Raw genomic sequence first — 115,343 nt, forward strand, 5'->3', positions numbered from 1 at the left:
GGGCGTCCCCTCGATCCACCTCGCATAGCCGGATAATTGGGCGGCACACTGGAAGAGCGAACATGAAGGGTTCGCGCCCAACACATCCGGCCTACAATGGGACGGAGATGAATGCTTCATGGGTGAGCATTGGCGGCTAGGATCTCGGGATGCAGCCAAACCGTAGCCTCGTTTTCGCCCAGCCGGGCTTGGAGGGGATTCTTGGCCAGATAACGCACCGTTTGTGCATAGTGATCGGCATCCCGAATGATCCGATCAAAACTTTCCTCCTGCCAGAATGAGCCCGAACGTCGCAGTGCCTGATGAAGACATGCTGCGCTGTGTCTTTTCCACGCCCGAGCCAAACTCTCCGGGGTGTAACCATCCAGAGGGCGACAAACTACATGCACATGGTTAGGCATGATTGCATAAGCCAGCATCTCGGTGCGAATGCCTTCGAAGTGATGCAAAGCATCGACTAGAAATTGACGATATTCTGGACGACGCAGGAGACATTCGCCATGGTTCTCATCCAGCAGATGCTCCAGTTTCCGCATTTGCACGTTCTGAAACTCACGCCAAGCGGCCAGCTCATTGGGAGGCAACTGACCGTTGGTTTCAGACGCGGCTTGAGCGAGGCGAGACTGCCATTCCCTCGCTTCCGCTTTCATCTGCTGCATCACAGGAAGGGGAATGGAATCATGCGCACGAAACGTGATGAAGTAACAACGGCCGGGCACGCGCCAGTGCGGCATGTGTCGTTGATAGACGCAGAAGTCCTGGGTGAGAGGACTGTCAGGATCAAACCCCAAAAAATGGGAAGGGAGTGGCACCTGCGCAGGAACGAACCAAAGCATGCCTCTGAATGAAGAACGCGGCCCAACTTGCAACTCCCATTTAGATCCAACGGCTCTAGGCCATCCCTCCGCTGCTCGCAGACCCGTAGGCCGGATGTGTCCGGCGGGAAAGAGCGAGCAAACAGGAGCGACGTCATCGCCGGATTATCCGGCTGTTCGGGGGGATTAGCCCTGAAGTGTCATTGAACCGTCGTGCCTCATCGGTGAGCGAGCGGGGGCATGGATCAATCTCATGCGAGGCGTTCCCTCGATCCACCTCGCATAGCCGGATAATTGGGCGGCACACTGGAAGAGCGAACATGAAGGGTTCGCGCCCAACACATCCGGCCTACTTGAGGGCCCGTCGTCCGTAGGCCGGATGTGTCCGGCGGGAAAGAGCGAGCAAACAGGAGCGACGTCATCGCCGGATTATCCGGCTGTTCGGGGGGATTAGCCCTGAAGTGTCATTGAACCATCACGCCTCATCGGTGAGCGAGCGGGGGCATAGGTCGATCTCAGACAGGGCGTCCCCTCGATCCACCTCGCATAGCCGGATAATTGGGCGGCACACTGGAAGAGCGAACGTGAAGGGGTTGCGCCCAACACATCCGGCCTACGGGAAGGCCGCCACCCTCACGGAGGCGTGAGCTTCCCCACCAGGTTGCTTAGATACGGGAAGAGCTGCTTCTTGCGGCTGACCACGCCGGGCATGTCATAGACCTGGGGGCTGCGCTTGTGATAATCCACATCAATGGCCGACTCCACGCGGGTGTCTCCGGCCACGAGCAGCACGCTGTGGTGGGCGGTGATGTCGGTGACCATGAGGCAGGCGAAGTGCAGCTTGTGCGCTTCACACAGGGCCTCCAGGGCGGTGTGCAGCTCGGCCTGCTTTTTCCAGAATTCATCGAGGCCCATCTCCTCGATCTGACTGATGCTGATGCGCCAGCCGTTTTCTTCGAAGACCTTGCGGTCGCCTTCGATGGCGCGGGCTGGGGTGGCCTCGCGCAGCAGGGAACCGGCGGCGAAGAAGTCCTTCACAAACTGGGCGGCATCCACACCGGCCACGCCGGCCAGCCACTCCAGGATCTCGCGATCCGTGTTCGTCGTGGTCGGGCTGGTGAGATTCAGGGTGTCGGAGATCAAACCCGCGCACAGGCAGATGGCGGTGGATTTGTCCGGCGTCAGCCCACGCATTTTAAACATGATGCCGACGATGGTGCTGGTGCTGCCCACGGGTTCATTGATGAAGCGCACGGGTTCTTTGGTGCGCAGGTTACCACTCAGGCGGTGGTGATCCAGCACCTCGATGATCTCGGCCTCATCGGCACCGGCCACGGCTTGGCTGAATTCGTTGTGATCCACCAGCACCAGCTTCGTGCGTGGCACCTCCACGAGGTCGGATTTGGAGAACACGCCTTCCAGTTTCCCCGTTTCTTCATCGATGACGGGGAAGAGCGGCTGGTGGGAGTTTTGCACCGAGTGAATGAGCTCCCGCAGGGGAGTGCGTGAGCCAAAGGAGACGTATTCATGCGCCGCCTCACCGATGGGGCGGGAGAAGCGGATGAGCTGGGAGGCACTGGCGGTATCCTGTGGGGCGGAGATCACGCAGATGCCCTTTTCCCGGGCCTGCTGCAGCAGACTGTCCCAGGGCATGAAGCCGCCGGTGACGACGAGGCAGCGCACGCCCATCTCCATGGCCAGAGCATGGATTTCAGGGCGGTCACCCGTCAGCAGCACGAGCTGGCGGGGATTGAATTGCTTGGCGCGCTCCCGGGAGGTCTCCACGCTGGAGGCGGCCACCACCAGCAGCAGATCCTCCACCACCTCGGTGCCGGAGGTATCTCCGATCATCTGGCCACCCAGGGCGGTGGCCATGTTTTGCAGGCTGGTGCGCACCTCGCGGTTGGCGGCCTTGTGGTTAGACTCGCTCGGCAGGAAGAGCTGCGCCATCTCCTGGATGGTCGGCATGCCCAAGAGCTTATGGTCTGCATCCACCACCGGGATGGAGCGGAAGTTATGCTCCAGCATCTTGCGATAGACGGAGAGGAAGGTATCGCTCGGTGCCGCCGTCATCACATCCTTCCGGCCCACCATGGCCCCCGTGGGGCGCACATCCAGCAGCAGCTTCGGCGCTTCCACACCTGCGAGTCGCAGCACCCAGTTCGTGCGGGCATTGATCTCGCCACAGCAGGCGGCCACCACCTCATCCTCCCGCACCTGACGCAGATACGAAGCATAGCCAATGGCGGCACAAATGGCATCCGTATCTGGATTGCGGTGACCGATGACGTAGATGGGGGCGGACGCGGACATGAGGGCTGGAAAAGCGAAGCTGGAGGCGAAAAGAGCGGCAAATGTAAGGGGGAAAATCCAGAATGCTAGCCCAAGCCACGATCTTGAGGACTCCAATCAAAGATTTATCCCTAGGGTGCTCTGGCAGGCGAGTCGTTTGTCCAGTCCGGTAAATCCCGGATTTTTCCAGGACTGACTTCCGGACAAACGCCCTGCGGTTCCAGTCATTCACGGCGACATGGTTTTTTCTGCCGTGGATGAGGTCGATTCCGCAACGCGGGGTTTGCCCAGGATCTCCGCACGATCCGGCGCGTATCTTGCGTTACGTGTCGGTGAATCGGACCTTTGTTTTCCGCGCTCGTCTTTTTCGCTCAAACACCCTACCCTCCTTTTCATGCGTGCCTGGACCTGCCTCAGCTTTCTCGCCTTGGTGACCGTCTGCCCAGCCGATGAACCGGTGAAATCGGTGGCCGAGGTGGCGGAAGAGACCAAGCCCTCGGTGGTGAAGGTGCTGCAGGCGGGGCGGGAGGGGCTGGACGGTCTGGGCGCAGGCTTCGTCGTGAGTGAGGAGGGCTTGATCGCCACGAATCTCCACGTCATCGGGGAGGCACGGCGGCTGGAGGTGGAGATGGCCAATGGCGATAAACACGAGGTGGTGGAAGTGACTGCCACGGACGCGGAGCGGGATCTCGCCCTGTTGCGCATTGCTGAAAAAGGCCTGAAACCGCTGCCGCTGGCCGATAGTGAAACCGTTCGCCAAGGTCAGCCCATCGTCGCCATGGGGAATCCTGAGGGGTTGGGCTTCAGTGTGGTGGAAGGGGTGGTGTCCGCTTATCCCGATCTCATCAATGAAGTGCCCATGATCCGGCTGGCGGTGCCCATCGAAAAAGGCAACAGCGGCGGCCCGCTGCTGGATCGCCAAGGGCGGGTGCTGGGGCTGCTGACGCTGAAATCCGCCCGCACGGAGAATCTCGGCTTTGCCATGCCGGTGAATGCCCTCAAGCGTCTGCTTGAGAAACCCAATCCGGTGCCCATGTCCCGCTGGCTGACCATTGGCGTGCTGAATCCTCGCTTATGGCAACCCTTGTTAGGCTCGCGCTGGACGCAGCACGCGGGCGTCATCCAGGCCTCCACGCCAGGCACCGGCTTCGGCGGACGCTCCCTCTGCCTGTGGGCGGCCCCGGTGCAGGAGTCCCCGTTCGAAGTGATGGTGAATGTGAAGCTGGATGATGAATCTGGCGCGGCAGGGCTGGTCTTCTGCTCCGATGGTGAGGATGTGCATTACGGCTTTTATCCCTCCGCCGGAAAGCTGCGCCTCACCCGCTTCGAGGGAGCGGATGTGTATTCCTGGACGATCCTGGCGGATGTGCCCACGGAGGCCTACCACAGTGGCGACTGGAACCAACTGCGTGTGCGTGTGGAGTCGGAGGAAATCATCTGCTGGGTGAATGGCCAGCAGGTGCTGGTGCAGCGGGATGATGCCCTACGCGGCGGCCAGGTAGGTCTGTGTAAGTTCCGCAATACCGTGGCCCAGTTTCGCGGCTTCAGGGTCGGGACAGACCTCTCCGAGAAACCGGTGCCGGAGACGGTGGCGGCCTCGATTGGGAAAACGCTGAAGGATTTCCAAGCCGAACCGAAGGAACGGCAGAAAGCACTGAATCAATTGTTAGAAAAGCCCGGTGAAAGTCGGCGTGTGCTGGTGAACCAACGGCGTGAGCTGGAAAAGCAAGTGGCGGCGCTGAAGGAGCTGGAGCATGATCTGCATCGCGCCTCCGTGACGCGGGATCTGGTGGCGGAACTGGCCAAGCCGGAGGACCAGATCGACCTCATGCGCGCGACTCTGCTGCTGGCCCGTCATGACAATCCGGAGGTGGACATCAAGCAGTATCTCCAGGGCTTTGAGCGCATGGTGGATGAACTGAAAAAGGCCCCTGAGATCACACAGGGCACCGTGCCTGCCGTGAAGCGGATCAACCGCTACCTGTTCGAAGAAAACGGCTTTCATGGCAGTCGCCATGACTACAGCAGCAAGTCCAACAGCTACATGAATGAGCTGCTGGATGATCGTGAGGGCCTGCCCATCACTCTGTCCGTGCTGTATATCGAGTTGGCCGCACGGCTGGGCGTGAAGCAGGTCTATGGCCTCGGTTTGCCCGGCAAGTTCATGGTGGGCTATCGCGAGGGGCCGGAGGGGGAGCTGCAACTGCTGGATGTCTTCGAGCGCGGCAAAAAGGTCTCGCTGGAGCAGGCGGCGCTTGAGCTGTCGGACATCGGTTCCTTCCCCGAAGAAATGCTGGAGCCTGCCTCGAAGCGCTCCATCATCCTGCGCATGCTGAACAATCTGCTCGGCACGACTCTGGATGATGTCGCCGCGGTCAAAGAGACGCTTCCGTATCTCGACCTCGTCATCGCGCTCGATCCTGACTCCGCTGTGCAGCGCATCACCCGTGCTCGCATGAAAGAGCGTCTGGGGTTCCGCTCCGAGGCGGCTGCTGATGTCCGCTGGCTGACCGACCATTTCCCTGAAGACGGACCTAACCAAGTGCGTAACCAGCTCCTGGATTGGCTGGATGAGTTGGAGTGAGGGGCGGCTGGAGCAGGGGCGGTGGTCTCACTTCACTCCAAGCCGCGATGGGCAATCTCGTCCTCATTGTAGCCGAGGTAGTGCCCCAGCTCGTGGAGCAGCGTGATGCGAACTTCATCCCGGAAGCGGGATGTGTCCCGCTCGGCAAACTCCCAGAGATTGTCGATGAACAGACGGATGCGGGGAAGCTGCAAGGGAGATTCAGGCTCAGCCTCTGTCAGTGCAGCGCCTTCAAACAGGCCCAAGAGATCGTCTTCCAAAGCCTCTCCTGCGGCCAAACAATCTGTCAGGTTGACCGCCTCGATGACACAGGACTCGGCCGCGACGCGCACGGGTTCAGGGAGGCTGTGGAGGGTCGTGCGGATCACCGCATCCGCCACGGCATCGAGGGACGCGTCACGTGAAGCCATGAGTTCGGTCAGAGGAGACGTGGGGCCTTGCTCGCTTCAGCTCAGATCAAGGCTGGTCATACATGCTGCCCGCGCTCCGGCCGTTGAAGTTTCGGTTACCGATGTCCTGCATGTAGGAGCCCATGATCTCATTGCCAATGCCATTCTGGCGAGTTGAATTATAGACGGACCCGGAGATGGAGCCGACGCCGGGAGGAGACAGTGCCTGAGGCCGATCCGGGGTGGGGATGGCGTTGGCCTTCATGTCACTTTGCACCAGCGCATGCCGGTTCCAGGCCATGGTATCCACGCGATTTTGCACACGTTTTTCCAATTGAGCTTGGGCAACTTTATATTGTTCCGTGCTGAGCTGGCCACTGCGACGTTGGGCATCGAGGTCGGCAAATTCCTCGCGATACTCCTCCCGCACACTGCGCTCCAGTTCATCCAGCTTTTCTGCCGTGGGCATGCTGTGGATGCAGGCGTTGAGAAACCCGCTGACGAAAAGGCAAAGGACGAGGCGAAAACGCATGATTTTCTCATGGTAACAGTCCCACAGCCGCTTTTCAATCCAAACCACGGTGCATCCGCCGACGTAATCCAGAGACTTCGCGCTTCTGTTTGTCCTCCCACTCTCCCGCTCCCCATGCCCACTGAAGACCCGATTGATGTCGATCTCGCCGAGACAAATGCCCCCCGGGGTAACTTCCTGCATTACCCGAGCTCTCGTCTCGGGGCCAAAATCATCCCTCAGGATTTGACCAATTTCAAAAGCCGCGGCGTCTCTCGGGTGGAGCGAGAACTGCAGCAGGAGCTCATTGAGCTGCGTGAGAGATACCTCCAGGTCATCGATGCCTTCAATTGGAACAAACTGATCTATGAGGCTCGTTTCGGGTTCGAACCGGTCATTGGCGAGCGTTATCACCTTTACGAGGTGGAGGGAAAGCACCACCTGAGCATGATCGAACCGGAGAGCTGGCACCAGAAGTGGATCGGTAGCTTTCGGCTAAATGCGGATGGCCGCTGGCAGGTGGAAAAGATCGCTGAGGACTTTGATCTGCGGGCATGGATCAGTGGTCAGGGAGCCACCGTCTAACCTTTTCGTCACGGCATTCCGCCTCTTTTTGCGGGCCCACTCAGGCATCTTGCCAGGTGGGCTTTCCTATTTTCCTGTCTTGCACCCGGCCTGCCCTGCCGCCAGACTAGGCACCCAACCACCTCATTTTCATGCTTCGCTGCGCCTTCATCGCCGCTGCTCTCGTTTTTATGTCATCGCTTTTGCCTGCCGTCGCCTCCGTCACGTCTGAAGTCTGGGGTAAAACTGCCGCAGGGCAAGACGTCCACCTCATCACGCTGACCAATGCCAGCGGTATGGTCGTGCGGCTCATCAGCTATGGCGGCATCATCGTCTCCATTCAAGTGCCCGACCGTGAGGGTCAGGTGGCGGATGTCGTCTTGGGCTTCGACACGCTCGAGCCTTACTTGGGTAAGCATCCGCACTTTGGCTGCATAACAGGTCGTTATGCCAACCGCATCGGCGGCGCTTCCTTTATGCTGGATGGCGTGATGCATGAGGTGACCGCTAACTCCGGTAAAAATCACATCCATGGCGGCAAGAACTCCTTTGATTACCAGGTGTGGAAACCGGAACTCAAGGCGGATCAGAACGCCGTGGCTCTCACCTACACCAGTGCGGATGGTGAAGAGGGCTTCCCAGGAAAACTGGACTGCACCGTGACCTACAGCCTGAGTGACGACAACACGCTCAAGATCGAATACCATGCGGTGACGGATAAGACCACCGTGGTGAATTTAACCAACCACAGCTACTTCAACCTCGCCGGTGAAGGTAGCGGCGACGTGTTGGGCCATGAGATGATGATCCCGGCGGATCAATACACGGCAACGGATGATGCGTTGATTGCCACGGGGGAATCGCCTGCGGTGGCAAACACTCCGATGGATTTCACCACCCCGCATCTCATCGGCGAGCGCATCGACGCCCCTTTCAAAGCCTTGCAGCAGGGCAAGGGCTACGACCATAACTATGTGCTCCGAGGCTACACCCCTCCCGCCTCGGACTCGGCCGAAGCAGCGCCTCTGCTCCTGGCCGCCCGTGCCAAGGACCCAAAGAGTGGCCGGGTGATGACGGTGCATACCACAGACCCGGGCGTGCAGTTTTATACTGGCAACCATCTCAAAGGCGTGCGGGGGAAAGGTGGCCATGTGTATGAGACCCGCCACGGCTTCTGTCTGGAGACCCAGAAGTTTCCCGATAGCCCGAATAAACCGCAGTTCCCCTCCGCCACCTTGCGCCCTGGCGAGACTTATCAGCATATCACGACCTTCAAATTCTCTGCCGAGTGACCGCACCTGTTCCGCTGCCCAAGCCTACCCCATCCGTGACGCCCATGTTCGTTCAGGAACAGGATTTTGCCGCCCGCCAATACAAAGGACGTCGGGAAAATCAGGAGGACTACTATGCCTTTGCGGATGCTGCTGAACTGGGTGAGGAACCTTTGTCGAAGATTTTGTTGGTCGTGGGAGACGGTCTCGGGGCCCACGCCGGTGGCAGTGTGGCCAGTTATTTAGCGGTGAATGCTTTCGTGCGTGCTTTCCACGAGCAGCCCGGTGACGCGAGCTGGCGCCTGCGCACCGCCCTGGATACGGCCAATGATACTCTAGGCTTCATCACCGAGCGGATGCCGGCGGTGGCACCGCCGATGGGCACCACGATGCTGTCCGTGCTCATCAGTCAAAAGGAGGTGCAATGGATCAGCGTGGGAGATTCCCCACTCTTTCTTTATCGCAAAGGCAACCTCACGCGTTTGAATGCGGACCACTCCCTGGCTCCCTTGCTTGAGGAGCGGGTTAAGGCCGGTCAGATGACGGCTGAGGAAGCGGCCAATCACCCGGGCCGCCACACCCTGCAGAGTGCTCTCATGGGCATGCCGCTGACGCTGGTGGATTTTGCTGCGGATCCCATCAAGCTGCTGCCGGATGACATCATCATCGCGGCTAGCGATGGTCTTTTCACGCTGACGCACAAGGCTCTTCAGGAACTGCTCCACTTTGGCCAAAACACCACGGCTGACAAGATCACGGACGCCATTCTGTTTGCCATCCGCCGCATCAATTTCGACCGACAGGACAATGCCACCATCGGTGTGGTGAAGATCCCGGGAGGAACGACGGATAGCTGAAGAAAAGGGGTTGATGGCAACTGCCGAACTCTTCGTTAGGTCGGCCTCAGGCCCCTTTCCGATAAAACGGCTTCTTCACGATCTCGGCGGGGAATTTGCGACCGCGGATCTCGATCTCAAGGGTGGTTCCGATCCCGGCCGCCTCATACGGGACATAGGCCATGCCGATGCCGCAGCCGAGGCTGGGGGATTGGGTGCCGCTGGCGACTTCGCCGATGACTTGATCACCGAACCACACGGGGTAATGCGGGCGGGGCGGTGGGGCGGTACCCGTCATTTTGAAGGCCACCAGCTTGCTGGGCAATCCGGCAGCTTTTTGCTCCACGAGGGCGGCTTTGCCCACGAAGTCTTCTTTGTCCAAGGCGACGAAGAAACCCAGCCCGGCTTGGAGCGGGGTCTTGTCGGGATAGAGATCGTTGCCATTGAGCGGATAGCCCATTTCCAGACGCAGGGTATCGCGCGCACCGAGACCGCAGGGCAGGCCGCCTTGGGCCCGAGCCGCCTCCACGAAGCGGTCAAACCACGCCTCGGCAGTGCTGGCGGGCATGAAGAACTCAAAGCCCTCCTCCCCTGTGTAACCGGTGCCGCACAGCCACATGAATCCGGCCTCGCCAGCGGAGACAAAGAGGCTGTTGTGTGGTGGGAAGGGAGCCTCGGTGCCAAACACGGCTTCAAACACCGCGCGGCTCTGCGGGCCCTGGATGGCGAGCCCGGCGGTGACGTCGCTGAGATTCGCCATCTGCACGTCTTCATCCTCGCGGAGCAGGCTTTGCAGTTGCGCCCAGTCTTCGGCGATCTTGCTGGCATTGACCACCACGAAGAACTCCTTGGCACTGCTGCGGTAGAGGATGAGGTCGTCAATGACACCGCCCTGATCGTTCAGCAGGAGGCTGTATTGTCCTTGGCCGATTTCCAGCTTGGTCACGTCATTGGTTAGGGCGCGGTTGAGGAAAGCCTGGGCCTCTTGGCCGCTGACGATGAACTGGCCCATGTGGGAGATGTCAAAGACGCCCACGGCCTTACGCACCGCGTGGTGCTCCTGCACGATGCCGGTGTATTGCACAGGCATCTCCCAGCCCGCAAAGGGGATCACTTTTCCACCCAGGGTGAGGTGACGATCATACAAAGGCGTGCGGAGCAAGGGAGCATCGGACATGATGGGGCACAAGAGTGGCGGTGTGGGGGCCCCTGTCAAAGCGTGGTTCACATTCCGTGTTTGAAATCCAGGCCCGCCATCGTTTCGATGAGCCATGACTTTTCGTGTTCTTCTCGCTTCCTTATGGATTCTCACCGCTGCCGGCGCGGCATCGGCTCAGACTTCGGCTTTCCCTGAGGCGAACGTCCTGCTCACGCCAGGGGCGGAATACAGCGATGTCGCTCGCGTGTGGCAGGGCATCCCGGGCATCGAACGGGCGAAGAACGGTCGCCTGTGGGTGACGTGGTATAGCGGGGATGAAGGCGAGGGCGCGATGGGCAATTACGCCCTGGTGAGCAGCAGTGGGGATGCCGGTCAAAAGTGGACGAGACCCCTCGTCATCGAAGGCCCCAAGGGCACGAAGATTGGTGACCCGATCCCCTGGCTCGATCCAAAAGGCAGGCTGTGGGTGTTTTACAATCAGCTCACCGAAAAAACCGCCGAGCACCCGACCCTGCGCGCCACCTGTGCGATCCGTTGCGATGATCCCACCAAGGCCACCCCTGTGTGGTCAAAGCCCCGCGTGGTGGCAGAAGACGGAATCCTCTTTGGCAAGCCCCTCGTGCGCGCGGAGGGCGGCTGGCTGGCTCCGTTTTTCCTGATGGGAAATCTGCAAGGTCGGCCTGATACCGGCACCCTGCTGAGCACGGATGAGGGCGCAAGTTGGCAGTGGCATGGCGGCACCAGCATTCCAGAAAAGCTGCGTAACTTCAGCGAGGCCACACTGGCTCAGCGCCAGGATGGAAGCCTCTGGACCGTCATCCGCACCACGCAGGGGCTGTATGAGAGCAGCTCTAAGGATGGTGGGAAAACCTGGACGGAAGCCGTGGCCATGCCGTCGTTTGAAGGACCTTCCACTCGGGCTTGTTTACGGAAGCTGGCCTCGGGGGCCTTCATGCTGGTGTATCACGATGCCAAGAAGAACGAGAACGGGGCCTACCCACGCACACGCCTGACGGTGTGGCTGTCTGAGGATGAAGGCCGCACCTGGCCGCATAAGCTGGTGGTGGATGAGCGCAGCAGTGTCTCGTATCCGGATGCCATCCAGGCCACTGATGGACGCATCTACATCACCTATGATCATGGCCGCTACAATGCGGGTGAGAAAGAGGTGCTGGTGGCCGTGCTCCGAGAGGAAGACATCCGCGCGGGCAAGTGGATCTCGAAGGATGCTAAGGAGCGCCTGCTGGTGAATCGAGCCTTCGGCTACGGCAACCACTCCGATAAACGCGATGAGGCCAAGATCGCTGAGAGCCTGCCGCCCAAGGACAAGCTGCATCTCTACCTGCTGATCGGTCAATCCAACATGGCAGGCCGGGGTGTGCTGGATACGGAGAAGCGCATCTCGCGCACACGCTTGCTTAAATTCTCGCCTAACAACAAGTGGACCACGGCAGTGGAACCTCTGCATTATGACAAAACCATCGCCGGAGCAGGTCTCGGCATGAGCTTCGCCCGAGAGATGGCGGATGCGGACAAGACGATCACGGTGGGATTGATCCCCTGTGCGGTGGGCGGCACTCCTCTGGAGCGCTGGCAAAAAGGGGGCGACCTCTATCAGCAGGCCCTGGAGCGGGCACGCCTAGCCATGAAGGAAGGCACCCTGAAAGGCATCCTCTGGCATCAGGGGGAGGCGGACTCCGGCAGTGAAGCTAAGGCTGGGAACTATGCCGATCGTCTGGCCGGGATGATCGCCGATCTGCGTGCCGACTTAGGGGCCGGGGAGGTGCCCTTTGTCGCCGGCAAGTTGGGGCCCTATCTGGCAAAGATGAGCAAGGACGGCAAGCCCAGCTACTGGCCGTTGGTGAATGAACAGATCGCCAGTCTCCCGGCGCGGGTGCCGCACACCGCAGTGGTGGAGTCGGAGGGGCTGAAGCATAAGGGGGATCAGGTTCACTTCGATACCGAATCCCTGCGTGAGTTTGGCCACCGCTATGCCGAGGCGATGAAGCCTTTGCAGAAGTGAGGGGCTGCGCCTAGTTCTCAGGCATGTCAGTCACGCTCCAGCAGATCGCCCAAACGGCAGGCGTCTCCGCCATGACGGTGTCGCGGGTGATGCACCAGTCACCTCGAGTCTCGGTGGAGACGCGCGAGCGTGTGCAGGCGGCGATTCAGCAACTGGGCTATCAACCCGATCCCCATCTGGCGCGCATGATGACGATGGTGCGCGGGCGCAAGAAGGCGCGCGTGCGTGCGGTCATCGCCGTCATTCGTGAAACGGCCCCCAAGGATGCCCTACATCAGACAGCCTATCAGTATGTGCCCATCGAGGCCATTCGCCAGCGTGCCGAGCAGCACGGTTACCTCGTGGAGGAATTTTGGTTAGGCCAGGATGGGCTGGACTCGGAGAAACTGGTGCGCATCCTCCAAGCGCGTGGGATTGAGGGCATCATTGTGTCGCCCCAATCCTCGCAGATGCTGTGTGCGCAGCTCGACTACCGGGCTTTTGCCGCAGCCACCTTCGGCTTCGGTTTGACCCAGCCTTCGTTGCATCGGGCAGCAGGGAACATGAATCTGGGCATCCAGATGGCGGTGAAGCAACTGAGCGCACGTGGTTATGAGCGCATCGGCCTCGCGGTCACGCAGTGGATTGATCATCGCGCCGAGGGTGCCTACAGTGGAGCCATGCTGCATGCTCAGCAGAGCCTGCCGGTGGGCCAGCGGGTGCCCGTGCTGCTCTTCCCGCACAATGACTTCAGCCGCTGCCGCAAGGAGTTCATGGACTGGATGGACGCGCATCATCCCGATGCCCTCATCACCTTCGATCAGCATGTGCCGGAGTGGCTGAATAAAATGGGTCTGCGGGTGCCGGAGGACATCGGCCTCGTGGTGCATGACTGGACCCCCACCATGAAGGGCTATGCAGGCATCTATCAGCGGCGGGATCACGTGGCCGCCGCCGGGGTGGACCTCGTGGCCACGCAGCTTTTACAAAACGAAACCGGTGTGCCCGAGGTGCCACGCCAGATCCTCATCCCTCCGCAATGGATCGAAGGAGAGTCGATCCGGGCGAAGCTCGTGTGAACGCGGCAGCGTCCCGGAGTGCGGTGGCAGAGAGGCAAGGGCAACGCCTTGCCTCGTCGACACCGCTCTGGGTGATGGAAATGAATTCAGGAGGAACTCTCTATCTTCTTGAGTAAGGGCTGTCGAAGAGTTCAAGACCCCTCGATAGCGGTGTCGCCGAAGCCTCCCGGCTCCGGCTTCTTTGCCACCGCACTCCGAGACGCTTCGCGGCCACGATAATCACTTCTGGTTAGGCTCGGGATTCAGGGTGAGGATGTAGCTCACTACGTTTTTCATGGTTTGTTCATCCTCGATGAAGAGGGTGGCCATTTGCACCATCTTGGCACCTTTTTCATCGCCCTTTTCTGCGCCACGGTGCAGGCCTTTGAACTTCTTCAACTGCGCGAGCAGATACCAGCCCTGCCTGCCCACCAGGGGCGGGCTACCGAAGAGCTGCTCACCACTGGCATTGTAGCGGTGGCACTCCATGCAGCGCTCGTAAAACAGCTCCTGCCCGGCCTGCACATCGGCCCCGGCCAGGGTGCGCTCCTTGGGCGGAACGAGGGGCAGGGATTCCACATGCTGGGCCACTTCGACGATCTGCTCGGGCTTGAGTGTTTTCGCGATCGCGGCCATGAGCGCACCTTGGGGGTCGGCTTGGCCGTTGTGCCCGCGTTTGCCATCGTGGAAGTTGCTGAGTTGGCGCTCGACATACCAACTCGGTAGATGCGCGATGGAGGGGGCCTTGATCTCGTCATTGCCCTGGCCCTGGGCCCCATGGCAGGCGGCACAGGTCTTTTGAAATAAGTCCGCACCCTTGGCCTGTTCCTGAGCCTGCAGGAGCGCAGGCAGGAGGCTGAGCGTGAGGAGGAGTGCGGCTTTGACCATAAGGGGAATTAAACGCGCATCCCAGCGTGATTCTCCGCCGGACTCAAGCCTGGGGCAAGACTCGCACAGAGAATGACAAACTCAGGCCCGGAGGCTCATGCAGCCTTGCACGAGGGCGGGCCTCTGTCACACTCCGGCCTCTCCACTCCATGTCCACCATCGTTGTCGCCCAAAAGAATGGCGTTTCCTGCATCGGCGCAGATACCATGAGCAGTCTTGGTTCCCTGCGGCAGAAGGCGCACCACGTCGTCAATCACACGAAGATCACCCATCAGGGGGATAGCTACATCGGCCTCACCGGCACCTCCTCCAGTCTCGTGGTGATGAACAGCTACTTTGCCAATCCGGAGCGCCCCCGGGATTTCTCCTCCACGGATGCCATCTTTGAGACCTTCCGCCATGCCCATCATTGGATGAAGGCAGAGTATTTCATGTCCACCTCTCCCGATAAAAATGAGGAGTATGAGACGACGCAGTTCTACGGCCTGATCGCCAACCCGCACGGCATCTTTGCCCTGTATTCCTACCGCACCGCGCAGCAGTTCAAGCGCTACTGGTCAGCCGGTTCAGGCCGTGACTATGCCCTGGGGGCCATGCAGGCAGTGTATGATCAGTATGAGGACGTGGTGGACATCGTCAAAGCAGGCCTGCACGCCGCGGCGGAGTTTGACAGCGCCACGGCGGCACCCTTTGAAATCTTCACCTGCGATCTACTCCAGCCTGAGAAGCCCAAGCCTGCCAAAAAGAGCCGACGCAAGGCGTAAGCTTTGGCCCCCGCCCTCCGTTGTTTTCCACCCAACTCCATGAGATATCTCCCGCTTGTTTTTATCCCTGTTCTGGCGCTGGCCGATGGCCCCAAGGACAATGTCGCCGATGACGTCCGCCCCATCCCACCGGTGGGTGTGGAGGTGCCCGCTGCTGATGCGGAGGCGCTGAAGAAAGGCCTGTCTGAGCTGCGTGCCGCCATCGATGCCGCTGTCAAAGCCCAGGCCAAGAACCCCAAGCTGGCGGATCTGCTGCCAGACGTGGAGGTCTTTTACAAAGCCGTGGATTGGGCGCTGAAATATAAAGAGATCCATAAAGTGACGGAGGTGAAGTCCGCTCAGGAAGCCCTGGCGGAAGGTAAGCTGCGCGCGGAGCAGCTGAAGAACGGTCAATCCCCCTGGACCACGCAGAAGGGCCTGGTGGTGCGTGGCTATCGCTCCAAGATCGATGGCTCTGTGCAGCCTTATGGCATGGTCATTCCAGAGAGCTACAGCGGTGCGCCGACACGTCTGGATGTCTGGTGTCATGGCCGTGGGGAGACCCTCAGCGAGCTCGGTTTCATCGATCAACGACGCAAGCAGACGGGCAATGTCGCGCCTGCCAATGCCATGGTCATTCACCCCTATGGCCGCTACTGCTGCGCCAATAAATTTGCCGGTGAGATCGACCTGCTCGAAGCCATGGCTCACGCCAAGAAGTTTTACACCATCGATGAAGATCGCGTCATCATGCGCGGCTTCAGCATGGGTGGTGCGGCCGCGTGGCAGTTCGGTGTGAATTACACGGACAAGTGGTGCGCCGTCAGCCCCGGAGCTGGCTTTGCCGAGACACCGGAGTTCCTGAAAGTCTTCCAAACCGAAGACGTGAGCAAAATCCCGGCTTATGAAAAGACGCTCTGGCACTGGTATAACGCCACCGATAGCGCCGTGAATCTCTTCAATGCACCGACCATCGCCTACAGCGGTGAGATCGATAAGCAGAAGCAGGCGGCGGACATCATGGAGAAGTATCTGAAGGAGGAAGGCATCGACATGATTCACATCATCGGGCCGCAGACCGCGCATAAGCTGCATCCTGATTCCCTGATCGAGATCGAGCGTCGTCTGGCTGAAATCTCCGCCGTGGGTCGGGATCGTAATCCGTCCGAGATCTACTTCACCACCTGGTTCCTGCGCTATCACCAGATGCACTGGATCACCGTCAACGGCCTAACCAAGAGCTGGGAGTGTGCCCGAGTGCATGCGAAGATCACCGGCGCTAAGGAAGTGACCGTGGACACGGAAAACGTCACCGCGCTGAGCATCGACATGCAGCCCGGTCAGTGCCCCTTCAGCGTGCGTGAGGTGCCCACCGTGAAGATCGATGGCAAAGCCCTGACGGTGAACAAGCCGTTGTCGGATCGCTCCTGGACCGTGCATCTGCGCAAGCAGAACGGTCAGTGGGCTCAGGTGGAAACCGCCCTGGAGGCAGGCAAGCTGAGCAAACACCACGGCCTCAGCGGCCCGATCGACGATGCCTTCATGGATAGCTTCCTCTACGTGAAGCCCACAGGCACCGCCCTGAATGAAAAAGCCGGTGCCTGGTGCAAAGCCGAGATGGAGCGGGCCAGCTTTGAATGGCGTCGCCAGTTCCGTGGCGATGCTCCGGCCAAAGCCGACAAAGACATCACCGACGCGGACATCGCGGCGAACAACCTCATCCTCTGGGGGGATCCGCAAAGCAACAGCGTGCTGGCCAAGGTCATCGCCAAACTGCCCATCCAGTGGAGCAAAGACAAGCTGGTGGTGAATGGCAAGACCTACGATGCCGCCACCCACGCCCCCGTGCTGGTGTATCCCAATCCGCTGAACCCCAGCCGGTATGTGGTCATCAACAGCAGCTTCACCTATCGTGAATACGACTACCTGAACAACGCCCGCCAAGTGGCCAAGCTGCCCGATTGGGCCGTGGTGGACCTGACTCAGCCGAAGACCACCCGCGCTCCTGGGGGCATCCCTGACGCCGGTTTCTTCGATGACGCCTGGCAGTGGTCGAAGGCGAAATGAGAAGCGGAATTTAGCCTAACATCGCATCACATCACATAAGGCGGGTTTGTCCGGCCATGTCATGGAGGTCAGTGACCTCGATTTCAGGCCAGATGACCCGCCTTTTGAATGAAGACGAAGTGAGGTCTTCCGAGTTCGGAGCCCCGCCTTGAGGCGGAATCAAGGGAGTTTCCAAAGGTCCAAAGTCCGGCTGAAGCCGGGGCTTCGAACGAACGGAGAGATGCCTCCACGTACGCCGGATGTGTTCGGCGTATCCAAGTTGGCTGTCAGTTGTGGGGTCGTCGCCGAACTATCCGGCTTCGATGAAGGTGGATCACTCTAGAACCAACGAGCCTCCAAGCAGCCGGATCGTTTGGCGAATGAAGTCTCTTCTGGAGCGAGGAGGTTTTGCACCAAACACATCCGGCCTCCAGGTGGTCGTCCCTTGGGGGGGCAGGCATGATGTGACAAAACGAATGCGGCTTGTTCTTTTGTCACGCTTGGATCGTTAGGTTATGCGAGTGGTTCAACCGATCCTGACTCCATAAAAATCAGGCGCGGCGACGGCGGCGACTGATGAAGGCGATCAAACCGAGCATGAGGAATAGAGCACGGGAAGGCTCGGGGATGACGGCGATGTAGATCACCCCATGCTGCATGAAGTAGTCGGTGTTGAAGACGAAGCCGCTGCCGGAGAGGATGGCATTGGCGGAGGAGAGATCGAGATCCGCCAGGGTGAAAGCTCCAGCACCCCCGGCTCCGTCGCCATCGGTGTTCAGCGGGTTGACCCAGTCGAGCAGATTGAAGACGTCCCCGGCGGTGGGCACATAGCTGCCGAGCAGTTCCACTCGCAGGGTGCTGCCGGCATTCAGAGACAGGGTGCCATTCACCTGGATACTGTCGTAGAGACCGCCGGAGTCGGCATTGGCGAAGTATGCGGGGTCACCTCCAGAGAGGAGGTCGCTGAGGGTGCTGTTGGTATCGCCGAGTTGGAAGAGGGCGCGCAGGGTGGGGGTACCACCGGCGAGGGTGAGGTTTTCAAAGGTGAGTTCACCCAGGCCATTGCCGGCATTGCTGAGGAGGGAACCCGTGCTATCCCCGGCGGAGACATAACCGCTGCTACCGGCGATGATGAGGTTGCCATTGACGTTGCCACGCCCGGAGAGGATCTGGCCGTTCAAGGTGTAGTTGCCACTGGTGCGGCCGGAGATGCTGAAGGTGGCGCCCTGATCCACCTGAATCCAGGGGGTGCCGGAGATGTTGCCGGTGCCGCTGAGCGCCAGGGTGCCGGCGCGGATGGTGGTCTTGCCGGTGTAGGTGCTCTGGGTGGCGGTCGCGGTGGTGCCGCCGAGGTTGTAGGTATTGGTCAGGGTGAGGGTGGCACTGCCGTCTTTGACTAGGGCGAGGTTACCTTCGATGCGGCCGCTGTAGGTGGTGCTGTTGGCTTGGTTCAGGGTCAGCACGGAGAGGTTGCCCGCGCCTGAGAGGGAGTTGGTGACATACACATTGTCCACCACAGAGACGACGCCGTGCTTGAGCCCAGCGAGGGTTTGATCGTTGCCGTTCAGCTCCAGCGCCACGGACTCGGTGACCACGGTGTTGGTCAGCATATTCAGTGTGGTGGTAGCAGGCAGGGCGTTGTCGGTATCGATGCGGACGATGCCGCGGATGATGTCGCTGTTACCGGTGTAGGTGTTGGCTTTTTTGAGCACCACGATCCCGCCGCCATTACCGACATAACTGATGCTGGTGCCTGCGCCGTTTTTGATCACGCCATCGATGATCAGGATGCCGGTGCTGCTGCCGGTGCCGATACGGCCGGTGTTGCTGCCCAGGATGATATCGCCTGCCCAGGTGGCGGTGCCGGTTTGCACCTGTAGGTTCCCCTGGTTGTTGCCGGGGCCGTTGATGGTGAGGGTTTCACCGGTGACGGTGACGCCGGTATTCAGGCGCAGGATGGCGGCGGAGGCGACGGTGGTGCCGCCCAGAGTGGAGCCGAGGGCCTGGCTGTGATTCACCTGCACGGTGCCTGCGTTGACGGTGGTGACGCCGTCGTAGGTATTGGCGCCGCCGAGGGTGAGGGTGCCGTTGCCATTTTTGGTGAGGCCGCCGACGCCGCTGATGATGCCGCTGTAGGTGGTGTTAAAGGTTTGCAGGTCGAGGGTGCCGCCGTTTTCGCCCAGCAGGATGCCGCGATTGGTGCTGAGAGTGAAGCTCGCGGCCATCTGGAGGGTGCCGCCATTGAGGGTAAGGTGACCGCTCACAGCGCTGGCCGGGGCGGTGCCCAGGCTGCTATCGGCTGAGATGCGCACGGTGCCGCCATTGATGTAGGTGGCGCCGGTGAAGGTGCTGTTGGTGGTGGCACCGAGGATGAGCAACCCGGGGCCGTTTTTCACCAAGCTGACGATGCCCGTGCCGTTGTCACGGATGGCGGTGTTGACGGTGGTGGTCTGGCCGGCGGACTGGTCGGTGAAGATGAGCTGACCCGGGGTGCCCGTGGTGGTGCCGCCGGCGCTGAGGTTGCCACTGTTCGGCGTGGTGCCGATGGTGAGGTTCCCCGCACCGGTGCCGAGCATGATGCCGCCGGAGGTGCCCAGGCGCAGCAGGGAACCCGTAGGCACATCGATGATGGCCTCGCCTGTGGCGGTCTGGAGCAGGGTATTGATGTTGGTCGTGGTGCTTTCCAGAGCGATGTTACCCGAGGTGCCGCCGTTGATGATGCGGACGTTGGCATTGGCATTGTTAGGCAGAGGGGTGACGGCCCCGGCGCCAGTGCTGAAGTTGGTGATGTCTGTGTAGGCGCTGTAAGCCACGATGTTACCGCCGGAGACGGTGGCCCAGTTGTTGCCGCCGACCGTGGCCCAGCCGCCGAGGATGCCGCTGGCGTCATTGCTGCTGGTGGTGCGGATGCCGTTGGTGGCGCTCTGGGTGCCGCTGGGCAGGATGAAGTTCACCCGGCCACCGTTCTGCGTGGTGATGTTCCCCAGATTGAGCACCAGGTCTTGAGCAGTGGTGGCGTTGCGGGTCAGGGAGATGGTGGAGAGGCCAGCACCGACGGTGAGGCTCTGCACGGTTTGCGCATTGGCAGCGGTGGAGCTTCCAGTGAGGGAAAACGTGCCGCCTGACAGGATGAGGGCGGTGCTGCTGCCGAGGATCTGGCTGGCGGGAGCGCCGGTTTGGTTAAAGTCGAGCTGCAGGGTGCCTGCGGCCACGGTGGTGCTGCCGGTGTAGGTGCTGGCGCTGCCGAGCACCTGGGTGCCGCTGCCCGTCTTCAGGAGGGAGAGTTTACCGCCGCCGGAGCCATCGGCCAGGGCGCCCAGATAGGTGCGGGTGGCGGAGGTCTGGATGGTGAGGGTGGCATCGGTGGTCCCGCCGTTCTGGGTGGTCACGCCGGTGGCACTGGTGGAAACCAAGCCGCCAACGATGCTGGAGGTGCCTTGCAGGGAGAGCGTCTTGGTATTGGCGCTGGCGCTGAAGGTGACGACGTTGGGGGCGGCGGAATTCAGCGCGCCGTAGCTGCCCAGGATCAGCTCACCCTGGCTGAGGGCCACACCGTTGGTGAAGGTGTTGTTGCCACTGAGGGTCCAGGCACCGGTGCCGCTTTTGGTCACGGTGAGGGCATTGGAAATATTCCCGCTGATCACCCCGGTGCCGGAGCCGACGAGGTTGAAGGAATGGGCAGAACCACCGGTATCCGCCGCATTGACATTACCACTGATGTTGAGCTGGGTGCCGCTGGCGGCGTCAAAGGTGAGGGTGGCCCCAATGGCGGCCTGCACGGAGCCTGTCCAGGTGTTGTTGCCTGCGACGCTGGCGAGGTAAGGCGAGATGAGGGATTCACCGACGACGGTGAGGCCGCCGGAGAGGTTCAAACGTCCGCTGGTGTTGGTGATGCTGGTGCCTCCAGCTGTGCTGCCCAGGGCCAGGGCGTGACGGATCTCAAGGTTACCAGCGGTGATGAGGGTTTCTCCACTGTAGTCACTGGCTCCGGCCAGGATAAGGAGGCCGGTGCCATTTTTGGTGAGGCTCCCTGCGCCAGTGATGGCTCCTGCGTAGTAGGTGTCATTGGCCAGGGTATCCAGGGTGCCACCGCCAGCCAGCAGGGTGATGCCACGATTGACGTTCAGAGAGGGGGAAGCCTGGGATCCGGCATAGGCGAACTGAAGCGTGCCGCCGTTGAAGGTGAGGTTATCAGGATCGACCGTGCTGGGCACAGCGCCCAGGCTGCCATCGGCGGCGATGTTGAGGATGCCGCCGTTGAGGACGGTGCCGCCCGTGTAAGTATTGGCCGTGCCACTGAGGGTTTGCGTGCCGCTGCCGGTTTTCACCAGGGTGAGGGCACCGCCTCCGGTTCCATCGGCCAGGGTGCCGCGGAAGGTGGCGTTGGCGGTATTGGCCACAGTCAGGGTAGCGGCGGTGGCGCTGGCGTTTTCGATGGTGACCACATCCGTGGTGCCCTGCTGGATGATGCCTGCCATCGTGGTGGAGAAGCCATTGAGCGTGAAGGTCTTCGCGACGGTGTTTGTGGCAAAGGTGAGCGTATTCACACCCGAGGCATTGAGGGCATTGGCACTGCCGAGGCGCAAGCCGCCAGCATTGAGGATGACCCCACCGGTGAAGGTGTTGTTACCACTGAGCACGATGGTGCCGATGGCGGTGCTGGAGGCATTGATGGTAAGGCTGCGGCTGCCCCCAGTTTCACCGATGTTTCCGGCCACGGTGCCGACGAGATTGGCATTGCCGACATTGACGGAAACCCCAGCATTGCCTGTGAGAGTGATGGGGCCGGAGACCGTGTAATTTTGATCAAAGCGGATGGCTCCACGCGAGCCTGCACCTGTGCCAGAGAGGGAGAGAGGAACATTGAGAGCCTCGCTGCCGCCAAAGCCAAGAATCAGAGAGCTGCCCGCTTGGACATCAATCGCATTCAATGTCTTGAGGGAATTGAGATTGCTGACGTTCAAGAAGGTGCCGCCTCCCCCGGCCACATTGGCCAGGGTCAGAGTTCCAGTCCACGTGTTGTTGCCACTGATGGTGAAGAAGGCCGTTTCGCTACCGCTCTTGGCAAAGGTGATGTTGCTGCCTGCAAGTGCGGAGGTGATGGTCAAACGCGTCGAGCCCGTCGTGAAAGAAGTGAAGTTTTCAGTCCTGATGAAAGCTCCATCCGCCAAGGAGATGGTGCCACCTGATAAGGTATAAGAGCCATAATTCGGGGTTGGGCTCGAAACCGTGCCAACGGCTTGGAAGGTCAGTCCTCCAGCATTCACGGTGCCGCTGACGGTGATCGTGGCCGCACTCGCATTGCTGCCGTTTCCAAAGACGGCGATGGTGCTGCCGTTATTGTTCCAGACATCGGTGGTGGCACCGTTCGACCAGTTTTGATTGGTAAGATTCCAAGTGCCCGCCCCGTCGGTCACTCCAGCCGTTGTGCCGTTGGCATCCCACTGCAGACTCTGGGCGGGAGCCAGGTCTAAACACAGACAAAAGGCCAAAGCTGCCACGAGGAAGCGATGGGAAAAACGGAGCACGGAGTTGCCTGGTTGGGGCAGGGTGTTGATTTTCATGGCGGGGGGAATGGCCAGTCTAACTGAAAGCCCGGCGGCTTTCAGCATAAACCTGCGCGATTTGGGCAGAAATAGACGGGAATGTCTCGTTTCTGATCGATGCAAAATGCAATAAATGCGAGTTGGAGCCTCGTCTTGGGAGGTTTGATCAAGGTTCGGAACTCCGCCTTCAGGCGGAATCTGGGCGACTTCGCTGTCTCAAAGAGTCCGGCTGAAGCGGGGGCTCCGAACGACCAGACACGGGCGTCAAGACTCACCCATTAGGTGCTCCAAACTTAGATTTCCGGCTGAAGCCTGCGACGTTTCAGGCCGCAGATGCGAAGGCTTCAACCGGAATTCCTTGTCTTCGATAAGGCCACTTCAGTCCTCAGCATTCATGGCTTCTTCAGCCTCCAGGCCGAAGAGGAATTCGAAGTCGGATTTCTCCAGGGTGCTGGAGAAGCCGCCCTCGCCCAGGATGTTGGCGGACATGAGGCTCTTTTTCTGCTGCAGGAGCATGATCTTCTCCTCGATGGTGCCTTTGGTAATCATTCGATAGGCCATCACCGGCTGGGTCTGGCCGATACGGTGGGCACGGTCGATGGCCTGGGCTTCCACAGCAGGGTTCCACCATGGGTCGTAAAGGATGACGTAGCTGGCGGAGGTGAGGTTGAGACCGCTACCACCGGCTTTCAGGGAGAGCAGGAAGACGCATGGATCAGGATCTTCCTGGAATTGCTGGACGACTTCGGAGCGGTTGTTGGTGCTGCCGGTGAGCCAGTAATGCGGGATGTTCATCTCATCCAATTTATCGCGGATGATGTTGAGCATGGTCACGAACTGACTGAAGAGCAGGACCTTGTGCCCCTCAGCATGGAGACCCTCGATCATCTCCAGAGTGGAGGCGAGCTTGGCGCTGTCTTCATCCCCGGAGGATTTATCCACGAGGCCGGGATGGCAGCAGATCTGGCGCAGGCGGGTGAGGGCCTGGAGGATGGCGAAACGCTTGCGGGTGAGCACCTCGAAGCCGGAGGCGGTCAGCACCATGTGCTGGGCCTTGGCCAGCTCCTCACGATACAGGCGCTCCTGGGTGCCGGTCATCTCACAGAGCATGGCTTCCTCACTGCGGGCGGGCAGTTCCTTAGCCACCTGAGACTTGGTGCGGCGTAACAAGAAGGGTTTTAAGCGCGCAGAGAGTCGCTCGCTGGCACGGGCGTCTTTACGGCGGTCGAAGTGGCGGGTGAAGTAGTTGCGATCTCCCAGAGCGCCGGGTGCGGCGAAGGTCATGAGGCTCCACAGGTCTAACAAACGGTTCTCCACCGGGGTGCCGCTGAGCACGAGGCGGTTTTCCGCCTTGAGCATGCGGGCGGCCTTGGCGGCCTTGCTGTCCGGGTTCTTGATGTGTTGGCCTTCATCCAGGATCACGGCCAGCCATTTAACCGACTCCAGCAGCTCGATACAACCGCGGAGTTGGGCGTAGTTCATGACCAGGACGTGGGAGTCTCGGTAGAGGCTTTCGAGATCCAGCTCTTCTTTGTCCCGCAGCACCTGCACTTTCAGGCCGGGGGCGGCTTTGCCAAACTCGGTGGCCCAGACATCCAGCACGGATTTCGGGCACACGACGAGGCAGGGCCAGGCGGTGCGGTAGCGGGTGCGCAGCCAGAGGATCCAGGTGATGCTCTGGATGGTTTTGCCCAAGCCCATGTCATCGGCCAGGATGCCGCCGAATTTGTTCAGGCTGAGGTAGGCGAGGAAGTGATACCCGTCTTCCTGATAGGGACGCAGGGTGACGCCGAGGCCTTCGGGCACGGCAGGCCGCTCATCCAGCTTGGCCTGCTCCATGCGCTGGGTGAGATTTTGCCAAGCGCGGGGGTTGATGATCTCCTTGGCACCTTGACCGGTGAGCTGGCGCCAGTGCAGGCGGTGGGCTTCATTGCTGAACTCATCCAGATCCAGGCCGAGCTGGTCCATCATGGCCTGCTGCTCCTCCGTCAGCTCCAGTTTGACGCGGCGCCAGGTGCCATCGGCCAGTTGCACAAAGCCTCCTTTGGCGGCGATGAGGCGGCGGATATCGGCGGCTTTGAGATCCGCGCCTTCCACCTCGAAGACCATCTTCAGGTCAAACCAGTCGATGTTGGCGGTCTGAGATGCCTCGATGCGCACGCGGGCGATCAGCGGATCGGCCAGGATGGATTGCAGACGTTCATCCGCCTGCAGGCTCATGCTGCTGGGTAAGCCCTGAGCCCAGTTATTGAACTGTTCGGGGAAGGTTTTGGTCAGGCGGACGCGGAAGCCCTCGTGCTCGGGGTCATACACGGGCCGCATCTCATGCAGGGCATTTTCCGCCTCCGCCAGGGCGGTGCGGTCTCGGCAGATGATGCTGTTATCATCATCAGGCCGGGCATTCTCCGTGGGCTGCCAGCCGGCATAGCGCAGCACCTCACGCACCACGCCATCCGGCGTGACGGCCTCCACCTGGAAGACGGCGTGCTCCGTGCTGCTGGCATGGGAGCGGGCCAGACAGCCGGCCTTCACCTGCACCTTCAGCGGCTCATGCTTGATGCGGGCGGCGATATCGGCCGGCAACGGCAGGCGGAGCTTATCCAGGAAGGTGATGCCATCCTGGGTGGCCAGGGCATTGATGGGGATGGCGGTGGCGGAATCCAGGCGGGTCTCTTCAGCGAACCAAACGGGGCCGGGGAAAACGGTGTCTGCAGAGAGATACTGCGTCTCCGCGCCATGCATGATGCGCAGTGGCAGGGGGGCGGGGGTGCCATCCGCCTGCACGAGGCTGAGCAGCAGTTGGCCGGTTTCCTTCTCCTCCTGGCTGGACCACTGGAGTGGCTCACTGACGCGGCGGAAGGGCGCCTCATCCAGCGTCAGCATGCGCGCTTGCAGCGCAGGTTGCTGGAAGAGGGTGCCTAGCCAGCGGCTGTGATTGTCCAGGTCGAAGCGGCAGACCTCGCCAGGGTTGGCCCCGGTTTGATTGATGCAGGCCATCAGCAGCAGCTCCGCCGCCGCAGGCATGTTCAGGGCGCCGCGTTCATGGGCATTCTCCAGCGTGTGCAGTTCCGCCCCGCTCACGTTGCGGAAGGCGGTATCGCTTTCTTTGATCTGCAGGCGGGCCTCCGCCGTGGTGATGACGAGGCGGAAGTCACAATACTGGCGAGGTTTCGGCGGGGTATCGTGGAGCGCGCGCAGCAGCGTGCGGATGCGCTCCCGCCACAGCGGCAGCGTGCGCTCCTGGCGCCAAGCACCCAGGCGCTCACGCACCGCATCCAGGTCCACACTGTTACGCAGGAAGGCGGGCGCGGGCAGGTTTTTCTCCTGGAGAGCCAGGGCCACGTATTCCCAGAACTCCTTCAGATTCACCGGCGGCTCGGGCCACAGGGCCAGGGGGTCCATGCTCTGGATGCTCCAGCGCGGGTGCAGGCGCACCATGTCCTGGTCATAGATCTGGCCGCTTTGGCGCACTCGTTGGAAGCGCTTCTCCAGCTTGCTCAGGTAGCCTTCCTCCTCGGGCGTGAGCTGGCGGGCCAGGCGGCGCTCCAGCATGATCTGGAAGGTCTCCTCAGGGGGGAGGGAGGGCGCACCAGCGGCCGGGGCCTGCCGGGCAAAGCGGCGCTGGCTGGCGATCAAGGCCGCGCAGAGAGCCAGGTCATGCAGAGGTGCCTCATCACAATCACTCTCTCCCTGCCACTGGCCATCTTCCAGCGCCCAGCGCACATTCACACGGCGGTCATCCAGCACCACCTCGGCCAGCACTTCATCTTCCACGATGTCGAGGCCACGGATGGCATCATCATCCGCGAGCCGCTCCGCCTCCTGACGAATGCGGGCATCAAAGGACTGCAAAAGGGCGGGGAGGGATGTAGCGAAATCAGGCATGGGCACAAAAACCCACGGCGGTGAAACCGGGGGAACTGGTTGGCTTAGCACACTGAATCGCGCCGCGCCAGAGATGTCTTGAAAAGGAAGGGAACAATTATCCGGAAAAGGCAGGGCCTTCAGAAAAGAACGCTCCTTACGGCCCTGAGGCTACAAGTTCTTACGCCAGTGTCAGCCTCAAAAAAAGCCACGTGCCGGTCAAGATACCCCAGGCTCGATGGTTGTATTATGCTGCTATGAAAACCCAACCCCCGGAGACTGTGTTTCTCAAGAACCTCTACGCCACTCCCGCCGATTGGCAGAGAGACTTGTTTTATTCTGTGGTGCGTGCCGGGCATCTGAAAGCCGGGCCGGAGCACCGCATCCAGCGGGAAACCTACCCTGGGCATGAGCTCATCCTCTGCCTGCGGGGCAGCGGCTGGCTGCAGGTGGCAGGGAAAAAACATATGATCGGTCCTGGTCAGATGGCTTGGGTAAACTGCCATCATCCTCACGTCTATGGAGCCATGCCGAATGACCCCTGGGAAGTCTATTGGGTGCGCGCGGAAGGGCGTTCCCTGGACCGCCTCGCCCAGTTGCTGGAGATCCGCTCCCTGCCAGTCTTGGCTGGCTTTGACGCCGCAGGCGCAGCGGCTGAGTTTGAGCGCAGCTTTCAGTATCTGGAGGGGAACCGCCCCTGCGATGCCGCGCATGTGAATGCCGCCATCTCCGCCATCATCGCCATGGCCTTCGATGCCCGCCTATCTGACCCAGATCTCATCCGGCCAGACCTGCCCATGCCGGTGCAGAAGGCGCTGGAAAAGATGCGCCTCTATTTTCACCAATCCATCCGCGTGGTGGAGCTGGCCCAACTCGCCGGTATGAGCGAGAGCCATTTCAGCCGCCAGTTCAAAGCCGCCATCGGCACCAGCCCCATCGATTGGCTGCGGCGTGAGCGCATCAATCAGGCCAAGCGCCGCCTGATCGAGTCCGACGATCCCGTGAAGGAAATCGCCCGTCAGGTGGGCTATGCCGATCAGTTCTTCTTCAGCAAAGACTTCAAGCGCATGACCAAACTCACGCCCACCCAGTTCCGCGATGAAGAGCGGCAGGCCGGGTGAGGGGGGAGCCTTTGCAAAATTTGTCAGGATGCGAAGAGTTGGTAATACTCCTTGAAGTAGAAGACACGATTCCTCCGCTTTCCTGTCAGTTCATGGACGATCCCCAACCTGCGCAAGTCTGACAATAAGCGATCAACGGTCGGTTGGCTGAGGTCAAGCCGACTGGACAATCCAGCACTGGTGACCACAGGTTTTGCAAAAAGAGATTCGAGTAAGCGACTGGCGTTGCCCGACCGTTTCCCGAGCGTCTGAATTTGGGCGGCGGTGCGCTGACGCATTTCATGAATGGACTGGAATGTCAGAACACCTTTGCGTGCCGTTTCATTGATCGCTACGAGGAAAAACTTGATCCAGTGCATCAGGTCTCCTCGTGTGCGGACGGCTGTCAGTGCGTCATAATAGGCTGCACGATGTTGCTCCAAGTGGGCGGAAAGATAAAGGCAAGGGCGATGGAGTAATCCTTTGCTCACCAAATACAGTGCGATCAGAAGACGCCCAATGCGTCCATTGCCATCAAGAAATGGGTGAATGGTTTCAAACTGGTAGTGGCTGATGCCAATGCGGATGAGTTCTGGAACAGCGATGGTTTCATTGTGCCAAAATGCCTCCAGATCGCTCATGAGAGCAGGCACCTCCTCATGATGAGGGGGGATGAAGACCGCATCTGCCAGAGTGGCTCCACCGATCCAATTTTGACTCCGACGGAATTCTCCCGGCGTTTTCCCTTCACCACGGACACCTTTGAGAAGTGTTCGATGAGCTTCACAAAGTAACCGATTGGATAACGGCAATGTTTTGAGCCTCTCGACGGATTGATTCATGGCTTCAATGTAATTTCGAACCTCGCGCCAATCGTCCCGCTTTTCGGGGGCGATTTCTTCGGGATCTTCCTCCAAGGCTTCATCCATCTCCGTCTGAGTGCCTTCAATCCGACTTGAGGTTTGCGCCTCCTTAACCACGTGCATTTGGATGAAACGATCAACATCCGGCACAATCAGTGACAATCCGTTGAGTTCACCTAAATGGCGGTTGGCATTCGACAGCAAGTCATGAAGTTCAGGCGAATCCCACGTCCATTGATGATTCACGAGAGGCGGTTGGTAACTGCGATAACGGAACTGTTGTTGGTAAGTCCCTTTCTGGAAGCCTTCGATTGTCATTTTATTTTTGGCGGCCCGTTAAATTCAAGAAATGAAGATTTTGAATTTAAGGATATCACTAAAAAACGTTATGTGCCTAAAAGAATGTTGAAGTTGAGGCTTCTGCCAGCTCCTCCTTCAGCCGCTCCATCGGTAGGCCCATGACATTGGTCCAGGAGCCTTCGTAGCTGGCTAGGATCATCTCGCTGCATTCCTGGATGCCGTAAGCTCCGGCTTTATCCAGGGGATTCACACGGGCGTGGTAGGCACGGATGATCTCTTCGGTGAGGGGGAGGAAAGTCACCTCGGTGATGACGTGGAAGCCATACCCCTGGGCTCCTCCCTGGGAGGCCAGATAGACGCCGGTGCAGACCTGATGCTGACGGCCGGAGAGGCGCTGCATCATGTGCAGGGCTTCCTCGAGGTCGGCAGGTTTTCCCAGTGGTTCCCCATCCACATAGACCAGGGTATCCGCGCCAATGACGAGGGCGTCTGGACGGAGGGTGGCCCCGGCGTGGGCTTTACGGCGGGCGTTTTCCACCGTCAGGGCCTCGGGGGTGAGGCTGGCGTCGTGGGCTTCTTCCACCTCAGGCAGCAGGAGATCGAAGGTGAAACCGGCCTCACGCAGGAGCTCGACACGGCGGGGGGATTGGGAAGCCAGCACGAGAGGCTGGGCCGTGGCGGGATGGGGGGAACTCATGTGTCTTGTTCCTCGATCATCAGCACTTCATCGGCGCGGAGGAGCGAGTCGCGGTCTTGGAAGGTTCGGTAGCGGTAATAGCCAGTCTTGCTTTGGTATTCCGGGCGTCCTTTGCACATGTATTGGCGGCCGTCTTTCAGAGTGATTTTATAGCTGCCGCCCGCCGACTGGCAGCTTGCCAGGAGAGTGGCCGTCAGAATGACGCTGAGGAATGGCTTGATCAGAGGCATGGAGGGAAGAACGCCTCTCAAGGAAAAACATTCGCACGCTTTCGCAAGTCCGCTTATATCGGCGGGCCACGCATGTCCGCCGCTACTTTCCTTCAAGAATTCGTCCGCAATTGGCAGACCGTTGGGGCTGTGGCTCCTTCCAGTCAGGCTTTGGCTTACCGGATGATGGAATCCGCCGAGGTGGGCCGTGCCCAGCATGTGCTGGAGCTGGGGCCTGGCACGGGAGCATTTACGGAAGCGATTTTGGATGTGATGCCGCATGGTTCGAGCTATTTGGGGATCGAGCTCAATGAAACCTTCGTTTCTCAGCTCAAACCGCGCTTCCCCAGCATGGATTTCCGAGCGGCTGGGGCGCAGGAGTTTGATTTTGGCAGTTATCTGGGCGGGCGGGAGCCCTTCGATGTGATCGTCAGTGGTTTGCCCTGGACCGCTTTTCCCCGTTCACTCCAGGAGGCGATCTTGGCCAATGTGCTGCCGCATCTGAAGCCCGGAGGGCGCTTTGCCACCTTCGCTTACTACGGTTTTCATCGCCTACCCAGCGGTCAGCGTTTTCGGGGGCTGCTGCATGAGCGGCTCACGGGGGTGGAGACCAGCCGTGTGGTGTGGGGAAATGTGCCGCCGGCCTTCGTCTATGTGGCACGGAAGTAGGAAGTTTCGTGTCGGATGAATGGATAATCCTTGTTCCAAACGTGTATTCATCACGTGAGGAAAGCTTGACCTCTGACGAGCTTTTTCTCAGGCTTACCTTTTCGACGATTTATGAATTTTAACCGAGCTTCACTTTCGTTTATCTTTGCAGCGCTGACCACGTCAGCCATCGCCGGTGATAACTACCTCGTTTACTTTGGTTGTTACACCAATGCCAAGTCGGGAAGCAAGGGCATCTACGTTTCGAAGTTCAGCAGCGGCACCGGTGAGCTTAGCGATCCGGAGTTGGCGGTGGAAACCGGCAGCCCCAGCTTCCTGGCCATCTCCGCCGACAAAAAGCACCTCTATGCCGTGGGTGAGATGCCCGTGCCTGGCAGCAAGGCCGGGGGAGTCAGCGCCTTTAACATCAGCCTGCCCGAGGGGAAGCTCAGCCCCATCAATCAAGTCTCCTCCGTGGGCGTGGGTCCCTGCCATGTCTCGCTGGATCACACCGGCGAGATGGCCATGATCGCGAACTACGGCAGTGGCAGCGTGGCCAGCTACGCCATCGGTCAAGGCGGAGAATTGAGCGAAGCGGTGAGCTTCATGCAGCATGAAGGCAGCAGCGTGGACCCGAAGCGCCAGGCGGGTCCCCATGGGCACAGCATCAATGCCAGCCCGGACAATCAGTTCGCCCTCGCCTGTGACCTGGGGCTGGATAAGGTGCTGATCTATAAGATCGATCCTGAGCGCGGCAGCCTCATGGGGCATGGGCACGCCACCGTCCCTCCCGGCAGCGGCCCCCGCCACCTCGCCTTCCACCCCAACGGCAAGTTCGTCTTTGTGAACAATGAGATGCTGATGACGGTGACCTCCTTTGCCTATCAGGCCACAAAGGGAGCCATGACCGAGATCGAGACCGTCTCTACCCTCCCTGAAGCAGATCGTGGTAAGCAGGGCTACAGCACGGCGGAAACCGTGGCTCACCCGAATGGCAAATTCGTCTATGTGTCCAACCGCACCCACGACACCATCGCCGTCTTCTCCTGCGATCCGGCCACCGGAAAACTCACCTTGATCCAGAATGCCCCTGCGGAAGGGGAAATTCCCCGTAACTTCTGCCTGGACCCTTCCGGCAGGTGGATGATCGTGGCCCACCAGAACAGCAACACTGCCGCGCTCTTCAAGGTGGATACCGAGACGGGTAAACTGGCCTTTACGGGTAAAAAGGTGAAGGTCGGCGGTGCGGTCTGTGTACGTTTTCTGGCACTGGACTGATTAAGGCCTCTACCTTATGGTCGCTTCCTATGAGTGGCGCATTTCTTTCAGACCATCGGCAGAGTGCAAGTGAGCGGGAAGCCGAGCGCCGCATTGCGGAATATCACGAGTCGATTGCCAAGCGCTGCTACAACGGAGCGACTTGGCTGCTGGTGATCACCATGGTCATCATGGCCATCCCCCAGCTCGGCTTGGAGCGCTGGCACTGGCACCTCGTCGGTGTCTCGGCTCTGATCATGACCATCTTGGCCGTGCAGATGATCCGTTACGGACGCATCTCCAATGGTCTCGTCTGTCTCCTTTGTGCTTTCGCGGTGTTACCCGGCTGGGTTTACCTAGCCGATGATGTGGTGCGGGTCGGCACCTCATTTTTCACCATGATCGTGACTCAGTGGCGGGCGAAGTTTGGCTGAAGCCACCCCTTAGCTGAGTCAATTGAAAGGGCCAGAGCTCCTGGAGGGGGCGTCCTGGCCCTTCCTTTTTTCGGTCGTGCCGAGCGAACGACACCGCGCATGAGCGTCATTGAGTTCTTTAATGAAAATGATACGCAGTCGCAAATAAGGGTTGATCGGTCCAAAGAGCGACGTTAAAAAGCGCTCGCTGCCTTCGGGGCCGCTTCACGTCACTTCACTGCCACGGATCGTGTCCATGCTTTTTCCTGCCTTTGAAAGCCGCTGGCTGGGTGCCGATGCCCAGCTCGGGGGAAATCATTGGCTCAAGGCCCTGCGCCCCGGGGGAGTCACCGCCCTGCTGCTGCTGGAGGGGCCGGTGCGGGTGGAGTGGAGCCTGCGCAGCCATCGTGAGATCTCCGGCAATAGCCTGATCTGGCTGAATACGGCGGTGGCCTTGCCGGAGAGCTGGCGCTTGCTCGGGGGGCGTCAGCATGAGGCCCTGGCCCTGCATTTTCCCATCGAGTGGGTGCACAGCAGTCTCACCAGCCTGCGCCAGGAGTTGTCGGCAGATTTCCGGGGCCTCTTACTCGGGCCGCACTCCGCCACCCCGCTGATCACACGCCCGCTGGAGGCGGAGGATCGAGTCTGGTCCCGCACCCTTATGGCGCCCACACTTTGCACCGCCGCAAGGCACCTGCTGGAGGGCAGTCGAATGAGTGAGTTTTTCTTCCGCAAGGTGCTCACCGAGTCGAAAGGGGAGGAGCTTTTCTGCACCCGCACCCGCCGTCTCTCCCTGGAGCGGGTGGCCAAAGTGCGTGCGGCGCTGCTGGAGAATCTGGAGGAGCCGCCGACTCTGGAGGAGCTGGCCCGCCTGTGTGGCTGCAATCCGCAGTATCTCTCCCGCACGTTTTCGGAAGCGGCGGGCACCACCATCAGCCTCTATCTGCGCCGGCTGCGCATTGAGCGGGCGGCGGAGATGCTGGCGCATGGCCGGGCCAATGCCAGCGAGGCGGCCCTGGAGGTGGGCTACCGCAGTCTCAGTCATTTCAGCCAGGCATTCCGTGCGGAAAAAGGCATCACGCCCAGTGAATGGGTGCGCCGACCCGGAATCTCGGCGGAGGCGAATACAAACATCGGAGCAAATGCGAATACAAACGCCCGACAAATTCCGGCATGAAATCGACAGCCAATGTTCCGAACAAAACGAATTTCTTTCCGTCTAAAACATAAACCCCTATGAATTACACGAACCTCGATAGCCGTCTCAAGTTCCAGCAATTGAGCCCAAGTTTCCTCCGCCGCCTGAAGCGAATCCGCGCCAACAGCCTGAAGGGCAAGGCGAAGAAAGCACCTCCGGCCACTCCCCCTGTCTCTGGGGATGTCGCTCCGGCGGCGTCCTGAACTCGGCGGCGGGTCTTATCGCGATTCTGGAAAAGAATTTCCGGCGCTTCGAGTGAATCCTAGGTGATCGAATGACGGAGACCTGTGGCCCGAACACTCCGTGTGCGGAAAGCCAGAGGTGGTAGAACTGGAAATCCACGTGTCTCAGCCGATCTGGCAAACTGCTTGCCACTCAAAGGTCGGAGTTCCGCCTCCAGGTGGCAGGGGAGGGAGGACTTTTGTAAGCTCCCAGATTCCGGCTGAAGCCGGGGCTCCGAACGAGGATCCCCTGGCCTGCGGAGACCTGTGGCCCGCACACTCCGTGTGCGGAAAGCCAGACGTGGTAGAACTGGAAATCCACATGTCTCAGCCGATCTGGCAAAGTGCTTGTCACTCAAAGTTCGAGCTCTGCCTTCAGGCGGCAGGGGAGGGGACTTTTGTAAGCTTCCAGATTCCGGCTGAAGCCGGGCTCCGAATGAGGATCCTGGCCTTCGAGGCAAGGTGGATGTGTGGGTGCCTTGCTTGGCATTCCACGCGGTCACCTGCACACGGAGTGTGCGGACCACTTCACTCTCTGGCTGACCGGAAATCCTGGAGAGATCGCTAAAGCCACCTGAAGGCGGTGCTCCGAACCCCGCTCACTGAGGCCCGAGTTCCACCTCGTCGTCCAGAGGGTAGATGGGGCGGCGGATTTTCTCGAAAGGTAAGCTGCGGAGTTGGCTGCTGCACGGCCCAGGGGTATTCACCCAGAGCATGCGGGTGGCGATGCCATCGTAAGCCCGCCGGTGAGCCACGGCAGCCTTGACCCCGATGACAGAAAAGTCCGTGGGTTCTAGCCCCTGGCTTCGCCACTGGCCGAGATCGAAGGGCGGGGTCTTGATGCTGGTGAGCAGGATCGTCAGGCCCTTATGCCGCACGACGGCGGTTGGCCCCATGTCAAACTGGCTGCCACTCATGGAGGCGAGGTGGCTCTGGGTGTCTTCCAGGTCAAACAGACCACTGCCATGGGAGATGACCTCCACCTCCAGCTCCACCGGTCCAGCATCCAAGCGGCTGCCTCGGCCCCCAATCGCCACCATGACCCGGTCACCTGCGCGATGTGCGGTGACCTTCGTCACCGCCTCCGCATCGGCGATGCAGATGGCGCTGTTGGGCACCCGCCAGTGAATGAGAGCGCGCATGAGGGCGGTGCCGTCTCCTGGGGCACCGCCGCCGATGTTATCGGAGGGCTCCACCAGTACGGTCAGGCCCTCGGGCGGCTCAGTCAGGCCGCCGATGATCTCACTCAGGGGCGGCTCGGTGGCATTGCCCAGTTCACGCAGTTGCCAGGCCGTCTCGCAGAGGCGCTGGAGATGATCCGGCACTGGCTGTGAGCTGGCAATGACGAAGCTCACGCCCGTGTCGGGGGTATCCGCAAAGGCAAACCCGGCGACGATGCTCACCGACCAGATGCCCGGCTCCTGCTCCATTTCGCGCGCCATTGTCTCCAGCGTCTTCATCGGCTCTGTGGCTGTGCCGGTGCCGGTGGGGGGCCAGACCAGGGGCGGATGCGCGTGGTATTGCCGGGGGCGCTCGCCCGTCTCCAGACAGCGCCGCAGCAGTCGGGCGGCGTCACAGGCGGCATGGCGGGCATCGGTATGCGGGTTTTCACGATACGCCACCAGGCAGTCGGCCAGTTCCGCCATGCGCGGGGTGAAGTTGGCATGAAGATCGAAGACGCCGAAGATGGGCACTCGCTCCGCGCCCGGCAGAGCCCGCAGCCGCTGGAGCAGCTCACCCTCCACATCCTCAAAGGATTGAGAAACCATGGCACCATGCAGCACGAGGTAGATGCCATCCACACCCGTGCTCAGGTGCGGGGTGGCATGCTCCTCAAAGTCCGCCCAAAAAGTCTCAATGGCCAGATCCTCGACCAAGGCGCTGGGCTGAGCCCGATAGTCCACGGTGGGCAGCACCTCCCACTGCCATTTTTCAGCCAACTCCAGCACGCCCCCCATGGGGGAGGCATCCCCCTTCTGCGCCAGCAGTTCCTCACCCCGGCGGATGGTGAAGTCCGCCAAGGGCGTGGAGCCATCCAGAAAAGTGTGGGTTTCATGAAACAACCCGGCCAGGAGGATACGGGGCCGAAGCGGCACGACGGCCTCGGTGTCAGGGCTTGGAGTCATAGCAGGTTGGGTTGGGGGGTGGAAGTCATCCAAGTAACGGATGAAGGCTAGGCTTTTGGGTGTCTCTCCGGCGATCTTTTTTTCTCCAGATAGGATACGTCTGAGCCGCAGTGAGTGAGTGGGCTGGAAGCCGTGGTGTGAAGAAGATGAATTTCGAGTGTCGCGTGAGCGTCCCGGAGGTGGCAGAGAGGCAAGGGCATCCTTGCCTCGACGACACCGCTCATACGCGGACGCATCGTGTTATGAACGTAGGCTGACCTGAGACCCATAGAGCGGTGTCGCGCTTGAGCGCTTGCCACCGCACTCCGGGACGCTGTCGCGCCTGATCCTCAGGCCCCCACCCACTCTTCCGCATGGCGTGCAAAGGCCCGTCGCGCGCGGACCAGCGCTTCATCGACATCGGCCTCGGTGTGGGCGAGACTGAGGAACCAGAGACCGCGCTCGATGGCGCGCACGCCCTCTTCCAGCAGGCAACGGCGCAGGTGTGCCCAGCGTGGGGCATCATGCCGCAGCACGTAGTCGCGGTAACTGGTGACCGGGCCTTCGGCGGCCCCAGGTTTCAGCATCGTGGCATGGAAGACGAGGCCGGGGCCTTGAGGTCGCAGGGGGATGCCATACTCATCGGCCAGGGCACGCAGTCCCTGCATGGTTTTTTGGCCTAACGAAATCAGTGTCTTGGGGTGATCGGACCCGAGTTCGAGGATCTGATCCAGACACCACTTGGCGGCGGCGAGGCACAGCGGGTTGGCATTTAGAGTGCCGGCGTGCACCGCGGCACCGCTGAGGAATTTGGCGAAGGAGGCTTCTTTCCCCACCAGGGCGGCAAAGGGGACACCGCCGCCGATGGCTTTGCCGAGAATGGTAAGATCCGGCACCACGCCATAATGCGTCTGCGCTCCGCCGGGGCCGAAGCGGAAACCGGTGATGGTTTCATCCGCGATCATGAGCATGCCGTCGCGATCACACAGCTCGCGGATGGTGGAGAGCAGGCCGGGCACGGGCTCCATGCAGCCGGTGTTGCATAGCACAGGCTCGAACACGATGGCGGCGATCTGGCCGCGATACTGATCCACGCGCTGGCGCAGATGCTCGACGTCATTCCAGCGGGCGACGACGAATTGCTCCAGCACTTCCGAGATCACTCCTTGGCTGGGGTGCAGGCGAGTCGGCTCCTCCTCCGTGCCCCATTGATCCGGCGGTGGGGCAAAGCCGACCAGCCCTTCATCGGCCCAACCGTGGTAATGGCCTTCGAATTTCAAGATGAGCTGACGCCCGGTGTGGGCCCGGGCCAGGCGGAAGGCGGCGAGCACCACCTCCGTGGCGGAGTTGTTAAAGCGCACCCGCTCCGCGCCGGGAATGAGGCGTTGCAGCCGCTCGGCCACATCGATCTCCAACTCGCTCTGCGCGGCCCAGTGGGTGCCTTTACGGGCCTGCACGGAGAGAGCCTCCGCCATGCCTGCGGGAGCGTGACCGTAGAGCAGCGCTCCCTGACCGGTTTGAAAATCGATGTATTCATTCCCATCCACATCCCACAGGCGGCAGCCCTGACCGTGATCGAAGTAAAGCGGCACAGGAACTTCCAGCTTACGGATGCCGCTGTTGATGCCACCAGCGATGCTTTTTTGGGCCCGGGCATACAGCTCGGCTGAACGTGGGAAGGTGTAGGACATGAGTGGAGAGGGAGATGAGATGCGCCGTGCGGCAGGAACGTAAAATCCGTGTAAGCCGCACAACAGAGCTTGCCAGAAAGCCCCCAAAAAAGCGACACTACGAATATCACCAATCCCCCCGCTTTTGTGTCTGCTCGCCCTATCACCCCCACCGACGCCACGTTGCCTGAATCTGTCGCCCGCCAAGCCCAGGCGAATCTTCAGAAATTGATCGATGGCTTATCTCAAATCATCCTGGGCAAACAGGATGTCATCCGCCTCGCGGTGAGCTGCTTGCTTGCTCGCGGTCACCTGCTGTTTGAAGATCAGCCGGGGGTGGGCAAGACACTGCTCTCCCAGGCCCTGGCGCAGGCTCTGGGGCTGCAATTCCGCCGTGTCCAGTTCACCAGTGACATGCTGCCTGCGGATATCCTCGGTGCTTCCATTTATGATCGGGAGGCGGGTAGCTTCGTGTTCCACCAAGGCCCGGTTTTTACCCAGGTGCTGCTGGGGGATGAGATCAACCGTGCGACGCCGAAGACGCAATCCGCGCTCTTGGAGGCAATGGAGGAGGGCAAGGTGACGTCCGATGGCGTCACGCATGCCTTGCCCCAGCCGTTCTTCGTCATCGCCACGCAGAATCCATCGTCGCAGATCGGCACCTTCATGCTGCCTGAGTCTCAGTTAGACCGCTTCCTCATGCGCTTGGCCTTGGGCGTGCCCGACCGCACCGCGGAGCGCAGCATCCTGCAGGGTCAGGACCGGCGGGAGATGCTGAAGTCCATGACGGAGATCCTGCCCTGGGCGGAGATGCAGCAGATGCAGGTGCAGGCCAGGCAGGTGCATGTCTCCGGGCCGCTACTGGATTACGTGCAGGATTTGCTGGCAGCGAGCCGTGCCGAAGGGCATGGACTCTCCCCGCGTGGCGGTTTAGCCCTACTGAATGCGGCGAAGGCCTGGGCTCTGATGCATGGCCGGGCCATGGTGCTGCCGGAGGACGTGCAGGATGTGGGTGTGGCCGTGATGTCTCATCGTCTGGAAGGCGATGGTGAAACGGCCCGCCGTCTCCTGGAGGAAACCGTCATCCCTTAACCCCCCCCTCTATCGCGATGAACTCGGAAGGCCGCATGAATGCTGCTGCTGCGCCATCTCCTGCCTCCGCATCGGGAGGCTGGTGGGCGCGTTTTTCATCCTTGGTTAGGCGGAGGGGTGGTGCGGGCGAGGTCACGGCGGGTACGCGCATCCGTTTTAACCTGCACACGCTGTCATGGATCGGGGTTTGCAGCACCATGGCCTATGCCGGTGCGGCTCAGTCCAATGGCGCGGCCTACCTGCTGGCCTTCACCGCGGGGGCTCTGGGGGTGATGAGCTACGTCTATGCCCGGGCGAATTTGCGTGGCCTGGAAATCCGCGTGGGGGCCAATCCCCTCCAATCCGGCGGCCAGGAAGTGCTGCCGGTGGAGGTGCGTGCGGCTTCCGGACATATGCCTTGCGGACTGGAGGTGCTGCTGGCGGGATCACCGAAGGCGGCCTTTGTCGAGCAGATCCCAGCGGGTCAATCCGTGCGGTTGCATCTGCGTCTGCCGGTGGCTCGGGGTGGGCCACTGAAGCTTCTTCTGCGCAGTGCCTACCCGCTCGGCCTGCTGCATGCGCAGCGGGTGGTGAATGTGGAGCTGAGCCGCCGCGCGGTGCCTCCGGCTTCTGGGCATTTACCGCTGCCGACTGCGGCGGAGAAGGCCACCTCATCCGGCGGGCAGAGCCGCTCTTCTCAACAATCCAAACCCGGTCGGGAAGGGGATGACTTCGCGGGGGTGCGCGAGTGGCAGCCCGGAGACTCGCCGCGGCACATCGACTGGCGGGCGGTGGCGCGTGGGCGGCCGCTGATGGTGAAGACCTGGGCCTCCGGGCTGAGTGAAGCGGTGCATCTGGACTGGGCAACTCTGGCTCTGCCTGAGGAGGAAAAAGCCGGGCAGATGGTACGCTGGATTCAGACTGCGGAGCAGCAGGGGCTAGCCTACTCGCTGAGTCTGCCAGAGCTGAAGATCCCAGTCGGGCAGGGGGAATCTCATGCACGGCGCTGTCTCCAGGCGGTGGCGGAGCTGCACGCAGGCGGGTTGGCGGCGGCGGAGTCTCGGCAAACCCTGCGGGTGCCACCCAGCCATGAATATAACTCCGAGGTCTCGCGGGGGCCGCTGTCTCTACTCAGTGCGGTCTTGCTGATCACGGCCTTGCCTCTGAGAGACCTGGTGTCGATCTGGGTCTTGATCGTGCTTTTCGTGAGTCTGGTCATCCGCAACGTGACGGTGCGGCCTCTTCAGACCAAGATCGTGCCGTTGGGGCTGACGGCACTGGGGATTGCCGCAGTGTATTTCACCCAGGGCACTTTGTTCACCATGGAGGCGGGCATTGCGGTCTTAATCGCGTTATCCGGCGGGAAGCTGCTGGAGTCCCGCACCCCGCATGATTTTCAAGTCTTGGCCATGATCGGCTGGTTCCTGTGCCTGTGTGGTCTGATGGCGGATCAGAGTCTCATGCGCTCGGTGTGGATGTTCACCTCCTTCGCGCTGATCACCGGGTGCATGATGCGTTTCCGCCGTGGAGTGCCGGGGTGGAAGGCGCCAGCGCTTCAGACGGTGAAGCTGCTGGTGCAGGCCCTGCCGCTGGTGCTTCTGCTGTTCTTCATTTTCCCGCGTTTCAGCCTGGATTACCTCCAGCGGATGAGCGGTGGGCGCACCAACGTCACCGGCGTGCCTTCTTCGCTCGATCCGGGCAAGGTGTTGGAATTGGCCAAGAACACGGCGACGGCTTTCCGGGTGGAGTTTCCCGATGGCCAGCTCCCGACGAATCGCGACCGCTACTGGCGCTGCGTGGTATTGTGGGAGTGTCAGGGGCTGAGTTGGAATCGCGGTCTGAATAGCAGCTATGCCCCGCAAGTGGGTGGCCCACTGCCGAGCGATGTGCGGCAGATCATCACCATGGAGCCGCATGGTCAGGCCTGGCTCCCGGCTCTGGATGTGCCCATCGCTTATGCACCGGGGCAGCGCATCTCCGGTTTATCCTCCGAGCGGATTCTTTGGTCCCACGACACGGTGCGTAAGGTCCGGCGTGTGGAGGTGACCTCGCGTCCGCAGATGGGGGTGGAATCCCTGAGCCCGTTTCAGCGTGAGGCGGCCCTGGATTTCCCGGCGGATTTAGCCCCGAGTCTGCGGGATCTGGCCGGTCAGTGGCGGCAGGGGGCGACGCGAGATACGGAGGTCGTGCAAGCGGGTCTGAACTATCTGCGCAGTCAGGGCTATCGTTACACCCTGGAGCCCGGAGTCTATTTGGGAGGGGTGGCGCTGGAGGAGTTCATGACGAAGCGGAAGATCGGTTTCTGCGAGCACTTCGCCGCAGCGTTTGCGACCCTCATGCGCGTGGCCGGCGTGCCTTCGCGGATTGTCATGGGCTATCTCGGTGGGGAGATGTCCATCACCGGCACGCACTTGATCGTGCGTCAGTCGGATGCTCATGCTTGGGTGGAAGTCTGGCTGGATGAGCGAGGCTGGACGCGGGTGGACCCGACGGCGGTCCTGGCCCCGGCACGCCTAAACTCGGATTTGCAAGGTTATTTGTTAGGCGACGAAGAAGCTCTGGAAAGACAGCGCAACAGCTTCTGGTGGCAGGCCATGCAGCAGGTGCGCCTGTTCATGGATCAGGTGAACTATGAGTGGTATCAGTCCGTGATCAGCTTCGATGACGAATCGCAGTTCGGCTGGCTCTCACGGTTGGGGTTGAGCGGCATCAAGGAGGGCTGGCTGCTGCTCATCAGCATCGGTGCGGTGTTGCTGGCGTTGCTCCTTTTGACACTGTGGCTGCGGCGGCCAGCGCGTGACCCCGATCGCTGGCGCAGTGCCTGGGCGCATTTTTGCCGTCGCTTGGAAAAGCTGGGATTACCCGCACGGCGGGAAAATGAAGGTCCACTGGCCTATGCCCAGCGGGTGGCTGGAGATCGCGAGGCTGTCCTGGCGCTGGCGCAGCAGTATGCCTCAGGCCGCTATGGGCAGGGTGAAGTCTCCGTAAGAACTTTCGAGCGGGCCGTCCGAGAGCTTCGCTGATGCCATCTTCAATCAGCGAATGATCTCGGCGGCGCCAGGATCAGATGTTTCCTGGCACCGCCGAGAGTTTCAACTGGTGTCCACCAACCCCCCCCGGAGCGGTAGATCTCCCAGAATTGGATTCCATCTTCAGAGGAGCCTGAGATGGCTGGGCACGATGGGCATTGAGATACGCGGTCATGCCGCCTGCAAGGGCGAGAATGACTGCGGAAAATGCCAGATAACGTGCCATGACAGAAATTGGAAAGGGCGAATGAGAACTCGCGGTGTGTGGGGGGATTCGAAGGGGTAAACGTTCACTCTTCAGTGAACATTAGCATCATTTGCGAAAATCCTCATAAAGTCACCTTACCGTTTGGTAATGATTGATCATACTTTTCTGCGAAATCGACCTTTCTTAGGTCGGGGCGACTCGGGGGCGGGTTTTCGCTGTTTCGGAATGGTTTATGAAGGCTAAAGAGATGCGCTAGTCAGAAAAGGAAAGGATTTCTACTGGCGTTTACCCCCGGGAAAGCGCAGTCTGAAACGCCTTTTCACCGAGCCTGAAATAGCCCATGAATCTTTTGCTTGTCGAAGATGATCCCGAACTCGCACGTCAAGTGAGGGGATGGATGCATGATGCCGGGCACGAATTGCGCTGGGAAAGCAGTGCGGCAAAGGCGATGGAGTGCTTTCTCAATGAAGAGTGTGATGTGGTGATCCTGGATGTGGGGCTGCCGGATATGAATGGCTTTTCCCTCATGGAAAAAATGCGCCGTGAGGGGGTGCGGACGCCGGTGCTCTTCCTCACCGCGCGGGCCGATGTGGCAGACCGCGTGCGGGGCTTCGCGGCGGGGGCGGATGATTACCTCACCAAGCCCTTTGCCCATCAGGAATTACTGGCGCGGGTGGAGGCGCTGCATCGTCGGGCCACCAACCCCATCCCCACGCACCGTAGCCTGGGCAATTGCCGCCTGGATCTGCTGCGCCATCGGGTCTCCTGCGGTGGCGATAGTGTGGAATTGCAACCGCGTGAGTGGGCACTGCTGGAGGTGCTGATGAATCATGAAGGCCGCGTGCTGCCGAAGAAGTTTTTGCTGGAGCAGGTGTGGGACATTCACTTCGATCCCGGCACCAATGTGGTGGATGCCATGATCTGCCGCCTACGCCGCAAGCTGGAGGCACCTGGCTGTGGCGTGCAGATCGAGACCATTCGCGGAAAGGGCTATGTTTTTAAAACTCTGGCGTGAGAAGGTTCCGTCCGTATGGCGGCTGATTTTGCTGTTGGTGGCGGTGGTGTCCATCTGCATCGCCACGATCCTGGTGTTCGTCCGCATGGCGGTGAATCAGGACATGCGGCAGTTTCATCGCAATCGCATCTCCGATGAGCTGATGCAATACTCCGCCATCTACACGCAGAGCGGGCTGGCGGGGGTGAAGCGGGTGTTTCAGGCCACCCCGCGCCCACTGAGTCATGATGCCATGCGGCTGACCACGGCCTCCGGACAGATCATCTCTGAAGAGATGTCATCCGCAGCTAAAGGCTTCATTTGGCCCGAACAAACGATGCGATCATTGTTAGATAAAGGGGATATGGACCTGATGGAAGTGGCCGCCACGGATCGTGAAGGCCGCCTGTATCTGGGGGCCATCCGGCTCTGGGATGGCAATACTCTGTGGATGGGCAGGGCGGATACGCAGTCACGCATGCACTTGCGCAATATCGAGTGGCATTTGTGGTTCGCGGGACTCACTGCCGCCATGATCCTTTTGCTCCCCGTCATGTGGTTTCGCCATGAGGTGCTGCGGCCCATCCTCTCCTTCACCCGCACTGCGGAGCGCATGCGGCTGCCGGGGAATAACAGCCGCTTGCGCGGGCAGGAGGCCATCCCTGAACTGCGAGCCCTGGCCTCGGTGGTGAACATCGGTCTCGATCAGATCCAGGCCCTGACACGCGAGCTCCAGACCACCAATGACTTCCTGGCCCACGAGCTGCGCACCCCGCTGGCACGCATCCGAGGAAACTTGGAGCATTTCCATGATGAAACCGACAACGAGGCCGCGCGTGAAGCAGCCGCCCGCAGTCTGGAAGAGATCGATCGTGCCACCCAACTGGTGCAGACGCTGCTGACCATCCGAGCCGGGGATCACGCCGCGCTGCGCCTGCATCGTCAAGTCACCTCCCTGGATGAGCTGTTGACGGATCTGGTGGAGCTTTTCGTGCCGGCGGCGGAAGATCGGAAGCTGATTCTCAAACTGGTGCCGGGCCTGAGCATGACGCTGAACATCGATCGCGAATTGCTGACGCAGGCCGTCTCCAATTTGCTCGATAACGCGCTGGCCTACAACCGACCTGGCGGCCAGATCAGCGTGAGCTGGCAGGGCGAAGGCACCGGTGCCATCATCTCCGTGGAGGATACCGGCCCCGGGCTGCATCCGGATGAGATCGAAATCATCTGGGACCGCTACGTGCGTGGCAGCGCTGCCCGCCCCAAGAGCTCCGGCATGGGCCTGGGGCTCAGCCTCGTGCGCTCCATCGCCATGGCGCATGGCGGGTATTCCGGTGCCCACAATCGCGAGGGAGGCGGGGCGGTCTTCTGGATCCATATTCCGGGAAATTGAAGCGTTTTTGGAAAACCCCTGTCATACAGGCGGAGAGACCAGGTCACTCACCTGACAAATGAATGGAGCGCGAACTTGCCGACAACCTCGACGCCCTGCATGCCGATGCCTTTGGCTGGGCGCTGCACTGCTGCGGCGGAGATCACCATCGGGCCGAGGAAGTGCTGCAGAATGCGTATCTGAAACTCGCGCGCGGCAGCTTGCAGCGCCAAGGCGGCTCCAGCTTCAAGACCTGGTGGTTCGGCATCATCCGCCTCACCGCCCGCGAGGAGGCGCGTCGGCAATGGTATCGGGAAAGCCTGCTCAGCAAGCTGTGGCGTCAGGGCCAAAGCGAAACGCGGGTGACGCCACCCTCTCCTTCACGACAGGTGGAGCAGGACGAACAAACTTTGCAACTGCGTCAGGCCCTGGGCATGTTACCCGCACGTCAGGCCGAGGCGCTGCATCTGGTGTTTTATCAGGACCTGTCTCTCAGCGAGGCCGCCGCCGTCATGCAGGTCAGCCTAGGTTCCGTGCGCCAGCATTACGAACGCGGCAAAGCACGTTTGAGAACCCTCCTTTCACCTTCCTCTCCCACTCATGACCATGGACCCTGAAGCCCAGCTCCGAGATCGCTTCCAGCAGATGCGGCGTGCAGATCATGCCGAAGCACCGGCTTGGAATCCTGACCTGCTGCAAGCTCCGCGCCTAGCAGCTCCGCAGCGTTCTTTCGCGTGGTTCGTCGGGGCTCCCTTGGCTGCGGCGCTGGTGCTGATGCTGGCCTTGGGCGTGACCTTCGAGGAAGCCGTTCCCGTCGCTGAACAACCTCGGCTTGCCGAGTCCCTCCCGGTCTTGCTGGAGGCGCCCCCGGCGGAGCTCTTCGCCAGTCTTGATGAATCCTTTGCTGCGCCGAGTGATGCCCTGCTGCCTGCGCATCTCACCCTTTCCCTGCCATGAAACACTTTGGTTTCGTCTTTTCACTGCTAACACTTCCGCTCTTCGCCGGACCGGAGATCTTGCTTCAGAGCGGCCTGATCACCCCGGAGATGATCGTCACTCTCAAGCCCGAGTTGCAGCTCACCTCTGCGCAGGAGGCGACGATGACCCAGATCGCTCAAGCATTGCAAGCGGAGGCCGCGCCGCTGGAAAAGCAGGTGCGTGAGCGGCAGCGCGAGTTGGTGCAAAGCCTGCGCAAACCGGAAACCGGCCAGGAACAGGCAGCGGCTCGGCTGGATGCCCTGATGGAGGCGGAGGCTGCGGTGAAACATCTGCACCTCAAGGCGCTGGTGCAGTTGCGGGATGTGCTGGATCCTGAGCAGCAAAAGAAGGCGCTGACTTTGGCGTCCTCCAAACAGGCGCGGCGTGCAGGTCTGGAGTCGCGAGTGCGGGAGAAGGCGGCGCGTTTACGCATGGCGGTGGACTCCCTCGGCGTGCCGCCCACGCAGGCGATGCAAAAGCGCGGCGGCGAGATCGAGGCCCTGATCCGCCAGGGAGAGTGGACTGCAGCGGATCAGGCACTGGATCAGCTCATGCTGGAGAGTCAGGTGGATGAGGCGGAACTGCCCCCTCCTGCGGATTTCTCCAGCTATGAGCCCGGAGACACCGATGTGGAATCTCTCAAAGCCCGCTATGAGAAAGTGGCTGCGGCGGCGCAGTCGCTCATCTCCATCCAACAGGTGAAGCAACTGCTGAAAGCTAAAGAAGCCCTCGAAGAAGCCAAAGCCACCGAGGATGCCGAAGCTGTGGGACGAGCGCTCACTTGGGCAGAGCAGATGCTGAAGCTCTGAAGGCTGTGATGGGCTGCCGCATGAGGGGGGAGAATGCTTGGAGGTCTGACGGCGGTTCCGTTCATGACCTTGCGGTTACAGATCCCTCGTTAGGCCTTTCGTTGCAGGCAGGAGTGCCCGCATCACTCACAGCATCAGCCGATAAGCCAGATCACAGCGGGCGGAGCAATGCTCCGGCTGATAGGGCTGAAACCCGGCGCGTTCATACATCGCGGTGGCTTCCTTCAGGACGCTGGCGGTTTCCAGGTGGATCTCGCGGAAGCCCAGCTCACGGGCGCGCTGGAGAGCATGGTCCAGCAGCGTTCGGCCGATGCCACGGCCACGGTGCTGCGGCAGGAGATACATTTTGCGCAGCTCGCAGAGGCCTTCACCCTGGGGTTGTAAACCCACGCTTGCGATGATTTTTCCATTCGGGTCAACCACCACCTCGAAGCAGCCACCGCGTTGAGCATAGTGGCCTTCGAGGTCAAAAAGATCCGCATCGGTGGTGCTGAGGTCGGCTTGCAGACCATACTCCGCCAGCACGCTGAGCACGACGGCGCGGACGGCTTCGCAATCGGCATTCGTGGCAGGACGGAGGGTGTATCCAGGAGGCATGGCTGGCGGGCTTTTCAAAGCAAGCCAAGGCTGGGCGGAAAGCAAGATCGGAAAGCGTGGGACTTACCGACGGCGGCGCAGGATGAGGCTGGTCAAACCGAGGCCGAGGAAGAAGAGGCGGCTGGGCTCGGGCACCACCACCAGGGTGGAGATGGAGAGCACCCCGGTGGTGAGCAGGCTATCCACATTCCAGGCCAGGCCTTCGGGGAGCGTGGGGAGATCGTAGGTCGCGAACCCGCCCTGCACAGGGGTGGTGAGGCCAGACCAGTCGAAGAGCTGCCATTGATCATTCAACGCCCAGGTTGTCATGCCGTTGGGGTTACTCACGCGCAGCGTGGTGCCTGCACCGAGGGTGACTTGGCCGCTGATCTTCAGACGATCGGCTGCCAGGGCATTGGCGGTGTTATCACCCGAGCCAGAGCCGGAGATGAGATCCATCGAGATGTAGGCTTGGTTTTGCAGCGTCAGCATGCCAGCTCCCGTGGTATCCAGGGTGAGAGTGCCGGCACTCACGCTGAGGCCAGGCAGACCGGGATTCAGCGTGCCGCCGGAGATGAGGATGGATTGACCATCGCCAGGGGCCACGCGGCCGGTTCCGCCCAGGGTCGCCCCAGCCTGCACCGTGACACTGCCGAGACCTGTGGCTGAGCCTGGGAGGGCCGGGTTATTGTTGGCGAGCAGGATGCCCTGACGGACGGTGGTGCCACCACTGTAGGTGCTGCTGCCGGTGAGCGCCCAGGTGCCCACTCCTTCTTTCTCCAGCTTGCCCAGGATGGTGCTGGAGGCATCGGCGAAGCTGACGATTTCATTCAGGCCGGTGTTCGTTCCGGTCAGGCGCAGGGTGCGGTCGGCGGCGTTGCTGCCGCCTGCGGTGAATGGGGCGGTGAATTTCAGAGTGCCAGTGCCGGCGTTTTCCAGGACGGCGGTGACGGTGACAATGTCGCCTACATCATCGGAGTTGGTGACGCTGACCGGGCGGTTGGTCACGGAGTCGGCGCTGCCGATGTATTTTAAAATGGCGGTGGCGTAGGAACCCGCGGTGCCGGTGGTTTGGTTGGCCATGAGGATGGTGCCTGCGGAACTGTTGAAGTCCCCGGTGCCCAGGGAGCTGACTTCGCCAATGTTGGCCAGCTTTTCCACCACGATGGTGCCGCGTGAGTTGATGGTGGCGCCTGCATACGTGTTGTTAGGCCCGAGTGAGAGGGAGCCGTCGATGGCGGAGAGGCGCACTTCGATGTTGTTTTCATACTGGCCTGATCCGCCGATGATGCCGTTGCTAAAAGTGCTGGGGGTGGTTGTCGAGCCTGCGAGCAAGATCTGTGACATGGTGGAGGCACCGCCGACGATACGGTTCTCTGTGCCGACGCCCTGCGTGGTGATGTAGTCCATGTTAAAGGTCACACCGGTGCTCTCACTGCCGAGGATGATCTTCCCGCTGTTGCTGCCGGAGCCGAGGATGAACTCGATGTTGTTGTTCACACTACTGCCAGCGGCGAACTGAATGGCCCCCTCATAGACACGCAGGTTTCCGCTGAAGGTATTGGCTCCCGACAGGACGACCAACCCCGGTCCGGTTTTCGCGACGGAGACGGTGGCGGCGGTTCCAGTGCTGCTGAGGGAATTGGTGATGCCGCCGGTGATGTAAAGGGCACCCTGGGTGTTGTTCTGGATGATGTTGAGGTCAGGATTGACACTGGCCACCGTCGCCGGAGACGGGCGGAGAAAATCGGTGGAGATGGTCACGGACTGAGCGCCCACGGTGCTGGAGACGAGGATGCCGCTGGTGGTGAGGGTGGTGGCCGCTGCGCCATCGGTGATCAAGGTATCCTGCGCCTGGGCAAAGCGGAGCGTCGTCGTGGTGGTGTCTGCACTCAGGGTGGTGGTAGCTGTGACGAGGTTGGCATTGCCACTGAGAGAGGTCGCGGTGGAGTTGACATAACCGCCGATGGAAGAGAGCGTGACGACTGGGCGTGTGCTGCCGCTGAGCACGCCGGTAGCGGCCCATTCATCTCCATTCACACTGTCTCGGATATAGGCATAGGCGCGGCCATTGTAACTGATGAGGGTATTGTTAGACCCCGTGTTCAGGCGCAGGCTTGTCCCGCTAGGCAGATCCAGACCGAGGATGCTCCAGGCATTTCGGGTCACCGTGCCGAAGTTCAAGGTCAGGCTGCTGGCTCCATTCGGCACCAGGGTGATGTCGGCTTTGTTCGAGAGGGAGAGCGTGCCCAGCGTTTGGGAGTTGGTGGCGCCTGCGGCACCCGTCAGCTTCAGTGCGGTGCTGTTCAGTCCCATGGCCACCGGTGTGGCAATGCCGTTGTAGAGAATGTCCGTGGAGGGGGAGTAGGCATCTGAAAAGTCCAGGTGCACGGTGCCTGCGGAGAGCGTCATCGCCCCCGTGAAGGTCTGCGTGCCTGCAAAGGTGAGCGTGCCGGCGCCATCTTTCGTGATGACGTTGCTTGAGGCATTCATTTTGCCTCGGATGGTGATGTCCCCGGCCCCACCGAAGGCGGTGGTGGCTCCGGAGGCGCTGGAGGTGATGGCATCCGTGGTGCCGCTGGTGGCGCGGAAGATGAGGGTGCCGGATTCACTGTTGATGCGTGTCGGTTGGCCCACCGTCACGGCCCGGACCACCGTGTTGTCACCATCGGTATTGATCAGGGCCCCGGTGTTTTTGAAACCGAAACCGTTGAGGATGATCGGTTCATCGGTGGTGATGCCACCGCCCAAGCGCAGCGTGCCATTCACCAAGACCGTGGTATTTGCCCCCGAGAGGACGCTGTCACCGAGCCCCATGGAATGGCGGATCTCCAGCTCACCACTGCTGATCTGGGTGCTGCCGCTGTAGGTGTTCGCTCCGGCGAGGATGGTTTTCCCTGTGCCGTTGATGAAGAGGGAAACCGCACTCTGAATGGAGGAATTGACGGTGAGAGTGCCACTCGTGGACAGGTTGGTCAGCCAGAGTTGGCCATTGCCAGTGGCGGCCTGGATCGCCCCTGCATAGCCTTCCATGCCGACGACCAAGCTCTTCGCATCCTTGGTGATCTGAATGCCTCCCACGCTGCCGAGCTTCAGGAGGCTGCCATCCCCCACATCCACCAGGCGGGCCGTGGTGGTATCGTTCATGGAGATGGAATTCACCTGAAAGGTGCCAAAGCCGCCAAACACATCCTCGGTGGAGTATTCATTGATGTTCACATCCGCATTGATGCCCATGGTGCTCAGCATGGCTCCGTCCAGAAAAATGGCCGAGCCGGAGAAGGCCTGGAGTTGGCCATTTTCCACCTTGGCCCAAGAGCCGAAGTCTTCTTTATTCACCAGGGTGGCCCACGGACCCAGGAAGCCGTTGGCCATGCTAGAGGTGATGGAACTGGAAGCGTCGGTGCTAAAAGCGATGGAGCCGGTGCCGCTGCGGGTGATGGTGCCGAGGTTCAGAGAAACGCTGCCGCCGATCCCCGAGGTCAGGGTGACATTCGAGCGGGTGCCGGACACGACGACATTGCCGAAACGCTGACTGTTCTCGGTGCCGTCTTTGCCCTGAATGATGAAGGTGCTGTTGCCCTGAGAGCCTCCGATCATTGCCAGGCCACCTGCCGTGGTCACCCCCTGATAGAGCATATCACTCTGAGGCGCTCCAGCAGCGGCAAAGTTCAGGATCGTGATGCCCCCGGCGGTGGCGCCTGAGCGGCCAAAGGTGGTGGTGCCCTTGTAGGTGCTGGTGCCATTGAGGGTGAGCACACTGTTGGCGGAGCTGGCGAAGCGCTGGAAGCCATAGCCGAGGCCGTTGTCCGTGATGGCGGAGTCAATGCTGGTGTTGAGGATACCGCGGTTGGTCATGATCCCGGCATCGGCCGAGAGGGTGATGCCTCCGGTGAAGCGGATGCTCGAACTGTCGATGCGGATGGCCCCGTTGCCCTGGCCGTTCCCGGCGATGCTGATGGGGATGGTGTAGTTGTTGCTCGTGCCCCCGGTGGCGAGCACACTGCCCGACTGCACATTCACGCTGTCCATGCCGCTGATGTTGTTGAAGCCCGTGAGCAGGAGGAAGATGCCGTTATCCGCCGCGCGGGCATTGACGTTGAGCACGCCTTTGAGGTCTGGATTGGCAGAGCCGAAGCGGATGTATTGAAAGCCATTGATGCGAGTCTCCACCGGGCGCTGAAGTGTGAGTCCGTTGCCTTTCAGCACGGAGTTGAGATTGATGAAGAGCACGGAGCCGCTGCCGCTGGAGGAGTTGTTGGCCGCTTCGATGACCGCATTATCGGCAAACTGAAGCGTGCCGCCGTTGATGGTGTGAGCGATGGTGACGGGTAGATCCTGACCGGTGGAGGTGCTCAGGGCATTGAAGCGCATGCCGCCGACATTGAGGGTGCCCTGCACGGTGATGGTGCCGCCAGTTTTGCTCGCGGTGCTGCCGAAGGAGGCGATGGTGGAGCCGCTGTTGTCCCAGGTGGTATTGCCGCTGCCGGTATTCCACAGAGCGTCGGTCAGGTTCCAGTTGCCATTGCCATTTTGCACTCCGTCAGCGGCGTTGGGATCCCAAAAGAGCTGGGCTGAAGCGTGGGGGCTCACCATCAGGAAGAGACTGACGGCGAGTGAAAAGCAGGACGAGTTTTTCATGGTGCAGGAGGGTTCATCACCAGCGCCAGGCCGTGGACCTCCTGCACCATGAAGGTGCTTATTTTTGCAGATCGGGCTCCGGGGGGGATGCGGGTTAACTAACAGCACCGCACGTGCCAAACCAGGGCTGCGGGGGCACACTCAACACGGAAGTATCAGTGTTGGTTGCACACGGTCCTCCCCATGAAAAAGGGGGGATTGGGGATCGTCTTGGGGGAGGCCTCTAGGAGCGCGTAAGGCCTTCGGTTTCAGGTTAAGAGATCCCCAGGCGGGACCGTAAAGTTGCACGAAATCCCGTCCCTAGGGCAAGTCTAGAGACATTGGGTATTGGGTGACGAAGCTCTTGGTTAGGTTGAGGCCTCGCTTGACGGTCTCTGGCGTCGGCGAAAGGGACGTTTCGTCACGCAACGTGGGCGTCTGCCCGAGCCGCGTTACAGCTTCACGTGAAAGTCATCCTTGTCTGTGACGCTCTCGGCGAAGCTAACCAAAAGTTGGATCACAGCCTCGATGTCTCGCAGGTCCGCCATCTCCACCACGCTATGCATGTAGCGCAGGGGCAGGGAGACGAGGGCGCTGGGGATGCCATGCTGCTGATTGAAGATCACATCCGTGTCCGTGCCGGTGAAGCGGGAGGAGGACTCGTGTTGGAGAAGCATGTTTTGGGCTGCGGCCACCTCCATGAGACGCTTCACCACTTCGGGATGGTTGGCACTGCCATGCGTCAGGCTGGGGCCACCGCCCAGTTTGACCTCCCCATTTTTCTTCACATCCACACTCGGGGTATCGGTGGCGTGGGTGACATCCAGCACGATCGCCACATCGGGCATCAGGCGGTGCGCGGCCATCTTAGCCCCATGCCCGCCGATCTCTTCCTGCACGGCATTCACAGCGATGACGCTGGAGCTGAGAGGCGTCTTCCGCTTGCTCAGACGGGCGATGACTTCCGCAATGATGAAGCCGCCGATGCGGTTGTCCAGGGCCCGACCGACCAGACGATGCGCGCCGATCTCCTCCACCCCATCGGCATACACCATGGGGTGCCCCACGCGGATGCCTGCATCAGAAACTTCTCCGGCGCTGGTGGCCCCGATGTCCACCCACAGCTCATGCACCTTGGGTGCTTTTTCATTGTCCCGGTCTTCACGGATGTGAATGGCGATGTTGCCAATGATGCCGCGCACGGTGCCTTTATCTCCCAGGATATCCACACGGCGACCGCGGGCCGTGGCGACATCACTGCCGCCCACCCGATCCACGCTGATGAAACCCTCCTTGGAGATGTATTTCACCATGTAACCGATCTCGTCCGCATGGGCCTCGAACATGATGCGTTTGCCCTTTTTGCCTTTGCCCTTCAGCGTGCCCCAGGCACTGCCATAGGCATCACTCTCGACTTCATCGGCGAACTTCCCCACATACTGCGCCCACTTGCGCTGGCCGCGGACTTCAAAACCGGTGGGGCTGGGGGTGGAAAGGAGATCGAAAAGGAAAGTCTTGGCGGCAGCGGTCATGGCAAAAGAAAGAAGGAACTCAAACCCCTTCTAACGTCCGCCAAAGAGGGGAAGTCATGCTGAAATCGTCAAAAAAAGCGGGTGGAGTTGCCGCACCGGACGTGGACCGAGTCATCCGCTTTACCCATGCCTACCATGCGGATTGCTTGGTTCAGCCAAATACTCCAAGTTTCTCCTCTCATCCGTGAGCCTGTGATTCAGCATAAAATCGGGAAACCGAATATATAAGCAGATGGATTCTTGTCTGGACTTTCTAACCAAAATGCATCGCACTCATCACATATCCAAGCGGGAAGACCCGAGAGAGGTAGCACGCGAACAGCTTGTAGATAGCTTTGGCGGCATGATGGGCAGACGAGTAGATGCATTTGATAGTGACCCATCTAGTGGACTCGGCTTGCGGTAATGTTCGCTCGTGAGTGAGATGGGCTGACGAGGCTGGAGTTATCAGCGTTGCGATGGATCCGCTGCAAGATTCCTCGAACCTGACTTCGGATTGTAGTAGCCTTCGATAACGGTGAAGAAGTCTCCAAAGGCTATCATTTCGACCTTGATCCGAGCAAAGGTATTGTCATTGAAACGCACGAAATAGGAGCGACGCACCGAGTCAGCCCATTGTGGACGTGGCAGAGAGTCGTTCATGTCGATGACATCCGTTTCCTTGTAGCCGGTCTCAGGCGCTTCAAACTGAAAGGTTTCGCCCGCAGGCTGCAGCCCTCCTTGGATGACTTTGACCTCAAAGCTCCACGAGAATCTGCCGTCGGGTGTCACCTCGTCTTCAGTTGTGCACGCCAGAGAGATGCGGTGTGCTCCTTTATCCAATTCAATTTCGACGGCCTTCCCCGTTCGGCTAAGCCGATGCGAAGTTGATTTAATCCGAGTCAGCGGCTCAATTGTTCCAGGTTTAAACAAGTGCAGGATGACTGGTTTGGATGCATCTGGTTTGTGGATGCCTCTTCCCAGGTCCTCGGCATAGTCAAAACCCTTTTCAGACACAAGTCCCGGCATTTTGCCGGGGTAGATGTGGTAGTAGCCTGGCTTATCCACTGTCACAAAGAAGCTCATTCCTTTTGAGCGAAGCGTAAAGTGACCGGCAGCATCCGTGGTTGTCGTTACCTTGGTCGAGTTGCCGCCCATGGAGACTGCTGCGGAGCCCCGCACGACAGCCCCCACGACTGGTGCGCCATGTTGATCAAGAACACGTCCGTAAAAAGTGATGGGGGTTGAGAAGGCGTTCACCATGCGCTCTGCAAAACTCAGTCTTTCACCTGGGCTTGGAGAAGCCCCCGCAGATGATGATGCCCCAGGATTGGGTGGGCTGAGAACGACTTCGGGGACCACCTTGGTCGTTTGGCCGCTGGCACCACTTTTTGCAGGAATTGGCTGGCTGCTGGGTGCAAACAGCCACCAGCCCATGCAAACGATGAGAACAGCAGCGATGATGGCGGCGAGACGTTTCATTGTGATCAATTTGGATGTGTATCGATACCGAACTGCCGGAGCAGCCTTGTGAAACACTCGAAGGTCTTTTGGATCGAATAAACCCATTCAGCGCTATGCTCATCACTTGAGTCGATGGTTAGCTCGCTACGATAAAGAAAAGCTTTCCTTCAGTGCAATAAAGACTGAATCGGGCTAGCAATAGGGTGGTGCGAATTAGGCGAGTTGCGCGAGAGAACCGGATCCGCAATTGACTCCATCGGTGAGGAGCTAAGGTCGCTTGGCGGAGATTTCGCACACTCCTTTTGCAGTCAGTGGCGGGAACGATATGAGCACTTTGGCGGCTGGCAACGACAGGGATTTGGGAACTACTCTACGAGCTGGATTAATGAGCCAGTAGTTCGTTGAGTAACGAGTCACTCGATCTGCCGAAACTGTCTAGTTGAGCCAGCGCCTCTGAGGCTGAAGACCAATTAGGGTGCTCCTTGGGTAATTAGCTCTTGGGTACGTAGGGCTTGTGCTGCAACTTGAGCAAGTGAAGTATCACCACGTTTTTGTTGTGTTATTAGGAATGTCTCGATCGTTTGTCGAGCTTTGGTCGTAGGAACAGTTGATATGGCAGTGATTGATTCAGACAAAATAATAGGGTCGATCTCATCAAGGAAGTTTAGGTAAAAGCCGAGTTTGGCTGATGCATCGACACGGTTGAAGTTCGGATCTTCAGAAGATAGACCAAAAGCGGCTCGTGATGTTGAGTGGATTGCTGCACGCAGTGCAAGGAGGCGATAAACAGGGTTTCTTGCATTTGCCAAAGGTTCCCAGACTTCAAAAATAGATACATCAGTTGAAGGGCCTAATTCATTGATAGCTAGATTCAATGCTTCGAAGATGGCTATATCAGTCGTAGTTGGAGGAAGTGTGTTTGCTCGTTCTTTGGCATACTGTGAGAGTAAATCAGATTGAGTTGAGGCCATTACCAAGCCAAGAGCGTTTAACATTGTTTGCGCTGATGAAGCATCATTTTGCCTTGATGTTGAGTGAATGACATCTGCGAGTTCTGAGGGCAGCCTCGTTCCATTCGCAACGCTTGCATTCGCTGCACTTGGCAGTATCCTAGGAGGGAGTAGAGTGACACTCTCTTTCCATAGTTTTGCTATCTTACCCGCAAGCTCAGGGGCGTTCTTTTCGATATCACCAAGCTCTTGCCGCAAACGATCAGCCGTAGGGTTAGGTTGATCTTGCAGAATGACAAGTTGAGGGGACTTTTGCCTGGGCTGTCGTCCGCTTTCCTTGTCCTTAATCGCTAATCCAACTGCTTGGGCTTTAGGAGGCGTCGATGGTGATAGTGATGGCAGGGATGTTTCAGATGACGCTTCCTTACTGCATCCGTCCGAAAGGACGACAGCGATCGAAACACCTATCAATACGAATTGAGTTTGTTTCACGGCTTTTTTGTGGCTTTAGTTTCTCGGCTTATCGCATTCAAAGAGGAGGTAGGTATTGACATAGTAGTATGGAAAGCCCTTGTGTTTGGCTCCTTTTATGATGGTTTGCTGATCTCCGTCGGGGTTACTCAACACAAGACCCACGGATGTAGAACCGTCTAAAAATAAAAGTTCCCAGTTAGTAGGGTTCCCACCAGTGAGTGATTGCACCCCAGAATTGTGGGCATCAGTTGCAAACTGTGCCGCAGCACCTCCTTTGCCTTCGTAATTCGTTGCTGTGAAGATGATGCCTTTGCCCGCTTCATGCCCTTTACCACGTCCCACAGCTTGATTTTCTGCAGATTGCCGGATGCCTAATGTGTAGTTAGTCGACAGCCCGCCGATGCCTTGATCCATGTTTGGCGGATCAGGTATTTGCCCTGCTCCGAACGTGAAGGTCTGGGGCGAAAGAGTGTGGCAAATATAACGACCCAAAGCTCCGCCAAGATCGGGATGGTGTGTATCATCAGATGGTGGGCGAAGTATCAGTCTTCCCACACACAAACGGCCGTCACACCGATCAGTCATACCGCCTGGCAAAGTCACACCGCTATTAAAGCACTGATTCCCATTGATGATGACGTCACAATTGTAGCTGGCTTTCACCGCATCAATACCTTTGAGCCTAGGCTGGTCGGCAACGTGATCGTATGTGTCTAAGCCAAACATCACTGTTGATTCCTCAAGCATTGCAACGATGCGGTAGCGGGTGCTCCCATAATCTTTGTTATGTGTAAAATTCTTAGTGTTATTCTCGAATATGTAGTCCCTGGTGCCCTGGAAGTATTTTGTCGCGCCTAAGTCCTTAATAAATGTGACCTTCAACTTGGCAGCTTCGCAGCCAGTGGCAGCGCTGCCAGTTGGCTTGATCATCAGTTTTAAGTCTCCCTCCTTCTGCGGATTGGTCGTTGAGAACGTCACGCTCTCAGCCCGTACGAATACCTTGTTAGGAAATGGATTGCTTGAACTGATCATGAAGTGATTGCTTGGCGAGAGCTCGATTTCTTCGGTGCATTTCCTCGTTTTGTAAAACTTCAATCCATCAATGGCAGGATGATCAAGCCAAACTTCGCCTTCGGTTAGGCCTGGCTTGATGTGCAGCTCCTCAGCATCGTCATCGTCGGTATCGGTTGGCTTACCGGGCGTATCATTATCCTCCTTATCCCAACCACCGTTTGAGAGCGAGTCATTGGCAAAGATGAATTCAGTTCCCTTGTCCTTTTCCTCCTCACTGGCATCGCTTGTGTAAGGTTTTCCAACAAAGCTGTTGTCGCTGCTATTGACCTGTCCGTCGTTATTTAAATCACTGTATAACTCCGCCTGCATCAAAGAAATCTCAATTCTTCCACCATGCGGAAGAAGCTCTTTTTCATCAATAGCCTGAGTTTCCTCAATGATCGAGGTTTCTCCAGGCTGAAGGAGGATGGTCTTTAAGATCTTCTGATCAACGATGGTGCCCTCCTCATCCCTGAAGGTAAGAAAGATACTTCGGCTTATCGGCGGTAGCTCAGCTTTTTCTTCGGGGCTTAAGCCTTCGGGAATCTCATATTGCAGATACCAAGAAATGGAATTGGCCTCGGAACTGAAAATGCCATGTCGATAATCGCGCTTATATTCAGCCGTGCCAATCTGGGTGCTGTTCTGGGTCTGCGTCCAAGTGGAGGGATAGTTTTGTTCCTTTAGATGCTTGCGCATACGCATGTCCACATGCCCCCACGAGATGGGGTCGGAAAGCCTCCAGCTACGACTCCAGGTGCCGACTTTTTTATCGCCTTTCATAAAGTCCCCGGACAGACGGTGAGAGGTAAAGGTGGTTGTCGTTTGAGTTTCAGGAGTGAGCCATATTCCCAAGCTGTATTCATTGACACTTGAAATCGATACAGTGGTATTTTCAGAGGTCGAGGCAGGGTGTGGGTTGGGCCCCTCATCGTAGTAGTAGCTGACGTTGCCATACGCGTCAGTGACATAACCGTAATGTAGAGTCCTCTGCTGAGGATTGAAAAAAGACACGGTCTTTCGCGTCCCATTCATTGGGAGGGGGCCATACCAAGACGGAAGTCCGGGCCCACTGCGCTCAGCAACGATGCGGTCATTCACCCATTTGTTGGAAGTATCATTGCGTGTGCTGGTGGTCGTGGAGGAATAAGACGGACCGCCGTCCTTTTTGAAGTAGTCATAGACATCTGAGTATTCACGCCGCCATGACGAATGAGTGACGACCTTTTCAGTGAATTTGAGATCCGACAAGATCGGAGTGTCCGATGGATTCGGAGGTATCACGACAATGGCGTTTGTGACACGGTGTGATGTGGTGTCCAAACGCATGTAACCATAACTGTAGGCGTTTTTCTCGGTCTTAGCGCCAGAGGTATATTCGCCGACGTAAGGCTGAATGGATTCGGTCGATGAATCGTTGAAGCCTGAAGAAACGTCCTCGGTAACCTCAGTCAAATAGACGACGTTAGTCGGCCCGTGGGGCAGGGGCTCATCTGGGGGACTATAAATCCGGCCAGCATCCACATAGGCTTTGGAATTCTTGACTTTCGTGAAGGCGAGAATGCGACCTTGCTGAGGTGGTGGATCGTTAGGCTTGTTAGGCTGCACAGGACCTGCAGCCGAGGTTGACGGCCCCTGTGGAGTGGATACCCAAAGGTCGGTGCCGTTCACATATTCCAAGTAATTGGGGATGCTGTCACCATCGGGATCCTCCAGACCATCGGTATAGCTTTTGGGATCTAAGAAATGGGTTAGTTCCCAGTAATCTGGGATGCCATCGTTATCACTATCGCTTTTCCGCGGGTTCGTGCCATAAGCGAATTCATGACGGTTAATGATGCCGTCACCATCGGCATCCCAAGAGGCGTCCGGTGCATAAGTTGGATCAAAGCCATAGGTGATCTCCCAGCCATCCGGCATCATGTCGTTGTCGGAGTCGGCATCCATAGGATCGGTTTGATTTCGATACTCCGCCAGATTATCAAGTCCGTCTTGGTCGGGATCCAGGAAGGTATCCCGCTCTTCTGGAGACGACGCCGCATTGAGGCCATGGTCAAGTTCCCACTTGTCTGGCAATAGATCGTTGTCCGTATCGTCGCTCTGTGGGTTGAGTCCCAAGAAATACTCTTGGATGTTCGTGAGCCCATCGCCATCAGCATCCATCGCCGCATCGGCAACCTCTGGATCGAGCCCGTAGTAGCGCTCCCAGTCATCAAACATCCCATCGCCATCCGCATCGTTTTTGTCATAGCGGGCGTCAAGGATTTGCGCTTGGATCGTATTGAATGCCGTATCAACGATGTAGAGTCCCGAAGCTGTGAGGCTGGAAGTGTAGCGGAGTTCCCCATCCTTCCAATAAGTGACTGAGGAGCCTGTGCGTTTGATCGTGAAAAGCGTATTCGAGCCGAATTTTCCTAACGCTCCACTGGCACCGACTGACGTGCCATTCTGATAGATTTGAGCGGACCCGTTGGTTAGGACAATGGCGAAATTGAGGTCGGTGAGGAGCCTGGAGTTGTTGGCATCATTCAGACCAATGGCGAGGGTGCCTACCGGAGAGGCACGAAAGGAGAGTCGAATATCGGTAAACGATTTTTGACTGATGGCATCCGCATCGTAAGCGGCCGCGCCTCCAGAGATCTTTTCCAATGAACCAATGAATCCCGACGTATTGAAATGATCCTCCCAAGCAATGCCTTTGAGCATGTCCTGAGAATTAGCAGCGTCGGTGTGATCTAAAAACTCTTGGAGGTTCGTCACCTTATCGCCGTCTTTATCCCCTGTGGGGAGGAAGGCCTGCAACTCCGCGAAGCCAGCCGAGGCGGGTAAATATGTTTTTTCCCAAGCGTCCGCCATCGCATCATTGTCCATATCGCCGCCGGTGAAACGGACGCTGGGGATGACTTGATTGATGGTTTGGAGGTAGGCATCCAAAGTTAAGATACCTGAGCAAGTCACCTCGGAGGTGTAAAACAGGACTTGGTCTTTGTAGTAGCGTATTTGGTTGCCCTGACGTTCGATGGTAAACAGCGTGTCTGGGGTATAAACGCCCATATTGCCAGCCGTAATCGCCGTGCCATTCTCATAAACTTGGGCACTGCCCGAGGCAATGGAGATGCAATAATCCAGATCAGGACGGGTGGCATCGAGGTTCTCTAAATTGAAGCCCACCGCGACAGTGGTGGAAGCATTGGCCTTAAACACGACACGACCGTCCCCGATGAGCTTCTTGCTACCGACAGCATCGGCATTCGCGGTGCCTGTGGCCGCTGTCTTTTTCAACCCTCCATTCACCCCGTCGGCTTGGGTGCCCCGGAAGCTGGTCCAAACAACGGGTTCCAAATAGCTGAGTGCATCTCTGGGATCCGTGTTTTCTAAAAATTCCTGCAAGTTGCTTACACCATCGAGATCGGCATCATCGCCAGGTAAAAAGGTGAAAAGATCATCCAGAGTACTGCCCGCAGGCAAATGGGCAAATTCCCAAGAATCGAGTATGCCGTCCTCATCCCAATCGGCAGGAAATTTATCCGCCACAAGGGCAAGGGCATGATCAAAGCCTGAGGAGATAGAGACGAACCTTTGATCCGTCGTCAGGCTGCCTTGAACCACCTCTGTCGGCACTTTCTTCGAGGCGGGACTGGTGGAGCCGATAGCGAGCTGACCCACGTTGTTATGGCCCCAGGCAGTCATGGTGCCATCGGAGCAGAGGGCGTAGCTATGATGTTCACCGGCACTGATATCCACCACAGTCTTGCCAGCAAGTGCGGATAATACGGCGCTGTCTGTATTGACGAAGACAGGGAGGAAACTATCCGTGGCGTTGTTGATACCCAATTTTCCATAATAGATATTGTCGCCCCATGAAATGGCACTTCCGTCGCTCCTGATAAGGAGGCAGTGTGAAGCACCTGTGATCAATTTATGAATCGTCCAATTCGGATTGCTGCCATGGGTCAGAAGTGGCGCAATCGAGGTCAGGACCGGAATGGCTGCATCCGTGGTGGTGCCGTTACCCAAGCGACCGGAAGCGTTTTGGCCCCAAGCTGCAATCGTCTGATCATCGCAAAGAGCCAAGCAGAAGTCGGCCCCAGTTGCTATACCAATCACCTGTTTACCGAGTAACGCGCCACTTGTCTTGTTAACGAGGACCGGAGCGTTGTGATAAGTGCTCGCTGAATTGTTACCCAGACATTTGGCAGTATTCCGCCCCCAGGCGACCAAAGTGCCGTCCTCGCAAAGAGCCAAACTATGATAGGCGGCGGAGCCTGTAGCGATCCGGATGACTTTTTTGTAAAAGGGCGCTGTGGGTGAGTAGAGAGCCGAAGGTGAATCTGTGCTGACGAGCACCGGAAGGCGTCGGTCTGTCGCTGTCGTGGCAGCGTCTCCACATTGCCGGCTGGCATTGTCCCCCCAGGCGACGACTCGGCCGTCCGAGCAGAGCGCTAAGCTGAATGTATATCCTGCGGCGATGTCCACGACGGTGCGACCGTAAAGGGCTGAGCCGCTCTCAGCATTGACGAGGACTGGCACGCTACTATCGGTGACCGAATTATTGCCAAGCTGGCCGTTGCCATTTTCCCCCCATGCCACCACGCTGCCGTCTGAACAGAGGGCAAGACTATGACTGCCGCCAGCGGCGACTTTCAGGACGGTCTTATGCTCCAAGGCTCCCGAGGTATCGACGGCCACAGGGCTGGTCCTATTGGTCACGGTGTTGTCTCCAATCCGTCCCGAAGAATTTTCACCCCAGGCATAGGGTTTTGTGCCCCCCCAATGCAAGACCAGATCATTGCCGTCTCCGCCATAATAGTTGGCGACAAAGCGATAGGGTTTATTGTCGTGGTAGAGGACCGCATACTCGCCGTGGGCAAGATCGTCGTATTCTCCGGTGATAAAGCTTTTCCCGGTATTGTTGATCAACGTCAAATTCGTTCCCGTTTCAGGTGCGAAGTCTAAGACGAATTGAGGTGCGGACCCCGCGAGGGAAACGCTGTTGCCCGTCACCGGTAAGTCGGTGCTCGTTGTGTAAGTCGCGACATTGTATTGCCCCTGGATCTTAAAGCTGTAGGAAGGCGTTACTTCGTCATCACTGGTAACCGTCACTGTCGCTTCTTGCATCCCAGGCTGGGTCTCGATTCCGGGATTGAAAATCACCGAGAAATTTTGAGGCTGTCCAGATTCAATCTGCACAGGAAGGGTCAAATCACCGCCAAGAGAAAAACTGCTTGGCTGGGAGGACGATAAAGTGATCGAACTCACTGTTCTTGTGCCGGAAGTTTGTAAGCTAAAAGACCTCACAACAGCGGGATGACTATGGAACAACGTCCCGAAATCCGTCTCATCAGCAGCACGCGGCGTTGTGTCGTTAGGGGGAATCAATAGCCCGTTGCCGACCACATTGAGCATTCGATAGATGGAAGTGCCGCTGATGGTAAAACTATGGGTTGGAGTATCAGCATCATTGCTGTGAAATGAAATGACCTGGCTTTGGAATCCGCCATTGTCCGTTTCAAATCTGACCGTAAAGGGATAACTATCCCGGGGTTGAATGCTGATGGGTAAGCTGAGCGGCGGCGCTATTTTGATGTGCCCATCATTAGCGCCATAACTCACTGAATGGATGATCAGGATCGAGTCGCTGTGATTTTCAATGGTAAACGGTTGATCATATTTTCCACCGATCAATTTTTTTCCGAAGTCTGTCCCATCATCGACACTCGGGCTGCTATCTCCATTCTGGATTTCTAAACCCTTACCCAAGATCACAATTTCGGGGTTTGGGTGTAAATATTTTCCGCTGATGGGGAAGCTGTAGGAAGGCATTACTTCATCATCACTGTGAATTGTGATGACGGCCTCTCTCGGGCCATAACCCGTAGGAGTGAAGGTGATGCCGAAAGCTCTCGTCTCATTGCCGGGAATGGTGAGCGGGGCCGTGAGGCCTGAGATCGTAAAGTCGTTGGCATGGGGCCCTGAAACGGTGATGGAGCTGATCGCTCGTGGCACAGGATGGATGGTCTCAAGAACGAAGGAGTGGGTTTCGGGGCTGTCCCCGGTGACCAAGGTACCAAAATCGGTGCCGTTGGCGATACTGGGTGCTGGAGCATCGCTTATATTCGGAATAGGTTGGTCATTGAACTTGGCCCAAAGAACTTGCTGCTTGCCGCGACCGGAAACACTAAAGCTGAAGGTGGGCGTGTTTACGGCATTACTGTGAACCTCGATCGTGCTATCGATAGGACCGAAAGCACTAAGATACGAGAGGTCGAAGGTCTGACTTCCGCGGGCGGGGACGGTGAGAGATGCTGGCCCCGAAATTTGGAAAAGGGAATTGGAAGTGCTGATGGAGGTGATCTCCAGCAGCGCATCACTATCATTCGTCATGGTGAAAGTATGGGTCGAGCTGGCCCCAGGAACCAAGACAGGTTCAAATTGAGTCCCATCCGTCTCTGAAGGAGTGAGGTCGCCATTCGAGATTGGTATATTGTTGCTTGATATAGCGATCTCGGGAGTGGTCTTGTAAAGAGTCTTTGTGGCCTCTATGTAGCCATGACTCCAATAGCGTCGATTCATAACGCTTGGCAGTGTTTTCGCACGAGCTCTGATCAGGCTTCCCCCAGGAAGAGAGATGTCTGAATATTTCCATCCTCCAGAAATCCGGGTGGCTTCACCCAGCAGTGTCCATGTCACTCCTGCATCGAGAGAACGTTCGAAGGATACCTCAGAAACTTCAGGCGCGCTACCACTCCGCATCCAGTAGAGATTGTTCCCGGCATCCACATACATGCTCTCGGTCGCGGGCGAGTTGTGAAGTCGCGCCAGACCTCTATGATTGGTAAGGTATCCGCCGACCAGTAGTTTTCCATCGGCCTGTAGCTGCATCGATAGGGGGCAGTCCTTTAGGCTGTTATCCAGGGGGTTGGAGGCCACAAACGAAGTGTCGATTGAACCGTCCGTATTGAGTCTTGCAAGGTTTCTTATATTGACCCCGCCACTGAATCCAGAAAATGGACTTGCGATTAAAATCTTTCCATCAGCTTGTTGCGTGGCCGCGTGGATTCCATCCCACCTCAAAGAGTAATCGTTAAGGGGGGACTCCTCCCAAACAATGGAGGGTGAGTTGAAGGTGGTGTCAAGGGATGCGTCGGCGTTATGTCGGACTATTCTGTTCTCTGTGGCTGAATAGGATACGATTTTACCATCTCCTTGGAAGAGTAATATATTCCTGGGAAAGTTTGAAGGGAATGTTGAATCTAACTGACCGTTTGTATTTAAACGTATATAAAAATCAGGTTGATCAGAACTTGTATATGGCATCGGTCCTAAAGCCTCAACGATAATCTTGCCATCCGACTGTAGAAGCAAGCGAGCTGATTTAAAGCCCTCCGGTAGCTCAGGATTAAAGGAGGTATCAATTGTTCCATCTACATTGAGACGAATCAGCACGCCTGTATAAACGTTCTCAACATCATTCCACACTAATCCATTTAAAATAACTTTATCATCGTTCTGAATGACTGCAGAGTAAACGTTCGCGAACTCATTATTTGGACTCTGCGGATAGTTTTCGTCAATATCACCAGCAGTGTTAAATCGAATGATATGGGATTTAGGGGCTAAGACGTTATCACCAATGAGGATGACTCCGCCATCCGATTGGACAAGGAGTTGTGGATCGATTCCCACAACTTCTTGATCAATGAAGCTGTTATCCAAACTACCATCTGCATTCAGTTTAACAATTGCACCATGAGGTGCTAATGTGGCTGAATCGCGACCCACGCGATTGAAGCAACCCGCAGCGATGATTTGGCCATTGGGCAGGTGCGTGAGGGCAGAAATTGTGGCGCCTTCGACAGGTATCCAAGAATCGATTAGATCAAAATCTATCTGATAGCTGGTGTCTGTATCCCCCGGGGCAGCGTGAAGAGATGGCGATATGAGGATTAAAAAAGAAATGAGGAGCCAGTTATAGGTAAGTGCTTTGGCAGTCATTTAATAGGGGGGGCTAAATGTTTTAACGAGCGTTGACTTTGAAACATCTAAAGTGGTTTGGTGTCAATAGTGTTTTCTTTTATGAACAGTTTTTGAATCGGCGGTTCACGGGCACGAAAAGGCCTGAAGGTCGGCCTGGAAAGAAGCTGTTCAGCCTACCTCGGCACTACGGCCAGATAGTTCCGCACCGTGCTCCAGCCGGGGCGGCTGATTTCCTGGCCGTCGCCAGTGCGGACGTAGAGGGCGGTGGAGTGGCCGCCGTCGAGGTTGAGGGCGCGCTGCACGGTCATGTCAGGCAGGAGACCGGGGCTGGCGAGCAGATCTCCGAGGCCAGCGAGGCTGGTGCTGTGCACGGTGCCGATGGCCCAGCGGCGCACCCCATCGGTGGCCACAAAGGTGCGCACGGCGTTCTTGGTGCGATTGAGCGTGGTCATGGGCTGGCCGCCATCCACGAGGCGCGGGCCGGCTTGGAGCATTTGAGCGACGCCGGTTTCGCCGAGGAATTCGTCATTCCACACGAGGTAGGGCTCGTTCGCGACCATGAGCACGGCTCCGGAGATGAGGCTGCTGCGGGTGAATTGGCCAGTTTTGCGGCCATCGCAGATCATGAGGCCGAGAGTGGAGAAATCGGGATGGAAGAAGCCGCCGTTCACGCCTGCAATGGCGCCTGAGTTGCGCATGAGGGGTGTGATCGCACCCCCGCCAGCGTGTGAAGACGGCTGATCCAGCACGCGTAGCGCGCAGCGGGTGCTCTCGAAAATGACCACGCTGACTTGAGCTGACTCCGTGGCACTGCGGGCCGTGAATTCATGCATCTCAGCGCCTCCTGGAAGACTGGTGCTGCGCACGGAGGAAGCGTGCTGCCAGGATACAGAGGAGGTGGCGGGCGAGGGAGCCGCGTGAGCTGCGGTGGGGTAGGCTGGGGCTGTCAGGGCCTGGGTGGGCTGCTGAGCAGGGTAGGGGGGCGCACCGGGCTGAGACGACGGGTAGCCGGTGGGTGGAGAAAAGCGGGCGCACTGGATCAACAACAGTGCCGGGAGAAGCAGGACGACGTTCTTCATGCTGTGCAGATGCCTTGGCGGCATCCACACTTTTTATAGGTTGCTTCCAGCGCTTTGCAGCCACTTTTGCATCGACTCCATGGCGCGTGCACGATGGCTAAGCTGATTCTTTACCTCGGCTGGCAGCACGCCGAAGCTCTTGTTGTAGCCTTCGGGGATAAACATGGAGTCGTAGCCGAAGCCGCCTTTGCCCTGAGCGGTGACGGTCACGCGACCTTCGACCGTGCCGTTCGTGACATGCAGCACCTCGCCATCCTTGACCACCACGAGGCAGCAGTGGAAGCGGCCGGGGAAAGACTGTCCTGGGTTGCGACTGCGCTCACGCAGTTGACGGCGCAGTTCAGCCCGGTTGCGTTCATCCGTGGAGCCTTCTCCGGCAAAGCGTGCGGAGCGCACGCCCGGGGCTCCATTCAGAGCATCCACCTCCAGGCCGGAGTCATCGGCGAGGATCAGCATGCCGGGCAGAGCGGCGCTGGCACCCTTGGCCTTGATAATGGCGTTCTCTTCGAAAGAGAGGCCCGTTTCTTCTGGCAGAATTATCTCAGGATGATTTCGTAAATCGGTCACTTGCCAATCACTGCCGAGCATGGCGGCGACTTCTTCGGTCTTGTGGATATTGGTTGTGGCAAGCAGGATCTTGGGCATGACTTGAGGGTATGTGCTGTTAGTTCAGAATCAATGAGTTAGCAACTTTATGTGTGTTTTAGTTTTTTCGGCCCCCTCCCTTACGGGAATCCTCAGGGAAAACCGAACTATGTCTGTGGGGATTTGAGAGTTGGTTTAAATGCCTAATTTTTCCGCCAATGAACAAAAAATTGGGCTTGAGAGGCTAGGGAGATGCTGGGGGGGCATCCGTACAATGCTTTGAGTCGTTAGGCAAAGAATAGGAGATGGCGTGGTCAAACCATAGAATCGCCCCTTCGTTGCTCGGTGGCTGCATGGCATTTTCCTTTGACCCCTCCCCCCCACGCGGCTAAAACGGGCTTCCTTCTTTCTCTGCTCATGGCCGTTTCCGACCGTCAACACACGCTGGCTAAACCCGCATCCATCACTGGCACCTCCCTTCACACGGGGGAACAGGTCACGCTGACCCTGCAGCCAGCTCCTGAAAACTTTGGCTTCAAATTCCGCCGCGTGGATCTGGAGGATAAACCTTTCATCCCTGCGCTGGTGGAAAAGGTGCAGAAGGTGGAGCGTGCCACCACCATCGCTGAGGGTGGAGTCAATGTGCACACTGTGGAGCACGTCATCAGTGCCCTCGCTGGCATGGGCGTGGACAATGCCATCATCGAGATGGATGCCAATGAGCCGCCGATTGTGGATGGCAGCTCGCAGCCCTTTGTGGAGTTGATTAAAAAAGCGGGTCTCCAAGAGCAGTCGGAGCCGCGCAAGGTGTTTGAGATCCGCGAGCCGATCTATCAAGAGACTCGGGACGGCACCATCATCACCATCGTGCCGGACAAGAAGTTCCGCATCAGTTGCACCAATGTCGGGCCAGAGGGCCGCTTCACCCAATACATGTCCCTGGAGATCAATCCCGAGACCTATGAGAAGGAGATCGCCCCGGCGCGCACGTTCGTCTATTACGAAGACATCGCTCCGCTGATGGAGAAGGGCCTGATCAAAGGCGGCACGCTCGAGGCCGCCGTGGTGGTGCGGGGTGAAACCTTGCTGTCCAAGCAGCCGCTTCGGTTTAACAACGAGTTTGTTCGTCACAAAATCCTCGACATCATCGGGGACCTGATGCTCTCCGGCAAGCGCATCACTGGTCACGTCATCGCCGTGCGCCCGGGTCACGGCCCGAACACTGAGATGGCGCGTGCCATCGTCAGTCAGTATCAAGCCATGCGCGCCATGGTGCCGCCGACCCTCAACATCCCGAGCGGTGAGGCCGTGCTGGATATCAATGAGGTGATGCGCATCCTGCCGCACCGTTATCCTTTCCTGCTGGTGGATCGCATCATTGGCTTCGAGGGCGAGAACAAGTGCACGGGCATCAAAAACGTCACCATCAACGAGCCGTTCTTCCAAGGTCACTTCCCAGGTCACCCCATCATGCCCGGTGTGCTCCAGCTCGAAGCCATGGCTCAGGTCGCTAGCATCGTGCTGCTGCGTCTTCCTGGGAACCAGGGCAAGATCGGCTACTTCATGAGCGCCAACAACGTGAAGTGGCGTAAGCCCGTGCTGCCAGGAGACACGCTCATCATCGAGACCGAAATGCTGAAGGTGAAGCGCAGCATCGCCCAGGCCGTGGGCCGCTGCATCGTCAATGGTCAGGTCGTCTCCGAAGCCGACTTGATGTTCAGCGTTGTGGATCGCTAAGGCACGCCGGCTGCTACGTCTTTCCGCTCCTCCACCCCCACCGCCCCTTTTGCCCTGCATGCCTATTCACCCTACGGCCATCATTGCCCCCACCGCCAAGATTGGTTCCGATGTCGAGATCGGTCCCTACTGCATCATCGGGGAGGACGTGGAAATCGGGGATGGTAGCTGGCTCCAGCACCATGTCACCGTCATGGGGCCGACCAAGATCGGGAAGAATAACCGCTTCTACGCCTACGGCTCCATCGGTCAGCGCAGCCAGGATCTGAAATACAAGGCCGAGCCCACCTATTTGGAAATTGGCGACGACAACACCTTCCGTGAATTTTGCTCCGTGCATCGGGCCACTTCACCGGGGGACAAAACCCTCATCGGCAGCCACAACAACTTCCTCTCTTACGTGCACATCGCCCACGACTGCATCGTGGGGAACCACGTCATCTTCTCCAACAACGGCACCCTAGCCGGGCATGTGGTGGTGGAGGATCATGTCATCCTCGGGGGCCTCAGTGCCGTGCATCAGTTTTGCCGCATCGGCACCCGCAGCATCATCGGCGGCTGCTCGAAGATCGTGCAGGACGTCACCCCCTTCAGCACGTCCGATGGTAACCCCGCCCGCACCCGCGGGCTGAACCTCGTCGGTCTGCAGCGCGCCGGGTTTGCCAAAGATCAAATCCGCGCCATCCGCGCCGCCTTCCGCAAGGTCTATCGCAGTGGTTTGAACAATGCCCAGGCTGTGGAAGAACTGCGTGCCGGGGAGCTCACTCCGGAGGCAGCCTACTTTGCCGACTTCGTCGCCACTACGAAGCGCGGCATCACCCCTGGCAGTAAAGCTGGGGCAGACGATGGGGAAGACTGAAAGCCTAGCAAAACGGTGTGGTGGAGAGTGTCTGAAACATACACTCCACCTCCCTCACTTCGGTCTTCAGGGTCGGTCTTTAAGTTCGGAGCCCTGCTTTTAGGCGGCATGGAAGGGACCCGAGTGGATCCAAGGACCGGCGCTCTGAGCCCTGAACTAAGCCGCCACGTTGGCTCCGGTTTTCTCCATGAGGCCGTGCTCGATGCAGTATTGCACGAGTTCGGGCAGGGATTTGACCTTGAGCTTTTCCATGAGGCGTGAGCGGTAGGTGCTCACGGTTTTGCTGCTGAGGTTCAGTTCGGCGGCGATTTCCTTGAGGGCATCGCCATTGATCAGCTTGCGCAGCACCTGGAATTCACGCTCGGAGAGGGTGGTGTGAGGCTGCTCTTGGAAGTCGGAGCGCACGAAGGCGGCGAGGTTTTGCGCCAGATTCGTGCTGATGTAGTTGTTGCCCTGCACGATCTCACGCACGGCTTTGAGGAATTCACCGGTGCCGGCCGTCTTGCAGACGTAGCCTGCGGCGCCTGCCTTGAAGGCACGCACACCATAGACGGACTCATCATGACCGCTGCAGACGAGCACGGCGGGAGCATGGGGGAGATTGCGGATCTCAGCCAGCACATCCAGCCCGTTACGGCCCGGGATGGTCACATCGAGGATCACGATGTCCCAGCGGCTGGCCGTCACCAGATCATGAGCTTCCTGGTAAGTGCCGGCTTCGCCGAACTCAAAGGAACCCAGCGTCATGATCGCGTGCTTGTAGGCCTCGCGCATCAACTGGTGATCATCAACAATGAGAATTCTCTTCATTTTGCCTTTTTGTAACCACTATTGCTGTATAATACAGCAATAATTCATCCAATCGGTCGATTTGATGGAAATTTGGGCTGTGATTTTGGTTTATGCCCCTGGTTGTGCGACCCAAGAAAGCGCGGTTTCTTACTCGTGGCGGAGGGCTTCCACCGGATTCATGCGGGCGGCCCGTCGGGCGGGGTAAATCCCGAAAGCGATGCCTGTAAACACCGAAATGAGGAAGGCGAGTGCGGGCGACCACACCTTCACCACGGTGGTGACCCCGGCAAAGTGCTCCACAGCCACGGGGATGGAAATGCCCATGATCACCCCCAGCACGCCCCCGGCGCCTGAGAGCAGCACGGTCTCAATGAGGAACTGCACCACGATGTCCGCCTGGCGTGCCCCCATGGCACGGCGGATGCCGATCTCACGCGTCCGCTCGGTGACGCTGGCGAGCATGATGTTCATGATGCCGATGCCACCCACGAGCAGGGAGATGGCGGCGATGCTGCCCAGCACGATGCTGAAGATCTGCTTGGTGCGCTCCGCCTGGCGCAGCAGCTCCACGGGCACGATGATGCGCCAGTCTTCCTTCTTGTGATTCTTCGCCAACAGGTGGCGGATGGCATTGGCCCGGCTTTCCACCTGAGCCACATCGTCCACGCGGACGATGGCTTCGTGGAATTCTACCTTCTCAGCTTCGAAACCGCCGCTGCGCATGCGGAAGAAGGTTTCCCCGTACTGATCCATGAGGGTGGAGAAGGGGATGAGGATCTGGGCGCTGCCCACATTGCTGGTGCTGCTGCTGCCACCTTCACCGCCCACGCGCTGCCCCTCATCCTCCATGATGCCGAGGATCTTGTAGTAGTAGCCCTTCACGCGCACGGACTTGCCCGTGGGGGTGGAGAGGGGGAAAAGTTTGGCCGCTGCGGTTTGGTTCAGCACACAGACGGGCAGTTTTTCAGCCAGCTCCAGATCGGTAAAAAAGCGCCCCTGGAGGACTTTGCGATTCCGCATCTCGGGATACACCGGCAGCACGCCCATGATCTGGCCATCGACACTGCGGTCCAGATTCCAGATGTTCTCGCTCAGGATACGGCTGGGCACCACCACACTCACGCCCGGCACCGTCTGGCGGATCTGCTGCATGTCACGGGTGGTGAGGCCGTATTCCAGTACCATACTGCGTGCCTCGGCGGAGGAGCCCTGGCCATCCGGCGGCTTCACACTCTCCAGGATGATGTTCTGGCTGCCCAGACGGCGGATCTGCTCCTGCGCCTCATGGCTGGCCCCTTCACCGATGGCGAGCATGGCCACCACCGATGCCACGCCGAAGATCACCCCCAGGGCCGTGAGGAAAGAGCGCAGCTTATTCAGCCAGATGCTCTTCATGCCCAGGGACACGGTGCGCCAGAGGTGCTGGGGCGAGGCGACAAGGCGGAGAATGGGATGACGGGCGAGAAGGGACATTCAGCAGGTGTAAAAGGGGGGAGGCTATACACGTCGCCAACCCCCCATTTCCTTCAACGAGCCTCCAGGAAGTCGTGCTTGGAGATCTGAGCCAAATTCACTCTAAGTAAACACCTGAATTCGCCGTCTCATCCGTGTGACTCTTCGCTTGCTTTCCCTGATGTTAACGTTGTCGAATCTTACTTACGGTGCTGATCTCCCCCTGCCACAGGTGGCGGCCAAGGTCGTGAGCCGGTTGCCAGCCGGTGGCATTGTCACGGGTGAGAGCCTCCAGGGGAAAGTCACCTACTCTGGCCATGCCGCCCCCGGGGGCGAGGCGAAGGACTATCATGAAAACGTTTTGTTTGAGATTGGCTCCATCACCAAAGTCTTCACCGGGCTGCTGCTGGCCCAGGCCGTGGTGGAAGGCAAAGTAACTCTGGAGACTCCCATCTCCAAGCTGCTCGATCCAGGTCTGACATTTGCAGATCCCAAGATCGCCGCCATCACTCTGAAGCAACTGTCCACACATACCAGTGGATTGCCCCGGCTACCCTCGAATCATGGTTCTGGGGTGCGCCAAGACGATCCGTATGTGGCTTATGACATGAAGCTGTTGATCGACTACCTGAGCACGGCCAAGCTCGATGGCGAGGGGCCCTTTCCCTGTCAGTATTCCAATCTCGGAGTGGGGTTGTTAGGTTCTTTGTTAGGTCGTGTCTATGGTCTGTCCTGGGAGGAGGCCGTGATCCAAAAGATCTGCCTGCCGCTGGGGTTGAAAAACACCCGCATGACCTTCCCCACCTCGAGCTTACCTCTCGCGCCTCCGTTCGAGGGGAAGAAGCCTGTCTCCTCCTGGCACTTCGATGCCGTGGCCGGTGCCGGTGCCTTACGTTCCACCGCCGCCGACCTCATCGCCTTTGGGCAGGCCATCGCTCATGCCGACCAGACATCCTTGGCTCAGGCTTTCGCCCTCGCCATGCAACCTCAGGCCGTGGCCCCCGGTGGCCAGATCGGGCTGAACCTTTTCATTGGGAAGCGAGATGGTGCCGAGGTGTATCATCACAATGGCGGCACCGGGGGATATCGCAGCGCTTTGCAGGTGATCCCAGCGAAAGACATCGTGCGCGTGGTGCTCATCAACAATGCCGAGATGGATGCAGATGGTCTGATTGCGCGCACCCGCCAAGCTGGCCCGCGGGTGATGCCTGCGGAAGGCACGCTGACGCCCGAGCAGCTTCCGGATTACCTCGGCGTCTATGACTTGGATCGTGAGGCACGTTTCACCGTCATCTCTCATCAGAACCAGCTCTGGTGTCGCCTCACCGGGCAAGCCTTTCTCCGCTTGTTCCCGAAGAAAGATGCGCCTAACCGATTCTTTTATAAAGCCGTGGATGCCGAGGTGCAATTCACTCGTGAAGCGGGCGAGGTCACCGCATTGACGTTGTTCCAAAACGGTCGTGAACTCACCGCCAAACGCACCGCTCAGCCCGTACCTGCCATCCTCCTTCATACGGCCGATGAATTGAAGCCCTACACCGGCACCTATCATCTCATGGGCTTGAAGCCTTTTGAAATCACCCTGCGCGGCAACACCCTGTTTGCCAAACTCGCCGAGCAACCCCCAGTCCCCATCTTCGACCTGGGCAACGATCGTTTTGAATACGATGTGGTGGAAGCCAGTCTCACGTTCAGCCGCAACGAGAAGGGCGAGATTTTAGGTTTCACCTTGCTGCAGAATGGCCTTCCGGTGCCAGCGGTGAGAGGGAAATAACACCGGACCAAAATCACCCACAAGAAGCTATGTCTACAGAAATTTGGCTCCAGATCCTCACGCTTATCGGCGGTTCAGTGGCTTTTATCATTGGCCTCACTCAATATCGTGTCGCCCAGAATTGGAAGAAGGCTGAATTCGTAGCTTCAGAAATCAAAGAGGCTTTTGCAGAACCGTCTTTTGTCACCGCTACCATTTTGTTAGACTGGAACCAGACCCTCGTGGATCTGGGTAAAGTCGACCATTTGAAAAACGTCGATGTAAACGATGCCATGCTTCAAGCCGCTTGGCGTCCGCACACCGAGAGGCCGGGGGGATTTTCAGACTTAGAAGTGCGGTTGAGAGATATCCTGGACGTGTTCCTCACTCGGATTCAGAGGTTCGAGCATTTCATTGAAATCGGCTTGGTGAAGTCCAAAGACTTTTATCCCTTTTTGAGATACTGGATCAAAATCGTGGGAGATCCCAAAGCTGGGCGTAAATCAACGGAACTCCAAGCGACCATCTGGAGATACATCGCCTTTTACGAACTGGACGATGTTCAAAGATTCTTCAAGCGCTATGGATATGACATCACGCCGAAGGATCTTTGAACGTCATTGTTCGGCTCTTTGAACGATAGATGACGGCGCGCAAAACACCGTTTATAAATGGGGGTCCTCTCCCCCCATGTTCTTCGACACACATACGCACCTTGGCAGCCATAAGTTTGATGATGATCTTCAGGTCATCTTAGAGCGTGCTCGGGCAGCAGGGGTCACGCGCATGCTTGCGCCGGCCACCGATCTGCCCAATGCACGCAAGCTTTTGGCGATCGCTGAAAAGGAACCGGATGTGCGTGTTGCCGTCGGGATTCACCCCTGTGATGTGGACAGCGTCTCGGGTGAGGCGTGGATCGAGGAATTGCGGGAGCTGGCTCAGCATCCGAAGGTGGCGGCCATCGGGGAGATCGGGCTGGATTATTTTCATGCACCCCCGGAGGGCTTTGATCTGCCTTCGTGGAAGGCCCATCAGGCGCATTGCCTGCGCTTGCAACTCGAGCTGGCGGTGGAGCTGGGCTTGAACGCTGTGCTGCACAATCGCGAAAGCTGGGAGGATCTCACGGCTCTGGTCATGCCTTACAGCGGTCATTTGCGCGGCGTGTTTCATTGTTACACAGGTACGCTGGAGCAGGCGCAGCCGCTGCTTGAGGCCGGACACCTGATTTCCTTCACCGGCATCGTTACCTTTAAGAATCCGGGGCCTGCCGGGGAAACCGTGCGCACCGTGCCGGCGGGGCGTTACATGCTGGAGACCGATGCGCCCTATCTCGCGCCGGTGCCGCATCGCGGCCAACGCTGTGAGCCCGCCTACGTGGCGGATACGGCTCGTGCCGTGGCAGCGATGCGTGGGCAGGCGGTGGAAGACGTGGCCCGGGAGACCGCCGCCACGGCGTGTGGGTTCTTCAAGGGCTTCGCGGTGTGACAGGGCGGGGGGGATTGTTGGATGAGTGGATGAATTGGCGATAGGCCAGGAACTCGGGAGGAGGCGTTTCCCGCTTGCGGATCCAAGCATCCATCGATCCAAGCATCCCCCATGCTCCCTTGTCCGAGCGGAGGCGATTGAGGAGAGAATGTCCCAGCTTTCGAGTGGAAATGCGGCCTCGAATATGCTTCATGCAGCAGCCCAGAGGCTTTAGCTCCCCTTATGAAACTTCTCAAACGTCTGGCATTTCTTGCTGCGAGCGTGCTGCTCGGGCTTCATGGCGTCAGTTGCTCCAGCCCTGAATATCGTGAGATCCGTCGCCCAGCTCCAGGTGGGGGTTTTTATGTTCAGCGCATCCGCATTGAGCCTCAGGAGGCCGCGAAGCTGAAGAAACAGAAGAAGGACAAAAAGAAAAAAGCCGATGAGCCGATTGATGATGGCTCCTGGTGGCATGGTGATGGGGTGGAGGGGAAACCCAGCATGAAGATCTCTCTCAGTGAGCAGAAGGTCTATTTCATGAAGGACGGCGTGGTGGTGGGCATGTCTCCCATCTCCTCCGGACGCGAGGGGTATGACACCCGCCCCGGTAAATTCCGCGTCATGGAGAAAGACATCGATCACAAGTCCAACCTGTATGGCGACTATGTGGATGCCGATGGGGTGGTGTTGAAAAAAGACATCGGCGTGATGAAGGACAAGCGGCCACCGGGGGCCAAGTTTGACGGAGCCAACATGCGCTATTTCATGCGTGTGACCGGAGCCATCGGCATGCATGAAGGTTATCTGCCCGGCTTCCCCGCTTCCCACGGCTGCATCCGCCTTCCCACGAAGATGGCGGAGATCTTTTACCATCAGTCCTCCGTGGGCACCCCGGTGGAGATCGTGCCCTAATACCAAAGTGAAATTTAAAGTGGTAAAACATTTCAGCCCACTGCCCACCCCACGAATGAATGTGAAGCGTTGTTTCGTCAGTTGGGTCTAAGAGGGGTTTGCGGTCCAAAGGACCGCCGGATTCAGCCCAGGCCGAAGCGAAGCAAGCCCTGGGTGGGTGAGAAGAGACCCACCTCTCAAAAGTCGCGGCCTGAAGGGTCGCGAGAGAGGGAATGGGAGGTGAAAACGTGCCGCCCGTTCCCGCGCTCCTTCAGAGCGCGACGTGGGGTAGATCGACGGCGCTCGGGGTTTCCCAGGCCTTGCGGCCTGGGCTGAATCCTGCGGCCCTTCAGGCCGCGCTGATGTTTGATATCCACATGAGATGAAAGGGTAGAAACAGGACTCTCACGCCCCCTCACCTCACCTTTCGCGCCGCGAAAGAGCTGGGGTGAGGAGCGGCCTCGATCTTGCCCACAAATTTGACTCATTATTTCATCAGGTGGGTATTAGGTGTGTTTTAAAATTCGGAGAGGCTCGCCCGAGAGAAAGCGCAGTTGGACGAAAAAGCAGGCGGCGATCCTTCGTCTCCATGGGATGTCTTTTCCTCAACTCCTGAGCTCTTGTTTCGCCGTGGCCGCGCTTGGCCTGTCACCGCTTCTCGCAGATGCGCCTAACCAATTGTCTGCTGAGGAGAAGGCCCAGGGCTTTCAGCTCCTGTTCGATGGCCAGAGCTTCACAGGCTGGGAACACAAGGGCAATTGGGTGATTCAGGACGGCGCTTTGGATTGCCCCAAGCGCGGCGGTGACATCACCTACACCGTCGCGAAGGTGCCGGATGATTTTGAGCTGCGCTTCGAGTGGAAAGCTTCCAAGGGCTGCAACAGCGGCGTTTATTATCGCCCGGGTCAGTATGAGTATCAGGTGCTGGACAATGCCAACAGCGACTATGGGAAGAACCCACGCTCCACCGCTGCCTCACTCTACTTTTGCATGGCACCGAGTCGGGACAATGCCCGCCCTCACGACGTCTGGAATGAAGGGCGCATCGTCTGCAAGGGCACCGTGATCCAGCACTGGCTGAATGGCGAGGCGGTGGTGGATTTCGATTACACCGATCCCCGCTGGGCTCGGGAGATCGAGGTGCTGCGCATCCGCGGCGGCGATCTCAACAAGCGGGGGGCGTTCCTGCGTTTGCAAGATCACGGTCAACCGGTGGCTTATCGTAGCCTGCGCCTGCGCACGATCCCAGCTGGTGAAAAGCTGGTGCCCTCTCCCGAGTTCAAACCGCAGCCAATGACCCCGGAGGCGCTGGAGATCGAAGCCAAGCGCATCGAGCAACTGCTGCATCCGAAGCCCGCGAAGAAAAAGAAAGCATCCTGACAATTTTTTTACATCCCTCTTACCGCAATCTGACTCACCTTTTTGGGCCTGTGGCATAATCCTTTCAGATTGAGGTCAGCGTCTGACGGATGCGACTTCAGCAACCCTTTCTCAAGTAGTGTGAGATCATCTACATGGCTGTTGGTGATTCTTCAAAGATAACGGGGCGGACCGGGTGGTCCGCCCCGATTTCTTTTGGTCCTTGGGGATGAGGCGTTTTTCACGATGCCCTGCGTTTTGCCTTACGGGCGCTTAAAGTTCATGGCACTTGTCATGCAAAACGCCCTTTGGTATAACCATGGTTAATCCTTTCTTATTCTGCTCTCCCTTAGGAGTGGGCCAAGAGAGGAAGGTTAACTCAACCACCACGCGCTATGCTGACACCGACAGACATCGCCGAATACGGGGAACGCCATGTGGAGAAATGGCTGATAGAACATGGCTATCGCTGCTACCACCACAAGCAGTTGCATGGCTCCAAGGATCTCGAAGCAAGAAGCGACGAGAATAACCTACTCATCCACGTCAGTGCCAGCCTGGAGCCGCGCCATGCGCCAGACCTGACCCAGACGGATCACGACAGTGTCTGTGCGCGGGCCATGATGCTGGGCTTTGACCCCTGGATGGCTCAGGTGCAGGTGGATCGCCACGGAGATCTCTTTGGCGAGATCGAGTGGAAGAAGCTGAAGTGAGCTTCGGCTTCTTTCACGGTCCCATCCGCTCCACCACCACCCGGTAAAAGCCAAGGCGGCCGAGGTTTTCAGCCGCAGGCGGCAGGGGCAGTGTCCAGAGATAACCGGGGAGATCAGCCTCAGGCTCCAGCACCTCCAGGTCATGCCACGGCGGTGTCAGTGTAAGGCTGGTCTGGAGCCGGTAGCGGCGGCCCGTCAGGAGAGCGGGCAGTCGCAGGCTGAGGCTGCCTTCCTCGGGGGCCTGCTGGAGGGAAAGGCGAAAGGCGGAACTGCGATCTGTGGGCGCGGTGCCGGTCAGGTGCTCATAGGCGTTGGTGAAGCCATCGCCATCCGCGTCTGCCTGCGCTAGCCCGGCGGGGTCATGGGGGCCGAACCAGAGAAACTGCCAAGCATCATCCAGCCCATCGCCAGCATAGGGGCCGAAGTTATCTTTGAGCGTGTCTTTCACCGTGATCTGGCGCGTGGCCTGGGCGGGGCCTTGGTTCACCTGCAGCGTCAACGTTTCCGCTTGGGGTAAAAAACTGGTGGTGAGTGCCCCCCCGGTGCTGAGTTGGGCATAGGCGCTGGTGGTGAGCAGGGTGAAGGACGCCCCCTCCAGGCCTAACGATTGATAGGTTCCATCATCCAGAGCGATGGCCGGGTAATACTGAGCGGACTCCCCCTCCACCACGGTCAGGGGGCCGGCCAGGGCAAAGCCCAGCGGCACCGAGAGCTGGCCGGAGAGATCCGGTGTGGCTTCGTAAGCCGGGCTGGTCTGCTCGGCAGGTGGGGGTAAGCCGGCCCCTGAGGTGCTCTCAAACGTGGGGCTGGTGCCTTCGGAAACACCGGCGGAAATTGACTCTGACTCCACGCGATAGCTGCCGGAGGACCGTGACTGTCCCCAGCCGAGTGGCGTGACCCCGAGGAGAATCACCGCCAGCAGGAAGGCGAGCCAACGCCAGGAGGGAGATGAAGGGCGAGGCGTCATGGGCATCACATCACAGGTCTAAGTCGGCACCGGAGGCAGTCGGGGAGGGCGGGGGCGCTTGTGAGGCGGCTTTTTCCAGCGCCTCCACGCGCTGCCTGAGACGCTCATTTTCCGCCGCCAGGGTCTCCATTTTTTTCACCAGAGCCTGGATGGACGCCAGGGCAACCCCATCCGCATCCACGGTGCCGATGCTACGCTCGCTGTCTCCCAGTCCGAAGGCTTCGTGGAAATCCTGTGCCATCGGCCCCACATGCCGCACCTCCGCCGGTTCCGCCTTGTAGTTCCACTCATACACTGGCAGATCGCGCACCCGCTGGAGCATCTCTTCCTCATCCACCGGCTTCACATTCGTTTTCAGATTCCGATCCGAGGCGTTCGTCCAGACGCCGCCGGTGGTGAGGTGAGCCCCGCTGGCGGCCTCGAGGGGGTGCATCGGGGCATCCACACCTTGCAGGCCGATGCTGCCATCTTTCAACACGGTGAGGGCGTTGCTCGGAGTTGTGACATCCGCCCCGTTACCGATGACGAAGAGGCGATCCCCCGCCTGGCGGTCGATCGTGGATAGGGGGGCGTAGGCTGTGGGGTAGGTGCCGATGACGAACTCAAAGGCCGAGTAAGCGAGCGTGCCTGGACCCACGGCGGTGGAGGCCAGTCCTTCCGCAGTCCCCTCCGCCCAGGCGGTGGATTGAGGGCCCTTGGCTAGGCCGCTGGCCCAGGCGGTGGAAAAAGTGCCTTCCGTGATCCCGTAGCCCCAGGCGGTATCGTGATCCATCCGGGCCTCTCCCCCACCCCAGGCCGTGCTGTCGTTACCCGTGGCTTGAGACAGATCCCCCCAGGCGGTGGCCCGACGACCAAAAGCGGTGCCGCGACCCCAGGCGGTGGAGGATTCCCCCTCCGCATTGCCTTCCGCCCAGGCGGTGGCGAAGATGCCATTAGCCTTGCCAGTGGCCCAGGCCGTGGAATCGGGGCCATCGGCCTGCGACATATTTCCCCAGGCGGTGGCCCGCTCCCCCATGGCGATGGCGGAGCCTCCCCAGGAGGTGCTGTTGGTGCCCATGGCGAGCGCCCCTGCCCAGGCGGTGGCCATAAAACCGCCCGCCTCGCCACCTCCCCAGGCCGTGCTATCCAGACCATCGGCCTGGGACATCATGCCCCAGGCGGTGGCGTTGGTGCCGGAAGCCTGACCCTCCGCCCAAGCCGTGGCACGTTGGCCAAACGTGAACCCCCCCGCCCAAGCTGTAGAATAGGTTCCCATCGCCGTGGAGTGCTTTCCCCAAGCCGTCGCTCCGATGTCTCCAGCATCCCCCTCGGCCCAGGCGGTGCTATCGTAGCCACTCGCGTCAGACATGGTCCCCCAAGCCGTGGCATTGGTTCCTGAAGCTTGAGCGAGGGCCCACGCGGTGGATCGTTCTCCGAAGGCGATGCCGCCTCCCCAAGCGGTGGAATTTTCGAATTCCGCTCGCGAGAATTCACCCCAGGCCGTGGCGCGCTCCCCGATCGCATGACCACCAGCCCAGGCTGTGCTATCCATTCCAGACGCTTGGGACATCTGTCCCCAGGAGGTGGCGCGCTCTCCTCCCGCAGAAGCCAAGGCCCAGGCGGTGGAGCGGATACCGTAAGAAAGGGCTCCTGCCCAAGCCGTGGCACCGACACCATCCGCCGAGGACCATTCTCCCCAGGCAGTGGCCCGCTGCACCGAGGCTCGTCCACCACCCCAGGCCGTGCTGTCTTGTCCTGAAGCGGTGGAGGTGTCTCCCCAGGCGGTCGCACGTTCACCGTTGGCGGCTCCGAAGGCCCAGGCGGTGGAGCGGATACCGTAAGAAACGGCTCCTGCCCAAGCCGTGGCACCGACGCCATCGGCCGAGGACCACTCTCCCCAGGCCGTGGCCCGCTGCACCGAGGCTCGTCCACCACCCCAGGCCGTGCTGTCCTGTCCTGAAGCGGTGGAGGTATCCCCCCAGGCGGTCGCACGCTCACCGTTGGCGGCTCCGAAGGCCCAGGCGGTGGAGCGGATGCCGTAGGAAACGGCGCCTGCCCAGGCCGTGGCACCGACGCCATCCGCCGAGGACCACTCTCCCCAGGCTGTGGCTCTCTGCACGGAAGCCCGGCCACCACCCCAGGCCGTGCTGTCTTGTCCTGAAGCGGTGGAGGTGTCTCCCCAGGCGGTCGCACGTTCACCGTTGGCGGCTCCGAAGGCCCAGGCGGTTGAGCGGATGCCGTAGGAAACGGCCCCTGCCCACGCCGTGGCACCGACGCCATCCGCCGAGGACCATTCGCCCCAGGCCGTGCCGCCGGGTTGAGAGGCGGTGCCCCCATTCCAGACGATGGCTCCCTGGGAGGTCTCGATGACGATCTTATCCGTCTGAATGCCAGACAGCTTCTCCGCCTCGATGGCAAACGGCACCGCAACGAGCGCAAGATCCGGCTGCAGCCACTCGAAACCGCTGACCCCATCGCTGAACCAGATGCGCAGAAACAAGTGTTTCCCCACCGGAGCCGTCAGCGCCTCGGGAAGTGCGGCCATGTGGGGCAGAGCGGTGTTACCGATTCCCAAGTGGTAAAAGCCATTTTCCACCGGCACCTCCACGGCGAGGGCATTGTCCGGTTCGCTCATCGTGGCGGCGGCCCCGAGAGCATTGCTCCATACCGGCACGGCATCACCGCCGTTGGCCGTGGTCGCATGGTAAAGTAGGAACTTAAATTTCCCGGTGCCTGTAAAGGAAACCCCTCCGGCAGAGATCTTTCCCTGATGGGTGAATTGCCGGGGAAAATCTGCCCGTGCCACGCTGCCGCAACTGATCAGCATGAGGAGAAAAAACCGCAGGAACAGGGCGCGCATGAGCAGGGAGATGGTTGAGCTGAACTCTAGGCATTCACTAGATAAGGGAACTGACTTAGCAAGCAAGTTTACGGCCATATTCTTAACCGGCAGTTTTCCTTCTGAATCCGCTAAAATCCTGACTTTGGCTTGAGTTGATGCGCCTTTCTCTGTCCCTCGGCTCCCTAGACAGAGCTTCAAGAATGAGAATCGATCCGCCCCAAGGGTGTTTCCGTGGCTTGATTTTACTGGCGTTGTGGGGTGTTTTCCGGCTGAATAGCAACGTCTTATCCCCCCAGGCGTTCTAGCCCAGGCATTCTCGGCGCCTTCTCTTTGTTTTCATCATGAGAGCTTTTCCCACTTCCCTCGTCCTGTCCCTGGCGCTGCCTTTTGGTTTCACCACCTCTCTCACCTCCACCTTCGCGGCAGACTGGCCCAGCTTCCGGGGAGCGGACCGCCAGGACATCTCTCGCGAGTCTGGCCTGCTCAAAGAGTGGCCCGAGAATGGGCCGAAGCAGGTGTGGCTGAATCAGGATGTGGGCTTGGGCTACTCCGGCTATGCCATCGTGGGCGATAGCCTCTACACCCTGGGCGCACGGGATGCCGTGGAGTATGTCATCGCCGTGGATGTGGCCACGGGGAAGGAAAAGTGGTCGGCTGAGGCCGGGGCGCTGCTGACGAATAACTGGGGCAACGGCCCCCGCAGCACCCCCACGGTGGATGGAGACCATGTCTATGCCATGGGCGGCAAAGGCACGCTCGTTTGCCTAACCAAAAGCGATGGTAAAGAAGTCTGGCGCGTCACCATGGAGAGCCTGGGCGGGCAGCTCCCTGGCTGGGGGTTCTGCGAAAGCCCGCTGGTGGAGGGCAACCTTGTCATCGTCACCCCCGGTGGACCGCAGGGCACGCTGGCGGCCTTTGATAAGCTGACCGGCACACCCGCCTGGCGCTCCGCAACCTGGACGGACCCCGCCCAGTATTCCTCCATCGTGCCAGTGGATCACCATGGCACCCGCCAGCTCATCCAGCTCACCATGCAGAGTGTGGCCGGCGTGAATGCGGCCAATGGGGAACTGCTGTGGAAAAACGAGTTCCCGGGTAAAACCGCCGTCATCCCCACCCCGATTTTCAGCGAGGGCCAAGTCTTCGTCACCGCCGGGTATGGAGTCGGCTGCAAGTCCTTCAAGATCGGCGCGGATAACAGCATCGAGGAACTGTATCAGACCCTGGAGATGGGCAACCATCACGGCGGTGTCGTGCTGGTGAATGGTCACCTCTACGGCTTCGCTGAAAAGAATGGTTGGACCTGCATGGACTTCAAAACCGGCGAGGTGAAGTGGGTGGAAAAACGAACTCTGGGTAAAGGTGCCATCCATGCTGCCGATGGCATGCTCTATCTGTTGGAGGAGAAAACTGGCACCGTGGTGCTCATCACCGCCACCCCCGAAGGCTGGCAGGAGCATGGCCGCTTCACCCTCCAGCCTCAGACCACGCAGCGGAATCCTAAAGGCATGATCTGGACCCACCCCGTGGTCAGCGGCGGCCGCCTCTACCTGCGGGATCAGGAGCTGCTCTTCAGCTTCGATGTGAGCGGGAAGTGAGTCTGTGGAGGAAACGGCAACGTCGGCAGCTTCGATGCGCTGATCATCCGCCAACTCATCGCTTGGCACGGGCACGCTCTTTCGGTTAGGCTTCGTCCTGAGACCATGCGTCATTTCCTGAAATCGATCATCTCCAGGGAGGATCCCGCGCCGCAGAGTCGATCCAGCCTCGGGGTGACTTTCCTCGTGCTAGCCGTCCTCTGGGCTCTGTGGCTGATCGTCCAGCCACCCCGACCATCCCCCGCCTCATCCCTAGAGTCCGCCCAGGCCACCCTCCCGTCTCCGCCCTCAGCGGGGGCAAAGCCCGCCGCCGAGTCTGCACCTCAGCCCCCGCCTCGTCTCCCCAAGCCCGTCACCCGCAAAGCCGTCTGGCGGTTGGCTCCAGGGGAAAGCGGGCTGCTGAGCTATGTCTCGGAAAAGACCCGCACCAACGGAATCATGCTGGTCACTCTCAACACCGATGAGGAAGGGAAAGTGATTCTGGAACGCCAGGAATTTGACGTGCAGGACTCGGCTCTGCAGGCCCATGACCTCAAACCGCACCTGCCCGAGATCTTTGAATTTGAGCGATCTGACACGCTGAATGCCGCCCAAGCCCAGACGCTGTTAAAGTCCTTGAACGGTCATGAGGGGGTCACCCAACAAGGCGGTGGCCGCTCCTGGGGCCCTTTCGGCCAACCCCGCCGCGGCACCCACACCCTGCGGTATGCTAACGGTGAAATGATCCGCCGAGAAGCCCTGATGGTCTTGCTGCATGAAGCCGATCCGGCAGGGCTTTACCAAGTGGAGGTCGAACTCACCACCGAACACGGCCCCGGAAGCCTTGAACCGAACGCCTCTGCCGCTGATGAATAGCGGTCCTGTGAGGATAGCTCAGAGAGGCGCCTTTTTGGGGGCACTCGTTGCAGCTACGCTCCACTGCCTACTCACCAGCCAGAGTCTCTAAGGCCTCCAGCTGCTTCCAGTATACCCTCTCAAAGATACAGCCACGTCAAGGGCGCTTCCCCCCATTCATCCCCACTCCTGCACAAGGGATCACCTGACACTTGCGACTCTCACAAAGCCGCCTAAGCTGCGCGCCCCTTATGGCCCAGCAGTTCAAGATTCTCATCGCCGGTAACAACGACCCCATCTCGAGTAAAGGTATCGATCTCCTCAAGGCGGAGCCGTCCTTCTCCGTCGAGGTGAACATGAACCTGAAGGCGGAAGACGCCATGGTGGAGGCCTCCCGCGATGCCCACGCCATCATCGTCCGCAGCGGTGCCAAGGTGACCGCCAAGGTGCTGGATGCCGCCCCCCTCCTGAAAGTGGTCGGTCGTGCCGGTGTCGGCGTGGATAACATCGACGTCCCCGTGGCCAGCAAGCGCGGCGTCGTTGTCATGAACACCCCTGGCGGTAATACGATCTCCACAGCTGAGCAGGCCTTCACCCTCATGATGGCGCTTTCCCGCAAGACCCCTCAGGCCCACGCCACGATTGTGGACGGCAAGTGGGACCGCAAGAGCTTCCAGGGCACGGAAGTCTATGGCAAGACCCTCGTGGTGCTCGGCATGGGCCGCATCGGAGCCGAATTTGCCAAGCGCGCCAAGGCCTTTGGCATGCGTGTGGTGGCCTATGACCCTTACCTTTCCAAAAACCGTGCCGAGAGCCTCGGCGTGGAGCTTTGCGAAGACCTCGACTCCGCCATCGTGCAGGCCGACTACATCACGATGCACATGCCTCTGACCCCAGAGACGAAGCACATGATCAATGCCAAGCGCCTGGCTTCCCTGAAGAAAAGCTGCCGCATCATCAACTGCGCTCGCGGCGGTCTGATCGATGACGCCGCCCTGGCGGAAGCTCTGACCCATGGCACCATCGCTGGTGCAGCCCTGGACGTCTTCGAAACCGAGCCGCCTCCGGCTGACTACCCGCTGCTGAAGGCCCCGAACACCGTCTTCACCCCCCACCTCGGTGCCTCCACCGAAGAAGCCCAGGAAAACGTTGGCATCGAGATCGCGGAAGTGATCAAGGCCCACCTGCTTCAGGGCACCGTGGTCAATGCGGTGAACATGCCGAACGTCGATCCGAAGACCCTGGCCGACCTGGGACCCTTCCTGAAATTCGGCGAGCTCCTCGGTCGTCTGATTTCCCAATACGCCCCGGCACGCTCCAACGGCGTGACCATCAGCTACAGCGGCAAGGTGGGCACCGGAGACACCACCCTCATTTCCCGAGCTGTGCTCAAGGGTTTCCTGGAGCGTGCGGTCGGCCCTGAGCAGGTGAACTACATCAACGCCACCGGTGTGGCCGAAGGCCTGGGCCTACGCTTCAGCGAAAGCCGCGTGCCAGACGCCAGCGAGTTCACCGACCTCATCGAAGTCCACGCCACCAACGGCACGGAGACCGCCAGCATTGCCGGCACCTTCTTCGCCGGTGAGCCACGCATCGTGAAGGTCAATGGCCGCCACATCGAGACTCGTCCAGAAGGCACCCTGCTGCTGATCGAAAACATCGACCAGCCCGGCATGATCGCCGCCTACAGCACCATCCTGGGCAAGCACAAGATCAACATCGCGGACATGTCCCTGAGTCGTAACAAAGAAGGCGGCACCGCCCTCACCCTGCTCACGCTGGACAGCACCCCGAGCACCGCCGTGATCGCTGAGCTGGAGGCCATCAACGGCATCAGCCGTGTGCACAGCGTGGTGGTCTAAGACCTCGTGATCTGACCTCCTTCCAGGCCGGGTAGGTTCTCTTCGCAGAACCGCCCGGCCTTTTTTGTCCCTCGATGGATCTTTAATTCATCACGTGCGCAGGGGCTCGGCGGCATTCCCACTCGCGCAGGCGGGCTCGCCAAACCTCAAGTTGGGTGGGGTCGGCCATGGGAGATCCTACCTTCGCCAGCTTCTCCCAAAACGCGATGATGCTGGTGAAGATCAGCCGCTCCTTCTCCGGCGGGCGACCAGCTGCGGGGTGGGTAAGCCAGTCTTTGAAGGCGATTTGGTATTCTTCCCAGGCTTCCTCGAAGTTTCGGCGGGCGGCCAGCAGGTCGCCCAGACGGCGATGCATCTCCAGCTCACGCCAGGGCTCGGTCTGCACGGGCCCAGCCTCGGCCAGTCCTTGGCGGATGGCGTCTTCGGATTCTGGAATGCGCCTCTGCACCCGCAGCGTCTCGCTGACCATGATCCAGGCATCGGCCAGGAGGGATTCATGCCCGGCACTTTGAGCGATGTTCAGCGCACGCCGTGCGGCTTCCTCCCCGCCGGGGCAGCCGGGGACTTTGCAGGCCAGGACCGCATGATTGAGCAGGGCATTGAGCAGTCGGGGATCGCGTGCGCCGACTTCCGTCTCCAGGTGCTTCAATCTGGCCAATGAGGCAGCGAGTGCTGATTCATGATCTGCGGGTTGGCTGGTGGTCGTGGCGAGACTGGCCAGCACGTAGGCCCTGAGGCTGGAATGGGCGGCATCGTCAGGGATCAGAGCCAGGGATTGCCGCAGAGCCGTGGCCGACTCGGTGGGCCGACCGCCGAGGCGGAGCATCTCAGCCTGATCACGCAACCACAGGGCCGCCTCGTCCGGGCGGACAAAGTTCTTTTGACGGACCACGGATGCCATGAGCGTAATGGCTTCTTCATGATGCCCGGTCCGCGAGAGCGCGCGGGCTAACTCTCGGCGGACACTCAGGCTGCGGACGGGGCGCGCCTCCAGACCTCCCGGCAGTTTTTCAAAACCTGCCAAGACCTGCTTCAGCATGGGCACGGCCCGCTCGGCCTGATTCTGGGCCGTGGCTCGCCACGCGATGTTGTAGAGGGAGAGCAGGGCAGCTTCGGAATTCTCGCCCTCCAACTGGGCCGTCAGCTCCCATTGCCGCTGAAACCAGGGTAAGCTCCGCCCTGGCTCCTGCAGGGCGGTGTAGAGCAGGGCGAGCTGCTCCACCAGCCGCTGTTCCGTCCGCGGTTGATTGCGAAAACGGGACAGGCTGGCCGCACACTCATCCGCCAGCCTGCGCAGAGCCTGGGTGTTCATTCCGGCCTCCACGTGCTTGCGGGCACTGGCGAGGAGTTCGCCGAGCTGGGCGCTGACTTGCTCCGCCAGCTCCGCTTGGTTTTGCTCAGCCAGGCGCAGGCGCTGCGTCTCCAGCCGCTGCTGCTCCATCCGCTCCAGTGCCCACCAGGTCGTCGCCACTCCGGCACTCAGGGCACCCAGCACTGCGGCGGCACTCAGGGCGGTGCTGCGGTGTCGGGTCAGCCATTTTTTCACCTGGTAGCCAGTGCCCGGTGGACCGGCCAGCACGGGCTCATCGCGGAGGTAGCGGTGGATCTCCTCCGCCAGCGTCAGGGCAGGGGCGTAGCGCTGCTCTCGGTCTTTTTGCAGCGCTTTCAGCACGATCCAGTCGAGCTCGCCCCGCAGCTCTTTGGCCCGGAAAAGGTGAGTCGAGTCGAGGCGTGCGACCCGGCGGCTGGGCAGCTCGATCTCGGTCTGCCGCACCTGCTGGAGCAGATCAGGCAGCGGGGCGTTTTTTTCATCCGCCACTTGGATCGGCGTGGTGCCGGTGAGCAGTTCATAAAGCAGCACGCCCAGGGCATAGACATCGGTGCGGGTATCCACATCCTGTCCGGTCAAACCGGCCTGTTCGGGACTCATGTAGCGCGGGGTGCCGAGGACGACCCCGTTCAAGGTCATGTCCAGCGTCGGGGGCAAATCCCCCGCTAGGGCCTTGGCGATGCCGAAGTCGATGATCTTCACCACGGGCTTTCCATCCAAGAGGGTCACCATGACATTGGAGGGTTTCAGATCGCGATGCAGGATGCCCTTTTGATGCGCATGCTGCACCGCGAAGCAGGCCTGGGCGAAGATCTCCAGGCGAGCTCGCAGCGGAGTCTCCTGCTGGCGGCACCAGGTGGTGATGGCATCCCCCGCCACCATCTCCATGACGAAGTAGGTGCGGCCATCCGGCAGTTCCCCGGCATCGAAGACGCCGGCGATGTTCGGGTGCTCCAGCCGCGCCAGCACCTGATATTCACGAATGAAGCGGCCTGAGAGCACGCCGGTGCCCAAGCCCGGGCGGATGATCTTCACCGCCACCTCCCGCCGCACCGGTTGGGTCTGCTCCGCCAGCCAGACATTCCCGGCACCGCCGCCACCCAGCAGGGATTTCAGCAAATATCGCCCGGCGATGATCATGCCCGCGGTCTCCTGGGCACTTACTTCCTCCGGCAGCTCATCTGCCAGGGCGATGTCAAAGAATCCCGCGAGAGACTCGACGTCGGTAAGCTTGTTGGGCCGCAGGTCTGACATGCGCTAAAGATGCGTGAATCCTGGACGCTGTCTTGCAAAGATGCGCTCCTTCACCTCTATCTTTACCCCCGATCTCACCTGCATGAATGCCTTTTTCACCTGCTTGGCCCGTCTCGCAGGCATCGGCTGTCTCAGCCTCGCACTGGTCGGATGCGGGCCGCAGGAGGTTCCGAATCTTCAGGGCAAGACCATGGGCACGACCTGGAGCCTGCAGGCGGTGGGGGCCGATGAAGCCCTTCGAGTGTTGATTCAAACCCATCTGGACCAGCGAGAAGCGGTGTTTTCTCACTGGAAAGCGGACTCGCCTCTTTCGCAGTTCAATGCGAGCACGAGCACGAACTGGGTGCCTGTGCCGCTCGAACTGGTACGGATCATCGAGGTGGCTCACGAGGTGGCACGAGAAACCGAAGGTGCGTTGGATGTGACCCTCGGCCCCCAGGTGGAGGCGTGGGGATTTGGCGGGAAGCCGGAGCAAGCTGATAAACCCGGTCTGGAGCACGTGGGCTGGCGTCACCTCGCTTGGCGAGAGGCTCCTCCTGCCCTGAAAAAAGATGCACCGGAGGTGCGCCTGAATGTGGCGGCTGTGGCTGAGGGATTCCTCCTGGATGAACTCGTGGCCCGACTGCGGGCGGAGGGCCTCCAAAACTTTCTGCTCGAACTCGGGGGTGAGGTCTTTGCCAGTGGTCACGCGCCGGATGGAGGCCCCTGGCGGGTGGGTTTGCAATCGCCCGACGGCATCCCTGGAAACACCCTGGAAAGGCTGCCTCTCACCGATGCCTGCATCTCCACCAGCGGCAGCTACCGCCACCGTTATGAGAAGGAGGGGCACACCTACAGTCACATCATCGACCCACGCACGGGGCGGCCCATCACGCATCGGCTGGTGTCCGTCACGGTCATCCATCCTCGGGCGGTCCTGGCGGATGGCTACGCCACGGCCCTGATGGTGCTGGGACCGGAAAAAGGGCGCGAAGTGGCGCAGCGGCTCAGTCTACGGGTGATCTGGCTGGAGGAGGAGTAGCTAATACCCACCTGATGAAATCATGAGTTAAATTCGTGGGCAAGATCGAGTTCTCTCCTCACCTCAGCTCTTTCGCTAAGCGAAAAGTGAGGTGAGGGGGCGTGAGAGTCCTGTTTCTATACTCTCATTTCATGAGGGCCTCAGACCTCAGCGCGGCCTGAAGGGCCGCTGGATTCAGCCCAGGCCGCAAGGCCTGGGAAACCCCGAGCTCCGTCGATTTACCCACGTCGCGCTCTGAAGGAGCGCGGGAACGGGCGGCACGTTTCCACCTCCCATTCCCTCTCCCGCGACCCTTCAGGCCGCGACTTTTGAGAGGTGGGTCTCTTCCCACCCACCCAGGGCTTGCTTCGCTTCGGCCTGGGCTGAATCCGGCGGTCCTTTGGACCGCAAGGCCCTCTGATACCCGCCTGACGAAAAAAGTCCCCACTCTCCTCCTGGGGAGTGCCTGAGAAGCCAAAGAGTTTATGAGAGGGGCTGGTGAAGTCTGAGCAAGGGATGTCTTCCATCGAGGGGGTGTCCTCCGAACTCGATAAATCCGACTTCGCATTCCGGGAGGCAGTGCTAAACGTATGCTCATCTTCACATGCCACTGATTGACCGACTCGAATCCCGATTGGGCCGCTTTGCCATTCCTGGGCTCATCCAGGCAATCGCCATTCTCCAGCTTTTCACCCTGCTCATTTTCATGTTCCTCTCGCCGGATGCCCGGCAGCCGTATGAGGACTTCCTGATGCTGCAGCCGGAGCTTGTGCTTCAGGGCCAAGTGTGGCGGCTCATCACCTACATCTTCATCCCCAGCAGCAGCCTCATTTTTGCCATCATCGGGGCCATGTTCATGATGTGGCTAGGGCGCGGCTTGGATGAGGCCTGGGGCTCCTTCCGAGTGAACCTCTATGTCTTCGGCGGTATGATTTCTCTGGCCATCGGTGCCCTGATCTTTGGGTATCAAGCCAATGCCATGTGGTTTTACCTCACGGCCTTGTTTGCCTTTGCCACGATCTACCCGAATGAGGAAATCCTGCTTTTTTTCATCCTGCCGGTGAAGATCAAATGGATCGCGCTCTTCACGGCGGTGATGCTGGGTCTATCGGTCATTTCCAGTCCCGCTTTCCTGATTCCCGTCTTTTTTGCCCTGCTGAACTACGCCGTCACCTTCGGGCCTCGTTACATCCGCGGGCAGGTGCAGTCGGCCCGTGTGGCCAGCCGGAGAGCCCAATTCGAGCAGTCTCACCAGGCCGCCGCTTACTTCCATCAATGCAAAATCTGTGGGAAAACCGAGGTGGATGATCCCACCCTGAATTTCCGCGTCACTGAAGCAGGGGACGAAATTTGTTCATCCTGCCGGAAGGGGAAGTAACGGAAAAATCCGGTCCTTGCCAACTTCCCGCCCAATGGCATCTTAGAGACTCCACCCATGCGCTGTCCCAAATGCAGTAGCTCTCAAGATAAGGTGATCGACTCCCGTGAGGCACGGGAGGGTCACGCCATTCGTCGTCGTCGGGAGTGCATGAAGTGCGGTTTTCGCTTCACCACCTATGAAATCGTGGAGCGGGAAGAACTGCGTGTGGTGAAGCGCAATGGCGCGCGTCAGAACTTTGACCGTGAGAAGCTGCTCTCCGGTCTGCGCAAGGCCTGTGAAAAACGGCCGGTGAAGATGGAACAGATCGAGCAACTGGCCGACGACATCGCCAACGAGTTGGAGGAAGAAGGCTACCGCGAGATCCCCTCCACCGTCATCGGGGCCAAGGTGATGCGCGGGCTGGAGGCCATCGACCACGTGGCCTACGTCCGCTATGCCTCGGTTTACCGGCAGTTCGAGGACGTGGGTGAGTTCATCGACGAGATCAAGTCTCTGGACAGCCGCCGCTCACGCGATAGCAGCCAGGAAGAGCTGTTTCACTGAACGGCGTTGGCGTAGAGAAACGTAGGCCGGAGGTGTCCGGCGAGGTAGGGCCTGCTAACCCAAAAGTCTGTGACGCCGGATTGTCCGGCTGCTTGGGGGTGCGTTAGTTCTTGGGCATCATCGAACCATCATGCCTCCTCTAGGAGACATAGGATAGCGAGCGATCTCATGCAGGGCGTTGCCTCGATCCCACCTCGCCTGAGCCGGATCGTTGGGCACCAGAATAAAAAAGTAAACGTGAACGGTTCGCGCTCAACACATCCGGCCGACCTTCTTTTCAAGGACTCCAAACTCCAGCGGATGGCTTCCCGCCCACGACTCTTCCTTGCCCTCACGGCATCCCCGTGCATTTCTAGCGGCCCGTTTTTCCATTTTCTCCCCTTTTTACGCCCATGTCCGTCCCTACACCTCCCCGCACCATTCACGTTGGCCTTGCAGGATTGGGAAACGTCGGGGCTGGGGTCTTTAAAAACCTGGAGCAAAACCGCGATCTCATCCGCCAGCGCACCAGCGCTGACATCCGCGTGGAAAAGGTGGTGGTGCGCGATCTCAACCGTCCCCGGGATGTGGAGGTGCCTGAAGCCATGCTCTCCACCCGCTGGCAAGATCTCGTGGAGGAGGCCAACATCCAGGTGGTGGTGGAACTGATCGGCGGCACGACCACAGCTTACGACCTCGTCTGCGCCGCGCTGCGCGCGAAAAAAATCGTCGTCACGGGGAACAAAGCCCTGCTGGCCGAGCGTGGGCAGGAGCTCTTTGCCCTGGCGGAGACCTGCGGCGTGCCGATCTACTTCGAGGCCGCTGTGGCCGGGGGCATCCCGATCATCCAGGTGCTGCAGGAAGGCCTGGTGGGGAACCGCATCCTGTCCATCCACGGCATCATCAACGGCACCTGCAACTACATCCTCACCCGGATGTCCCAGGCTGGGCTCGACTATCAGACCGCCCTGGCTGAAGCCCAGGAAAAAGGCTATGCCGAGGCCGACCCCACCCTGGATGTCAGCGGCTGGGATGCCGCCCACAAGGCCATCATCCTGGCCTCCCTCAGCTACGGTTTCTGGATCCCCGCCAGCCATGTGCATGTGGAAGGCGTGGATAAGATCCAAGCGGTGGACCTTAAGTTTGCCAAGCGCCTGGGTTACACCATCAAGCTGCTCTCCGTGATCCGTGCCGATGAGCAGGGCCTCGTGGAGGTGCGCACCCAGCCGACTCTGGTGCCGCTGTCTCACGTGCTGGCCAGCGTCAGCGGCAGCTTCAATGCCGTGCTCGTCAGTGGTGACATCGTCGGTGAAACCCTCTTCTATGGTCGTGGTGCCGGTCAGGACCCCACCAGCAGCAGCGTCATCAGCGACCTTTGCGAAGCCGCCGCCGTCCTCGTCTATGGCGCGCGCCACAGCGGCTTCGTCCCGCACGGGCTGTATGGCAAGAGCAAGCCGATCGAGGACACCGTCTCTCACTATTACCTGCGCCTGACCGTGGACGATGTGCCCGGGGTGCTGGCTCAGGTTTCCACCGTGCTGGCCGAGCGCCACATCGGCATCTCCTCCGTCATCCAGCCGGAAGATCTGGAGGATACCAGCGGCAGCACCAGCCTCGTGCTCATGCTGCACGACGCCCGCCTCGGCGATATGCTCCAGGCTCTGAGCGCGCTCAAGGCCCTCGCCTGCGTCCGCGGTGAGCCGAGCTGGATGCGTGTAGAGACGCTCCAGGGTTAACGACTGCGGTAGCCCTCTCCAAGAAATGTCTGTGGTTAGGCCAGTGAAGCAGCTCACGCTTCCTTCCTCACCCCGGCGGCCTTCAGCACGGTCTCATGCACCGTGATGTCATGGGTGGCATCCCAGGCGAGGGCTTTCTCGCCACGGACGACTTGGGCCAGGTCCATGAACTCGCGATCGTAACGGCCCTTGGGCACGGTGAGTTGGATCGTCTGCGTGCCTTTCTTGTAGCTGCCTCGGGCGCGGGTGAGGGAGAGATTCACTTTCCCCGACTCCAGCGGCACGATCTCGAAGGTGCCCTCGGTGCCGGTAACATTGAACCGACGGCGGGGACCGCCGAAGGGGTCGGCGTGGTTGCAGCGGATGGTGGCGGTGGCGCGTGGGTAGGCCAGCACGGCCAGTTGATTGTCCTGCACGCCATCCTTTTGCGTGGGGGTGGAAAAGGACTGCACGCTCTGTGGCCTACCCAACAGTGTGACCACGGCATCCATGACGTGGCAGGCCAGCTCAAACATGCCGCCGCCTGCCAGTTTGCCGATCTGGCCGCGGGTGCTCTTGTCCGCGAGTTTTCCCATGGCGGCATCGATCTCGGTGATCTCTCCCAGCCAGCCTTCTTGCACCGCCTGGAAGAGTAGCTCGAAGGCGGGATTGTAGCGCAGCATGTAGCCCATCTGCACGGTGAGGCCGCGCTGCTCGGCCAGTTGGCGCATGGTCTTGAACTCCGCATGCTCCAGCGCGCCAGGTTTATCCAGATGGATGTGCTTCCCGGCCTGAAGGCAGCGCAGGGCGGTGGCGCAGGAGTTTTCAATGCGGGTCTCGACGGCGATGACCTTGAGATCGGGGCTGGCCAGGAGATCGGCCTCCGGCATCAGCTTCAGGCCTGCATAGGGGGCCTTTTGGGCATCGGCGGCGGTTTCACCCGCATCATTCGCCTCCGCCGCCAGGCCCACGACTTCCCAAAGATTCGTCAGTTTACGCATGGCCTCCATCTTCCCGGCGGCATGGGCGTGGCCGGTGCCGATCTGCCCGCAGCGCAGTGGGCTCTTGGTTTCTGCCGCCCAGCTGGGCAGCGCCGTGGCAGCGAGGGAGGTGGCGGCGGTGTGGAGCAGGTGGCGGCGGGTCAGCGGCATGCTGTGAGAAAAGCAGAAACTCCAGCGACCGGGAAGCGAAAAAGGGCGGAGCAGGGGGGCAGAATGCCGTGTCAAGTGACAGGTGTTTGTCAACGGCAGTTGATTTCCCGCCGCATCACGTCTAGTTCCGCGCCGCATGACGGACAATTTGAAAATCCTGAGCGGCTCAGCCCACCCGGAACTCGCGCGCTCGATCTGTGAAAATCTGGGCACGAAGCTCTGTGAAGCCACCCTCACCACCTTCCCGGATGGTGAAACCTTCGTCCAGATTCACGAAAACATCCGCGGGGGCGATCTCTTCATCGTCCAGCCCACCTGTCCGCCCACGAACCAAAATCTGATGGAGCTGCTGATCATGGTGGATGCCGTCCGCCGTGCCAGTGCCGCCCGCATCACCGCCGTGCTGCCTTTCTTTGGCTACGCCCGCCAGGACCGCAAAGACCGCCCACGCGTGCCCATCACCGCCAAGCTGGTGGCCAACCTCCTGGTGGCCAGCGGCGTGAACCGCGTGCTCACCGTGGATCTCCACGCCGGTCAGATCCAGGGCTTCTTCGACATCCCGGTGGATCATCTCTATGCCGGCCCCGTGCTGATGAAGGCCATCAAGGAGCGTGGCATCGAAGATCTCGTCGTGGTTTCTCCCGATGTCGGCGGCATCAAAATGACCCATGCCTATGCCAAGGCTCTGAAAGCCCCCATGGCCATCGTGGCGAAAAACCGCGTCAGTGCCGAGGAAGTGGAAGCTCTGAACGTCATCGGCGACGTGAAAGATAAAAACGTCCTTCTGGTGGATGACCTCACCGAAACCGCCGGCACCCTCACCGCCGCCGCGGACCTGCTGCTGAAGCATGGCGCCAAGGCCATTTACGCCGGAGTCTCCCACGCGGTGCTGGGGGATAAGGGAAAAAGCCGCATCCTGAAATCCCCCATCCGCGAGCTTTTCTCCACCAACAGCACCCCCCAAGCCTGCGGTGAAAAAGTGACCACACTGGACATCGCCCCGCTGCTGGCCCAGGCCATCCGCCGCATTCACGACAACGAGTCCGTCACATCTCTCTTTGACATCTGAAAAGAGCCGTGTATCCTCGCTGCCCTTTTCTCCACTAACTTACTGTTCAGAAGAACCTTACGGACATGGCTAAAATCCTCGACATCATCGCCCAGCCCCGCACCAGTGAAGGCACTGGCGCCGTCAGCCGCCTGCGTAAGGCTGGTTCCATCCCTGCGGTGGTCTATGGCCGCAAGGTCGCCCCGACCAACGTCCAAGTGGACGCCAAGACCTTCACCAAGATCTTGGAAACCAGCGCTTCTGACAACATCCTCGTCAGCCTGAAGATCGACTCCAACGAGCAGCTCGCTCTCGTCCAGGAAGTGCAGCACGACCATCTGCGCGGTGGCATCCTGCACGTGGACTTCCACGCGGTGGCCATGGATGAAGAAATCCACGCTCAGGTGCCTCTGCACCTCGTCGGTGAGTCCCCAGGAGCTAAGGCTGGTGGCCTGATCGAGTCCATCCACCACACGCTGGAAGTGCGCTGCCTTCCGAAGGATCTCCCTGAGGCCATCGAAGTGGACATCTCCGAGCTCCAGGCTGGCAAAGGCATCCACGTCGGTGAAGTGAAGCTTCCTGAAGGTGTCTCCGCCAAGCTGGCTGCCGACGTCGTCCTCGTCATGTGCGAAGAGCCTAAGGTGGTGGAAGAAGCCCCTGCTGCTCCTGCCGCTGACGCTAAGAAAGGCAAGAAGTAACCCCTGTCCGGAGTCTGACTCCCCCTGCCGCCTGCGGTGTCTAGTGACGTATCAAGCTCTAGCGCTTCAGGCGGTGTGGTAAAACCCAGACTCATCGTCGGACTCGGCAACCCCGGAATCGAATACCGCGACACCCGTCACAACATCGGCTTTATGGTGGTGGATGAGCTGGCGCGACTTTCCGGGGCAACCTTTACGGAGGAAAAGCGCTGGCATGGATGGATCGCCAAGATCCCCGGTGCTGTCCTGCTGAAGCCCACGACCTACATGAATGACAGCGGGCGCAGCGTCCAAGCCGTGAGTCAGTTTTACAAAACCACGGTGCAAGAGCTCCTCGTCATCTACGATGATGTCGATCTCCCCCTCGGTCGCCTGCGCATGAGACTGGCAGGCTCCGCCGGCGGGCACAATGGCCTGAAGTCCCTCATTCGCAATCTCGGTTCAGACGCCTTTCCACGCTTAAAGTTAGGTATCTCCACCCCCTCCGGCCGCCCGGCCGGTGACCGCCTCGCCGGTCATGTGCTCGGAAAATTTCGCGAAGAAGAGCGCACCGAGGTGGCGATCATGATCAAGCGTGCTACAGATGCCGTCCGCTCCGCCTGTGAAACCGGCGTGGAAGCCGCGATGAACCTTTTCAACCGTAAAGAAGAACAACCGTAAACCTCAATCAGACAACACCGATGAAGCGCAAATACGAAGCCATGATCGTCCTCGACATGAAGGGGAAAGAAGAAACCGTCGAACAACTCGTCAGCGGCATCGGCCGTGACATGGAAGCTTCCGGCGTGAAGCTGGAGCAGATCGACCACATGGGTAAGCGTAAGTTCCCCTACAACCCTCGCCACGTGGAGAGCGGTTACTTCGTGAACTACCAGATCGAAGCTGACAGCACCGCTCTGGAAGCCATCCGCGCCAAGCTGAAGCTGAACGACAGCGTCTATCAGCAATACTACCTCCGCCGCTAATCCCCGGCGAGCAGGCCGAGCCTGATGCCGACCCGACCTGACTTGCGGGTTTGGCTCAGATTCATCCACCTTTTTGACCCCACTTGTGTTTGCTCACAAGTGGGGTCTTTTGCTTTTGGGAGTTGGGGGTGGTTGGATGCGCAAGCGCTAGACTGGTGGCCTTGCTTAAAGTGGCCCGCACACTCCGTGTGCGGAAAGCCCAGCGCGGCAGTCCTGGAAAATCCACTTCTCTCATCAGATCCGGCAAAGAGCCTTTTGGGGTGAAGCTGGGGGGAGGTCTCTCTTCACGGCAGGGTTGAAGACCCTGTGGCCCCACTCGGCCTTCGACGCGGTAACCCATACTCGGAGTGTGCGGACGACTTTGAAGGAAAAATCATGGGCCAGCTTGCTTTACTCCTGGGGGCCTTGCCAAGCATGATGCAGATACTCGCCCGGCTTGAGTCCCGCTTTTTTGGGGTTATCTGCGATGTATTGCCGCAGTTTTTGAAAGGAGGCCTCATGCCTCACCACATGGTCAAAGCTCTCATCTTGCCAAAGACGTCCGCGCTGTTTCAAAGCTTGATTGATCTGGGTGGCTGACCACCGTTTCCACGTCCTCACCTGGTTCAGCATCGTTTGTCGAGCCAGGCCTCCGACGATGAGATGCACGTGGTTCGGCATGATCACATAATCTCCCAGCACATAACGCGAGCCGGCCTGGAAGTGCAGAGTCTCCGCCACGATCGCGGCCAGAGGGGGCTGTTTTAAAACGCAGGCTCCGTGACCGGAATCCAGGACATGCTCCAACGACCTCGTGAAACGTCGAAAGTCCTGTCGTGCCGTTTCAGGAAGGGCGTCCATCTGCTCCTTCCAATCGGGCCGGGCGGGATCAATCCTGTGACGCAGTAGCCAAGCTCGGCGTTCACCCATCCATTGTTTCCAGAGCGAGGCAGGAATGGAGTCAGCTAACCGCCAAGTGATAAAGTAGGTGGCCCCTTCCTGATCCCAATGCGGTAAATCGCCCTGAGTGACCGTGACCCGGCGAGTGGGCTGAAAGAAGGTGAACGCCATGGCCAAGCTAAATCCCTAGCAGCCTTTGGGCCTGATAGAAATGATCTTTGCAGGCGTCCCGGACAAGTGGCCTTAAAGTGGCCCGCACACTCCGTGTGCGGAAAGCCCAGCACGGCAGTCTTGGAAAATCCACTTCTCTCATTCGATGCGGCAAAGAGTCTTTTGAGGGCAGCTTGAGGGCAAGAGATCTCTTCACGGCAGGGCTGAAGACTTCATGGCCCCACTCGGCCTTCGACGCGGTAACCCGCACATGGAGTGTGCGGACCACTTTGATGCCGCCTGCGCATCCACTGATCCATGGATCCACTCATCCGTCCCTCATCCACTGACGCGGGGCCTCACTTCATCTGCTTGGTCGCAGGGAGGTGATCGGCATAACCGGCGCGGGTGCGCTGGAGTTCGGCCACGGCGGTGGCACGTAGTTTTTCCAGGGTGGCCCGGTGCGCGGGGGCATCCGCCAGGTTGGTGAGTTCTTCGGGGTCGGCCTGGAGGTCGTAGAGCTCCTCGGTTTCTCCAGGGGTGAGGTAGCGCACGTATTTGTAGTGGCCGTCATTGAGGGCGGCATACCAGGGCACGTGGTGATGCGCGGCGTTCTGGGGATCTTCCGTCACCACCTTCGTCACGTCGTGGCCGAAGTGGTCGCCCGTGGCTTCAAAGAAGCAGGGGTAGGGCCAGGCAGCACCTTCGGGGTCTTTCAGCAGGGGGGTGAGATCGCGCCCGTGCACCTCCCAGGGGAGGCGGATGCCGGAGAAGGCGCAGAAGGTGGCCACGAGGTCGGTGCCATTCACGGGCTTGGTGCAGGCTTTCCCCTCCGGCAGGGTGCCGGGCATGGAGATGATGAGCGGGCTGCGGTAGGCGGCGTCGTAAGGGGCCAGCTTGGTGCGCAGGCCATGCTCGCCGGTGGCGAAACCCTGATCGGCGGTGAGCACCACGAGGGTGTTCTCGAGCTGGCCGCTTTCCTTGAGGGCTTTCATCACCTCGGCCACGCCCTCATCCAGAGACTGCGCGCAGTCATTGAGCTGGTGGATGTGGTCTTCATAGGGGCGGGCTTTCTTGGCATTGTCGCCAAAGGTTTCGCCACTCTTGAGCGGGACGATGCGGCCATCCTTCGCCTTCTTCCAGGCTTGGGTTTGGTTCAGATACTCCGGCTTACCCTCACGCGGAGGCAGGATGTCCGCTGGGATGGTGACGGGGTCGTTTTTATGCAGGCCCTTATGACGATCCGCCGGGGTGGTGGGGCCATGGACGCCGCCGTAGCAGAGCCAGAGGTACCAGGGTTTGCCCGCCTCACGATGCTTCCCGCGGATGTAGTCGGCGGCCCAGCGGGTGTAGTTGTCGGTGGAGTAATCGGGGTTCGGCGCGTCGGCCTTCACGCCATTGATCTCCAGGATCTGGTCGGTGTAGTAGTTGCCGGCGTTCTCGGGATACTTGGGGCGGTTCCAGACGATTTGGTAATCCCAGTCACGGCCATAACCCGAGTCTGTGCCGGTGTGCCATTTGCCAATGTGGGCGGTGTGATACCCGTGCTGGCGGAAGACGGCGGGGAAAAACGGCGTCTGCTGGGGATCATAGGTACTGCCTGGATACTTGCCACTCATGCGCATGGACTCGATGCCGTGCGGGTGCCTGCCGGTGAGCATGGTGGCGCGTGAAGGCATGCACCAGGCGCCCATGTAGGCATGACTGAAGCGGACGCCATGGGCGGCCACCTCATCCATGGCCGGGGTCTTCACGCCGGGCAGCGCCTCGGGGTAACAAGACAGCGTCTTGTAGGAGTGATCATCCGTGAAGATGAATAAGATGTTAGGCGGTGTCGAAGCCGCCGGAGACGGGAGGCTCACCCCCCAGACGGTGGTCAACAGAACGAACAGAGAGAGGGCGTGGGAGCAACGGCGGCGCGACATGCGCTCTAAACGCAGGTCACGGGCTAAACTCTCACGCTGTGATCAGATCCAAGAGATCGATCAGTGAGCGCTGACGCTGGCGTTATTGATGCGAGCACCGGAGGGGTCCACCACACGCACCGTCACGAAGAAGACGATGTTCTTGGTGACACGCTGCTTCACGTCACTCTTGAACAAGCGACCGACGACCGGCAGATCACCCACGAGTGGCACCTTATCCTGGATGATGATCTCGCGATCCGTGACCAGACCGCCGAGCGCGATGGTGGCGCCATCCCAGACCTTCACCGCCGTGATCACCTTTTTGCTCTCAAAGATGGGCTGGAAGATGAGGTTAGGGGTCAGCTCAAAGAAGAAACCTTCGTAAATGGAGCGGATGGGCGAGCCATAGTTCACAAAGCCCAGAAATTCCGTGAAGTCAGGCGTGATGGCCAGATCCACCGTGCGACCATCGTCAGAGATCACCGGTTCCACTTCCAGGATGACCCCCGTCTTACGTGTCTCAAAGGCGGTGGGAGTGCTGGGGGTGATCACGGCGGGGGGCAGGGGCAAGGGCACGGGATTGCCCGTGACCGCATCGACCAAGTTGTTGTTGCCAACGCTGGTGGGGATCTGTGGAGGATCGAATTCCGTCGGATAGATCAGTTCACGTGCGATTTCGACCGTGGCTTTCTGGCCACTGCGTGTGACCACGCTCGGTTGGGCTGTGAGATCGACGCCCTTTTTTTGGTCCAAGGCCCGCAAGACACCTTGGAACTGGGGGTCGGTCATGACCCCTGTGACCGAAAGAATGCCCGGTGTCCGCGAGGAGACCTGAGAACTGGTGCCGCCGAAAAGGACACCATCAATGCCCGCCAACCCCAAATCACCGGAAGAACGCAGGCCAGCCGTGATCGGATTCTGGCCAATGGGGTTGTTGCCCAATGCTGTGATGTCCCGATTCGGGAAATCACTCGCGAGGTAGTTGCTGTCTTGAGCATTGCCTGTGCTGCCTCCGGCAAATTCCACATTCTGGGACCGATTGGCTCCGAGTAACCAATCGAAGCCCAGCTCGTTCAGCCTGTTGTCGCTCACTTCGAGAAGGCGCACTTCCACGACGACTTGCTTGGGGGAGCGGCTTTGAGCCTGTTCCACCAACTGATCGACAAGCTCGATATTGCGCGTGGTATTGCGGACGATCAGCGTGTTGGTCGCCGCGCTGTAGCTGGCACTGGTGCCTTCACCGAAGGTGACGCCATAGCTCTGTAGAAATTCTTGGGCACCGAGACGGCGTGTGACTAGGCCTGATGGGGCAGCGGTAGAGGTGTTGGCAAAGGGATCCGCACTGGCAGTGGCAGCGGCATCTCCCACGGGGGCGCTGGAGATGAAGTCCGGCGGCACTCGGTAGGATTTGGAGATGAGCGTTTCAGAGTCTTGGGTGGCAGAGAGCAGCCGGACGGCATAGTCTTCCACGCGGTAGGTCAAACCAGCGATCTTGGTGACATAGCGCAGCACTTCCTCAATGGGTACATCTCTCAGGTTGAGGGAGATGAGCGGGGTCGAGACGTCGGAAGACTGACTGAAGACGAAGTCCACGCCCTTGCCCGTTGGATCGAGATCCCGTGAACGCACGCGCAGATATTCCATGACCTCGTTGAGGGCGGCCCCACTGAAGTCGATCTGGGAGATGCGTAGGGTGCGGAGTTTTTCCTGGATGGCCTCACGCCCACCCTGGATGGCGGTGGATGAGGCACTGCCAAAGAGGCCGGAGACATCCATTTTTTGGGGAGGCAGTTTCTGTTCCCAGGCACCGTCCACCTCATTGAGCATCTTGCTGCGGGTATGATCCTTGGCAGCGGCAAAGTAGTGCGCACGTTCCTTTTCCGTCAGCTCCATCCCACGACGGGCGGCGGAGTTGTAGGCGTCCAGGCGGATCACATCTTCATAGGTGTGCAGGGCCTGATCATACTGCCCGGTTTCACGCTGGGAATTCGCCAGGATGAGCAGTTTCTTCACCTGATTGACCTTGGCCACATGCTCAGGGGTGAGCGCTGGGGGGAAGCGATCTGGATCCGCCAGGCGCTTGCGCAGCAAGGCGATGCGGCGATCTCCGGGTGCCACCTGAGGCTGGTCCAGTTTATCCAAGATGGCCTTGGCACCTTCATAGTCCCCCACTTCTGCCAGCTCCGTGGCACGGCGCAGGCCTAGACGCAGGTAGCCCTCCAGCGCGATGATGCGCAGTTCCTGAGCTTGAGGGGTATCCGGCAGGGTGGTGAAAGCGGTTTCGTAGATGGCCAGGGCAGCGGCGGTGTCGCCTTTTTCCACCAGTACCTCAGCCTCAGTGAGGCGGGCCTGCTGCGCAGCGATGACGGCATTCCGGCGCTGAAATTCTTTATCCGCCAAACCTGAGGAAGCCTCTCCAGCCCGGACAGCAAGAGGGGCCAGAGGTAAGCTGCCAGCCAAGGCCAGACTGAATACAGCCGTGTGCACGGCGGAGCGGCGGGCGGAGCGTAGGTTCGGGCGTGACATTCGGGGATTCGGGCAGGGACGAAAAGGCGAGCAATATCAATTTTTTCCATTCAGCCCAAGCTTTTTCTCTGAGGATCGCATCTTTGGCACGTTGTGAAGAAAATTCTCCGTCTGACTAAACACTTCGAGAGATTCTTTTTCAAAGAAGATGCAACCTTTAAAAAATCCGTCAGTTTGAGAAGTCCTGCCAATCATGTCTTTACATTGTGAAGTTTTTTCTTCGTCGTTGCCCTCACGCTTTCTCAGTCGTTTGGGCTTGGCAGGTAGCCTGATGGCGCTGTGCTTTGCACAGGTCTCCGCGCAGATCACGGACCTGAGTGATCTACGTCAACTTCTGACGAAGGACAATGGCGTCCTCGGCGCTTCTTCGGGCGCTCCGCATAGTTCCACTCCGACCAGCCAGAACCCGAATATTTTTTACGCGAGCCCCGGCCCGTGGGGGAAGCTGCGCTGCTCCTACATCTACCTGGAGGCGCCCAAGTCTCTGGTGGATAACTTTCCGCTGCCCAATTCCCGCCCGCGCTGGACCTTTTCCGAGGAAAGCCTGCCGACGCTACCGGCGCTTTTCCAGAAAGCTGGTCTCTCTCAGGCCTTCATCAATGTACTGATGGATGAAAACCAGATGGTGAAGGAGAACGGCTTCGCTCACATCTTCCCACCGCAGCCGGACCTGGAAGCGATCACGCCAGAGTCACGCGCCATCATTTACACAGAGCTGTCTAAGTACCCCCCTAACGAATTTTGCGTGGACCCGGTGCTCATCGTCGGCCAGACGGTGAAGGAATGGTATCGCACCAGCAAACTGCGGCCGGAACTCATCGCGAAGATCGAGCAGCTCTCCTACAAGCGTGGGGATACCATCGCCTTCAGTGACATCTCCGCTTTGCTCAACTATGCGCAGTCGGACTCCGAGGCCCGCACTTTGTTCAAGTCCTTCACCCGCACCCGCTCGCTGATGATCAAGGTGGAGGTGGATCACAACACCAATGTCGAGGAGCTGGTGAACTACTGGACGCTGGGCATGGGCCTGCGCCGCAAGGACATCGAGCCGCTCGTGCAATCCATCATCGATACCGATGGCGTGGAGGCTCTGCCGCTCTCCCACCTGCTGCCCAGCCTAGTGCGTAAGCTCATGTATACCTATCCAGGTCTGGATCTGGCCAAGCATGGGATGCTGCCTGACTGCCACTGGACCTCACTCAATTTCTTCAACTACGATCCGCATGAATACCTGCTGGACTCCCGCTTGGCCACCAGCGCCGTGTTGGAGAACTTCGAGCCGGTGGAACCGCCTTATAAGTATGGCGACGTGCTGTTCTTCCTCAGCGATACCACTGGGGATGCCTTCCACTCCTGTGTTCACCTGGCCGATGGCATCGTCTATACCAAGAACGGGCGCAATCTGCTCTCCCCGTGGGTGCTCATGAAGATCGACGATGTGAAGAAGATCTACCTCTACAAAGGTGACGGTCACATCCAGGGCTTCCGCCGGAAGAATCCCGAGGTCTCCATTCCCTCCAATGAATAGTTGGTTAGGTTGTCGCGAGGTTTGATCGAGCGGGTGGCTGCCCACGTCGTTCAGGTGCCTAACAAAAAATGACCGCTTTCGCGGTCATTTCTTTTGATGAATCGATGGTTGGGCTGTGGCTGCTTACGGCAGCTCGACGATCACTTCGATCTCGACCAGGGCCCCCAGCGGCAGTCCGGCCACGGCCACGGTGGATCGGGCGGGTTTATGCCCACTGAAAGCGGCATCATAAAGCGGATTCACCTTGGGGAAATCGGCCATGCTTTGCAGGAAGACGGTGGCCTTCACCACGCGGGTGAGGTCCAGACCTTGGCTGGCAAGGAGGGCCTTGATATTGGCCAGGACTTGCTGTGTTTGACCTTCCACATCGGTGGCGTCGATCTTGCCCGTGGCAGGGTTGATCGGGATCTGGCCGGAGCAGAAGAGGAAGCCGTTGGAGCGGACGGCCTGGGAGTAAGGGCCGACGGCGGCCGGCACTTCAGGAGCGTTGTTGATGAGTTCCATGGAGAGGGAGGTTGGGGAAAAAGAGGAAGGGAAGGGGAGATCAGTCCTTTTTGATCAGCGTCTCGTAGAGGGCCTTGGTGCGCTCGGCGATGCTGGTCCAGCTAAACCGATCCACGGCACGCTTCCGCCCTGCCACCGCCATGCGACGACGTTTTTCGGGGTCGGCCATCAGGGTATTGATGCTCTCGGCGAGGTCACCGGCGAAACGCTGGGGATCGAGGGCTTCGAAGGGGCTCTCATGCTGCTGATCCAGCGGCACGAGCAGGCCGGTTTCTTCATGGACGACCACCTCCTTGATGCCACCCACGGCGCTGGCCACCACGGCAGTTTCGCAGGCCATGGCTTCCAGATTGATGATGCCAAAGGGTTCATAGATGGAGGGGCAGCAGAAGACCTCGGCATGGGAATACATGGCGATCTTTTCCGCCAGCGGCAGCATGGCCTGGATCCAGACGATGCCTTCGCGCTTCATCTGGGCGGCGGTCACGGCCGCCTGCATTTCGGCGGCGATCTCAGGCGTATCCGGAGCACCCGCGCAGAGCACCACCTGATAGCCCGGATTCATCTTCTCGATGGCACGGACCAGATGGATGATGCCCTTCTGCCGTGTGATGCGCCCGACGAAGAGCACATACGGGAGATCTGGATTCACCCCATGTTTACGCAGCACCTCGGGCGCTTCCACCTTCTGGTATTCCTGCGGATCAATGCCGTTGTGAATGACGTGGATCTTATGCGGGTCCAGTTTGAAAAGGCGCAGCAAGTCAAACTTGGTCTCTTCTGAAACCGCGATGATGGCGTCCGCCATCTCCAGCGCGGTCTTTTCCAGCCAGACGGTGAAGTCATAACCTCCGCCGAGCTGCTCGCGCTTCCAAGGGCGGAGCGGCTCCAGGGAGTGAACGGTCAGCACCATGGGCACGCCGTAGTTCAGCTTGGCTAAAATGCCGCCGAAGTGGGAGTACCACGTGTGCAGGTGCACCACCTGGGCATCGACGTTGCGAGTGTTGAAATCCAGGCAGCGCTGCAGGGCGCCAAAGACAGATTTCAGATTGGCCGGGCTGGTCCAGCCTTCGGTATTCAGGCCTGCTCCATGCACCGTGAGGTTGGGGGCGTTGTCTTCTTGGTCGCCAAAGCAGCGCACCTCCACCTCCATCAGCTTCGCCAGTTCTCGGGTCAGGTATTCAACATGCACCCCGGCGCCCCCATAGATGTGCGGCGGGTATTCGTTCGTGAGGAAAAGCGATTTCATGGACGATCCGTTCTCTAGCGTAGTCTGCCCGCATGACGCAAGCGGCAGTGCTGTTTAAACGGTTTTCGTCCGTGGAGTGAGTGTGTCACAACAAGTGATGCGGCCACTCCTGGCCGCAGTTCAAGGGAGATTTGGCTCCCTCTGGTTGAGAAACGGGGAGACGACCTTGGCGAAGACTTTTGCTCGCAAGATCGTCGCCAGGACTTCAGTTGCGGCCAGGAGTGACCGCATCACGGGACTTCGGTTGCGGCCAGGAGTGACCGCATCACGGGACTTCGGTTGCGGCCAGGAGAGACCGCATCACGGGACTTCGGTTGCGGCCAGGAGCGGCCGCACCACGGGACTTCGGTTGCGGCCAGGAGTGACCGCATCACGGGACTTCGGTTGCGGCCAGGAGTGACCGCATCACGGATGATCACTTAAAGTGCTTGGCCGCTGCTTTGAGGTGGGCGGCATACTCCTCGGTGCGCATCTCCACACGCTCGCGGATGCTGCGTTCGCCGATGCCGTCGTGCTTGGTGGCGACGAGGGCTTTGAGCAGGTTGATGAGGTCACGCACATCACTCTGCATGACGAACTCGGGAGCGATCTTTTTGGTGGCGTCGTCCAGGTTATGGTAGTTGCCCAGAGGGACGGAGATGCCGACGCTGCGATGGCCTGCGGCCTGCATGGCGGTGGCTTCACAGGCTCCGGCATCCAGCAGAGCGCGCTGCACACGGATGCCTTGTTCCTTGGCGGTGGTCATCAGGATGGCCACGCCTTCGCTATCGAAGACGGAGAGGCGATCTCCGACACGGACGACGGGGCCACGGCCCATGGCGGCACCATTGACAGGGCGGCTCGTCTCGATGGAAAGGAAAACGTCATCGGCACCGAAGGGCCATTTCTGACCGATGTGCCAGGCTCCGAGGAAACCGACTTCCTCCGCGCGGGTGAAGACGGCGTGGAAGGTGGTGCTGAGATTCAGGGCGGCCAGCTCCCAGAAGGTGGCGACGATGACGGCGCAGCCGACGAGGTCATCACAGGCGGTGGCTTCGATCTTTTCTTCGGTGATGTTCACGGGGAAGACCCAGGTGGCGATGTCACCTTTGGGTTTGCCACGGAGGCCGCGTTTCACACCGGCTTCCACTTCAGGCTTGGGCACGCCGCCCAGAAATTCGAAATCGTCTTTGCCCTTGCTGCCGGGCACACGCACGAAGGCGGGGTGATCCATGTGAGCTCCGAGCACCCAGGTGGGTTGGCTCTTGCTCTTCCCATTCTTATAGGTGGCGATCAGGTTGCCGTATTTGTCACGCTTGGTTTTGACATGAGGGCAGCCTTTCAGCAGCGCTTCAATTTCGGCACGGACATAGTATTCGTGGAAAGGAGCCGTCGGCTGCTTCAGAATTCGCTTGAGAATGGTGGTGAGGTTGGGCACTGCCATGTGTCACCGTAACTGCCTTTTCTCATCCCACAATCGCCAAAGGTGAAGAAGCTTCGATATTTCTGCGAGACCGCTCTGGTCGCCTCCGCTGCCTGGCTGCTGCCACGGCTGCCTCGTTCTGTCATCCTGGCTCTGGCTCGGGGCATCGGGTCGGTGGCCTATTGCTTGGATGCTCGGGGGCGGAAAACGGCGCTGGAAAACCTGCGCGTGGCCTTTGGGAATCAATACACTCTGGCGGAGCGGAGGGGGATCGCGCGGCGTTCCTATCAGGTCTTTGCGCGCACGTTTCTGGATCTGTTCTGGTCCTCAGCCCTCACGCCGGAGACGTGGCAGGAGCATGTCTCCATCATCCTGCATGATCCCCAGGCGGAGGCTCAGGCACGGGAAACCGGCGGCGTGTGGGTGACGCCGCACTTTGGGAATTTCGAGTTCGTCAGTCTTGTTTGGGGCTTCCGCGGCGTGCCATTCACGGTGGTGGCGCAGGATTTTAAGAACCCGAGCCTGACGGCCATTTTTAAAAAGCTGCGTGAGCACTCCGGGCACAACGTCATCTCTCAGGAGAACGCCATGCTGAAGCTGATGAAGGCGCTGAAGCGGAAGGGCCACGCAGGTTTGCTCACCGACCTGAACATCCCGCCCGGCAAGGCCTCCACGGCCATTCGCTGCTTTGGCCTGCTCACCTGTGTACCCACGCTGCACGTGCAGTTGGCCAAGCGTCTGGAGCTTTCCCTCATGACCGGCGTGGCGCGCCCGCTGCCGGATGGCCGCTGCGAGGTGTCCATCTTCGAGGCCCTGCAACCCAAGCCCGAAGACGATGTCACGGCGCTGACTCAGCATGTGTGGGATACCTTTGAGAAAGCCATCCGCGAGCATCCGGAGTGCTGGCTGTGGATGTATAAACACTGGCGCTACCTCCCCGGCCAGGAGCCTGATCCGGCTTATCCCGACTACGCCAAACCCTCCCGCAAGTTCATGAAGATGCTGGCGGAGATGGCTGCGGCTCGGGCCGGAAACGCAGGGTGAAAGGGGTGGTGTGCACTGATCGAGAGCGTGCGTCAGTGGAATCTTCGAATCGGGAGGGAAGTCTGCGACACGTTCCCGCACCGTTTCAGGCCGTGTCGGCTGATCAAACGCTTCGCAATGCGCGGTGAGACGGGTTATGGACAGGGAAGAAACCGATTTGCAACCCATCCATGACGTCCGACCCTCTCGGTAATGAAGCGGCCCCGGAGGCCTCCCTCAGTCCCACGCCCCACAAGCGGCGCAAGCGCTACAGTGGCAAAAACCCGCGTCGGTTTGAGGATAAATATAAGGAGCTGAATCCCGACAAATACCCGGATGCCGTGGCCAAGGTGCTGGCGGCGGGGAAGACCCCGGCAGGGCAGCATGTGCCCATCATGGTGAATGAGGTGCTGGAGTGCCTGAAACCGCAGGCGGGTGAGCGTGTGGTGGACTGCACCCTGGGCTATGGCGGGCATACCCGGGCGCTCTGGCAGAGCGTGCAGCCCGGTGGCCATGTCCTGTCTCTGGATGCCGACCCCCTCGAGCTGGAGCGCACCACCGCCCGGCTGCGGGCCACAGGTCTGGGGGAGGAAAGCTGGACCCCCATGCGGTGTAACTTTGCCGGTCTGCTCAAGGCGCTGTCTGACCAGGGCTGGAATGAGGGCGCGGACGTTATTTTTGCCGATCTCGGCCTGTCCTCCATGCAGATCGATAACCCGGAGCGCGGCTTCACCTTCAAGCACGACGGTCCGCTGGACATGCGGCTGAACCCCCAGCGTGGGAAACCCGCCGCCGATCTCCTGGCGGACCTGAGTGTGGAGAAGCTGGCCCGGCTGCTGGAGGAAAATGCCGATGAACCGCGCGCCCAGCTCCTGGCCCAGCACCTGCATGACCGCGTGCGGGAGGCCCCCATCACCCGCACGAAGGCCCTGGCGGAGACGCTGCGTCAGGCCCTGCCGCGCGGGCTTTCCACTGACGATGCGGATGCTACGGTGAGGCGGGTATTCCAGGCCATCCGCATCGCCGTGAATGAGGAGTTCACCGTGCTGGACAGCCTGTTGCGGACGCTCCCCGGGGCATTGAAACCGGGCGCGCGGGTGGCCATCCTCACCTTCCACTCCGGCGAGGATCGACGGGTGAAAAAGGCCTTTCAGGAGGGCCTGCACACGGGTGTTTACAGCCAGGTCGCCCGGGAGGTCATCCGCGCCTCATCCGAGGAGCAGCGGCAGAATCCGCGGTCTTCTCCGGCCAAGCTGCGGTGGGCTTTTCGCACGATGGGGACTGATTGACAAACACCACGGCTGCGTGAAATTTCACGAGTGCCTAGAATAGACATCCCTCGCAAATCTATTTACCGCCTGTCCATTTATCAGCGTTGCCTAAGCAAGCTTCGCGAAAACGATGTTGATACGGTGTCGTCGGAAGCTTTGGCCAAGGCGGCCGGGGTGAAGCCGACTCAGTTGCGCAAGGATTTGGCTTACTTCGGTCAGTTCGGCACACGCGGCCTGGGTTATAACGTGGATGTGCTCAGCAGCACCATTTCCGAGGTGCTGGGGCATAATCGCTTGCAGCCCGTCATCCTCGTCGGGGTGGGGAATCTCGGTTCCGCCCTGCTGCGCTACGGGGGGTTCCGCAAGGAAGGTTTCGAAGTCGTGGCCGCCTTTGATGTCAACCCGAAGCGTCAGCCGGATCTTGCCACCCCCATCCTGGCCATCACGGCGATGATGGAGTTCATCCAGGAAAACCAGGTGAAGATGGCCATTCTGGCCGTGCCTGCCGTGGCGGCCCAGAGCGTGACGAATCAGATGGTCGAAGCTGGCATCCAGGCCATCCTGAATTTCTCCCCCTCCGTGCTGGACGTGCCCGAGCATGTGGTGGTGAACAGCGTGGACCTGGCGGTGGAGCTGGAGAACCTCAGCTACTTCATTCGTTAAGATCGGATTCGATCACGGGTCCGCCGCAGGCGGTGGACGAAGTCCGAACGGAAAGGGGATGAAGGCATCGTTGGATGCCATCGCGGCCTGAAGCGCCGCTCGGATTCAGCCCAGGCCGTCAGGCCTGGGGTGGAGGTGAAGGCCCTGTTTCAAGCCAGGGTCGCGCTCTGAAGGAGCGCGGGAACGTGTGGCGCTCTCACCGAATCTCCGACCTACGCCTTCCCCGTGCGGGTGCGTTTGGCTTCTTGTTTCAGGAAGAGCGGCTCCAGCGTCTGGCTGATCCAGGCGAAGGCGGCGTCCAGGCCGTCCTTCTGATAAATGACGCCGATCTCCGCCTCCACCTTGGTGGGGTTGCCCACGCAGTTGAGGAATTGATTGCAGGTGAAGCGGGTCTTCATCTCCGCATCCACGCGGCCCTGGGTGCGCAGGATGTGGCTGCGCACGTAGAGCTCCAGCACGGCATCCCCCACCCAGGCGTCTTGGCGGAGTTGATCGAGGATTTCGGACTGGGTGGGATTGGCCATGGAGGGGAAAGATGAACGCTGACCGTGCCGGATTTTTCGCCTCAGGGCAACTCCTGACCGCAGGGACAGGAAAGGTTTGTTTTTGAGCAAGGTGACTGAAGGGCTTGTCTTTGCTTAGCTAACCCTCGTATGGTGATTCGTTCCCCGATTTCTCTCATGAAAATGCGCCCCCTTCTCCCTGTCCTCGCTGCGCTGGCCTACACCCTTCCCACCATCGCCCAGGATCTGGTGCCGGAGACGGTCCCGGCGGCCTCACCCCCTCCGGAGTCGGCCCCGCTGATCGATGAATGGGAGAGCATCGTGAACATCGATGCCTCGGTGCTGATGCCGGACTACCGCGAGCCGTGGAACTCCGGCCAGCCCTCGGGCGGCTCCGGCACCGGCTTTCTGATCGGGAAAAACCGCTTCCTCACCAATGCTCATGTGGTGAGCAATGCCATCAAGCTGGTCATCCGCACCACCAATGACCCGGAGCCGCATCCGGCACGGGTGGTCTTCATCGCCCATGACTGTGACCTCGCCATCATCGAGGCGGAGGATGGCACCCCGTTTGAGAAACTGAAGCCGCTGAGCTTCGGCGGCATTCCGAAGCTGAACACGGAGGTGATCGCCGTGGGTTACCCCATCGGGGGAGATCGCATCTCCGTCACCCGCGGGGTGGTCTCGCGCATCGACTTCCGCCCTTACAGCCATAGCGGGGTGGATTCACACCTCGCCATCCAGGTGGATGCGGCCATCAACCCAGGAAACTCCGGCGGCCCGGTGATCCAGGAGGGGAAAGTCGTCGGTGTGGCCTTCCAGGGCTTCAGTGGCCGGGTGGCGCAGAATGTCGGTTACATCATCCCCGTGCCGGTGGTGGAGCGTTTCCTGAAGGACGTGGAAGACGGCCACTACGACCACTATGTGGATCTGGCGGTGAGTGATTTCGCCATCGAAAACAGCGCCCAGAAAAAGGCCCTGGGCCTGAATGGGGATGGCGTGGGCGTCATGATCGCCGATGTGGAGCCTGCGGGCAGTGCCGGTGGCCTGCTGAAGCGTGGGGATGTGCTGCTCTCCATGGATGATAATCCGGTGATGAACAACGGCCTCATCCGCTTCCAAGGGGAGCTGATGGACATGAATGAAGTGGTGGAGCGCAAATTTGCCGGAGATAAGTTGAAGCTGGCCTACCTGCGGGATGGCAAGAAGCTGGAGAAGGAGCTGACGCTGAAGCGCTTCGACCCCTATGTGCGCCTGGGTGAGCAATACAATCAGCGCCCGCGCTACATCGTCTATGCCGGTCTGGTCTTCCAGCCCATGGATAAGAACCTGATGGATACCTACCAGATCGGTGACAGTGCGGCGAACTACATGTTTGACAATTTTCTTACCGAAAAACTCTACGTGGAACGGCCCGAGCCCGTGCTGCTGACGAACATCCTCACCGATGAAGTGAACACCTACATCACCCCCTACGCGCAGAGCGTGGTGGATGAGATCAACGGCGTGAAAATCCGCAGCCTCAAAGATGTGAAAGAGGCCCTCGCGAAAAAAGGCGATAAGCCGGACTTCGTGGTCATCAAGCTCATGGAAAAGGACCGCCCGCTGGTGCTGAAGCGCGACCTCGCTGAGACCGCTCACCCGCGGATCATGCAGACCTACAACATCCCGGAGGACGCCTACCTCGGCGCTGAATAAGCCCCCGCTCCGGAGCCCCCTGCCACCCCTTTTTCCCTCACATCGTCTCTTCGATTCATGAAGCCTTTCCTCACCCTCGCGCTCCTGTTTCTCACCGGCATCGCCACGGCCCCAGCCCAGACGGCCGCCTCGGCGGCTGAAACGCCCGCTGCCCCACCCCGCCTGGCCCCGCCTGCCACCCCCCCACCCCCTGGAAAACCGCAGGAGCCCAGCCCGGGCCACAATCCCATCGGCACCATCGCCAAACCCGGCCCCATGCGCCCGCTGGAGCGCACCACTCCGCAGTCCCCCATCCTCCAGGCCAATTCCCTGCTGAAGGTCAACGTCACCTACCAGGGCTACAATCAGCGCATCCCCTGGCAGAAAGACAGCGCCGGAGGCCGCCGCGGTCTCGGCGTGGTGCTGGAGGGGAACCGCGTGCTCGTCACCGCCCAGATGGTGGCGGACGCCACCTACATCGAGCTGGAACTGCCCGAGAGCGGTCAGAAGATCGCCGCCCGTGTCCTGGCCGTGGATTATGAGGCCAACCTCGCCCTGCTGGCCGCCAATTCCATCCCCGCGCGCAACGCCAGCTTCTTCGCCGGCCTCACCCCCATGGAGGTGGACACCTCCGCCCGCATCGGTGACACCCTGGTGGTTTGGCAGACCGGCCGCGTGGGAGATCTCATCGTCACCCCCATGCGCGTGAGCAAGGTGATGAACCAGGGGTACGTCGTCGATAACGCCAGCTTCATCGTCTATGAAGCCCAGGGCATCATCCGCAGTGAGGCCAACAGCTTCACCCTGCCGGTGGCTAAGGGCGGCAAGCTGGCCGCCCTGCTGCTGCGTTACGACTCGAAAAACCAGATCGCCACCCTCCTGCCCGCACCGATCATCGAGCACTTCCTCAAAGACGTGGCGGATGGTCAATACGATGGTTTCCCCTCCATGGGCATCGAGTTCCAGATCACCCTGGATGACCAGTTCCGTGAGTATCTGGGCATGAAGCCGGAGCAGCCCGGCGTTTACATCAGCGGCGTCACCCCTGGGGCCTCCGCCGACAAAGCCGGGGTGAAAAAAGGCGATATCATGATGGCCATCAACGGCTACTCCATCGACTCCCGTGGCGACTACATCGACCCCCAATTCGGCCCTCTCAGCGTCAGCCACGTCGTGCGCGGCAAGGCCTTCGTCGGTGATGAAGTGGAGATGAAAGTGCTGCGGGATGGCAAGGAGATCACCCTGAAGGGCAAGCTCGCCCGCAAGCAACCGGACGACTACCTCGTGCGGCCCTACCTCTTCGATCAGGGTCCGAAATACCTGCTCAGCGGCGGTCTGCTCTTCCAGGAGCTCACCCGACCCTACCTGAACACCTTTGGCAGCGAGCAGCAGGGCGGCCCCATCCTGCGCCTCAACCGCATCGCTGGTAGCCCGGAAGCCTATGAGAAAAAAGGTGTCAAACACATCGTCTTCCTCAGCGCCGTGCTGCCCACCGTCAGCACCCAGGGTTACGAGCGCCTCAGCGGCCAGATCGTGGAGGAGATCAATGGCGTGACCATCAAGCAACTCGGCGACGTGGCCGAGGCCTTCAAAAAACCTCAGAACGGCCTCCACACCGTCAAGCTCGAGCAGTATCCCTTCATCATCTACCTGGACGCCATCAAGGTGGAGCGGGATAACCTCCAGCTCATGAACGGCATGTTCCGCATCGGCAGCCTCTCCCGCCTGGACTAGGCGGGAGAAGATGGCTGGCTGGATAGGTGGATGAATGGATGCCAAGGCGGCATCGTGGGGGCAGCGGAGGCGCTTGCCAGGAGGGTAGGCTTCACCAGCGACTCTGAAGTCGGGCCCCTGCCTCTGGCGCTTGCGCATCCATCCACTTATCCATTGACCCAGCGATCCCTTCGCCCTCTCCGCGAAACTGCCGGAAGGCCCCCCTTGCACTCTGCCGCTGAAATGGCATAGAAAGAGAAGACCGACCCTCCATGCCCCACGCTCTCCTCATCAAATTCCCCGGCACCAACTGCGATCTTGAAACCTCCCGCGCTCTGGAGGCCGCTGGTTTCACCGCTGAAGTCATGCCCGTGGCCCATCTGGAGCCCACCTCTTTGGACAAAGCGCAGCTCGTGGTTTTCTCCGGCGGCTTCAGCTATGGTGACTACGTCATGAGCGGCCGCATCGCTCAGCTCATCACCAAGCACAAGCTCGGCGAGCGCCTGAAGCAGTTCGTGGCCAATGGCGGTTACGTGCTCGGCATCTGCAACGGTTTCCAGATCCTTACCCAGCTCGATCTCCTGCCTCGCGGCAGCCTGATCCACAACACCAGCGGCCGCTTCATCTGCCGCTGGGCCCCGCTGAAAAAGAACGGCAATACCAGCCCCTTCCTCAAGGCCCTGCCCGAGAACTTCGAACTGCCCGTGGCCCACGCCGAAGGCCGCTTCGTCGGCGAGCCCGGCGATGCTGAAAAATACCTCAAGGACGGCCACGCCGCCCTGCTCTATGGCAAGGACGTCAACGGCTCCACCGCCCAGATCGCCGGTCTGCAGGACGACACCGGCCGCGTCTTCGGCCTCATGCCCCACCCCGAGCGCTTCATCGCCAAAAACACCCACTACGATCCCGATTGGAACGCTGCCGAACAAGGCTGGGGCTACTACCTCTTCAAAGGCGTCGCCGAAGCCATCGCCGCCTAGGCGGGTGGGACTGTTCGTCCCAGTGAAAACTGAGGCCGACAGGGTGAAGGGGTAAGCCGACACACGTGTCGGTTAGCTTCCTTTGGGGTGAAAAATGAGGCAGGCCGGGCTGGCCCTGCCTTCCAGGCCCGATGGTTCAGAGTCGTGGGCTTATAGGGTCTCTCAGGTGCGTCACGCATCTATGCAGATCCGTCAGGCTTCCCACACCCTTGCGAGGCCTCCGAAGATCCGCTAAGAGTGGCACATGGCCTCCCATCCCGAAGGACTCAGCATCGCTCGTCAACGCATCGCCGAGGAAAAAGAGAAACGCACAGGCTTCCTCGACCTCGGCATGCTCGGCCTGAAAGAATGGCCCGAAGAACTCTGGGAACTGGGGCATTTGACGGGGCTGAATTTAGGAAGTGGATGGCCTGATAATAATGGACAGTGGATATACTTGGGTGATGAACTGGAGGAAAATCAGTTGCCAGACAAGGGTATTAACTGGCTACATATTCCAAACCTAAAACGCCTCTTTTATTGCAGGGACTATTTACGTGGCTATGCGTGGCAAGATATTTCCCACCTTCAAGTTTTGACAAAATTGGAAGAATTGGATTTTTGTGGCTGTAATGTGCGATCACTGGAACCTCTGTCTAAGCTTAAATTATTAAAAAAACTAAGATGCGGAAGCAATCCCTGGGCTGATGCAACGCCTCTGGAACAGCTCCAATCATTGGAAGCTTTGGATTGCTGTGCCACTAATTTAACAAGTTTGGAGCCAATCTCTAAGTTGGTGAACTTAAAGGAACTGAACATTTCGAGCATAGATCTTCTGGATATAAGACCAATTGCTCAGAATAATAATCTTGAAAGTATTGATTTTTACGAAACAAGTATCACTACCGGACTTGAGCCACTTGAGTGTCTCCTTAATTTACGGCACATTAATTGTGGGGGAAGTGGTATTACGGACTTGGGGCCGATACGAAATTTATCCCGTCTTGTTAAGCTAGTTTGCTCGAAAAATCCTATAAACTCATTGGAGCCCATCTCTGATTTGATTAATTTGCTAGAATTGGAATGTTATTCTATTAATGTCACCAATCTAGATGCATTGAATGGATTGGAATATCTTGAGAGGCTTGATTGTTCATACACGAAAATTAGCGACTTAGCTGCCTTGGTCGGTTTAGATTCCTTGAGTCACCTCGATTGCTCATA

At 59.5% G+C, this 115,343-nt stretch carries 83 protein-coding genes; 48 read left to right on the plus strand and 35 right to left on the minus strand.

Annotation, left to right across the window (positions count from 1 at the left end):
• Positions 1-116 precede the first annotated feature (116 nt).
• Together B5D61_RS10345 and B5D61_RS10350 are read right to left on the minus strand one after the other, a co-directional pair.
• Positions 117-836: a transposase gene (locus B5D61_RS10345; RefSeq protein WP_078813317.1), complete on the minus strand. Its 720-nt coding sequence runs from the start codon at positions 834-836 to the stop codon at positions 117-119.
• 612 nt (positions 837-1,448) lie between these two features.
• Entirely contained in the window at positions 1,449-3,128 is a 1,680-nt protein-coding gene (locus tag B5D61_RS10350; RefSeq protein ID WP_078813318.1) for a putative manganese-dependent inorganic diphosphatase, read from the minus strand.
• A 373-nt stretch (positions 3,129-3,501) separates the two neighbouring features.
• Between B5D61_RS10350 and B5D61_RS10355 the strand changes: the two genes are divergently transcribed.
• A complete protein-coding gene (locus tag B5D61_RS10355) occupies positions 3,502-5,691 on the plus strand; it encodes a transglutaminase family protein (protein WP_176159341.1) in 2,190 nt (729 codons plus the stop codon).
• Positions 5,692-5,723: 32 nt separating this feature from the next.
• On the opposite strand, the gene B5D61_RS10360 is transcribed toward B5D61_RS10355, so the two are convergent.
• Positions 5,724-6,101, minus strand: a complete 378-nt coding sequence (locus B5D61_RS10360) for a metallopeptidase family protein (RefSeq protein ID WP_078813320.1) — start codon at positions 6,099-6,101, stop codon at positions 5,724-5,726.
• 46 nt (positions 6,102-6,147) lie between these two features.
• Complete coding sequence (locus tag B5D61_RS26235) at positions 6,148-6,612, minus strand: hypothetical protein (RefSeq protein WP_176159342.1); 465 nt, start codon at positions 6,610-6,612, stop codon at positions 6,148-6,150.
• Positions 6,613-6,726: 114 nt separating this feature from the next.
• On the opposite strand from B5D61_RS26235, the gene B5D61_RS26240 reads away from it, so the two are divergent.
• The 3 genes from B5D61_RS26240 (at position 6,727) to B5D61_RS10380 (ending at position 9,283) form a co-directional block, all read left to right on the plus strand.
• Entirely contained in the window at positions 6,727-7,176 is a 450-nt protein-coding gene (locus B5D61_RS26240; protein ID WP_176159343.1) for a DUF2452 domain-containing protein, read from the plus strand.
• A 131-nt stretch (positions 7,177-7,307) separates the two neighbouring features.
• Entirely contained in the window at positions 7,308-8,447 is a 1,140-nt protein-coding gene (locus tag B5D61_RS10375; protein WP_078813323.1) for an aldose epimerase family protein, read from the plus strand.
• Positions 8,444-9,283 carry a PP2C family protein-serine/threonine phosphatase gene (locus B5D61_RS10380; protein ID WP_139373182.1) on the plus strand — a complete coding sequence of 280 codons (840 nt, stop codon included), beginning with the start codon at positions 8,444-8,446 and terminating at the stop codon, positions 9,281-9,283. The genes B5D61_RS10375 and B5D61_RS10380 overlap by 4 nt, the downstream gene beginning before the upstream one ends.
• 46 nt (positions 9,284-9,329) lie before the next feature.
• Here B5D61_RS10380 and gcvT read toward each other — a convergent pair whose 3' ends face one another.
• Entirely contained in the window at positions 9,330-10,439 is a 1,110-nt protein-coding gene (gene gcvT, locus B5D61_RS10385) for a glycine cleavage system aminomethyltransferase GcvT (RefSeq protein ID WP_078813539.1), read from the minus strand.
• Positions 10,440-10,533: 94 nt separating this feature from the next.
• Here gcvT and B5D61_RS10390 point away from each other — a divergent pair, with 94 nt between their 5' ends.
• Together B5D61_RS10390 and B5D61_RS10395 are read left to right on the plus strand one after the other, a co-directional pair.
• Complete coding sequence (locus B5D61_RS10390) at positions 10,534-12,444, plus strand: sialate O-acetylesterase (protein ID WP_078813325.1); 1,911 nt, start codon at positions 10,534-10,536, stop codon at positions 12,442-12,444.
• Positions 12,445-12,467: 23 nt separating this feature from the next.
• Positions 12,468-13,502, plus strand: a complete 1,035-nt coding sequence (locus tag B5D61_RS10395; protein WP_078813326.1) for a LacI family DNA-binding transcriptional regulator — start codon at positions 12,468-12,470, stop codon at positions 13,500-13,502.
• 219 nt (positions 13,503-13,721) lie between these two features.
• Here B5D61_RS10395 and B5D61_RS10400 read toward each other — a convergent pair whose 3' ends face one another.
• Positions 13,722-14,369, minus strand: a complete 648-nt coding sequence (locus tag B5D61_RS10400) for a c-type cytochrome (protein WP_078813327.1) — start codon at positions 14,367-14,369, stop codon at positions 13,722-13,724.
• Positions 14,370-14,518: 149 nt separating this feature from the next.
• Here B5D61_RS10400 and B5D61_RS10405 point away from each other — a divergent pair, with 149 nt between their 5' ends.
• Positions 14,519-15,133 carry an Ntn hydrolase family protein gene (locus B5D61_RS10405; protein WP_078813328.1) on the plus strand — a complete coding sequence of 205 codons (615 nt, stop codon included), beginning with the start codon at positions 14,519-14,521 and terminating at the stop codon, positions 15,131-15,133.
• Positions 15,134-15,172: 39 nt separating this feature from the next.
• A complete protein-coding gene (locus B5D61_RS10410; RefSeq protein WP_078813329.1) occupies positions 15,173-17,179 on the plus strand; it encodes a prolyl oligopeptidase family serine peptidase in 2,007 nt (668 codons plus the stop codon).
• Between the two features lie 530 nt (positions 17,180-17,709).
• Here B5D61_RS10410 and B5D61_RS10415 read toward each other — a convergent pair.
• Positions 17,710-22,722 (minus strand): beta strand repeat-containing protein, encoded by a 5,013-nt coding sequence (locus tag B5D61_RS10415; RefSeq protein ID WP_176159344.1) that lies wholly within the window; start codon positions 22,720-22,722, stop codon positions 17,710-17,712.
• A gap of 360 nt (positions 22,723-23,082) precedes the next feature.
• Entirely contained in the window at positions 23,083-26,589 is a 3,507-nt protein-coding gene (locus B5D61_RS10420; RefSeq protein WP_078813331.1) for a DEAD/DEAH box helicase, read from the minus strand.
• 236 nt (positions 26,590-26,825) lie between these two features.
• On the opposite strand from B5D61_RS10420, the gene B5D61_RS10425 reads away from it, so the two are divergent.
• Complete coding sequence (locus B5D61_RS10425) at positions 26,826-27,689, plus strand: helix-turn-helix transcriptional regulator (protein ID WP_078813332.1); 864 nt, start codon at positions 26,826-26,828, stop codon at positions 27,687-27,689.
• Positions 27,690-27,712: 23 nt separating this feature from the next.
• Here the strand turns inward: B5D61_RS10425 and B5D61_RS10430 are convergent, their stop codons facing one another.
• The 3 genes from B5D61_RS10430 to B5D61_RS26245 all read right to left on the minus strand — a co-directional run bounded on the left by B5D61_RS10430 (position 27,713) and on the right by B5D61_RS26245 (position 29,758).
• Positions 27,713-28,849 carry a Fic family protein gene (locus tag B5D61_RS10430; RefSeq protein ID WP_078813333.1) on the minus strand — a complete coding sequence of 379 codons (1,137 nt, stop codon included), beginning with the start codon at positions 28,847-28,849 and terminating at the stop codon, positions 27,713-27,715.
• A 76-nt stretch (positions 28,850-28,925) separates the two neighbouring features.
• The gene (locus tag B5D61_RS10435) at positions 28,926-29,528 is read right to left on the minus strand and encodes a Maf family protein (protein ID WP_078813334.1); all 603 of its coding nucleotides are present in this window, start codon (positions 29,526-29,528) and stop codon (positions 28,926-28,928) included.
• The gene (locus B5D61_RS26245; RefSeq protein ID WP_176159345.1) at positions 29,525-29,758 is read right to left on the minus strand and encodes a YgdI/YgdR family lipoprotein; all 234 of its coding nucleotides are present in this window, start codon (positions 29,756-29,758) and stop codon (positions 29,525-29,527) included. Before B5D61_RS26245 ends, B5D61_RS10435 begins: the two co-directional genes overlap by 4 nt.
• A gap of 72 nt (positions 29,759-29,830) precedes the next feature.
• Here B5D61_RS26245 and B5D61_RS10445 point away from each other — a divergent pair, with 72 nt between their 5' ends.
• From B5D61_RS10445 to B5D61_RS26250, 5 genes are all read left to right on the plus strand, one after another.
• The gene (locus B5D61_RS10445) at positions 29,831-30,406 is read left to right on the plus strand and encodes a class I SAM-dependent methyltransferase (protein ID WP_139373183.1); all 576 of its coding nucleotides are present in this window, start codon (positions 29,831-29,833) and stop codon (positions 30,404-30,406) included.
• Positions 30,407-30,517: 111 nt separating this feature from the next.
• The gene (locus tag B5D61_RS10450; protein WP_078813336.1) at positions 30,518-31,663 is read left to right on the plus strand and encodes a lactonase family protein; all 1,146 of its coding nucleotides are present in this window, start codon (positions 30,518-30,520) and stop codon (positions 31,661-31,663) included.
• Positions 31,664-31,692: 29 nt separating this feature from the next.
• The gene (locus B5D61_RS10455) at positions 31,693-32,076 is read left to right on the plus strand and encodes a hypothetical protein (protein ID WP_078813337.1); all 384 of its coding nucleotides are present in this window, start codon (positions 31,693-31,695) and stop codon (positions 32,074-32,076) included.
• A 235-nt stretch (positions 32,077-32,311) separates the two neighbouring features.
• Complete coding sequence (locus B5D61_RS10460; protein WP_139373184.1) at positions 32,312-33,232, plus strand: helix-turn-helix transcriptional regulator; 921 nt, start codon at positions 32,312-32,314, stop codon at positions 33,230-33,232.
• 59 nt (positions 33,233-33,291) lie between these two features.
• The gene (locus tag B5D61_RS26250; protein WP_176159346.1) at positions 33,292-33,456 is read left to right on the plus strand and encodes a hypothetical protein; all 165 of its coding nucleotides are present in this window, start codon (positions 33,292-33,294) and stop codon (positions 33,454-33,456) included.
• Between the two features lie 617 nt (positions 33,457-34,073).
• On the opposite strand, the gene B5D61_RS10465 is transcribed toward B5D61_RS26250, so the two are convergent.
• Complete coding sequence (locus B5D61_RS10465; protein WP_078813339.1) at positions 34,074-35,600, minus strand: M81 family metallopeptidase; 1,527 nt, start codon at positions 35,598-35,600, stop codon at positions 34,074-34,076.
• Between the two features lie 329 nt (positions 35,601-35,929).
• Positions 35,930-37,270: an aspartate aminotransferase family protein gene (locus B5D61_RS10470; protein WP_078813340.1), complete on the minus strand. Its 1,341-nt coding sequence runs from the start codon at positions 37,268-37,270 to the stop codon at positions 35,930-35,932.
• A gap of 162 nt (positions 37,271-37,432) precedes the next feature.
• On the opposite strand from B5D61_RS10470, the gene B5D61_RS10475 reads away from it, so the two are divergent.
• Both B5D61_RS10475 and B5D61_RS10480 read left to right on the plus strand, forming a co-directional pair.
• A complete protein-coding gene (locus B5D61_RS10475) occupies positions 37,433-38,341 on the plus strand; it encodes an AAA family ATPase (RefSeq protein ID WP_078813541.1) in 909 nt (302 codons plus the stop codon).
• A gap of 17 nt (positions 38,342-38,358) precedes the next feature.
• Positions 38,359-41,343 carry a transglutaminaseTgpA domain-containing protein gene (locus B5D61_RS10480; RefSeq protein WP_078813341.1) on the plus strand — a complete coding sequence of 995 codons (2,985 nt, stop codon included), beginning with the start codon at positions 38,359-38,361 and terminating at the stop codon, positions 41,341-41,343.
• A 40-nt stretch (positions 41,344-41,383) separates the two neighbouring features.
• Here the strand turns inward: B5D61_RS10480 and B5D61_RS26255 are convergent, their stop codons facing one another.
• The gene (locus B5D61_RS26255) at positions 41,384-41,575 is read right to left on the minus strand and encodes a hypothetical protein (RefSeq protein ID WP_078813342.1); all 192 of its coding nucleotides are present in this window, start codon (positions 41,573-41,575) and stop codon (positions 41,384-41,386) included.
• Between the two features lie 322 nt (positions 41,576-41,897).
• Here B5D61_RS26255 and B5D61_RS25670 point away from each other — a divergent pair, with 322 nt between their 5' ends.
• The 5 genes from B5D61_RS25670 to B5D61_RS10515 all read left to right on the plus strand — a co-directional run bounded on the left by B5D61_RS25670 (position 41,898) and on the right by B5D61_RS10515 (position 45,710).
• Entirely contained in the window at positions 41,898-42,572 is a 675-nt protein-coding gene (locus B5D61_RS25670; protein WP_139373185.1) for a response regulator transcription factor, read from the plus strand.
• Entirely contained in the window at positions 42,550-43,944 is a 1,395-nt protein-coding gene (locus B5D61_RS10500; RefSeq protein WP_078813344.1) for a sensor histidine kinase, read from the plus strand. Before B5D61_RS25670 ends, B5D61_RS10500 begins: the two co-directional genes overlap by 23 nt.
• 62 nt (positions 43,945-44,006) lie before the next feature.
• Positions 44,007-44,540, plus strand: coding sequence for an RNA polymerase sigma factor (locus B5D61_RS10505; protein ID WP_078813345.1), 534 nt, complete (start codon positions 44,007-44,009; stop codon positions 44,538-44,540).
• A complete protein-coding gene (locus B5D61_RS10510; protein ID WP_078813346.1) occupies positions 44,524-44,880 on the plus strand; it encodes a hypothetical protein in 357 nt (118 codons plus the stop codon). The genes B5D61_RS10505 and B5D61_RS10510 overlap by 17 nt, the downstream gene beginning before the upstream one ends.
• The gene (locus tag B5D61_RS10515; protein ID WP_078813347.1) at positions 44,877-45,710 is read left to right on the plus strand and encodes a Spy/CpxP family protein refolding chaperone; all 834 of its coding nucleotides are present in this window, start codon (positions 44,877-44,879) and stop codon (positions 45,708-45,710) included. The genes B5D61_RS10510 and B5D61_RS10515 overlap by 4 nt, the downstream gene beginning before the upstream one ends.
• A 126-nt stretch (positions 45,711-45,836) precedes the next feature.
• Here the strand turns inward: B5D61_RS10515 and B5D61_RS10520 are convergent, their stop codons facing one another.
• The 4 genes from B5D61_RS10520 to B5D61_RS10535 form a co-directional block, all read right to left on the minus strand.
• Positions 45,837-46,307: a GNAT family N-acetyltransferase gene (locus tag B5D61_RS10520; RefSeq protein ID WP_078813348.1), complete on the minus strand. Its 471-nt coding sequence runs from the start codon at positions 46,305-46,307 to the stop codon at positions 45,837-45,839.
• 63 nt (positions 46,308-46,370) lie between these two features.
• On the minus strand, positions 46,371-50,927 hold the full coding sequence (locus tag B5D61_RS10525; protein ID WP_078813349.1) for a beta strand repeat-containing protein: 4,557 nt from the start codon (positions 50,925-50,927) through the stop codon (positions 46,371-46,373).
• Positions 50,928-51,358: 431 nt separating this feature from the next.
• Complete coding sequence (locus tag B5D61_RS10530; protein WP_078813350.1) at positions 51,359-52,438, minus strand: M42 family metallopeptidase; 1,080 nt, start codon at positions 52,436-52,438, stop codon at positions 51,359-51,361.
• Between the two features lie 447 nt (positions 52,439-52,885).
• Complete coding sequence (locus B5D61_RS10535; protein WP_176159347.1) at positions 52,886-53,680, minus strand: carboxypeptidase-like regulatory domain-containing protein; 795 nt, start codon at positions 53,678-53,680, stop codon at positions 52,886-52,888.
• Here B5D61_RS10535 and B5D61_RS26260 point away from each other — a divergent pair.
• Entirely contained in the window at positions 53,679-53,951 is a 273-nt protein-coding gene (locus tag B5D61_RS26260; protein WP_176159348.1) for a hypothetical protein, read from the plus strand. The two genes, B5D61_RS10535 and B5D61_RS26260, sit on opposite strands and share 2 nt — an antisense overlap.
• Before the next feature lie 400 nt (positions 53,952-54,351).
• Here the strand turns inward: B5D61_RS26260 and B5D61_RS25675 are convergent, their stop codons facing one another.
• The 4 genes from B5D61_RS25675 to rdgB all read right to left on the minus strand — a co-directional run bounded on the left by B5D61_RS25675 (position 54,352) and on the right by rdgB (position 66,059).
• Positions 54,352-55,323: a hypothetical protein gene (locus tag B5D61_RS25675; RefSeq protein ID WP_139373188.1), complete on the minus strand. Its 972-nt coding sequence runs from the start codon at positions 55,321-55,323 to the stop codon at positions 54,352-54,354.
• 15 nt (positions 55,324-55,338) lie between these two features.
• Positions 55,339-64,353, minus strand: coding sequence for an RCC1 domain-containing protein (locus B5D61_RS10540; protein ID WP_078813352.1), 9,015 nt, complete (start codon positions 64,351-64,353; stop codon positions 55,339-55,341).
• Positions 64,354-64,508: 155 nt separating this feature from the next.
• A complete protein-coding gene (locus tag B5D61_RS10545) occupies positions 64,509-65,414 on the minus strand; it encodes a phosphodiester glycosidase family protein (protein WP_139373189.1) in 906 nt (301 codons plus the stop codon).
• 33 nt (positions 65,415-65,447) lie between these two features.
• On the minus strand, positions 65,448-66,059 hold the full coding sequence (rdgB, locus tag B5D61_RS10550; protein ID WP_078813354.1) for an RdgB/HAM1 family non-canonical purine NTP pyrophosphatase: 612 nt from the start codon (positions 66,057-66,059) through the stop codon (positions 65,448-65,450).
• Positions 66,060-66,416: 357 nt separating this feature from the next.
• Between rdgB and B5D61_RS10555 the strand changes: the two genes are divergently transcribed.
• Together B5D61_RS10555 and lpxA are read left to right on the plus strand one after the other, a co-directional pair.
• Complete coding sequence (locus B5D61_RS10555; protein ID WP_078813543.1) at positions 66,417-67,736, plus strand: bifunctional UDP-3-O-[3-hydroxymyristoyl] N-acetylglucosamine deacetylase/3-hydroxyacyl-ACP dehydratase; 1,320 nt, start codon at positions 66,417-66,419, stop codon at positions 67,734-67,736.
• 58 nt (positions 67,737-67,794) lie between these two features.
• On the plus strand, positions 67,795-68,595 hold the full coding sequence (gene lpxA, locus B5D61_RS10560) for an acyl-ACP--UDP-N-acetylglucosamine O-acyltransferase (protein WP_078813355.1): 801 nt from the start codon (positions 67,795-67,797) through the stop codon (positions 68,593-68,595).
• A gap of 156 nt (positions 68,596-68,751) precedes the next feature.
• Here the strand turns inward: lpxA and B5D61_RS10565 are convergent, their stop codons facing one another.
• Positions 68,752-69,405 carry a response regulator gene (locus B5D61_RS10565; RefSeq protein ID WP_078813356.1) on the minus strand — a complete coding sequence of 218 codons (654 nt, stop codon included), beginning with the start codon at positions 69,403-69,405 and terminating at the stop codon, positions 68,752-68,754.
• A 129-nt stretch (positions 69,406-69,534) separates the two neighbouring features.
• Entirely contained in the window at positions 69,535-70,860 is a 1,326-nt protein-coding gene (locus B5D61_RS10570) for an ABC transporter permease (protein ID WP_078813357.1), read from the minus strand.
• Positions 70,861-71,020: 160 nt separating this feature from the next.
• Here B5D61_RS10570 and B5D61_RS10575 point away from each other — a divergent pair, with 160 nt between their 5' ends.
• The 6 genes from B5D61_RS10575 (at position 71,021) to B5D61_RS10600 (ending at position 77,019) form a co-directional block, all read left to right on the plus strand.
• The gene (locus B5D61_RS10575) at positions 71,021-72,613 is read left to right on the plus strand and encodes a serine hydrolase (protein ID WP_078813358.1); all 1,593 of its coding nucleotides are present in this window, start codon (positions 71,021-71,023) and stop codon (positions 72,611-72,613) included.
• Between the two features lie 29 nt (positions 72,614-72,642).
• Positions 72,643-73,206, plus strand: a complete 564-nt coding sequence (locus B5D61_RS10580; protein WP_078813359.1) for a hypothetical protein — start codon at positions 72,643-72,645, stop codon at positions 73,204-73,206.
• A 76-nt stretch (positions 73,207-73,282) separates the two neighbouring features.
• The gene (locus tag B5D61_RS10585; protein WP_078813360.1) at positions 73,283-74,077 is read left to right on the plus strand and encodes a TatD family hydrolase; all 795 of its coding nucleotides are present in this window, start codon (positions 73,283-73,285) and stop codon (positions 74,075-74,077) included.
• Positions 74,078-74,299: 222 nt separating this feature from the next.
• Positions 74,300-74,968, plus strand: coding sequence for a L,D-transpeptidase family protein (locus B5D61_RS26630; protein WP_217698964.1), 669 nt, complete (start codon positions 74,300-74,302; stop codon positions 74,966-74,968).
• A 573-nt stretch (positions 74,969-75,541) separates the two neighbouring features.
• Positions 75,542-76,327 carry a 3-keto-disaccharide hydrolase gene (locus B5D61_RS10595; protein ID WP_078813361.1) on the plus strand — a complete coding sequence of 262 codons (786 nt, stop codon included), beginning with the start codon at positions 75,542-75,544 and terminating at the stop codon, positions 76,325-76,327.
• A gap of 374 nt (positions 76,328-76,701) precedes the next feature.
• Entirely contained in the window at positions 76,702-77,019 is a 318-nt protein-coding gene (locus tag B5D61_RS10600; protein ID WP_078813362.1) for a hypothetical protein, read from the plus strand.
• A 13-nt stretch (positions 77,020-77,032) separates the two neighbouring features.
• Here the strand turns inward: B5D61_RS10600 and B5D61_RS10605 are convergent, their stop codons facing one another.
• Positions 77,033-77,986 carry a hypothetical protein gene (locus tag B5D61_RS10605; RefSeq protein ID WP_078813363.1) on the minus strand — a complete coding sequence of 318 codons (954 nt, stop codon included), beginning with the start codon at positions 77,984-77,986 and terminating at the stop codon, positions 77,033-77,035.
• Positions 77,987-77,996: 10 nt separating this feature from the next.
• Positions 77,997-80,825 (minus strand): tail fiber domain-containing protein, encoded by a 2,829-nt coding sequence (locus B5D61_RS10610; protein ID WP_078813364.1) that lies wholly within the window; start codon positions 80,823-80,825, stop codon positions 77,997-77,999.
• Between the two features lie 323 nt (positions 80,826-81,148).
• Here B5D61_RS10610 and B5D61_RS10615 point away from each other — a divergent pair, with 323 nt between their 5' ends.
• The 3 genes from B5D61_RS10615 (at position 81,149) to serA (ending at position 85,101) form a co-directional block, all read left to right on the plus strand.
• Entirely contained in the window at positions 81,149-82,405 is a 1,257-nt protein-coding gene (locus B5D61_RS10615; protein WP_078813365.1) for a PQQ-binding-like beta-propeller repeat protein, read from the plus strand.
• A gap of 105 nt (positions 82,406-82,510) precedes the next feature.
• Complete coding sequence (locus tag B5D61_RS10620; protein ID WP_078813366.1) at positions 82,511-83,260, plus strand: hypothetical protein; 750 nt, start codon at positions 82,511-82,513, stop codon at positions 83,258-83,260.
• 230 nt (positions 83,261-83,490) lie between these two features.
• Positions 83,491-85,101, plus strand: coding sequence for a phosphoglycerate dehydrogenase (serA, locus tag B5D61_RS10625; RefSeq protein ID WP_078813367.1), 1,611 nt, complete (start codon positions 83,491-83,493; stop codon positions 85,099-85,101).
• Between the two features lie 82 nt (positions 85,102-85,183).
• Here serA and B5D61_RS10630 read toward each other — a convergent pair whose 3' ends face one another.
• The gene (locus tag B5D61_RS10630) at positions 85,184-87,685 is read right to left on the minus strand and encodes a serine/threonine-protein kinase (protein WP_078813368.1); all 2,502 of its coding nucleotides are present in this window, start codon (positions 87,683-87,685) and stop codon (positions 85,184-85,186) included.
• Positions 87,686-87,767: 82 nt separating this feature from the next.
• On the opposite strand from B5D61_RS10630, the gene B5D61_RS10635 reads away from it, so the two are divergent.
• From B5D61_RS10635 to B5D61_RS10650, 4 genes are all read left to right on the plus strand, one after another.
• On the plus strand, positions 87,768-88,706 hold the full coding sequence (locus B5D61_RS10635; protein ID WP_176159349.1) for an FAD:protein FMN transferase: 939 nt from the start codon (positions 87,768-87,770) through the stop codon (positions 88,704-88,706).
• A gap of 583 nt (positions 88,707-89,289) precedes the next feature.
• Positions 89,290-90,063, plus strand: coding sequence for a rhomboid family protein (locus B5D61_RS10640; protein WP_078813370.1), 774 nt, complete (start codon positions 89,290-89,292; stop codon positions 90,061-90,063).
• Positions 90,064-90,120: 57 nt separating this feature from the next.
• Positions 90,121-90,609, plus strand: a complete 489-nt coding sequence (gene nrdR / locus B5D61_RS10645) for a transcriptional regulator NrdR (protein WP_078813371.1) — start codon at positions 90,121-90,123, stop codon at positions 90,607-90,609.
• 392 nt (positions 90,610-91,001) lie between these two features.
• Positions 91,002-92,324 (plus strand): homoserine dehydrogenase, encoded by a 1,323-nt coding sequence (locus tag B5D61_RS10650; RefSeq protein ID WP_078813372.1) that lies wholly within the window; start codon positions 91,002-91,004, stop codon positions 92,322-92,324.
• 53 nt (positions 92,325-92,377) lie between these two features.
• Here the strand turns inward: B5D61_RS10650 and B5D61_RS10655 are convergent, their stop codons facing one another.
• Complete coding sequence (locus B5D61_RS10655; RefSeq protein WP_078813373.1) at positions 92,378-93,454, minus strand: Gfo/Idh/MocA family protein; 1,077 nt, start codon at positions 93,452-93,454, stop codon at positions 92,378-92,380.
• Positions 93,455-93,590: 136 nt separating this feature from the next.
• On the opposite strand from B5D61_RS10655, the gene B5D61_RS10660 reads away from it, so the two are divergent.
• The 4 genes from B5D61_RS10660 (at position 93,591) to rpsF (ending at position 96,165) form a co-directional block, all read left to right on the plus strand.
• Complete coding sequence (locus tag B5D61_RS10660; protein ID WP_078813374.1) at positions 93,591-94,523, plus strand: ribose-phosphate diphosphokinase; 933 nt, start codon at positions 93,591-93,593, stop codon at positions 94,521-94,523.
• Positions 94,524-94,588: 65 nt separating this feature from the next.
• A complete protein-coding gene (locus tag B5D61_RS10665; protein WP_078813375.1) occupies positions 94,589-95,200 on the plus strand; it encodes a 50S ribosomal protein L25 in 612 nt (203 codons plus the stop codon).
• 75 nt (positions 95,201-95,275) lie between these two features.
• Positions 95,276-95,860 carry an aminoacyl-tRNA hydrolase gene (gene pth / locus B5D61_RS10670; protein WP_139373192.1) on the plus strand — a complete coding sequence of 195 codons (585 nt, stop codon included), beginning with the start codon at positions 95,276-95,278 and terminating at the stop codon, positions 95,858-95,860.
• 20 nt (positions 95,861-95,880) lie between these two features.
• Positions 95,881-96,165 (plus strand): 30S ribosomal protein S6, encoded by a 285-nt coding sequence (gene rpsF / locus B5D61_RS10675; protein ID WP_078813377.1) that lies wholly within the window; start codon positions 95,881-95,883, stop codon positions 96,163-96,165.
• A gap of 390 nt (positions 96,166-96,555) precedes the next feature.
• Here the strand turns inward: rpsF and B5D61_RS10685 are convergent, their stop codons facing one another.
• The 3 genes from B5D61_RS10685 to B5D61_RS10695 form a co-directional block, all read right to left on the minus strand.
• Positions 96,556-97,215, minus strand: coding sequence for a transposase (locus B5D61_RS10685; RefSeq protein ID WP_078813379.1), 660 nt, complete (start codon positions 97,213-97,215; stop codon positions 96,556-96,558).
• 338 nt (positions 97,216-97,553) lie between these two features.
• On the minus strand, positions 97,554-99,119 hold the full coding sequence (locus tag B5D61_RS10690) for a sulfatase-like hydrolase/transferase (RefSeq protein WP_078813380.1): 1,566 nt from the start codon (positions 99,117-99,119) through the stop codon (positions 97,554-97,556).
• A gap of 60 nt (positions 99,120-99,179) precedes the next feature.
• Complete coding sequence (locus tag B5D61_RS10695) at positions 99,180-101,627, minus strand: Amuc_1098 family type IV pilus outer membrane protein (protein ID WP_078813381.1); 2,448 nt, start codon at positions 101,625-101,627, stop codon at positions 99,180-99,182.
• Between the two features lie 193 nt (positions 101,628-101,820).
• On the opposite strand from B5D61_RS10695, the gene B5D61_RS10700 reads away from it, so the two are divergent.
• Complete coding sequence (locus B5D61_RS10700; protein WP_139373193.1) at positions 101,821-103,155, plus strand: hypothetical protein; 1,335 nt, start codon at positions 101,821-101,823, stop codon at positions 103,153-103,155.
• Positions 103,156-103,278: 123 nt separating this feature from the next.
• On the opposite strand, the gene B5D61_RS10705 is transcribed toward B5D61_RS10700, so the two are convergent.
• The 3 genes from B5D61_RS10705 to B5D61_RS10715 all read right to left on the minus strand — a co-directional run bounded on the left by B5D61_RS10705 (position 103,279) and on the right by B5D61_RS10715 (position 106,331).
• Positions 103,279-103,659 carry a RidA family protein gene (locus B5D61_RS10705; protein ID WP_078813383.1) on the minus strand — a complete coding sequence of 127 codons (381 nt, stop codon included), beginning with the start codon at positions 103,657-103,659 and terminating at the stop codon, positions 103,279-103,281.
• A gap of 40 nt (positions 103,660-103,699) precedes the next feature.
• On the minus strand, positions 103,700-104,908 hold the full coding sequence (glgA, locus tag B5D61_RS10710) for a glycogen synthase (protein WP_078813384.1): 1,209 nt from the start codon (positions 104,906-104,908) through the stop codon (positions 103,700-103,702).
• A gap of 415 nt (positions 104,909-105,323) precedes the next feature.
• Positions 105,324-106,331 (minus strand): M28 family peptidase, encoded by a 1,008-nt coding sequence (locus B5D61_RS10715; RefSeq protein ID WP_078813385.1) that lies wholly within the window; start codon positions 106,329-106,331, stop codon positions 105,324-105,326.
• Positions 106,332-106,373: 42 nt separating this feature from the next.
• On the opposite strand from B5D61_RS10715, the gene B5D61_RS10720 reads away from it, so the two are divergent.
• The 3 genes from B5D61_RS10720 to B5D61_RS10730 all read left to right on the plus strand — a co-directional run bounded on the left by B5D61_RS10720 (position 106,374) and on the right by B5D61_RS10730 (position 109,267).
• Complete coding sequence (locus B5D61_RS10720) at positions 106,374-107,354, plus strand: lysophospholipid acyltransferase family protein (protein WP_176159350.1); 981 nt, start codon at positions 106,374-106,376, stop codon at positions 107,352-107,354.
• Between the two features lie 170 nt (positions 107,355-107,524).
• Complete coding sequence (gene rsmH, locus B5D61_RS10725; protein ID WP_078813387.1) at positions 107,525-108,622, plus strand: 16S rRNA (cytosine(1402)-N(4))-methyltransferase RsmH; 1,098 nt, start codon at positions 107,525-107,527, stop codon at positions 108,620-108,622.
• 30 nt (positions 108,623-108,652) lie between these two features.
• A complete protein-coding gene (locus B5D61_RS10730) occupies positions 108,653-109,267 on the plus strand; it encodes a redox-sensing transcriptional repressor Rex (RefSeq protein ID WP_078813388.1) in 615 nt (204 codons plus the stop codon).
• A gap of 212 nt (positions 109,268-109,479) precedes the next feature.
• Here the strand turns inward: B5D61_RS10730 and B5D61_RS10735 are convergent, their stop codons facing one another.
• A complete protein-coding gene (locus B5D61_RS10735; RefSeq protein WP_078813389.1) occupies positions 109,480-109,791 on the minus strand; it encodes a ribonuclease III domain-containing protein in 312 nt (103 codons plus the stop codon).
• 156 nt (positions 109,792-109,947) lie between these two features.
• Here B5D61_RS10735 and B5D61_RS10740 point away from each other — a divergent pair, with 156 nt between their 5' ends.
• The 3 genes from B5D61_RS10740 to purQ all read left to right on the plus strand — a co-directional run bounded on the left by B5D61_RS10740 (position 109,948) and on the right by purQ (position 114,140).
• Positions 109,948-111,468: a S1C family serine protease gene (locus B5D61_RS10740; protein WP_078813545.1), complete on the plus strand. Its 1,521-nt coding sequence runs from the start codon at positions 109,948-109,950 to the stop codon at positions 111,466-111,468.
• A gap of 57 nt (positions 111,469-111,525) precedes the next feature.
• Positions 111,526-113,181 (plus strand): S1C family serine protease, encoded by a 1,656-nt coding sequence (locus B5D61_RS10745; RefSeq protein ID WP_078813390.1) that lies wholly within the window; start codon positions 111,526-111,528, stop codon positions 113,179-113,181.
• A 251-nt stretch (positions 113,182-113,432) separates the two neighbouring features.
• Positions 113,433-114,140, plus strand: coding sequence for a phosphoribosylformylglycinamidine synthase I (gene purQ / locus B5D61_RS10750; RefSeq protein ID WP_078813391.1), 708 nt, complete (start codon positions 113,433-113,435; stop codon positions 114,138-114,140).
• The last annotated feature ends 1,203 nt before the right edge of the window (positions 114,141-115,343 follow it).

Origin of the sequence: Prosthecobacter debontii, assembly GCF_900167535.1 — a bacterium.
Lineage (GTDB): Bacteria > Verrucomicrobiota > Verrucomicrobiia > Verrucomicrobiales > Verrucomicrobiaceae > Prosthecobacter > Prosthecobacter debontii.

Coding starts and splice junctions, on each gene's coding strand:
- B5D61_RS10345 (WP_078813317.1), bottom strand. CDS start 836: ATGCTTTGGTTCGTTCCTGCGCAGGTGCCACTCCCTTCCCATTTTTTG.
- B5D61_RS10350 (WP_078813318.1), bottom strand. CDS start 3,128: ATGTCCGCGTCCGCCCCCATCTACGTCATCGGTCACCGCAATCCAGAT.
- B5D61_RS10355 (WP_176159341.1), top strand. CDS start 3,502: ATGCGTGCCTGGACCTGCCTCAGCTTTCTCGCCTTGGTGACCGTCTGC.
- B5D61_RS10360 (WP_078813320.1), bottom strand. CDS start 6,101: ATGGCTTCACGTGACGCGTCCCTCGATGCCGTGGCGGATGCGGTGATC.
- B5D61_RS26235 (WP_176159342.1), bottom strand. CDS start 6,612: ATGCGTTTTCGCCTCGTCCTTTGCCTTTTCGTCAGCGGGTTTCTCAAC.
- B5D61_RS26240 (WP_176159343.1), top strand. CDS start 6,727: ATGCCCACTGAAGACCCGATTGATGTCGATCTCGCCGAGACAAATGCC.
- B5D61_RS10375 (WP_078813323.1), top strand. CDS start 7,308: ATGCTTCGCTGCGCCTTCATCGCCGCTGCTCTCGTTTTTATGTCATCG.
- gcvT (WP_078813539.1), bottom strand. CDS start 10,439: ATGTCCGATGCTCCCTTGCTCCGCACGCCTTTGTATGATCGTCACCTC.
- B5D61_RS10390 (WP_078813325.1), top strand. CDS start 10,534: ATGACTTTTCGTGTTCTTCTCGCTTCCTTATGGATTCTCACCGCTGCC.
- B5D61_RS10395 (WP_078813326.1), top strand. CDS start 12,468: ATGTCAGTCACGCTCCAGCAGATCGCCCAAACGGCAGGCGTCTCCGCC.
- B5D61_RS10400 (WP_078813327.1), bottom strand. CDS start 14,369: ATGGTCAAAGCCGCACTCCTCCTCACGCTCAGCCTCCTGCCTGCGCTC.
- B5D61_RS10405 (WP_078813328.1), top strand. CDS start 14,519: ATGTCCACCATCGTTGTCGCCCAAAAGAATGGCGTTTCCTGCATCGGC.
- B5D61_RS10410 (WP_078813329.1), top strand. CDS start 15,173: ATGAGATATCTCCCGCTTGTTTTTATCCCTGTTCTGGCGCTGGCCGAT.
- B5D61_RS10415 (WP_176159344.1), bottom strand. CDS start 22,722: ATGAAAATCAACACCCTGCCCCAACCAGGCAACTCCGTGCTCCGTTTT.
- B5D61_RS10420 (WP_078813331.1), bottom strand. CDS start 26,589: ATGCCTGATTTCGCTACATCCCTCCCCGCCCTTTTGCAGTCCTTTGAT.
- B5D61_RS10425 (WP_078813332.1), top strand. CDS start 26,826: ATGAAAACCCAACCCCCGGAGACTGTGTTTCTCAAGAACCTCTACGCC.
- B5D61_RS10430 (WP_078813333.1), bottom strand. CDS start 28,849: ATGACAATCGAAGGCTTCCAGAAAGGGACTTACCAACAACAGTTCCGT.
- B5D61_RS10435 (WP_078813334.1), bottom strand. CDS start 29,528: ATGAGTTCCCCCCATCCCGCCACGGCCCAGCCTCTCGTGCTGGCTTCC.
- B5D61_RS26245 (WP_176159345.1), bottom strand. CDS start 29,758: ATGCCTCTGATCAAGCCATTCCTCAGCGTCATTCTGACGGCCACTCTC.
- B5D61_RS10445 (WP_139373183.1), top strand. CDS start 29,831: ATGTCCGCCGCTACTTTCCTTCAAGAATTCGTCCGCAATTGGCAGACC.
- B5D61_RS10450 (WP_078813336.1), top strand. CDS start 30,518: ATGAATTTTAACCGAGCTTCACTTTCGTTTATCTTTGCAGCGCTGACC.
- B5D61_RS10455 (WP_078813337.1), top strand. CDS start 31,693: ATGAGTGGCGCATTTCTTTCAGACCATCGGCAGAGTGCAAGTGAGCGG.
- B5D61_RS10460 (WP_139373184.1), top strand. CDS start 32,312: ATGCTTTTTCCTGCCTTTGAAAGCCGCTGGCTGGGTGCCGATGCCCAG.
- B5D61_RS26250 (WP_176159346.1), top strand. CDS start 33,292: ATGAATTACACGAACCTCGATAGCCGTCTCAAGTTCCAGCAATTGAGC.
- B5D61_RS10465 (WP_078813339.1), bottom strand. CDS start 35,600: ATGACTCCAAGCCCTGACACCGAGGCCGTCGTGCCGCTTCGGCCCCGT.
- B5D61_RS10470 (WP_078813340.1), bottom strand. CDS start 37,270: ATGTCCTACACCTTCCCACGTTCAGCCGAGCTGTATGCCCGGGCCCAA.
- B5D61_RS10480 (WP_078813341.1), top strand. CDS start 38,359: ATGAACTCGGAAGGCCGCATGAATGCTGCTGCTGCGCCATCTCCTGCC.
- B5D61_RS26255 (WP_078813342.1), bottom strand. CDS start 41,575: ATGGCACGTTATCTGGCATTTTCCGCAGTCATTCTCGCCCTTGCAGGC.
- B5D61_RS25670 (WP_139373185.1), top strand. CDS start 41,898: ATGAATCTTTTGCTTGTCGAAGATGATCCCGAACTCGCACGTCAAGTG.
- B5D61_RS10500 (WP_078813344.1), top strand. CDS start 42,550: ATGTTTTTAAAACTCTGGCGTGAGAAGGTTCCGTCCGTATGGCGGCTG.
- B5D61_RS10505 (WP_078813345.1), top strand. CDS start 44,007: ATGGAGCGCGAACTTGCCGACAACCTCGACGCCCTGCATGCCGATGCC.
- B5D61_RS10510 (WP_078813346.1), top strand. CDS start 44,524: ATGACCATGGACCCTGAAGCCCAGCTCCGAGATCGCTTCCAGCAGATG.
- B5D61_RS10515 (WP_078813347.1), top strand. CDS start 44,877: ATGAAACACTTTGGTTTCGTCTTTTCACTGCTAACACTTCCGCTCTTC.
- B5D61_RS10520 (WP_078813348.1), bottom strand. CDS start 46,307: ATGCCTCCTGGATACACCCTCCGTCCTGCCACGAATGCCGATTGCGAA.
- B5D61_RS10525 (WP_078813349.1), bottom strand. CDS start 50,927: ATGAAAAACTCGTCCTGCTTTTCACTCGCCGTCAGTCTCTTCCTGATG.
- B5D61_RS10530 (WP_078813350.1), bottom strand. CDS start 52,438: ATGACCGCTGCCGCCAAGACTTTCCTTTTCGATCTCCTTTCCACCCCC.
- B5D61_RS26260 (WP_176159348.1), top strand. CDS start 53,679: ATGCGCTCTGCAAAACTCAGTCTTTCACCTGGGCTTGGAGAAGCCCCC.
- B5D61_RS10535 (WP_176159347.1), bottom strand. CDS start 53,680: ATGGTGAACGCCTTCTCAACCCCCATCACTTTTTACGGACGTGTTCTT.
- B5D61_RS10540 (WP_078813352.1), bottom strand. CDS start 64,353: ATGACTGCCAAAGCACTTACCTATAACTGGCTCCTCATTTCTTTTTTA.
- B5D61_RS10545 (WP_139373189.1), bottom strand. CDS start 65,414: ATGAAGAACGTCGTCCTGCTTCTCCCGGCACTGTTGTTGATCCAGTGC.
- rdgB (WP_078813354.1), bottom strand. CDS start 66,059: ATGCCCAAGATCCTGCTTGCCACAACCAATATCCACAAGACCGAAGAA.
- B5D61_RS10555 (WP_078813543.1), top strand. CDS start 66,417: ATGGCCGTTTCCGACCGTCAACACACGCTGGCTAAACCCGCATCCATC.
- lpxA (WP_078813355.1), top strand. CDS start 67,795: ATGCCTATTCACCCTACGGCCATCATTGCCCCCACCGCCAAGATTGGT.
- B5D61_RS10565 (WP_078813356.1), bottom strand. CDS start 69,405: ATGAAGAGAATTCTCATTGTTGATGATCACCAGTTGATGCGCGAGGCC.
- B5D61_RS10570 (WP_078813357.1), bottom strand. CDS start 70,860: ATGTCCCTTCTCGCCCGTCATCCCATTCTCCGCCTTGTCGCCTCGCCC.
- B5D61_RS10575 (WP_078813358.1), top strand. CDS start 71,021: ATGTTAACGTTGTCGAATCTTACTTACGGTGCTGATCTCCCCCTGCCA.
- B5D61_RS10580 (WP_078813359.1), top strand. CDS start 72,643: ATGTCTACAGAAATTTGGCTCCAGATCCTCACGCTTATCGGCGGTTCA.
- B5D61_RS10585 (WP_078813360.1), top strand. CDS start 73,283: ATGTTCTTCGACACACATACGCACCTTGGCAGCCATAAGTTTGATGAT.
- B5D61_RS26630 (WP_217698964.1), top strand. CDS start 74,300: ATGAAACTTCTCAAACGTCTGGCATTTCTTGCTGCGAGCGTGCTGCTC.
- B5D61_RS10595 (WP_078813361.1), top strand. CDS start 75,542: ATGTCTTTTCCTCAACTCCTGAGCTCTTGTTTCGCCGTGGCCGCGCTT.
- B5D61_RS10600 (WP_078813362.1), top strand. CDS start 76,702: ATGCTGACACCGACAGACATCGCCGAATACGGGGAACGCCATGTGGAG.
- B5D61_RS10605 (WP_078813363.1), bottom strand. CDS start 77,986: ATGACGCCTCGCCCTTCATCTCCCTCCTGGCGTTGGCTCGCCTTCCTG.
- B5D61_RS10610 (WP_078813364.1), bottom strand. CDS start 80,825: ATGCGCGCCCTGTTCCTGCGGTTTTTTCTCCTCATGCTGATCAGTTGC.
- B5D61_RS10615 (WP_078813365.1), top strand. CDS start 81,149: ATGAGAGCTTTTCCCACTTCCCTCGTCCTGTCCCTGGCGCTGCCTTTT.
- B5D61_RS10620 (WP_078813366.1), top strand. CDS start 82,511: ATGCGTCATTTCCTGAAATCGATCATCTCCAGGGAGGATCCCGCGCCG.
- serA (WP_078813367.1), top strand. CDS start 83,491: ATGGCCCAGCAGTTCAAGATTCTCATCGCCGGTAACAACGACCCCATC.
- B5D61_RS10630 (WP_078813368.1), bottom strand. CDS start 87,685: ATGTCAGACCTGCGGCCCAACAAGCTTACCGACGTCGAGTCTCTCGCG.
- B5D61_RS10635 (WP_176159349.1), top strand. CDS start 87,768: ATGAATGCCTTTTTCACCTGCTTGGCCCGTCTCGCAGGCATCGGCTGT.
- B5D61_RS10640 (WP_078813370.1), top strand. CDS start 89,290: ATGCCACTGATTGACCGACTCGAATCCCGATTGGGCCGCTTTGCCATT.
- nrdR (WP_078813371.1), top strand. CDS start 90,121: ATGCGCTGTCCCAAATGCAGTAGCTCTCAAGATAAGGTGATCGACTCC.
- B5D61_RS10650 (WP_078813372.1), top strand. CDS start 91,002: ATGTCCGTCCCTACACCTCCCCGCACCATTCACGTTGGCCTTGCAGGA.
- B5D61_RS10655 (WP_078813373.1), bottom strand. CDS start 93,454: ATGCCGCTGACCCGCCGCCACCTGCTCCACACCGCCGCCACCTCCCTC.
- B5D61_RS10660 (WP_078813374.1), top strand. CDS start 93,591: ATGACGGACAATTTGAAAATCCTGAGCGGCTCAGCCCACCCGGAACTC.
- B5D61_RS10665 (WP_078813375.1), top strand. CDS start 94,589: ATGGCTAAAATCCTCGACATCATCGCCCAGCCCCGCACCAGTGAAGGC.
- rpsF (WP_078813377.1), top strand. CDS start 95,881: ATGAAGCGCAAATACGAAGCCATGATCGTCCTCGACATGAAGGGGAAA.
- B5D61_RS10685 (WP_078813379.1), bottom strand. CDS start 97,215: ATGGCGTTCACCTTCTTTCAGCCCACTCGCCGGGTCACGGTCACTCAG.
- B5D61_RS10690 (WP_078813380.1), bottom strand. CDS start 99,119: ATGTCGCGCCGCCGTTGCTCCCACGCCCTCTCTCTGTTCGTTCTGTTG.
- B5D61_RS10695 (WP_078813381.1), bottom strand. CDS start 101,627: ATGTCACGCCCGAACCTACGCTCCGCCCGCCGCTCCGCCGTGCACACG.
- B5D61_RS10700 (WP_139373193.1), top strand. CDS start 101,821: ATGTCTTTACATTGTGAAGTTTTTTCTTCGTCGTTGCCCTCACGCTTT.
- B5D61_RS10705 (WP_078813383.1), bottom strand. CDS start 103,659: ATGGAACTCATCAACAACGCTCCTGAAGTGCCGGCCGCCGTCGGCCCT.
- glgA (WP_078813384.1), bottom strand. CDS start 104,908: ATGAAATCGCTTTTCCTCACGAACGAATACCCGCCGCACATCTATGGG.
- B5D61_RS10715 (WP_078813385.1), bottom strand. CDS start 106,331: ATGGCAGTGCCCAACCTCACCACCATTCTCAAGCGAATTCTGAAGCAG.
- rsmH (WP_078813387.1), top strand. CDS start 107,525: ATGACGTCCGACCCTCTCGGTAATGAAGCGGCCCCGGAGGCCTCCCTC.
- B5D61_RS10735 (WP_078813389.1), bottom strand. CDS start 109,791: ATGGCCAATCCCACCCAGTCCGAAATCCTCGATCAACTCCGCCAAGAC.
- B5D61_RS10740 (WP_078813545.1), top strand. CDS start 109,948: ATGAAAATGCGCCCCCTTCTCCCTGTCCTCGCTGCGCTGGCCTACACC.
- B5D61_RS10745 (WP_078813390.1), top strand. CDS start 111,526: ATGAAGCCTTTCCTCACCCTCGCGCTCCTGTTTCTCACCGGCATCGCC.
- purQ (WP_078813391.1), top strand. CDS start 113,433: ATGCCCCACGCTCTCCTCATCAAATTCCCCGGCACCAACTGCGATCTT.